93 protein-coding genes and 6 tRNA genes are annotated in these 115,343 nt (G+C 35.6%); 61 read left to right on the top strand and 38 right to left on the bottom strand.

Going from position 1 to position 115,343, the window contains the following annotated elements:
- Positions 1-133 precede the first annotated feature (133 nt).
- On the top strand, positions 134-2,146 hold the full coding sequence (locus ACZ2G0_RS00495) for a M13 family metallopeptidase (RefSeq protein WP_470308530.1): 2,013 nt from the start codon (positions 134-136) through the stop codon (positions 2,144-2,146).
- A gap of 185 nt (positions 2,147-2,331) precedes the next feature.
- On the opposite strand, the gene ACZ2G0_RS00490 is transcribed toward ACZ2G0_RS00495, so the two are convergent.
- The 5 genes from ACZ2G0_RS00490 to ACZ2G0_RS00470 form a co-directional block, all read right to left on the bottom strand.
- Positions 2,332-2,901, bottom strand: coding sequence for a hypothetical protein (locus ACZ2G0_RS00490; protein ID WP_470308529.1), 570 nt, complete (start codon positions 2,899-2,901; stop codon positions 2,332-2,334).
- Positions 2,888-3,382 carry an RNA polymerase sigma factor gene (locus ACZ2G0_RS00485; protein ID WP_470308528.1) on the bottom strand — a complete coding sequence of 165 codons (495 nt, stop codon included), beginning with the start codon at positions 3,380-3,382 and terminating at the stop codon, positions 2,888-2,890. Before ACZ2G0_RS00485 ends, ACZ2G0_RS00490 begins: the two co-directional genes overlap by 14 nt.
- Position 3,383: 1 nt before the next feature.
- Positions 3,384-4,220: an alpha/beta fold hydrolase gene (locus ACZ2G0_RS00480; RefSeq protein WP_470308527.1), complete on the bottom strand. Its 837-nt coding sequence runs from the start codon at positions 4,218-4,220 to the stop codon at positions 3,384-3,386.
- Positions 4,221-4,732: 512 nt separating this feature from the next.
- Positions 4,733-4,805: transfer RNA gene (locus ACZ2G0_RS00475), tRNA-Met, on the bottom strand.
- A gap of 34 nt (positions 4,806-4,839) precedes the next feature.
- Positions 4,840-4,912, bottom strand: a tRNA-Met gene (locus ACZ2G0_RS00470).
- A 118-nt stretch (positions 4,913-5,030) separates the two neighbouring features.
- Here ACZ2G0_RS00470 and era point away from each other — a divergent pair.
- Together era and der are read left to right on the top strand one after the other, a co-directional pair.
- Positions 5,031-5,912 (top strand): GTPase Era, encoded by an 882-nt coding sequence (era, locus tag ACZ2G0_RS00465; protein ID WP_173837270.1) that lies wholly within the window; start codon positions 5,031-5,033, stop codon positions 5,910-5,912.
- Positions 5,913-6,372: 460 nt separating this feature from the next.
- Positions 6,373-7,680, top strand: a complete 1,308-nt coding sequence (gene der, locus ACZ2G0_RS00460; protein WP_470308526.1) for a ribosome biogenesis GTPase Der — start codon at positions 6,373-6,375, stop codon at positions 7,678-7,680.
- A gap of 52 nt (positions 7,681-7,732) precedes the next feature.
- On the opposite strand, the gene ACZ2G0_RS00455 is transcribed toward der, so the two are convergent.
- The 8 genes from ACZ2G0_RS00455 to ACZ2G0_RS00420 form a co-directional block, all read right to left on the bottom strand.
- On the bottom strand, positions 7,733-8,734 hold the full coding sequence (locus tag ACZ2G0_RS00455) for a hypothetical protein (RefSeq protein ID WP_470308525.1): 1,002 nt from the start codon (positions 8,732-8,734) through the stop codon (positions 7,733-7,735).
- Between the two features lie 241 nt (positions 8,735-8,975).
- The gene (locus tag ACZ2G0_RS00450; RefSeq protein ID WP_470308524.1) at positions 8,976-10,397 is read right to left on the bottom strand and encodes an alginate export family protein; all 1,422 of its coding nucleotides are present in this window, start codon (positions 10,395-10,397) and stop codon (positions 8,976-8,978) included.
- Positions 10,398-10,460: 63 nt separating this feature from the next.
- Positions 10,461-10,877: an RrF2 family transcriptional regulator gene (locus tag ACZ2G0_RS00445; protein WP_470308523.1), complete on the bottom strand. Its 417-nt coding sequence runs from the start codon at positions 10,875-10,877 to the stop codon at positions 10,461-10,463.
- A 203-nt stretch (positions 10,878-11,080) separates the two neighbouring features.
- Positions 11,081-11,911: a TPM domain-containing protein gene (locus ACZ2G0_RS00440; protein WP_470308522.1), complete on the bottom strand. Its 831-nt coding sequence runs from the start codon at positions 11,909-11,911 to the stop codon at positions 11,081-11,083.
- Positions 11,911-12,348, bottom strand: coding sequence for a TPM domain-containing protein (locus tag ACZ2G0_RS00435; RefSeq protein ID WP_300288434.1), 438 nt, complete (start codon positions 12,346-12,348; stop codon positions 11,911-11,913). Before ACZ2G0_RS00435 ends, ACZ2G0_RS00440 begins: the two co-directional genes overlap by 1 nt.
- A 115-nt stretch (positions 12,349-12,463) precedes the next feature.
- Entirely contained in the window at positions 12,464-13,057 is a 594-nt protein-coding gene (locus tag ACZ2G0_RS00430; protein WP_300288436.1) for a LemA family protein, read from the bottom strand.
- 60 nt (positions 13,058-13,117) lie between these two features.
- Positions 13,118-13,450, bottom strand: coding sequence for a MerR family transcriptional regulator (locus tag ACZ2G0_RS00425; RefSeq protein WP_470308521.1), 333 nt, complete (start codon positions 13,448-13,450; stop codon positions 13,118-13,120).
- Positions 13,451-13,494: 44 nt separating this feature from the next.
- Complete coding sequence (locus ACZ2G0_RS00420) at positions 13,495-14,472, bottom strand: M23 family metallopeptidase (protein ID WP_470308520.1); 978 nt, start codon at positions 14,470-14,472, stop codon at positions 13,495-13,497.
- A gap of 340 nt (positions 14,473-14,812) precedes the next feature.
- Between ACZ2G0_RS00420 and alaS the strand changes: the two genes are divergently transcribed.
- From alaS to ACZ2G0_RS00400, 4 genes are all read left to right on the top strand, one after another.
- Entirely contained in the window at positions 14,813-17,455 is a 2,643-nt protein-coding gene (gene alaS / locus ACZ2G0_RS00415) for an alanine--tRNA ligase (RefSeq protein WP_470308519.1), read from the top strand.
- A gap of 117 nt (positions 17,456-17,572) precedes the next feature.
- Complete coding sequence (locus ACZ2G0_RS00410) at positions 17,573-18,349, top strand: hypothetical protein (protein WP_470308518.1); 777 nt, start codon at positions 17,573-17,575, stop codon at positions 18,347-18,349.
- A 17-nt stretch (positions 18,350-18,366) separates the two neighbouring features.
- Positions 18,367-19,320 carry a GSCFA domain-containing protein gene (locus ACZ2G0_RS00405; protein ID WP_470308517.1) on the top strand — a complete coding sequence of 318 codons (954 nt, stop codon included), beginning with the start codon at positions 18,367-18,369 and terminating at the stop codon, positions 19,318-19,320.
- 2 nt (positions 19,321-19,322) lie between these two features.
- Positions 19,323-19,943, top strand: a complete 621-nt coding sequence (locus tag ACZ2G0_RS00400) for a DUF4230 domain-containing protein (RefSeq protein ID WP_470308516.1) — start codon at positions 19,323-19,325, stop codon at positions 19,941-19,943.
- A 706-nt stretch (positions 19,944-20,649) separates the two neighbouring features.
- Here the strand turns inward: ACZ2G0_RS00400 and ACZ2G0_RS00395 are convergent.
- From ACZ2G0_RS00395 to ACZ2G0_RS00365, 7 genes are all read right to left on the bottom strand, one after another.
- Positions 20,650-22,407, bottom strand: coding sequence for an aromatic amino acid hydroxylase (locus ACZ2G0_RS00395; RefSeq protein WP_470308515.1), 1,758 nt, complete (start codon positions 22,405-22,407; stop codon positions 20,650-20,652).
- A 1,281-nt stretch (positions 22,408-23,688) separates the two neighbouring features.
- Positions 23,689-24,819, bottom strand: coding sequence for an esterase-like activity of phytase family protein (locus tag ACZ2G0_RS00390; protein ID WP_470308514.1), 1,131 nt, complete (start codon positions 24,817-24,819; stop codon positions 23,689-23,691).
- Between the two features lie 5 nt (positions 24,820-24,824).
- Positions 24,825-25,232 (bottom strand): group III truncated hemoglobin, encoded by a 408-nt coding sequence (locus tag ACZ2G0_RS00385; protein ID WP_470308513.1) that lies wholly within the window; start codon positions 25,230-25,232, stop codon positions 24,825-24,827.
- 54 nt (positions 25,233-25,286) lie between these two features.
- The gene (locus ACZ2G0_RS00380) at positions 25,287-25,820 is read right to left on the bottom strand and encodes a DUF4136 domain-containing protein (protein ID WP_470308512.1); all 534 of its coding nucleotides are present in this window, start codon (positions 25,818-25,820) and stop codon (positions 25,287-25,289) included.
- Between the two features lie 105 nt (positions 25,821-25,925).
- Positions 25,926-27,908, bottom strand: a complete 1,983-nt coding sequence (locus ACZ2G0_RS00375; RefSeq protein WP_470308511.1) for a urocanate hydratase — start codon at positions 27,906-27,908, stop codon at positions 25,926-25,928.
- A gap of 147 nt (positions 27,909-28,055) precedes the next feature.
- On the bottom strand, positions 28,056-28,232 hold the full coding sequence (locus ACZ2G0_RS00370) for a DUF5522 domain-containing protein (protein ID WP_470308510.1): 177 nt from the start codon (positions 28,230-28,232) through the stop codon (positions 28,056-28,058).
- A 216-nt stretch (positions 28,233-28,448) separates the two neighbouring features.
- On the bottom strand, positions 28,449-33,191 hold the full coding sequence (locus ACZ2G0_RS00365; protein ID WP_470308509.1) for a DUF8202 domain-containing protein: 4,743 nt from the start codon (positions 33,189-33,191) through the stop codon (positions 28,449-28,451).
- Between the two features lie 207 nt (positions 33,192-33,398).
- Here ACZ2G0_RS00365 and ACZ2G0_RS00360 point away from each other — a divergent pair, with 207 nt between their 5' ends.
- The 5 genes from ACZ2G0_RS00360 to hemL all read left to right on the top strand — a co-directional run bounded on the left by ACZ2G0_RS00360 (position 33,399) and on the right by hemL (position 38,924).
- Positions 33,399-33,740 (top strand): hypothetical protein, encoded by a 342-nt coding sequence (locus tag ACZ2G0_RS00360; protein ID WP_470309858.1) that lies wholly within the window; start codon positions 33,399-33,401, stop codon positions 33,738-33,740.
- A gap of 215 nt (positions 33,741-33,955) precedes the next feature.
- Entirely contained in the window at positions 33,956-35,785 is a 1,830-nt protein-coding gene (locus ACZ2G0_RS00355; protein ID WP_470308508.1) for a T9SS type A sorting domain-containing protein, read from the top strand.
- Between the two features lie 82 nt (positions 35,786-35,867).
- On the top strand, positions 35,868-36,764 hold the full coding sequence (locus ACZ2G0_RS00350) for a 1-aminocyclopropane-1-carboxylate deaminase/D-cysteine desulfhydrase (protein WP_470308507.1): 897 nt from the start codon (positions 35,868-35,870) through the stop codon (positions 36,762-36,764).
- Complete coding sequence (locus tag ACZ2G0_RS00345) at positions 36,757-37,611, top strand: glucosaminidase domain-containing protein (RefSeq protein WP_470308506.1); 855 nt, start codon at positions 36,757-36,759, stop codon at positions 37,609-37,611. The genes ACZ2G0_RS00350 and ACZ2G0_RS00345 overlap by 8 nt, the downstream gene beginning before the upstream one ends.
- Positions 37,612-37,637: 26 nt before the next feature.
- Positions 37,638-38,924: a glutamate-1-semialdehyde 2,1-aminomutase gene (gene hemL / locus ACZ2G0_RS00340; RefSeq protein WP_470308505.1), complete on the top strand. Its 1,287-nt coding sequence runs from the start codon at positions 37,638-37,640 to the stop codon at positions 38,922-38,924.
- A gap of 44 nt (positions 38,925-38,968) precedes the next feature.
- Here the strand turns inward: hemL and ACZ2G0_RS00335 are convergent, their stop codons facing one another.
- Positions 38,969-39,391 carry a hypothetical protein gene (locus tag ACZ2G0_RS00335; protein WP_470308504.1) on the bottom strand — a complete coding sequence of 141 codons (423 nt, stop codon included), beginning with the start codon at positions 39,389-39,391 and terminating at the stop codon, positions 38,969-38,971.
- A gap of 159 nt (positions 39,392-39,550) precedes the next feature.
- Between ACZ2G0_RS00335 and ACZ2G0_RS00330 the strand changes: the two genes are divergently transcribed.
- From ACZ2G0_RS00330 to ACZ2G0_RS00310, 5 genes are all read left to right on the top strand, one after another.
- Positions 39,551-39,895, top strand: a complete 345-nt coding sequence (locus tag ACZ2G0_RS00330) for a hypothetical protein (protein WP_470308503.1) — start codon at positions 39,551-39,553, stop codon at positions 39,893-39,895.
- Positions 39,896-40,002: 107 nt separating this feature from the next.
- Complete coding sequence (locus ACZ2G0_RS00325; RefSeq protein ID WP_470308502.1) at positions 40,003-40,800, top strand: MbnP family protein; 798 nt, start codon at positions 40,003-40,005, stop codon at positions 40,798-40,800.
- A gap of 153 nt (positions 40,801-40,953) precedes the next feature.
- Positions 40,954-41,991: a cytochrome-c peroxidase gene (locus ACZ2G0_RS00320; protein ID WP_470308501.1), complete on the top strand. Its 1,038-nt coding sequence runs from the start codon at positions 40,954-40,956 to the stop codon at positions 41,989-41,991.
- 7 nt (positions 41,992-41,998) lie between these two features.
- Positions 41,999-42,964 carry a transporter gene (locus ACZ2G0_RS00315; protein WP_470308500.1) on the top strand — a complete coding sequence of 322 codons (966 nt, stop codon included), beginning with the start codon at positions 41,999-42,001 and terminating at the stop codon, positions 42,962-42,964.
- Positions 42,965-43,186: 222 nt separating this feature from the next.
- A complete protein-coding gene (locus ACZ2G0_RS00310; RefSeq protein ID WP_470308499.1) occupies positions 43,187-44,707 on the top strand; it encodes a DUF4394 domain-containing protein in 1,521 nt (506 codons plus the stop codon).
- A gap of 158 nt (positions 44,708-44,865) precedes the next feature.
- Here the strand turns inward: ACZ2G0_RS00310 and lysS are convergent, their stop codons facing one another.
- The gene (gene lysS / locus ACZ2G0_RS00305; protein ID WP_470308498.1) at positions 44,866-46,563 is read right to left on the bottom strand and encodes a lysine--tRNA ligase; all 1,698 of its coding nucleotides are present in this window, start codon (positions 46,561-46,563) and stop codon (positions 44,866-44,868) included.
- A gap of 248 nt (positions 46,564-46,811) precedes the next feature.
- Here lysS and ACZ2G0_RS00300 point away from each other — a divergent pair, with 248 nt between their 5' ends.
- Positions 46,812-47,540 carry a hypothetical protein gene (locus tag ACZ2G0_RS00300; RefSeq protein WP_470308497.1) on the top strand — a complete coding sequence of 243 codons (729 nt, stop codon included), beginning with the start codon at positions 46,812-46,814 and terminating at the stop codon, positions 47,538-47,540.
- A 71-nt stretch (positions 47,541-47,611) separates the two neighbouring features.
- Positions 47,612-48,325 (top strand): lipoyl(octanoyl) transferase LipB, encoded by a 714-nt coding sequence (gene lipB, locus ACZ2G0_RS00295; RefSeq protein ID WP_470308496.1) that lies wholly within the window; start codon positions 47,612-47,614, stop codon positions 48,323-48,325.
- An 88-nt stretch (positions 48,326-48,413) separates the two neighbouring features.
- Here the strand turns inward: lipB and ACZ2G0_RS00290 are convergent, their stop codons facing one another.
- Entirely contained in the window at positions 48,414-49,073 is a 660-nt protein-coding gene (locus ACZ2G0_RS00290) for a ribonuclease HII (RefSeq protein ID WP_470308495.1), read from the bottom strand.
- A gap of 185 nt (positions 49,074-49,258) precedes the next feature.
- Between ACZ2G0_RS00290 and ACZ2G0_RS00285 the strand changes: the two genes are divergently transcribed.
- The 7 genes from ACZ2G0_RS00285 (at position 49,259) to ACZ2G0_RS00255 (ending at position 59,809) form a co-directional block, all read left to right on the top strand.
- Entirely contained in the window at positions 49,259-52,294 is a 3,036-nt protein-coding gene (locus ACZ2G0_RS00285; protein WP_470308494.1) for a SusC/RagA family TonB-linked outer membrane protein, read from the top strand.
- A gap of 17 nt (positions 52,295-52,311) precedes the next feature.
- Positions 52,312-53,853 (top strand): RagB/SusD family nutrient uptake outer membrane protein, encoded by a 1,542-nt coding sequence (locus ACZ2G0_RS00280; RefSeq protein ID WP_470308493.1) that lies wholly within the window; start codon positions 52,312-52,314, stop codon positions 53,851-53,853.
- Between the two features lie 251 nt (positions 53,854-54,104).
- Positions 54,105-56,036 (top strand): putative porin, encoded by a 1,932-nt coding sequence (locus tag ACZ2G0_RS00275; RefSeq protein ID WP_470308492.1) that lies wholly within the window; start codon positions 54,105-54,107, stop codon positions 56,034-56,036.
- 176 nt (positions 56,037-56,212) lie between these two features.
- Complete coding sequence (locus ACZ2G0_RS00270; RefSeq protein ID WP_300285594.1) at positions 56,213-57,574, top strand: pyridoxal-phosphate dependent enzyme; 1,362 nt, start codon at positions 56,213-56,215, stop codon at positions 57,572-57,574.
- 102 nt (positions 57,575-57,676) lie between these two features.
- Entirely contained in the window at positions 57,677-58,159 is a 483-nt protein-coding gene (locus ACZ2G0_RS00265) for a 3'-5' exonuclease (RefSeq protein ID WP_470308491.1), read from the top strand.
- 76 nt (positions 58,160-58,235) lie between these two features.
- Complete coding sequence (locus ACZ2G0_RS00260) at positions 58,236-59,507, top strand: DUF2851 family protein (protein ID WP_470308490.1); 1,272 nt, start codon at positions 58,236-58,238, stop codon at positions 59,505-59,507.
- Positions 59,508-59,569: 62 nt separating this feature from the next.
- On the top strand, positions 59,570-59,809 hold the full coding sequence (locus ACZ2G0_RS00255; protein WP_470308489.1) for a PspC domain-containing protein: 240 nt from the start codon (positions 59,570-59,572) through the stop codon (positions 59,807-59,809).
- A gap of 74 nt (positions 59,810-59,883) precedes the next feature.
- Here ACZ2G0_RS00255 and ACZ2G0_RS00250 read toward each other — a convergent pair whose 3' ends face one another.
- Positions 59,884-61,338, bottom strand: coding sequence for an amino acid permease (locus ACZ2G0_RS00250; protein ID WP_470308488.1), 1,455 nt, complete (start codon positions 61,336-61,338; stop codon positions 59,884-59,886).
- A gap of 305 nt (positions 61,339-61,643) precedes the next feature.
- On the opposite strand from ACZ2G0_RS00250, the gene ACZ2G0_RS00245 reads away from it, so the two are divergent.
- The 20 genes from ACZ2G0_RS00245 (at position 61,644) to ACZ2G0_RS00150 (ending at position 80,019) form a co-directional block, all read left to right on the top strand.
- Positions 61,644-62,531 carry a ComEA family DNA-binding protein gene (locus tag ACZ2G0_RS00245; RefSeq protein ID WP_470308487.1) on the top strand — a complete coding sequence of 296 codons (888 nt, stop codon included), beginning with the start codon at positions 61,644-61,646 and terminating at the stop codon, positions 62,529-62,531.
- A gap of 154 nt (positions 62,532-62,685) precedes the next feature.
- Positions 62,686-63,855: an acyl-CoA dehydrogenase family protein gene (locus ACZ2G0_RS00240; RefSeq protein ID WP_470308486.1), complete on the top strand. Its 1,170-nt coding sequence runs from the start codon at positions 62,686-62,688 to the stop codon at positions 63,853-63,855.
- Between the two features lie 271 nt (positions 63,856-64,126).
- Positions 64,127-64,321 carry a 30S ribosomal protein S21 gene (gene rpsU, locus ACZ2G0_RS00235; protein WP_072959426.1) on the top strand — a complete coding sequence of 65 codons (195 nt, stop codon included), beginning with the start codon at positions 64,127-64,129 and terminating at the stop codon, positions 64,319-64,321.
- Positions 64,322-64,396: 75 nt separating this feature from the next.
- Positions 64,397-65,293, top strand: coding sequence for a tyrosine-type recombinase/integrase (locus tag ACZ2G0_RS00230; protein ID WP_470308485.1), 897 nt, complete (start codon positions 64,397-64,399; stop codon positions 65,291-65,293).
- Positions 65,294-65,326: 33 nt separating this feature from the next.
- A complete protein-coding gene (gene hpf, locus ACZ2G0_RS00225; protein WP_300285580.1) occupies positions 65,327-65,629 on the top strand; it encodes a ribosome hibernation-promoting factor, HPF/YfiA family in 303 nt (100 codons plus the stop codon).
- Positions 65,630-65,718: 89 nt separating this feature from the next.
- Positions 65,719-65,792: transfer RNA gene (locus tag ACZ2G0_RS00220), tRNA-Thr, on the top strand.
- Positions 65,793-65,839: 47 nt separating this feature from the next.
- Positions 65,840-65,920 (top strand) — tRNA-Tyr (locus tag ACZ2G0_RS00215).
- A gap of 40 nt (positions 65,921-65,960) precedes the next feature.
- Positions 65,961-66,032, top strand: a tRNA-Thr gene (locus ACZ2G0_RS00210).
- A 54-nt stretch (positions 66,033-66,086) separates the two neighbouring features.
- Entirely contained in the window at positions 66,087-67,274 is a 1,188-nt protein-coding gene (tuf, locus tag ACZ2G0_RS00205) for an elongation factor Tu (RefSeq protein ID WP_470308484.1), read from the top strand.
- 60 nt (positions 67,275-67,334) lie between these two features.
- Positions 67,335-67,405: transfer RNA gene (locus ACZ2G0_RS00200), tRNA-Trp, on the top strand.
- A 17-nt stretch (positions 67,406-67,422) separates the two neighbouring features.
- Positions 67,423-67,620 carry a preprotein translocase subunit SecE gene (gene secE, locus ACZ2G0_RS00195; RefSeq protein ID WP_187008491.1) on the top strand — a complete coding sequence of 66 codons (198 nt, stop codon included), beginning with the start codon at positions 67,423-67,425 and terminating at the stop codon, positions 67,618-67,620.
- Between the two features lie 8 nt (positions 67,621-67,628).
- Positions 67,629-68,180 carry a transcription termination/antitermination protein NusG gene (gene nusG, locus ACZ2G0_RS00190; RefSeq protein ID WP_470308483.1) on the top strand — a complete coding sequence of 184 codons (552 nt, stop codon included), beginning with the start codon at positions 67,629-67,631 and terminating at the stop codon, positions 68,178-68,180.
- 68 nt (positions 68,181-68,248) lie between these two features.
- The gene (rplK, locus tag ACZ2G0_RS00185; protein WP_470308482.1) at positions 68,249-68,686 is read left to right on the top strand and encodes a 50S ribosomal protein L11; all 438 of its coding nucleotides are present in this window, start codon (positions 68,249-68,251) and stop codon (positions 68,684-68,686) included.
- A gap of 13 nt (positions 68,687-68,699) precedes the next feature.
- Positions 68,700-69,389, top strand: coding sequence for a 50S ribosomal protein L1 (gene rplA / locus ACZ2G0_RS00180; RefSeq protein ID WP_470308481.1), 690 nt, complete (start codon positions 68,700-68,702; stop codon positions 69,387-69,389).
- A gap of 22 nt (positions 69,390-69,411) precedes the next feature.
- Positions 69,412-69,912: a 50S ribosomal protein L10 gene (gene rplJ, locus ACZ2G0_RS00175; RefSeq protein WP_470308480.1), complete on the top strand. Its 501-nt coding sequence runs from the start codon at positions 69,412-69,414 to the stop codon at positions 69,910-69,912.
- A gap of 84 nt (positions 69,913-69,996) precedes the next feature.
- Complete coding sequence (gene rplL, locus ACZ2G0_RS00170) at positions 69,997-70,365, top strand: 50S ribosomal protein L7/L12 (protein ID WP_187008486.1); 369 nt, start codon at positions 69,997-69,999, stop codon at positions 70,363-70,365.
- Positions 70,366-70,641: 276 nt separating this feature from the next.
- Positions 70,642-74,454, top strand: coding sequence for a DNA-directed RNA polymerase subunit beta (rpoB, locus tag ACZ2G0_RS00165; protein WP_470308479.1), 3,813 nt, complete (start codon positions 70,642-70,644; stop codon positions 74,452-74,454).
- A 249-nt stretch (positions 74,455-74,703) separates the two neighbouring features.
- Positions 74,704-79,017, top strand: coding sequence for a DNA-directed RNA polymerase subunit beta' (gene rpoC / locus ACZ2G0_RS00160; protein WP_470308478.1), 4,314 nt, complete (start codon positions 74,704-74,706; stop codon positions 79,015-79,017).
- A gap of 92 nt (positions 79,018-79,109) precedes the next feature.
- Entirely contained in the window at positions 79,110-79,412 is a 303-nt protein-coding gene (locus tag ACZ2G0_RS00155) for a DUF3467 domain-containing protein (protein ID WP_300287679.1), read from the top strand.
- Positions 79,413-79,659: 247 nt separating this feature from the next.
- Positions 79,660-80,019: a hypothetical protein gene (locus ACZ2G0_RS00150; RefSeq protein WP_470308477.1), complete on the top strand. Its 360-nt coding sequence runs from the start codon at positions 79,660-79,662 to the stop codon at positions 80,017-80,019.
- An 86-nt stretch (positions 80,020-80,105) separates the two neighbouring features.
- Here the strand turns inward: ACZ2G0_RS00150 and ACZ2G0_RS00145 are convergent, their stop codons facing one another.
- Positions 80,106-81,695 (bottom strand): peptide chain release factor 3, encoded by a 1,590-nt coding sequence (locus ACZ2G0_RS00145; protein ID WP_470308476.1) that lies wholly within the window; start codon positions 81,693-81,695, stop codon positions 80,106-80,108.
- A 386-nt stretch (positions 81,696-82,081) separates the two neighbouring features.
- On the opposite strand from ACZ2G0_RS00145, the gene ACZ2G0_RS00140 reads away from it, so the two are divergent.
- The 5 genes from ACZ2G0_RS00140 (at position 82,082) to ACZ2G0_RS00120 (ending at position 91,699) form a co-directional block, all read left to right on the top strand.
- Positions 82,082-83,512, top strand: coding sequence for a peptidylprolyl isomerase (locus tag ACZ2G0_RS00140; RefSeq protein WP_470309857.1), 1,431 nt, complete (start codon positions 82,082-82,084; stop codon positions 83,510-83,512).
- Between the two features lie 78 nt (positions 83,513-83,590).
- On the top strand, positions 83,591-84,544 hold the full coding sequence (locus ACZ2G0_RS00135) for an AAA family ATPase (RefSeq protein WP_470308475.1): 954 nt from the start codon (positions 83,591-83,593) through the stop codon (positions 84,542-84,544).
- A 338-nt stretch (positions 84,545-84,882) separates the two neighbouring features.
- Positions 84,883-87,657 carry a bifunctional aconitate hydratase 2/2-methylisocitrate dehydratase gene (locus ACZ2G0_RS00130; RefSeq protein ID WP_470308474.1) on the top strand — a complete coding sequence of 925 codons (2,775 nt, stop codon included), beginning with the start codon at positions 84,883-84,885 and terminating at the stop codon, positions 87,655-87,657.
- Positions 87,658-87,764: 107 nt separating this feature from the next.
- A complete protein-coding gene (locus ACZ2G0_RS00125; protein ID WP_470308473.1) occupies positions 87,765-90,026 on the top strand; it encodes an aconitate hydratase in 2,262 nt (753 codons plus the stop codon).
- A gap of 248 nt (positions 90,027-90,274) precedes the next feature.
- A complete protein-coding gene (locus ACZ2G0_RS00120; RefSeq protein ID WP_470308472.1) occupies positions 90,275-91,699 on the top strand; it encodes a C40 family peptidase in 1,425 nt (474 codons plus the stop codon).
- 272 nt (positions 91,700-91,971) lie between these two features.
- On the opposite strand, the gene ACZ2G0_RS00115 is transcribed toward ACZ2G0_RS00120, so the two are convergent.
- Positions 91,972-92,832: an NAD(P)-dependent oxidoreductase gene (locus tag ACZ2G0_RS00115; RefSeq protein WP_470308471.1), complete on the bottom strand. Its 861-nt coding sequence runs from the start codon at positions 92,830-92,832 to the stop codon at positions 91,972-91,974.
- A gap of 204 nt (positions 92,833-93,036) precedes the next feature.
- Here ACZ2G0_RS00115 and ACZ2G0_RS00110 point away from each other — a divergent pair, with 204 nt between their 5' ends.
- Positions 93,037-93,264 (top strand): CDGSH iron-sulfur domain-containing protein, encoded by a 228-nt coding sequence (locus ACZ2G0_RS00110; protein WP_300288613.1) that lies wholly within the window; start codon positions 93,037-93,039, stop codon positions 93,262-93,264.
- Positions 93,265-93,373: 109 nt separating this feature from the next.
- On the opposite strand, the gene ACZ2G0_RS00105 is transcribed toward ACZ2G0_RS00110, so the two are convergent.
- A complete protein-coding gene (locus ACZ2G0_RS00105; protein WP_470308470.1) occupies positions 93,374-94,342 on the bottom strand; it encodes a tetratricopeptide repeat protein in 969 nt (322 codons plus the stop codon).
- Between the two features lie 426 nt (positions 94,343-94,768).
- Between ACZ2G0_RS00105 and ACZ2G0_RS00100 the strand changes: the two genes are divergently transcribed.
- Complete coding sequence (locus ACZ2G0_RS00100) at positions 94,769-96,175, top strand: APC family permease (protein ID WP_470308469.1); 1,407 nt, start codon at positions 94,769-94,771, stop codon at positions 96,173-96,175.
- Positions 96,176-96,468: 293 nt separating this feature from the next.
- Here the strand turns inward: ACZ2G0_RS00100 and ACZ2G0_RS00095 are convergent, their stop codons facing one another.
- Together ACZ2G0_RS00095 and ACZ2G0_RS00090 are read right to left on the bottom strand one after the other, a co-directional pair.
- Positions 96,469-97,917 (bottom strand): glyceraldehyde-3-phosphate dehydrogenase, encoded by a 1,449-nt coding sequence (locus ACZ2G0_RS00095; RefSeq protein ID WP_470308468.1) that lies wholly within the window; start codon positions 97,915-97,917, stop codon positions 96,469-96,471.
- A gap of 155 nt (positions 97,918-98,072) precedes the next feature.
- The gene (locus tag ACZ2G0_RS00090) at positions 98,073-99,473 is read right to left on the bottom strand and encodes a Do family serine endopeptidase (RefSeq protein ID WP_470308467.1); all 1,401 of its coding nucleotides are present in this window, start codon (positions 99,471-99,473) and stop codon (positions 98,073-98,075) included.
- 136 nt (positions 99,474-99,609) lie between these two features.
- Between ACZ2G0_RS00090 and dapF the strand changes: the two genes are divergently transcribed.
- From dapF to ACZ2G0_RS00065, 5 genes are all read left to right on the top strand, one after another.
- Positions 99,610-100,392, top strand: coding sequence for a diaminopimelate epimerase (dapF, locus tag ACZ2G0_RS00085; RefSeq protein WP_470308466.1), 783 nt, complete (start codon positions 99,610-99,612; stop codon positions 100,390-100,392).
- A gap of 20 nt (positions 100,393-100,412) precedes the next feature.
- Positions 100,413-100,946 carry a GNAT family N-acetyltransferase gene (locus tag ACZ2G0_RS00080; protein ID WP_470308465.1) on the top strand — a complete coding sequence of 178 codons (534 nt, stop codon included), beginning with the start codon at positions 100,413-100,415 and terminating at the stop codon, positions 100,944-100,946.
- 10 nt (positions 100,947-100,956) lie between these two features.
- Positions 100,957-101,997 (top strand): endolytic transglycosylase MltG, encoded by a 1,041-nt coding sequence (gene mltG / locus ACZ2G0_RS00075; protein ID WP_470308464.1) that lies wholly within the window; start codon positions 100,957-100,959, stop codon positions 101,995-101,997.
- Between the two features lie 47 nt (positions 101,998-102,044).
- On the top strand, positions 102,045-102,920 hold the full coding sequence (locus ACZ2G0_RS00070) for a DUF2279 domain-containing protein (protein ID WP_470308463.1): 876 nt from the start codon (positions 102,045-102,047) through the stop codon (positions 102,918-102,920).
- A 97-nt stretch (positions 102,921-103,017) separates the two neighbouring features.
- The gene (locus ACZ2G0_RS00065) at positions 103,018-103,656 is read left to right on the top strand and encodes a peptidoglycan-binding protein LysM (protein ID WP_470308462.1); all 639 of its coding nucleotides are present in this window, start codon (positions 103,018-103,020) and stop codon (positions 103,654-103,656) included.
- A gap of 72 nt (positions 103,657-103,728) precedes the next feature.
- Here ACZ2G0_RS00065 and scpA read toward each other — a convergent pair whose 3' ends face one another.
- From scpA to udk, 4 genes are all read right to left on the bottom strand, one after another.
- Complete coding sequence (gene scpA, locus ACZ2G0_RS00060) at positions 103,729-105,873, bottom strand: methylmalonyl-CoA mutase (protein WP_470308461.1); 2,145 nt, start codon at positions 105,871-105,873, stop codon at positions 103,729-103,731.
- Between the two features lie 43 nt (positions 105,874-105,916).
- Complete coding sequence (locus ACZ2G0_RS00055) at positions 105,917-107,278, bottom strand: methylmalonyl-CoA mutase subunit beta (RefSeq protein ID WP_470308460.1); 1,362 nt, start codon at positions 107,276-107,278, stop codon at positions 105,917-105,919.
- Between the two features lie 28 nt (positions 107,279-107,306).
- A complete protein-coding gene (locus ACZ2G0_RS00050) occupies positions 107,307-107,630 on the bottom strand; it encodes an FtsB family cell division protein (RefSeq protein ID WP_300285804.1) in 324 nt (107 codons plus the stop codon).
- 156 nt (positions 107,631-107,786) lie between these two features.
- On the bottom strand, positions 107,787-108,395 hold the full coding sequence (gene udk / locus ACZ2G0_RS00045) for a uridine kinase (protein WP_300285802.1): 609 nt from the start codon (positions 108,393-108,395) through the stop codon (positions 107,787-107,789).
- Between the two features lie 222 nt (positions 108,396-108,617).
- Here udk and ACZ2G0_RS00040 point away from each other — a divergent pair, with 222 nt between their 5' ends.
- From ACZ2G0_RS00040 to ACZ2G0_RS00030, 3 genes are all read left to right on the top strand, one after another.
- Entirely contained in the window at positions 108,618-109,199 is a 582-nt protein-coding gene (locus ACZ2G0_RS00040) for a Crp/Fnr family transcriptional regulator (protein WP_470308459.1), read from the top strand.
- An 89-nt stretch (positions 109,200-109,288) separates the two neighbouring features.
- Positions 109,289-110,041, top strand: coding sequence for a pirin family protein (locus tag ACZ2G0_RS00035; RefSeq protein ID WP_470308458.1), 753 nt, complete (start codon positions 109,289-109,291; stop codon positions 110,039-110,041).
- 47 nt (positions 110,042-110,088) lie between these two features.
- The gene (locus tag ACZ2G0_RS00030; RefSeq protein ID WP_470308457.1) at positions 110,089-110,415 is read left to right on the top strand and encodes a hypothetical protein; all 327 of its coding nucleotides are present in this window, start codon (positions 110,089-110,091) and stop codon (positions 110,413-110,415) included.
- Positions 110,416-110,431: 16 nt separating this feature from the next.
- Here the strand turns inward: ACZ2G0_RS00030 and ACZ2G0_RS00025 are convergent, their stop codons facing one another.
- The 5 genes from ACZ2G0_RS00025 to dnaA all read right to left on the bottom strand — a co-directional run bounded on the left by ACZ2G0_RS00025 (position 110,432) and on the right by dnaA (position 115,343).
- Positions 110,432-111,313, bottom strand: a complete 882-nt coding sequence (locus ACZ2G0_RS00025) for an SDR family oxidoreductase (protein WP_300285794.1) — start codon at positions 111,311-111,313, stop codon at positions 110,432-110,434.
- 58 nt (positions 111,314-111,371) lie between these two features.
- The gene (locus tag ACZ2G0_RS00020) at positions 111,372-112,499 is read right to left on the bottom strand and encodes a methionine aminotransferase (protein ID WP_470308456.1); all 1,128 of its coding nucleotides are present in this window, start codon (positions 112,497-112,499) and stop codon (positions 111,372-111,374) included.
- Positions 112,500-112,627: 128 nt separating this feature from the next.
- Entirely contained in the window at positions 112,628-113,350 is a 723-nt protein-coding gene (locus ACZ2G0_RS00015) for an SAM-dependent methyltransferase (protein ID WP_300285790.1), read from the bottom strand.
- 90 nt (positions 113,351-113,440) lie between these two features.
- Positions 113,441-113,908: a low molecular weight protein-tyrosine-phosphatase gene (locus ACZ2G0_RS00010; RefSeq protein ID WP_470308455.1), complete on the bottom strand. Its 468-nt coding sequence runs from the start codon at positions 113,906-113,908 to the stop codon at positions 113,441-113,443.
- 7 nt (positions 113,909-113,915) lie between these two features.
- Complete coding sequence (dnaA, locus tag ACZ2G0_RS00005) at positions 113,916-115,343, bottom strand: chromosomal replication initiator protein DnaA (RefSeq protein WP_300285786.1); 1,428 nt, start codon at positions 115,341-115,343, stop codon at positions 113,916-113,918.

The raw sequence follows: 115,343 nt of genomic DNA, 5'->3' as shown, positions 1-115,343 counted from the left end.
ATTTTTACGAAAAAGACTCGATTTAAAACCGAATTTGTATCTTGTTCTGCTAAAATTAAATAGGTCAGGCTACTACTTTCTGGAAATTTAGACAAACGCTTTTCAGTTCCTTTTAATAGAAATAATCTAAAACATGAAAAAATCACTACTGCTATTCACCGCATTTCTGGCCTTGTCGGCCTGCTCCAAACATCAAGAGAAAAAAACTACGCCCATAACCGGAATAGATTCTACAATTGTTCCAGGTAATGATTTTTTTAAGTTTGTCAATGGTAAATGGTATGATTCTGTTCCAATCCCAGCATCTCAGTCGGGAGTTGGTGCCTATATGTTTATGAACTATCCGCAACGAATGCGATTGCAAGGAATTTTAGACAGTATTTCGCATAGTAAAAATCCAGCAGGAAGTATAGCTGAAAAGGTTGGTGACTTTTATGCATCGGGCATGGATACCATCACCATTGAAAAACGGGGTTTTGCACCTATCAAACCTTTACTTGCTAAAATTGATGCCATTACTGATTTGCCATCATTACTAAATTTTGTCGCTAGTGAAGTGAAAGTTGACAATGCATCTATTATCGGTTTTGGAATATCATCTGATGAAAAAAACAGCAGTATGAATATTGCTCAATTGTATCAAACAGGTTTAGGCTTGCCTGATCGTGATTATTATTTTAAATCAGATGCATCAACACTACAGATTCAACAAGCCTATAAAAAGTATCTAACTTCATTATTTGAACAAACAGGCAATAATCCTCAAGTGGCTAAACTAAATGCAGATCTAGTTTTTAATATCGACAAACAACTTGCTAAGTCACATAAAACTAAAGTTGAACTTCGAGACGTACAAGCTAATTATAATAAAATTGCTGTCTCTGACCTTGTAAAAAGGCATCCCAACTTAAACTGGACTGGTTTTTTAAATAATTTAGGAGCAAAAACCGATTCTATAAATGTGGGGCAACCTGCTTATTATGATGCCCTTAATAAATTAGTCAAGTCAATTCCCATCGCTGATTGGAAAATTTATTTGAAAGCAAATTCTATAGAACGATATGCAGACGATTTGAGTAAGCCTTTCGTAGATGCTTCGTTTGAGTACACTAAGGTGCTCTCTGGTCAAGCGGTACAAAAAACACGTGGTGAAAAAATGGCCAGTGTTCTTGATAATTATCTAGGCGAAGCACTTGGCGAGTTATATGTAAAAAAGTATTTCTCAGAAGAGGCTAAGAAACGAATGTTGACTTTGGTTAACAATTTACAAAAGGCCTATGCTAAGCGAATAGATAATCTAGAATGGATGAGTCCAATTACCAAAAAGAAGGCCAAAGAAAAGCTTTTTGCCATCACTAAAAAAATTGGATATCCTGATAAATGGAGAGACTATAGCAGTGTGACTGTTGTAAGAAATACCTATTTCGAAAATAAGGTTTCTGCCGCGACCACTGCTTATCAATTTCAGTTAGCTAAGTTGGGAAAACCAGTCGATAAATCAGAATGGTATACAACAACTCCAACAGTGACGGCTTATAACAACCCAACAGCAAACGAAATTGTTTTTCCAGCGGGTATTTTACAACCGCCGTATTTTGATAATAATGCTGATGATGCATTGAATTACGGTGGAATAGGAATGGTTATTGGTCATGAAATAACACATACGTTTGATGACCAAGGTGCACAATATGACAAAAATGGTAACCTAAAAAACTGGTGGACAAAAGAGGATTATGCGCAGTTTAAGGCAAGAATACAGCAAGTTACTAATTTGTATAGTACGTTTACAGTTTTAGGAGATTTACCCATAAATGGCGCATTAACAGTAGGAGAGAATACAGCTGATATTGCTGGAATTGCTGTTGCTTACGATGCGTTCAAAATGACAGAAGAAGGAAAAGGGAACGTGAAAATTGACGGTTTCACACCAGACCAACGCTTCTTTATTTCTTTAGCTAAAATATGGAGAGTAAAAATGAAAGACGAATACCTGCGCTTGTGGATAAACAATAACCCACACTCACCACCAAACTGGCGTGTTAATGGTCCGCTTATGAATACAACGCCTTTTTACGATGCTTTTAATGTAAAAGAAGGAGACAAGATGTTTTTACCTAAAAAAGACAGAATAACAATTTGGTAAGTTGCAATCATGATTTTACTTTAATAAGAACTGCGCAAATGTATTTAGATACGTTGCGCAGTTTTTGCTTTATAGAAATTGGAACTTTTAGAAGATTTTGAGTTATAGCATAAAAGAAGCTCTAAATTTTTTCGAAGTTTTTTAGTGTTGGAAGCGCTAAAATAGCTACCAATTGTTTTTTCTCTTTACGAAATGTTTTTTAAGAAGTGTAATAGTTTTATTTCCTTTTGGATAATTCGTATCATAAAAATTGCAAATAGAAGTAAAAAAATATATCCGCTTAATAAAATGTATAGATAAAAGCCTCTTGAGAAAATACTTTTAAAAATAGGTAAAAGCAATGTAAATCCAGCAGTATACATGAGGTAAATGATGGGAGTAAGAATGTAATGTATTTTTTTTCTCCAAGTATAAAACTGATGTGCTAGTTTACTGTATTCTATTAAGGTAAGATCAGTATTTAAATTAGCTAGCTTTTTTACGCTAATCCATTCTAAGGCTACACGACTCCCAAGCATTACAATCATCATACCCACACCAATACTAAACTGGAGATGACTATAAGCACCCGACCAAATGTAATAGGATATTAATATTATTGAGGTAAGGCTCAAAATTATTCTAGTCCACATATGATTGCGTTTAATTTTATTAACATGTGACTCTGCTCTTTTTATGATTTCGATGGCAGTTGGTTGTGACATAGATGCTGTCTGTAAATCCCAGATATTTTGTAATTCTTCAAATGTTTTCATTTTGTACACATTGAGTTAATTTTTTTTTAATTCTATGAATTCTAACACGAAGGGCTTCTTCGGTGATCCCGATTACTTCTGATATTTCCTGATATTCTAGACCGTCTAGCGTCATCAGGATAATCATCTTATTCGCTTCTTCCAATTTTTGGATGCATTGATACATTTGTCTAAGTTGCTCGTCTTTTTCACTCGAATAGGTATCAGAAGTAATTTGAGGTAGGATACCGGTCCTAATTTCTTTATTTGTAGATGATTTTCTTAGATAAAGAAGACAAGTATTTACTGCAATTCTGTATATCCAAGTGCTAATACTTGATTGATTTCTAAAAGTGTTTAATTTCTCCCAGACTTTGACAAAGATTTCTTGAGTTGCATCAGAAGCCAATGCGGTATCTCCACAAAAATAACCTTTGCATAAACGAAACACTTTATTGTAATGCTTGTAATAGATCTCGTCGAATTGTTCTTTATTAGCCACGTTATTTTAATTCAAGTTTTACTTTATTTATAAACCATTCCGGCTGATCGTACATAACAAAATGAGCGGAGTTTGCTGCATACTGAATTTTAACAGTGGGAAGGTTTTCATACTGGGCTTTATAGGTGTTTTGTACTGTGGGAAGATCCGGATTTGAGGCAGCTAAAATTACAACAGGAATTTTAATTTTAGAAATTTCTTTTCTCAGGTCTAAATTTAGCATGTCAATATAACCGTGAACGTAAGTTTTTCTATCCACAAGACTCATCCATTCATTGATGGTTTTTTGTTTTTCTTTGTTCATACACATAAAAGAAGTGGACTGTGCATTCATTCCGTCAAACGCTTTTTGATCCATGTTGAGCATCATTTTACTCTGAGGATTGTCATACGGAATAATTTCTCCTGTGTAATTAGGCATCATCAAAGCGGCAGTTCCAGGTAAAGCATCAACAATAATTAATTTTTTGAACAAATTAGTTTCCTGAGAGGCTAACCACAAACTTAAAGTGCCTCCCAAACTATGACCAATTAATGTAGCGTTCTTTATTTTTTTATTTTTTACATATAATATGAGCTGATCTTTAATGGTAGCCAACCACGGACTTTCAATCGGAGGAACGTTTCCAAATCCAGCAAAAGTAAAAATATGACATTCGTTGTTTTTAGAAAGTTCGGCTACTGTTTCATTCCAAACTTCTCCAGTGCAGCCGAAACCAGGGAATAACAAGATTGGAGTTCCTTTTCCTTTTACCTCTACTTTGAAAGCATTTTGAGCAAAAACAGATTTTGACATCAAAAGGACAAATACAATAATTAAAATAGACTTCGTTTTCATAAGATTTAATTTTTTAAAGTTTACCTTTTGATACAGTACTAGTTTAATTGTTACATCAAAAAAGCATTTTTTTTTTTCAAGAATCAAATTTCGGATTTAAAGTCATGTAAATCGCACTGATTGTAAATTTTTAAAAACACAAAACGTAAGGTTTTTCAAGTTGTGTTTAAGTTATCATTCCCACAATATGAATCACTCTTTATAAATTAAAAAATTGCCGCTGATTCGCAGATTAAATAAAAGTTAGCGTTCGTATTTGCGCTGTAACACAATAAAAATGGCTACGTCGTTAGAGAAATTCGTGAAGTAAATTGGGTTGTTGAGAATGTTTTGCTTTAAAATAAGTTGCCCAATTGCTACTTTTAAGAGTGGGCTATAATAGCAAATCTAAGATAATTGAATTTAAGGTAAAAAACCACATAAAATAGGTTCTTACAGTAGGGGAGAATAGGAGCTATTTTATAATTATTGGGTATAAAAAAAGCCTCACATCCCTGTGAAGCTTTTTCTAGTAGCGGGAACAGGACTCGAACCTGTGACCTTCGGGTTATGAGCCCGACGAGCTGCCTACTGCTCTATCCCGCGATGTGCGTTTTGTAATCTCAATAAGGCTACTTAGTAGCGGGAACAGGACTCGAACCTGTGACCTTCGGGTTATGAGCCCGACGAGCTGCCTACTGCTCTATCCCGCGTTGTTTCGGGTGCAAAGATACAATCAATTTCTGCATTTTACAAGATAAATTTTAAAAAATGTTTTATTTTATCTATTGACTTGATATGACTACCTTTGTGGCATAAATTATAGTAGAAATGTCACATAAAGCAGGTTTTGTAAATATCATAGGTAATCCAAACGTTGGGAAATCAACGCTCATGAATGCCTTTGTTGGAGAACGATTGTCAATAATCACTTCAAAAGCACAAACAACACGTCATAGAATTTTAGGAATTGTAAACGGAGAAGATTTTCAAATGATCTTGTCAGACACGCCAGGAATCATCAAACCGGCATACGAAATGCAAGAATCGATGATGAATTTCGTAAAATCAGCGTTTGAGGATGCTGATATTTTGATTTACATGGTCGAAATAGGCGAGCAGGATTTAAAGGACGAAGCGTTTTTTAATAAAATCATCCATTCTAAAATCCCTGTTTTATTGTTATTAAACAAAATCGATAATTCTAATCAAGAACAATTAGAGCAACAGGTGGCTTTTTGGGCTGAGAAAGTACCTAATGCCGAAATATATCCAATATCAGCATTGAAGAACTTTAATGTACCTGAGGTTTTTCAGCGTATCATTTCGCTTTTGCCTGAATCACCCGCATATTATCCAAAAGATCAATTAACAGACAAGCCGGAGCGTTTCTTTGTTAATGAAACTATTCGTGAGAAAATCTTATTGAACTACAGTAAGGAAATCCCATATGCAGTTGAAATCGTTACGGAGGAGTTTTTTGAAGATGAAAAAATAATCCGTATTCGTTCCTTAATAATGGTTGAGCGCGAAACTCAAAAAGGAATCATCATTGGTCACAAAGGAGCTGCTTTGAAAAAAGTAGGTACTGAGGCGCGTGAGGATTTAGAGAAATTCTTTGGTAAACAAATTCACATCGAATTAGTGGTGAAAGTAAACAAAAATTGGAGAAGCAATGCCAACATGCTAAAACGTTTTGGTTACAATCAATAAAGTAACATACGCCCTAATTTAGTTATCCTAATAAAAACAGCATTCAAGTATAAATTGAATGCTGTTTTTTTATGACCTAAACTTATATAGAAAGAGTTTGCCGTGCCAAATAGAGAAGGATTGTGAAAAAAGTATTTGGGCGTAACCCGTATAATCCCGATAGTTATCGGGATTATACGGGTCGGGCTATTCGTTGCAATCTTTTTACTGGCTAAAAAGCCAGTAAAAAGGATTTTCACTGCTATCCCTTACGCAGCGCGGTGTAAGCAGGATGTTGTTGCAGTTGTACGTGGAGTAGCCCAGATAGTAACGGCATCCTTTTATGCTGGCGTTCAGCATAAAAGATAGAGTGAATAGCTGGAAATAGCTCCAAGAAACCATAAAAAGCAGAGACGCTCAGAAACTTAGCGACTTAGCGACTTTTTTTAACTACCTTTGCCAAATATTTCAAATTAGAATTATGAATAACATTGTTGCGATAGTAGGAAGACCTAATGTGGGGAAATCAACCCTTTTCAATAGGCTGATACAAAGAAGAGAAGCTATTGTAGATTCGGTTTCGGGAGTTACTCGAGATAGAAACTATGGTAAAAGCGAGTGGAACGGAAAAGAGTTTTCTGTGATAGATACCGGAGGTTACATCCGTGGATCTGATGACGTGTTTGAAGGAGAGATTCGCAAGCAGGTTGAATTGGCAATCGATGAGGCTGATGTCATCATCTTTGTTGTTGATGTTGAGGAAGGAATCACTCCTATGGATGATACCGTAGCTAAGTTGCTACGCAAGGTTAAAAAGCCAGTTCTATTAGCTGTAAATAAAGTGGATAATGCTATGCGTGAGAAGGACGCAGTAGAGTTTTATAACTTAGGTTTAGGAGAGTATTATACTTTCGCTAGTATCTCAGGTAGTGGTACAGGAGATTTATTGGATGCTTTGATTAAAGCTTTCCCAGAAAAACCAGAAGTAGAAGAAGCTTCTGACTTGCCTCGTTTTGCAGTTGTAGGTCGCCCTAATGCTGGGAAATCAAGTTTCATCAATGCCTTAATTGGTAAAGATCGTTATATAGTAACTGATATTGCGGGTACAACTCGTGATTCTATCGATACAAAATTTGACCGTTTTGGTTTTGAATTTAACTTAGTAGATACAGCGGGAATCCGTCGTAAAGCTAAGGTTAAGGAAGATTTAGAGTTTTACTCGGTAATGCGCTCTGTACGTGCTATTGAGCATGCTGATATTTGTATTTTGATTATTGATGCAACTCGTGGATTTGAAGGTCAAGATCAAAGTATATTTTGGTTGGCTGAGAAAAACCGTAAAGGAGTTGTAATCTTAGTAAACAAGTGGGATTTAGTCGAAAAAGAGACCATGTCTACTAGAGATTACGAAGAGAAAATCAGACAAGAGTTAATGCCATTTACAGATGTGCCTATTCTTTTTGTGTCTGCCTTAACAAAACAACGTTTATTAAAAGCACTTGAAGCTACGGTAAAAGTGTATGAAAATAGACAACAACGTATTGCTACTTCAAAATTCAACGAGTACATGTTGAAGGTAATTGAAGCGTATCCACCGCCTGCAACTAAAGGAAAATATGTGAAAATTAAATATTGTATGCAGTTGCCAACGCAAACTCCGCAATTTGTATTTTTTGCTAATATGCCACAATATGTAAAGGAGCCTTACAAGCGTTACCTTGAAAATAAAATTAGAGACAATTGGGATTTCGCAGGAGTGCCAATTGATATTTATATCAGAGAGAAATAAAAACTAAAAATCCCGATTCAAATCGGGATTTTTTTTTGTTTTAAAGTATCGGTTACTTACAATTGATTTTTAATTTGATGGTGTAATCAGGTTTTAATGGTTCATTTGTTTGTGCTAAACGTTGCGAGCCGGTATTTGCAGGACAAGCGATGTCATTAGTAGCATCATAAATCACGGGTTTAGCAGCTGAAATGAGTCCTGTAGGGACATAGATTTGTACTTGGGTTGTAGCATAACCATAGGGAAAATACCGAATGTAGTATCCATTAGGATGTAGTGTCCAAATGCCGCTTGGGATATCAGCACGGGCTGGCGCCATACCAGCAATGATCGCATACTTTTCCATTTCGGCAAAACTAGAGTTGCCCGAAGCTACCATTTTACGGATGTTGTTTTCGGCTTCAAATGCGTCTTGCAGCGCATCAGGTAATTTAGATTTGGCCTGATCCATTACACTTTTTGGTAATACGCCTAGCATTCCTCCTTCGAGCTTTGTTAGTTCGATTGGTGTAAGCAATGCAATAGCAGTTAATTTAACTTGTCCGCTGTAATCAGCAAATCGTGCTCGTGCAATTATGGTCCACAGCAGGACTTGAATGTCGTTTTGTTTAATTTCGGGATGCTTTTCGGCACTTTTTAGAATTGCAATGACAATATCTTTTTGTGGACCAAGAGTTGGAGCATACATATACCCATCACCTTTGGAGGGTGCATAGGTTCCTGCTTTTAGACAATAACTCTTGGCGGTCATCTCATAAAAACCTTCACATAAAATAAAGCCACCAGTGCTCGCTTTAGGTAGTAAATACAAAGGTTGTATATTCTTCACGATAATATCGTTCGGAAATTTGGCACCTGTTTGATTGACATCTTCAAATGAAGTTGTAATTGCTGCGGGCTTTTTAAGTATTTCTGTTAGACCTAGTTTTTGAGAACCCAAAGAAGCTCCTGCTTCTAAGACTTTTTGTTTCCAGCCGCTAAATTGGGAATAACCATTTATACTATTCAATGTAAGTAGCAGGATAAGTAGAGCTGCTAAGCTGATGTTTTTCATGATTGGTTAATTTTTGACCAATCAAATATAAGATTATATAGACAAGTTTCAAATTTAAGTAGTTTAACTTTGCGTTATCTTGTTTGCTGTTAGAATTATACTGCCGAAAATATGAAAATATAAAGTTGTGTGGTTGTAATTAATTTTAGATATAAAAGGAGTTGGTTATACCGACTTATTGACTCGATTTAAGATTTATTTGTGCTATATTAAGCTCAATTCCCCATGTAATTTGCTGACTTTAAAACGATGATTTGAATAAAGTTGGTGTAAATTTTACTTGTACATATGCCCAAGTTGGTATACGGTTAGCATCTCCTGTTTTCTTTATTGTAGTTAACGTATTTGTTGGTAAGGCCACAGAAAAACCGCTTTCGATAGCAGTGTAGCTATTGGGTTTATAGGTTACTAATAAATCGTTCTCGTAGCCCATGAATTTAGTTAGAGTGGTATTGGCAGCAGTTATGAAGCTCTTTTGAGTATAAAATAAGTGGTTGGTGGAACTAATTTCTAAATGTGGATTTATGGTTTTGCTGATATAAAAATAAGGATTCACTAGTCCGGCGTTATTCAAGTCGGTTGGGAATCTTGTAAAGTAATCTAAGGATCCATTAAAGCGATGTGCTACGCCATACAGCGGCACGAAGTTGTGATCAATCGCTCCAATTTTTCCGTTATCTCCACTTAAGATTTCAGCTCCTAATTTGAAAGTAATTTTGTTAGCGCTGGTATATCTCAATTCTGGTTGCAAGTACCAAGCATTTATCGTTTTCCCTGTAGTATTTCTTCCGGATTGGAAATAAGTATTGGTAGTGAGGTACCATTGTCTTTTTTGGTATTCCAGTCGTCCGCCATAGGTAAATCGCCAGTAATTTTGTTCTTTATTATTGGCATCTTGATATGCATCAGAAGCTGTTATGGTTGTCAAAGTAAAAACATCATTGTATTGGTATTTTAGATAATGAACTAGTAATGCCTTATAATTAGTCCAGGTGGAGGGTGTGCTGTTAGCTGCTGTAGTACTTAATTCAGTTGGAGTAAAATCAGTTCCAAAAAACCTTTCACTAGTTTGATTGAACGCACCAACCAACTCGGTATTGAGTTTTTTAGATTTAAATCTTAAATTTATGGCATCGTGTGCACCTGCATTTACGCGCCATTCATTTTCAGCAAACAAACGCTGGTTGTCGTAGGCTAAGCGCTGCCTGCCAATTCGAATAGAGAGTGAGTGGGTTAATAAAGGTTCAATATAACCTTCAAACAATTGAATGGTCCCGTTTAATCCTTTAGGGTCTTTTGATCCCCAAACTCTTGCGTCCTGAATTGAAAAAACAGCATTTAAGTGCGAATCATCTTGATAGGAGAAATTTATTCTACTCCTTTGATTGACAAAGGCGGCAGGAGCGGTACTTGCATCGGGAATATTTCCATAGCCATTTCGATATTCCAATCGATTTTTTATCTGTAAATCTAGAAGAAATGTTTTGTGACTTGTTGTCGAATGAACTTCGGTTTGTGTTGCTTTCCGAATAGAATCAATCTCCTTTTGATTTACAAATCCCTTTTTTACTAATAATTCTAATAGTGCATCATTAGATTGAGCTGAACCGGTTGCTACTGCAAACAAGGTGAATAGGGAAGCTACTGTTTTTTTTAGGTTCATTGTTTATTTTAAATTTCAGCAAATATATACTAATTATACCTAAATAGTAGAGTTAATTGTAAACTATGTTTTTTTTACTAGCGAAGCTATGGTAATACCGTTCATAGCTTTCAACGTTTCATCTCGAATTAGCACTAATCCGTGGTGTAAACTGCATTCTGATTCCGTGGTACAATCTAAACAACGTTCGTAAAAATTTAAGGAAGCACAGGGCAATAAGGCAATAGCTCCATCAAAGAGGCGATGAATATCGGATAGGGTGATGTCGTTTCCAGATTTTAAAAGGTAATAACCACCATTTTTTCCTTGCTTACTACCTACAATATGACCTCTTTTTAAATCTAATAAAATTTGTTCTAAAAACTTTTTAGGAATCATTGCTGTCGCCGCAATTTCACTTGTTTTAGCAATATGACCTTCCTTTTGTTCGGCTAAGTATAGTAGTGCTTTTAAGGCGTATTTTGTTTTGTTGGAAAGCATTGTATTTGTTAGTTTGGCTTATGACTTTTGTGATTGGTTGATTAAAGATAAACAAACTAGTCATAAAGTCAAGATATTCTTTGAAAGTTACCTTTTGTAGTGTCGTTTACTTCCTCCTTGGATATGAATCAGTAGTTAGATCCGTTTGTTTGCTTGCTGTCCAAAAATAAGAAAGACTGCGCTAGGCAGTCTTTCTTATGTTTTTACCAGCCTCCGCTAGATCCTCCACCTGAGAATCCGCCTCCGCCAAATCCACCTCCGAAGCCACCGCCACCAAAGCCTCCTCCTGATGAACCACCCCCAAAACCGCCACCTCCGCCACCACGACCGAGATTGCTAAGGATAATGACATCGAGTAAGCTTGGGCCACCGCCGCCACGATTTCCAGAGTTTCCGCCGCCACCTTTATTTCTAGAGGCTAATGCAATGATTACGATCACAATAATTAGTAATGGCACAAAGGGAAAATCACTTCCCTCATTATTTTTCTTTCGTTCTCCTTTGTACTTTCCTTTAAAAACATCAAAGAGCGCATCTGTTCCTTTGTTGATACCGTTATAATAACTTCCAGCTTTGAATTCGGGAATAATTATATTTCGGATGATTTCGCCACCTGTTCCAGCTGTTAGTCGGTCTTCTAGACCATAACCTGGATTAATGGCAATTTTTCTTTCCTTTTTTGCGACCAAGATAATGACGCCATTGTCATCTTTTGCCGTTCCTCCAATCCCCCAAGTTTGTCCCCATTTAGTGGCCAACTGACTAACATCTTCATTCTCTAAGCTTTCAATTGTAATCACTACAATTTGAGTAGTAGTGGTATCAGCGTATTGAATTAATTTTTGTTCGAGTTGTTGCTTCTCGGATGCGCTAAATAAGTTCGCGTAATCATATACGGATGTTTGTAAATCAGGTAACTTAGGTATTGTGTATTGGGCAAAAAGGAAACTGCTATTTAATAGTAAGGCAAAAAACAGCAACAGTGTTGCTCTTGTTTTAAGACTTTTGACTTTCGACTTTTGACTTATTTTCATTATCCTTTCGATATTTCATTTGATAATTCATTCGTATCATCCTCTGACCACGGAAAGTATTTTTTTAACTCTTCGCCAGCTCTTAAAATACCGTCGATCAAGCCTTGTTTGAAGTTTCCGCTCTTGAAATGGGCAATCATGATATCTTTAGTTGTATCCCAAAAATCATTGGAAACAATATCATTAATTCCTTGGTCGCCACAAATTACAAATGTTTTATCTGCGACAGCAACATAAATTAAAACGCCGTTTTTTAATTGAGTCTCATGCATTTTTAGTTCATTAAAAACTTCCAGCGCGCGATCAAAAGGATCAAGTTTGGTTGTTTTTTCAAGATGTACTCTAATTTCTCCTGAGGTATTTTTTTCGGCCACACGAATGGCTTCAACAATTTCCTGTTCTTCGGCTGCAGTTAAAAAATCTTCTACTTTAGACATGAGTTTCTTTTTATGTTTTGAGATGTTTCTTAAAATACAAAACCATCAAGAAACAAGATGTATTAATTCTCAATAATCTATGTTTCTTAATGGTTGGTGTAATGTTTTTAGTCAGTTAGAATTTTACTTCTACAGGCTTGTCAGCGCCTTCAACTGCATTAAAGTATGCTTTTTCTTGGAAGCCAAACATTCCTGCAAAGATGCTGTTTGGAAACGTTTTGATGTGTGTGTTGTATGGTTTTACCGCTTCATTAAAACGAGTTCTAGCCGTTAAAATTTGATTTTCAGTACTCGCTAATTCGTCTTGTAATTTTAAAAAGTTTTCATTTGCTTTTAAATCAGGATAACGCTCTACTGAAACTAGTAAGCGAGATAGCGAACTGCTCACACCGCTTTGCGCTTGATTAAACTGCGCTAGTTGGTCTGCTGTAATGTTGGTAGGGTCAATGGTTACTTGGGTTGCTTTAGCACGCGCTTCAATAACTGCAGTAAGTGTGCTTTTTTCAAATTCAGCAGCTCCTTTAACCGTATTGACTAAGTTTCCAATAAGGTCATTACGTCTTTGGTAAGCCGTTTGAACATCTCCCCATGATTGCTCTATGTTTTGATTAAGTTCAACAGCGGTGTTGTTGATTCCTTTAACCCAGCTATAGATTCCTATTAGAACAACAGCTACAATAATCCAAGGTAAAAATTTTTTAAAATTCATGATTTTGTTTAATTTAATGTTTGTTATTTGTTTTGAGTTTGATTGTTATAATTTTCTTTATTACAATTCATTTTTAATATTCAGCAATTGCATTTTTATAGCTTCAAGCTTGCTGATAATGTCGAACTTATCCAAGGTTTTCTTTTGTCCCTCTTTCAAGTGTGTTTTTGCTCCTTCAAGTGTAAAACCTCTTTCTTTTACTAAGTGAAAAATAAGTTGGAGATTTTTTACATCTTCTGGAGTAAACATTCGGTTTCCTTTAGCATTTTTCTTTGGCTTAAGGATATCAAATTCACTATCCCAAAACCGAATCAACGATGCGTTCACATTAAAAGCCTTAGCGACTTCGCCAATACTGTAATACCTTTTATCTTTAGAAAGTTCAATGTGCATTTTAAATATTTTATTATTTTGAAATCAATTTGGATAAACTAGTATTAGTCTAATGATTGATTTTCTTGATTGGCTTGTTTTGATATCGCGATATACTCTACAGCAGAAATGTTTCCGTAATAAAAATTCAAAGGATTGACTACTTTGCCATTTTTATGCACTTCATAATGTAAATGAGGCGCCTCTGATCTCCCGGTACTTCCTACGTAACCTATAATGTCGCCCCGTTTAATTCGTTGTCCCGGCTTGCAATTGTATTTACTTAAATGAGCGTATAATGTTTCGTATCCATAACCATGCCTAATCACAATATGATTCCCATAACCGGATGCTCTATTATTTGCCTCGTCAACTACACCGTCACCAGTAGCAAAAATGGGAGTGCCTTGTTTTGCTGTAAAGTCCATACCCTCATGCATTTTCCTTGCTTTTGTAAATGGATCAGTTCTATATCCAAAACCAGATGCCATGTGTTTCAAATTTTCATTTCGTACCGGCTGAATGGCAGGAATGGCTGACAGTAATTTGTTTTTTTCTTTGGCTAATTTTAAAATAGCGTCCAGCGATTTAGATTGTATAGCGAGCTCCTTTGTCAATATATCCACCTTTTTAGTTGTAGTTATGACCAATTTCGAGTTGTCATATCCCTCCAATTCCTTATATCGATTCACATCTGCAAAACCTGATTTCCGCTCCTCCTCAGGAATGGGCGCCGTATTAAAATAGGTTCGGTATAAATTATTATCGCGCTCCTCAATTGCTTCTATCACTACATCCAATTGCTCCACTTTTCTATCCAAAACAGCATAATTCAGTTTCAGGTTGGCGATTTCACGTGCCAAAAGTCGGTCTTTTGGAGTTTCAAAGTAGGGAGTGTTTAACAGTACTACAAAACTCAAAAGCCCAAAGAGCGATGAGGCTATTAAAAACAAGATTACAAAGCCAAATTTCTTTCTTTTTTTAACCTTGATTTTGCGATAAGCCAGATTTTCAGAATCGTAATAATATTTTACTTTCGCCATGTTTTAAAATACCCTATTTTTGTGCCTCGTTAAAAGGTTAGTTGAACAAATTTAAGAAATGTTTCACTCGTAGCACTCCTTTTTCGCAATAAAATAATTAAGGCCTTATCCAGCTGTACGTTTCAAGTTCTCGATAGGTACTCTTTTTTTTTCTAATGAACCCGCAGGAGCTTCCTCTGGTCGCTCTGCCGCTTCAAGAAAAAATAAAGTCCCTATTCTCGAAGCTTTCCACTACCATCTGGGGCAATAGAAATTAAAAGATTGAATGATTGAAAGATTGAAAAAATCAATTCTAAATAATCTTTCAATTTTTGAATATTTAAATGTTTAAATAAAAAAAATGAAATCACAAGACATTCGAAAAGCGTATTTACAATTCTTTGAAAGCAAAGGGCACCTTATTGTTCCATCGGCACCAATAGTGCTTAAAGATGATCCAACCTTGATGTTTAACAACTCAGGGATGGCTCAGTTCAAAGAATATTTTTTAGGAAATGCCGTTCCTAAAAGTAATCGTGTTACCGATACCCAAAAATGTCTTCGTGTTTCAGGAAAACATAATGATTTAGAAGATGTAGGTTTTGATACCTATCACCATACCATGTTTGAAATGTTAGGAAACTGGTCTTTTGGTGATTATTTCAAAAAAGAAGCTATTCCTTGGGCTTGGGAGTTTTTGACTGATGTTTTGAAGTTAGATAAAAACCGTTTGTATGTTTCTGTTTTTGAAGGAAACGAAGCCGAAAACGTGCCTTTTGATCAAGAAGCATTTGATATTTGGAAACAATTTGTTCCCGAAGACCGTATTATTCTTGGAAATAAAAAAGATAACTTTTGGGAAATGGGCGACCAAGGACCTTGCGGACCTTGTTCAGAAATCCACATCGATTTACGATCAGACGCCGAGCGAGCGGCTGTACCGGGTTTTAGCCTCGTTAACGCAGATCATCCACAAGTAGTTGAAATTTGGAACAACGTTTTCATGGAGTTCAACCGTAAAGCCGATGGTTCACTTGAAAAATTACCAGCACAACACGTTGATACCGGGATGGGTTTTGAGCGTTTGTGTATGGCTATGCAAAATGTGACTTCTAATTATGATACGGATGTTTTTACACCGCTAATCACTAAGGTGGAACAAATCACAGGATTTAAATACACGACTAACGATGTCATTCTGAGCGATAGTGAAGAAGCTCAAAACAAAACGAATATCGCTATCCGTGTGATTGTAGATCACGTTCGTGCTGTAGCTTTTGCTATTGCTGACGGACAATTACCCTCAAACACGGGAGCAGGATATGTAATTCGTCGTATTTTACGTCGTGCTATTCGTTACGGTTTTACATTTTTGGACACTAAAGAGCCGTTTATCTTTGAATTGGTAGCTGTGTTAGCAGATCAAATGGGCGAATTTTTCCCTGAAATTAAAAAACAACAAACATTAGTCACTAATGTAATTCGTGAAGAAGAAGCTTCTTTCTTGAGAACTTTAGATCAAGGATTACAATTGTTAGACAAAGTAATCGCTGAAACTTCTGGTAAAGAGGTAAACGGTGCTAAAGCATTCGAACTTTACGATACTTTTGGTTTTCCAATCGATTTAACAGCCTTAATCTTGAGAGAAAGAGGTTTTAGTTTGGACGAAGCTGGTTTTGATAAAGCCATGCAAGAACAAAAATCACGTTCTCGTGCCGCTTCAGAAGTGTCTACCGATGACTGGAAAATTCTGGTTGAAGGCAATACCGAAACATTCGTAGGTTATGACCAAGTAGAAAACGAAGTGAAAATTACGCGTATTCGTAAAGTCGACTCTAAAAAAGATGGAGTTTTGTATCAGATTGTTTTAGATGCAACACCATTTTACCCTGAAGGAGGTGGACAAGTGGGAGACAAAGGAATTTTAGTTTCTGCAAATGAAACAATCGAAATTTTAGATACAAAGAAAGAAAACAACCTGATTTTACATTTTACAAAGCAATTACCCGAAAATGTAAATGCTAGTTTTATTGCTAAAGTCAATACTGACTTAAGAGGATTGTCCTCTAAAAATCACTCTGCTACGCATTTAATGCACCTGGCATTACGTACTGTTTTAGGTACACATGTTGAGCAAAAAGGGTCCTTAGTTAATCCTACTAATTTGCGTTTTGACTTTTCGCATTTCTCTAAAGTAACGGATGAAGAATTACAGCAAGTAGAGGATTTCGTCAATGCTCGAATTCAAGAGCAGTTACCGTTAATCGAAAGACGAAACATCCCAATTCAGCAAGCTTTAGACGAAGGCGCTATGGCTTTATTTGGTGAAAAATATGGTGACAATGTTCGTGCTATTAAATTTGGAGATAGTATGGAATTATGTGGAGGAATCCATGTGAATAATACGGGCGATATTTGGTCTTTTAAAATAGTCTCTGAAGGAGCTGTGGCAGCAGGTATCCGTCGTATCGAAGCGATTACAGGCGATGCAGTTAAAAAGCATTTTGCAAATCAAGAGGAGTTGCTATCAGAAATAAAACTTTCTCTAAAAAATCCTCAAGATATTTTAAAGGCAGTTACATCTTTGCAGGAAGATAATGCCAAGTTAAAGAAACAGTTAGAAGCGATGTTGAAAGACAAAGCGAAGAACATGAAAGGTGATTTGGTCAAAGAAATTCAAGAAATAAATGGCGTACAATTTTTAGCAAAGCAAGTCGATTTAAATCCAGAAGGAGCAAAAGATTTGGCTTATGAATTGGGAACCTTAGGAACAAACGTGTTTTTAGTTTTGGCTACAGCCGAAGAAGGAAAACCGATGCTTTCATGCTATATTTCTAAAGAGTTAGTTGCCGACAAAAATTGGAACGCAGGTCACGTAGTTCGTGAACTTGGTAAATTCATCCAAGGTGGTGGAGGTGGGCAGCCTTTCTTTGCAACAGCAGGAGGGAAAAATGCTGCAGGTATTACAGAAGCACTTGCGAAAGCAGTTGATTTTGTGAAATAAAGTAGGAATTAGCAGAAGTTTAAAAATAATAGGCATGGAATTTGTAACTTTGGACACTATAAGTTAGATTTTTGTGTTATCTCAAAGGTTCTATTAAGTATATAAACAGACTAGTAAATGAAAAATATAAATAAATTTTGGTTTTTGGCTGTCCTATTGGTTCTTCTTTGCTCCTGCGCAAATGATAAAAGCGGTTCCTCTAAATTAGTGACAAAAATAATCGAGACAGCTGAGGACAGTAGTAAAACAACAACTTTGTTCACGTACAAAGGTGATGAGATTGTAAGTTCAGATAATAGCAAATTACATATTGAGTATAGTTATAATGATGGATTGGTTAGTAAAATAGAAACTACTACAAAAAGCGATCAATCTAAACTTACAACTGACTATATATATGAGAAAGGTAAGCTAGTTTCTTTGAAGTCATCTGATGGTTTAGTTGTTAACTTTACACATGAATCAGATAAAACAGTTCTTTATCAAGGATTTTCTGTAGATGCTACTGAGAAACAAACTAAAAAATTTCATGGCGTACTAAGTTTTGCTAATGGTAATTTAATGAAGGATAGTAGAATATTAGATACGACTCCAGCTGATGTAATCAGTAAAGAGGACGTAAGTTATGAGTACGATTCGAAGAAAAATCCTTTTCATAATGTAATCGGATTTGATAAACTATTGCTTCAGTTCGAACTTTTTTCTCTAAATAACAGTCTGATTAGTGTGGTCGAAAATAGCACTACAAACACCAAAGATGATCAGGTTATGTCATCTGCAAAATTTCATAAAAGAGTATTCAAATACGATGAAGAGGGTTATCCAACCGAGCAAATTACCGAAAACGCAACAAATAACGCTGGTTATTTAAAAACAGAATATTTTTACGAATAAATCAAATTAGATTTATAATGCAATTTAGAACCCAAATACCCATTTCTAAAAGTAGTTATCCAATTGACTATAATTCTAAAGTGGTGTCTTTGGGTTCTTGCTTTGCCGAAAATATGGCTTCCAAGTTGCAATACTTCCAGTTTCAAAATTTTTGTAATCCATTTGGGATCATCTTCAACCCTGTTTCAATTGAAAAATTAGTAAGTCGGGTTGTAGTAAATAAGTATTTCACTGAGGAAGATGTTTTCTTTCATAATGAACGCTGGCATTGTTTTGAAGTTCATTCAGAACTTTCAAGCCTTGATAAAGAGACTCTTTTAGCAAGCATCAATCAATTACTAGATGCCACTAGACTTTATGTAACGCAGGCATCCCATTGTATTATTACCTATGGCACAGCTTGGGTCTATCGCTCCAATGCTACTAATTCAATTGTGGCTAATTGCCATAAAGTACCTCAAAGAGAATTTAGGAAGGAGTTGCTATCAATTGCAACAATTCAAGAGAGTATTAGAAACACCATTCATCTTATTAAAACAATAAATCCTACTATAAGTTTTGTATTTACAGTTTCCCCTGTGCGGCACATTAAAGACGGTTTTGTTGAAAATCAACTAAGCAAGTCACATTTAATTAGTGCGCTTCATGCAGCAATTGAAGCTGAAGGAATAGCAAAAAGCAATTACTTTCCTAGTTATGAAATTATGATGGATGAGCTACGGGATTATCGGTTTTATAATGAAGATATGCTGCATCCAAATACGGTTGCAATTGACTATATTTGGGAACGATTTGTGGAATCAACAATTGCCGAAAAGACCAATGATACAATGAAGGAGGTAACAACTATTCAAAAGTCCTTGCAGCACCGATCGTTCAATCCACAATCAGAAAGTCATCAAAAATTTGAAGCCAATTTGCAAAATAAAATTAGTAAATTGACTTCTCTTTATTCACACATGAAATTTTAAATATGTTAAAGCGACTCTTGATATTTGCAGGTTTAATAGGAACAATAGTGTTGTTGTTTAAATTTTGCGATTTTAAAAAATCTGATGATTCGACATCGATAGATGGTGCTGGACTAATTCAACAGCAAATTCTGAACGTAGGAAAGCTAATCGTTACCGAAGGGCATTTCTCTGAAGTGATCACCTATAAAAACCAAGAAAAGTACTTAATGGGAATCGTTTCTTTTGATAAAAAAGCCTTGGTAGTTGTCAATGCAGATGTTACGGTGGCTTATGATTTACACCAAATGAAATACGATATTGATGAGGCGAATAAAACCATTTCAATACTATACATTCCAAAAGAAGAGATCAAAATCAGTCCTGATATTAAATTTTATGATGTTGAACAAAGTAAGCTGAACCCGTTCACGGGCGATGATTATAATAAAATCAATGCTTCGGTTAAAGCTAGTTTAGCAAAAAAGATTCAAAAATCTACACTAAAATCAAACGCTCAAAATAGATTAATTAGCGAATTGTCGCAATTATTGATTACAACAAAAAATTTGGGTTGGGTATTGAAATACGATGGTAAAGTGATTCAAAGTGATTCAGAACTTGGTAAGCAAATCAAGTTGTAAGCATTGAAATAACTATTTTTTTACCGTAATTCACAACTTGTAAATAGCTCAATTTAGGTATTGACAATCTAAAAATAAGACAGCAAAAGCTTTCAGGTTAATCTCCTGATTTGCGTGATCTTTCCTCAGTAGCTTTTTCGGGCTCCAAGTTATTCTTTGCAACAGGCACATAGTCTACAAGAATAATTCACGAATTCGCGGTCAATTTCCACAGTATTCTTTTTCTTTAATATTATTCTATGCAAGAGGCACATAGTCTACAAGAATAATTTGCGAATTAGCGGTCACGTTTATAATATTCTCTTTACTTCGAAACCATTCTATGCAACAGGCACATAGTCTACAAGAATAATTTGCGAATTTGCGGTCAATTTTCATAGTATTCTTTTTCTTTAATATTATTCTATGCAAAAGGCGCATAGTCTACAAGAATAATTTGCGAATTTGCGGTCATGTTTTACAATATTCTTTTCTCTTCGAAACCATTGTTAGTAAGATACAAAAAATCTACAGGAATAATGTTATCCTATTTTACCATGCTCACTTATTCTGAAACAAGGATAAATTACTGCTTTTCAGTCAGTTATAACGAATTAATTTTTAATGCAAAAACCGCAAACTCAATCTATAAATAGTATGAATTTGCGGTTTTTATATAAAAGTCTCATTTAATTAAGTTCTTCAAATAGTGTGTGAAATTAATCTTTTAGGCCGTTGCTTTCTCAAAAATTAAGTCCAAGCCCCCAGCGATCAGATGAGCCACTTCGGGTCTTTTTGTTTTTTGTTGCTCCAAGTACTTCAATACTTTATCTAATAATAGCGAATCGTTGCGCTCCTTCAATAGCTCAGCTATTTCTACCGAAAGTAACCAATCTTTTGGGTGGTTTTGCTGTACACTTTCAAATATCGTGCTTAAGTCAGCTGTATTGTCTTTAGAATTTCTAATGAGTCTAACCGACTGGTATAAAATTTCTAAATCGTCACGTTCAGCTGTTTGTTGTGCTTTAATGGTTGTACTTGAAGGCATGTGCGTAATCAAGTCAAAGCTGTTTACATCAGCTGGACCCGAGAAAGCCGAAACTACTTTTTTACCTACTGCCATATCATAAACGCCCCAGTCTGGTTGAAACAAAATAGTGTCTCCATGAGTTACCGTACAGTTTTTAAAACGGATTAGGATAATTTCTCCTTGTAAGTTTCTTGATCCTGTTACAATTTCACCTTCAACGATGATTCCTCCTTCAAATTCTAGTTTTACAGTTTTAGATTCTAGAATATCGTAAGCATTTAAGTCCTTCGGACTCATGTCTTCGATGGCCAAGTTGATGCCTTCTAATTTTCCAATTGGACTACCAAAACCATCAGGATGAGTCAATGTTCCGTGACCAACTAATTCTTTTTCGCGGTAAGCTAATGCTGTTTTTCCTGTTGTTTGCACGTAAATAGGTTTGCCGTCCTGCGCAATCACGTTGGTAAAAACACCTGAAATTTGCAAGCCTGTACTCAACTCAACGGTTCCTAGAGCAGCCGAATTAATTAGCTTTTCAATCCCTGACAATCCTCCCGTGCGCAATGCCATTTTATTGGCAAATTCTTCTAAAACTAAGTTTAAGTATGCAAAAGTAGGTGTGACGTACAATTGTGGTTGTAGTTTTGTGATGTCAAAACTTTGGTAAGCAGCTGATATGTCATAAGGAATTTTAGTTACTTTGTCTGTCATGCAGTAAGCACTTTCACCTATCGATGACAATAATCCCGCACCATAAATCTTGGGATTTTCTACTGTTCCTATCAAACCATATTCGACAGTCCACCAGTGTAGGTTGCGTATTTGTGCCATTTCTGACAACTCTCCCATGTTGTTTTGTAAGTCTTCAACCGCTTTTTCGGCAGCATCAATCGTAGTTTGCGGTGTTCCTTCAGCCTCTTTTACAATTGATAAAAGTCGGATCGCTTCGTACATTTCGTAATCCTTGCTAGACGAAATCGCCTTGCAGCCTATTTCTCCAAAACGGCGTAAATATTCAGCATATTCAGGATTAGCAATAATAGGAGCGTGACCGGCACCTTCGTGAATAATATCGGGAGCAGGCGTGTATTCAATATGTTCAAGTTGACGAATATCTGATGCGATAACTAACACGTTATAAGCTTGAAACTCCATAAAAGCATTAGGCGGAATAAATCCATCCACAGCTACAGCAGCCCAACCAATTTCGGTTAAAATTCGGTTCATTCCATACATACTCGGAATGTTATCTACCTCAATTCCGGTTTTTTTCAAACCTTCCAAGTACGAACTGTGCGCCACTTGCGAAAGATAATCTACATTTTTACGCATCACATAGCGCCAAACCGCTTGATTGATCGGCGTGTAATCGCTATAGTCTTGAGCTTTAATAAATTGCTTTAAATGTTTTGGTAATCGGTCTAATAAGGGATTACTTTCAATTGTTGCATTCATATCGAAAACGTTGTAGTTTAAGATACAAAAGTACGAATTCTAGAAGCCATTTCCCGCTTTTCATTGCAAGTTTTTGTACGGCCGTTGGTTTTTCCAAAGTTGGGGCAGGAGCTTCCTTTGGTCGCTCTGCCACAACAGGAAAAAACAAAACAACGGCCGTTACAAAAAGCTTTCCATTTCAATCGGGGCTAGGGCAGAAGTGCTTAAATTGAAAATGTAGTATTCAAATTATTTTTTTAACGTTCCTATCTATTTGTCATTCTGACGAAGGAAGAATCTAATCGAAAATGGTTTGTTTTTAGTCAATGATTTAGCCTTTTGTAAAGGGGGTGAAATAGGACATACGCACTAAGATTGCTTCGTTCCTCGCAATGACTGGGTGGGTGGATTGGTGAGAGTTAGTTTCGTGTTTGATTGGAGTAAAATGGACAATGATTATCAATCAGATTAATCGTAATAAGTCCCTAGCCATTTGTCATTCTGACGAAGGAAGAATCTAATCGAAATTGGTTTGTATTTTTTTAGTAAATGATTTGGCCTCTTGTAAAGGGATGAAATAGGACATACGCACTAGGATTGCTTCGTTCCTCGCAATGACTTGGTGGGTGGATTGTTGAGAGTTTGTTTCATGCTTGCTTGGAGTAAATTGGTTATTATTCAAATTACTTGCAAAAAGTCCCTAGCCATTTGTCATTCTGACGAAGGAAAAATCTAATCAAAATTGGTTTTTATTTTTTTAGTAAATGATTTGGCCTCTTGTAAAGGTATGAAATAGGACATACGCACTAAGATTGCTTCGTTCCTCGCAATGACTACTGGGTGGATTGGTGAGAGTTAGTTTCGTGTTTGATTGGAGTAAAATGGACAATGATTATCAATCAGATTAATCGTAATAAGTCCCTTGCCTTTTGTCATTCTGACGAAGGAAGAATCTAGTCGAAAATGGTTTGTATTGTGTTTTATAAATAATTTAGACTCTTGTTAAGTAGTTGATTAAGGACATTCGCACTAAGATTGCTTCGTTCCTCGCAATGACTTGGTGGGTGGATTGGTGATGGTTTATTTCATGCTGGATTGGATTAAAAAGCAGGTTGGTTATCATTCAAAATACTTGCAAAAAGTCCCTAGCCATTTGTCATTCTGACGAAGGAAGAATCTAATCGAAAATCGTTTGTTTTTAGTCAATGATTTAGCCTTTTGTAAAGGGGTGAAATAGGACATACGCACTAAGATTGCTTCGTTCCTCGCAATGACTAATGGGCAATAGGTAGTTTATCTTGGTTAATTAACTTCGAAAAGTAATATTTGGGTTTTTTGTTTATCCGAAAAATTGTTATCCGACACGAATAGTATCGATTGTTTACCATTGGCGAGTTTGGGACCAAAGGTGATTCCCTCAATATTGTCGATAAAAATACCTAAATCATCCATATTCAGAATAAGCTTTTTGGAGGCTAGATTTACAGTATCGTTTTTAAGAGAAGCAATGTTTTTTACATTCGTAGCGGCAGTAAAATCACACAAATATACCTTTATGGTACATGCTTGTCGTCCTACGGAGTAAGAGCGTTCCACAATTAAAAGTTGGTTTTTATCGTAGTACTGCATCGTGGATACTCCGTTTACAGCGAAAGCAGTTTTAGGATTTGGCTCATGAGCAATTGGATCCAATAGGTAGGCATATTGTGCCGTATTTTGGGTGGATTTGGAATCAAAAAGGTAAATTCTAATAGGGCCGCCTTTGGCCGTTGTTGCCTGATCGCCATCTTCGTATAATGGTTCTTCTACATTGGTATAAATGCTTTTAAAGTCACTACTAAAAGTAATTCCTTCTAGGACACCATTGCTTCGTGGGCCTTTTTCTTCTCTTTGCATGTTGAGGTTGGCAGGTAAGCTAAAGTCGTTTACAAAACTACCTGTTAGTGATGCCGTTTGTAAGGACGGGTTTTGAATAACAGCAAAATCTTTCGCAATCACGCGTGCACCTTCGCTGCTCCAAACTACTGATTTAGTTTTTGGATTGTAGCGCATTTCCTCCGGGTCTATAGAGCTGTCAGGATATTTTTCCCAATTGCTGTAGGTTGCGCCCTTGGCATTTTTTAGGCTAACTACATTTTCAAAATTTATGTTGTGTATGGTATCGGCTTCGAGTTTGATTTTGGCAGTGTAAAATCTAGCATCATTGTAAACAGACCGATCATCGCAAATGAAATAGTATAGATCATTTTTAGAATCATAATCAATACTTGATAAGCCACCAATAACACTATTTTTGAATTCTTGATTGAATGGAATTTCAATGCTATTAATGAATTTTAGAGTAGGGTTAGTCTTGTTGGTGTTTGCTACTTTTACAGTAGAACAAGAAGTTAAAATAAGGAATAAAAGGGCGAGATATGGTGCTGTGCGCATAGCATTTATTTTAGATTTAAAAGATCGCCGTTTTGTGCCGAATCTCTAAAGTAGTTGATTTTGTAATGGAACATGTCGGCCATGTTTTTGGCACGCATTTTTGCCTCGTCGGCGATAGGACCTGTATATAAACGATCTACTGTTGCAATAAAAATTTCCATCCAACGGTCAAAATGCTCTTTATTTACTGGTAAATGTTTGTGTGGAGGAAACGGACTACCGGAGTAGGTGTGAACTTCTAGTAATATCGTTTGCCAAAACCGATACATTTTTTCAAGATGTTCTGGCCAACGATCTCCTATTTTTTCGTTAAAAACAGGGCCAATAAAAGGGTCTTTTTGAACTGTAGTGTAAAAGGAATCCACTATTGATTTGATGTCCTCGAGAGTAGAAATATCTGTTTTTGCTGTCATGATGCCGTATAAAAAAAGCCTACACAAAGGTAGGCCATTTTTTGATAATTATTTTTAGGATTGTGGAGGAAATTGTGCCATTATTTTAGCAACAAATTCGTTAATTCGATTCTCCTTTTCGGCTTGGTTTTTAGTAAGATAGCCAACACCTTCTCCTTGCCAAATTAGTTCTTGCTTTTTGGCATCGATTAGGTCAATAAAAAGTGTACCCTCTGTGTTGGAAGTCGCGATCGTTTGTTGGCCTCCCCACATATAAGGATTCCATCCCCAACCCCAACCGTATCCCCAACCTGCATTGAATTGGTTGACACTTACTTTTTCTCTCTCTTTGGTAAAAATATTTATTAACAGATCAGGATTATCACTTTTGGTCATCCCTTTGTTGCTTAATTCGGCATCAATAGCGCGCAAAATTCTCTTTTTATCTAATTGTGAAATCTCCACTTTGTCAATTCCGTTTTTGTGGAAAGCGTAGGTTTTATATTGTTTAAAATCAATATTTTTATCAAAATCAGAATTTACTTGAATAGAGCTACATGAGCCTAAGACAAATAAAAGCAAAACGGGTAAGAGTTTAATTGTTTTCATGGTTTGGGTATTTATGTTTTTAAAAATGTTCTAGAATTAAAAGTTACTCTAAGGTAAAAATTTAAATTTTTTCAAAACAAAAACATTTAAACTTTAACGTCGAAATTAACTATTGATTAAGCTATCATCTACAAGGTTTGGAATAGTTACTTTTAATAACGGCTGTAACTCCATAGCTCTTTTTATTGCAAAAATGGCTCCTTCATTGCGCGCCCAACTTCTTCTGGAAATTCCGTTGTTCACATCCCAGAAAAGCATTGAGGCTAAGCGCTTTGATGCTTCTTTAGTGCCATCAAGAACCATACCAAAACCACCGTTAATGACCTCTCCCCAACCTACACCTCCACCATTGTGAATTGAAACCCAAGTAGCACCACGGAAACTATCTCCAATCACGTTTTGTATCGCCATATCAGCAGTAAAGCGAGATCCATCATAAATATTAGATGTTTCTCTGTAAGGAGAATCGGTGCCGGATACATCGTGATGATCGCGGCCTAATATGACCGTGCCGATTTCCCCTTTGGCAATAGCCTGATTAAAAGCTTCAGCAATTTTTACACGTCCCTCTGCATCAGCATATAAAATTCGAGCCTGCGAACCAACAACTAAGTTGTTTTCTTGAGCACCTTTGATCCATTTTATATTGTCTTGCATTTGTTGCTGAATTTCAGTGGGTGCTGTTTTGGCCATTTCCTCTAAAACTTCGCATGCAATCTGATCTGTTTTTTGTAAATCTTCTGGTTTTCCTGAAGCGCAAACCCATCGAAAAGGACCAAAGCCGTAGTCGAAGCACATCGGTCCCATGATGTCCTGAACGTAACTAGGATATTTGAAATCAATATTATTTTCGGCCATAATTTTTGCGCCTGCACGTGAAGCTTCCAATAAAAAAGCATTACCGTAGTCAAAAAAATAAGTTCCCTTTGCAGTATGGTTATTAATGGCATCGGTATGTCGGCGTAATGTTTCTTGCACCTTTTGTTTGAATAATTCTGGGTTTTCAGCCATCATACTATTTGCTTCTTCGAAAGAAATACCAACGGGATAGTAACCTCCGGCCCAAGGATTATGAAGCGAACTTTGATCACTTCCTAAATCGATCTGAATATTTTCCTGATCAAATTTTTCCCAAACATCCACGATATTTCCCAAATAAGCTAATGAAACCACCTCATTATTGGCTTTCGCCAAAGCCACTCTGCTCACCAATTGATCTATATCTTCAATGACTTCGTTTATCCAACCTTGACTATGACGAATATGGGTGATTTTGGGATTTACTTCAGCGCAGACGGTGATGCAGCCTGCAATATTACCTGCTTTAGGTTGTGCTCCACTCATTCCTCCTAGACCTGAGGTTACGAATAAACCTCCTTGAGGAGCTTTTTTTATTTTTCTGAAGCCATTTAAAACGGTGATTGTTGTGCCATGAACAATTCCTTGAGGTCCGATATACATATAGCTTCCGGCAGTCATTTGCCCATATTGAGAAACGCCAAGGGCATTCATCTTTTCATAATCATCAGGTTGCGAATAATTAGGTATGACCATTCCGTTTGTGACAACTACTCTTGGTGCTTCTTTATGAGAAGGAAATAAACCCATCGGATGACCTGAGTACATTGTTAAAGTTTGGTCTTCGGTCATTTCAGACAAATACTGCATGGTTAATAAGTACTGAGCCCAGTTTTGAAAAACAGAACCATTACCTCCATATGTAATTAGTTCATGAGGATGTTGAGCAACAGCATAATCGAGATTGTTTTGAATCATCAACATTATGGCTTTTGCTTGTTCGCATTTTCCGGGATATTCCTCTATGGAACGGGCACGCATTTCATAATCAGGTCGCAAGCGATACATATAGATTCGGCCGTAAGTAGCCAGTTCTTCCTTAAATTCAGGTACTAATTCAGCATGATGTTTTGCGTCAAAGTAGCGTAAAGCATTGCGAAGCGCTAGCTTTTTCTCCTCTGCGGATAAAATATCTTTCCGTTTTGGTGCGTGATTGATTGTATCGTCAAAGGGTTTTGGTTGTGGTAATTTTGAAGGTATTCCTTGCTGGATTTGCTCTTTAAAAGTCATTTTAAAATGTGTATTTGTTAAATAGTTGCCTTGTTTATTCAGTACTAACTAGCCAACAAATCACTATGGATAACGAATATCCGAACGATGATAGGATTTGAAGATCGTAATCCTAAAATTTTGTGTGCAAATATCCATTTTACAAATTTATTTTTTAATAGTCCCCGTTTTTTTGTCAAAGCCATAAGGACAATGACGGCAGCCACTTTTGCAGCAATACCCTCTTTTTAAATGGTGCTTTTCGGTAAAGCACTTGTACCCTTCGGGTGTATAGTAAAAATCTTCTCCTTCTTGCAGGTTTGATTGATTGTCTGTATTAAGCATAATGATTTTAATAAAGTACCGCTACTATGTTGATTTTTGTGTAAACGAATCAGATTCATAATTACATAGCAGGACAAAGCTATTCATTTTAATTAATTTGACTTGTTAGATTTAATTTAATTTCAAATATATCAATAGTTAAAGTTTTAAGTAAGGAATTAGTTCAAAAAAAAAACCACTCGGCTAGGAGTGGTTTAGTAATTTAAATTCTTAATGTTAGTACACTATTTTTTTAGTTACTACTTCATTATTTTGCAGTGTGATTTTAACAATATAAGCACTGTTAGTTTTAGGCAATGAATATAAAATAATAGAGAAGTTATCTACTTTTTTATAGCCATCTACTTTTTTACCTAAAATATCAAATACATCAATTTTTTGTATTTTACTCTCTTTTGATATAACCTTTATCTCTTTATTTGTCAAGATCATAACTGGTTCATCAACACTAATTCCCGTTGAGACTGCAGTTGTTTTTGGTTTTGAATCATCTTTGAATGTTAGGAAGAAACGATCATTAATTTTGCCAACCGGCACCTCTACTTCGTATACTTTGTCAACAATTGAGTTATAGGTATTGGTTAGTTTATCCAAAATAAAGAAGGGTTGACCTGGTTCGAAATTTTTAATCTCATCTAAAGCGAATGAAATTTTACCAGCGACTTCTTTACGAATACCAATTGGATATACTTGGTTTTCGTCATAGAATCCTTCACCTTGAATAGCTAGTTCATTTTCGCCATTTAAAAGGTACATATCGGTTGGTGATTCATCAATATTAAAAGCATCATAACCATCATTTAGTTCGCTATTAGCTTGTTCATTCAAAAAGGCTAAAAGTGCTTGCCTGTGGAAATTTTCATTATAGGAATTAAATGCTAGTAATACTTTTTTATGGTCATCTTTTTTCAATGGATTGTTGCTTTCATCTGTCCAATGCGAATTGGAAGTAGATTTTGATTTGGAAGCAGTTTTATAAGTAATTTGCGAAACACCAGCTTCATCTTCTTTATGAAAATCTCTCTGGCTATTGTTGAAGATAACATTTCCAGTTGTTCCTAATTTTCCAAAGACAAAGAATCCCTGTCCTACTGGTATAAACTGATTGGGTGCTGCTTTACTTGTTGTTCCTCTACCACTTATGAAATCAACACCAATTGAGCTTGGTGCAACACCACCAGATAAATTTCTAATTGCATAACCACCTTGGTAATCTCGTAAAACGTGGTTAGGATTAGTGTTGTATTGTTCCCAGAAATATAAAGTTCCATCAATAGAAGGATTAGAATTCGTATTTGCTATTGTGTTAATATTATCATTTATAAATTTGTCAGCATCAAGCGCTGAAGGGTACGGATTCCCAGCTAGTAACAGTTGGTCTGCACCTACTGTATTTGAGATTGTCCCGTTATTAGGTTTTCCCACAAATGTTAGGTTTTGATTTGCACTTGAAGCACCACTGCCTTTTAGTGTAAAGCCTTTTCCAGCTTGCAAAGTTCCAGTTTCACTTATTCTAGAAAAGTTAGCAATATTGTTACCTGAATTATCAAATTTATAGACCCAGAATCTCGCCAGACTAATGGGAGTAGTGGGAGCACCGTCAAAACCTCCAACCCAATTAATGATTGCAGGAGCTGCTGGATTTGTACCATCTCTCAATACTCCACCTATCGTAAACGGTGTATTATTTGCGGTGGTACTGATAGATCCAACTGGTGAACTCCAGTAATTATAATTGTATTTGCTAGACTGTCCTTGTTGATCCCTCTCTAAAGTACCGGAACTCGTAATATCTAAATCACTTCCCAGTTTTTGTACTAATTGAGATCTTCCTACTAGGTCAATTTTACTATCTAATTTAAGGTAGTGTGATACTTCTATTTTAGTTCCGTCAGTTTGTGCTCCACTTACTGTAGTTGCAGTTAATTTAGAGCCAGTACCCACACCTACAAAAAGTCCTAAAAGTGTTTTGTTACCTTGAGAAACAATATCGTGTGTGATTTTCACTATGTTCCAATCGATAGTTTTTGATGGGTCTTCTATTGATATACTGTTTGGTAAATCTTGAACTGTATTATTTAGCCATGTTGCTGCATTTTGCCATAAGCCGTTATTTTGTGATTCGTATGGCAAGGGTGCTGTTTGCCGGTCAACTGTTTTTATATTTTTAATTGCTGCTGGAATATTATTCAATGAAACGTCCTTCACAGTAGCATAATTAAAGATTGACATAGGATAATAGGCAGTTAAATTGGTCCATGGGATTCCTTTTATGTCGTTCATCGTTATGTCGTTAGGAAGCACGACTCCATTTGATTGATTTGCATTACTTTTGATTTCTTGATTCATGATATATCTGAATTGTGTATCAGTAAGTGCGACATTCCACATTCTAACTTCATCAATAGATCCGTTAAAGTAGGAAGAAGGATTAGTTCCATCTGCCGCCGCTATTAGGAAGGAATTTGTTGTTGGAGTAGGGACTCCTGACAAATTAATACTAATGGAATTTACTCCATCAATGTACATTTTTGCAGTAGTGCCGTTAAAAGTAATTCCAATATTATGCCATATACCTGTTGGTATTATTGCGTTTGAAACGATCGTTTTTTTAGATGACCCAACAAACCAACTCATTTCAGCTTTTCCTGCTGAATTTATTTTTAAGTCGTATCCTTGAGTAAAAGCACTGTTTCTTTTAGAAAGTATAGTTTGGTTTGTGTTGTTTCTTATTACCCAAGCCGAAACTGTAAAAGAGTTACTTAAGTTTAAAACATCGCCAGCGTCTAAATAATTCGTACTACCATTAAATTTTATAGCTCTTTCGAACGTTTTGTCAGGTGCAAAACCAAAAGTTATGTATTTTGTACCATTAAAGTCATAGCTCGCTTCTAGATTAGAACCATTTGTCTTCATGATTCTGTACTCAGCTGTAGCATCAAAATTGGGAGTATTTGATATAAACATCAGAAAATCTCCTGAGCCACTTATCGTATTATTTAGCATGGATTTTGGCAGGGATACTTTTACTAGAGGGACATCACCACCTGTTTCTACAAGCTTCCAAGTTCTACCAACAGAAATAAAACTAACGTCGGTGTTCACTATTGCGGGTGTTATTCCAGAACTTAAATTTAGAATTACTGCATCTTGCGCATCCAATGTTCCATGATTGTTACCCCATACAAGAAATCGCTTATCAGCAGTGAAATTATTAGAATTATTAGAATTAATGTCAAACAAATCACCTAAGCCGATAGTTATATCTCCTACTAAGTTTTCAGTTTTTGATTGTTTTTGATTTAATTGAGAGTTGTCGTCTCGGCCAATACCAGCTATGTCAAAATTGTAGCCATTATTAGTAATATTATTCCAAAACGTGTTTCCAGCACTGTCAATATAATTTACATCATTTAAATCGTCTGAAGTGTTGCTATTGCTAGCGTGCATAGTAACGCCATTTTTTATAGCGAGATAGGATTGTATTTTTTGCTGATCAATTGCTGCTCTTGGAGTAGAATAGCTGATAACTTCGGTCACACGACCGTCTAAATAAGTGTTAAATACGCTTCCATTTGCAAGAAAGCCATTTAGGGTAAATCTACCAACACCAAGCTGAAAGACGGAGTTGTTAAAGTTAGAGAAGTTTAACGGTGTTCCTGTTCCTGATGTTCCCGTTGTGGCAATATGATTATCTATTTTTTTACCATTTAGGTATATTTCAGAACCGTTACTATTAGATTTTACATTTAAAATCATAACGTTTTCACTCGTTGTATTGACTGCTGAGGTGGGAGCATACGATCGCCCATAGGAGTCCGTTGACTGAGGTTGTCCTGCTGAATTATAGGAGCCTATCATATGAGATATTAAATTATTTCCATTAAAGCGAGACGAAATACGTCCTAGGCCTAAACCAGTTCCGTCTTGGCTAAAATTATCAGTTGTAATTCGACCTGAAATAAGACTTTGAGAATTTGAAATTGTCTTATCTGAGGGGGTATTTGTTTTGACTACAATGTAGTAATCCTGTGACCAGTAGCCACCTTTACCTTTAAGCACATTACTTGCCGCTCTGGAAAAATCAACAACAGGATTAAAATTTATATTTCTCGCTACATCATTTCTAAATCGTGGAGCAAACGATCCGTATCCTTTACCATCATTGTCTAATGCTTGATCTCTCCAATTTATTAGGGGGCTGTTATTCACTGTAGTACTTGTCCCAGTGTTAGCTTTTAGCCACAGCTTAAGGTTGCTATTTATACTTCCTGGACCTTGAGTTGGGTTAGGTTGAGTTATTATAAAATCACCCTTTATGATCACATTATCAATAGCTACTCCACTATCCGTATTTCTATTGTCTGAACCAAAAGTTATTCTAAATCTAAGGTTGCTTGTGTTGTTTAAAATTGGTACGCTTGTGGCTGAAATTGATGCTTCGATAAATTTTGAAGGGCTTGCATCTGTTTCAATATTTTGACCTGACCATCCGTGAATATTGTTTCCTATTCCATCTACATCATTGTCATTATACCAATTATTGCCTTGGCCAACGTTTCCAAGTCGAGTCCAGCCTGACAAACCTGAAGCATCAGTTGTATATTCGATGTTCATTCCATCATTACCTGCTTCCGTTTTAAACCTAATATCGATGTAAAAAGTTACATTAGAAAAACCAGTTGTTGAGTACGTAGGACTTGTTAATCTAGTACTAGCATTATTACTATAATTATTGAAAGGATTAATGCTCCAATAACTACCTTCACCAAGTATAGGATTAGCATTGTAAATCCAAGACCCTGCAGATAATGCTGTAGTACTTGAAGTCCAACCTCCGTTCGTGGCATCAAAGTTTTCGTAAACAATAGTGTGCGATTGGGCTGTTGAAACTGTTGCAATAAAAACGGCAATTAAAGTATAAAGAAAACGATAAATAGTAGGTAGTTTTTTAGTCATGTTTTGTTTGTAATAATGTTGTTTTAGTATGATATTAAAAGGGCTCTAATCACTGTTGTTACTCCTCTATATTTTCTTTATTAATTTTCCCTTTGAATAAATCTTTCTTTTGGTATGGACCTTATTGCTTAACTTTGTATTAAAATCTATTATGATTGTCCTTCAAAAATTACCAAATCATTTTCAATATTAAAATTCTACTTCATGTTGTTAATTGTTTCCAAATACCTCGTTCCAAATGGCTATCGAAGTATCACTTTATTCCCTTTTATAGTTTTAAAATATAAGAGTGATAAGGCGAATACTATTTTAATTAATCACGAAAGAATCCATATTAGACAACAATTAGAATTATTAATTTTTCCTTTTTTTATTTGGTATGGATTAGAGTTTCTATTGAAATTAATCCATTACAAAAATTCAAACCGAGCTTATCGCAATATTTCCTTTGAGCGAGAAGCCTATTTTTTTGAAAATGATTTTACTTACTTGAACAAAAGATCATTGTGGGCATTTACTGCTTTTCTTAAAGATTTATTTACGAAATAAAATGGTTGTGGGTTTTAGATTGGTAAAGACTATTTTTAGGTGCTTATAAATTTGTAAGTAAAAAGTTAATCTTTTGATTAAAATATGTATTTAATCGATGTTTTTAGTATTTAATCTGTTTTTTGTACTGTTTGTAATTATTTTTTTTTGTATTTTTGTTTTAGATAAATAACGATTTAAATATCAATTTTTATATAATTTCAATTGTCAAGCTTATGAAAACAAAAATACTATGTCCGATTTTTTTCGTGGTGGCTATGATTTGCTGCCAAGTATCTGTTCAGGCGCAAATGTTTGTGAGTGCAGACAGTTATGTTTATGCTAAAAACATTCCCGTTTTCATAAAGAACGAACTGGAGTTAAACGCAACTACAAGTAATTTTTATCTAAGAGAAGAAGCACAGTTGTTACAAGGAACGACAGGAGCAGGAACAAACAAGGGATTGGGAAGTTTGTCTCTTTATCAAAAAGGAACTGTAAACAACTTTCAATATAACTATTGGTGTTCACCTGTAGGTGCTCCCCTTGCCACTGCAGGTAATTCTTCATTTGGGATCACTCAATTAAAAGATGTTGTTACTGTTACAACAAGTGCGAATGCAACAATTTTGCCTAGTAGTAATTACAATGGAACCGCTAGCCCATTAGCTATTGCTCCCTATTGGGTGTGGAAACTTCCTGCTTCCTCAAATACAAATTGGGTGTATGTAGGTTCAGGAACAAGTTTGAATCCTGGCGAAGGTTTTACCATGAAGGGAACCTCGGGTGTTAATACAACTACCGTAGCTGGTGTACAAAACAATGCAGGGAGTAGTCAGCGTTATGACTTTAGAGGTAAGCCTAATGATGGTACAATAAACATTCCTATTACTAATGGGGAATTAGTACTAACAGGTAATCCTTACCCTTCTGCCATAGATTTATCAGCTTTTTTAGTAGATGCGATTAATACTACTGGTATCGCCTATTTTTGGGAACAAGATAAAACGGTTAATTCTCATTATATAGCAGACTATAAAGGGGGTTATGGGACTTTTTCTCCGTTAGGTGGTCTAGGAAACGGAGTGTACACTCCAGCAACCTTTTATTCTTATGACGGTTCAGGTAATGAGGTAGCTGTGGTAGGAGCAGGGGCAAACTATTCAAGACGATTTTCTCCAGTTGGACAAGGTTTCATGATCGAAGGAACTATTACAGGTAGCGTATCAATGAAAAATAGTTATAGGGTATTTGTTAAGGAAGTAGCTGCAAGTCAATCACAGTTTAATAAAAGTAGCACCGGAAAATCACAAGATACTAAAGGCGCCTTTATGGCCGAGATTCCTTCTGTTTCGGGTTTTAATTACACATCTGTAAGTAATCAAGAAAGTTCACACATTAGACTTAACGCTTTAATTGACGATCATGGCGTACGACAATTAGTGCTGGCGTTTGTGCCGCAAGCTACAGACGGTGTAGATCATGCAATGGATGCAGTTTCTAGTGATGAAGTGCCAGCCGATGTTTACTTTATTATTGATAAAAAAGAATTTGTAATAAATGCATTGAATTTTGATGAAAATAAAAAAATAGCTATTGGATTTAGAAATTCGGCAGAGGCAAGTTTTAAACTATCGGTAAAACAAATAACTAATTTTACTGGAGCAAATAACATCTATTTACATGATAAAATTAGCAATGCGTATTATGATATCAAAAACAGTTTTCATGAAGTTAAGCTACCAGCAGGAACCAACAACTCCCAATTTGAAATCACCTTTAAAACAGATAAAACACTTGGAACTGCCGAAGTAGAAAAATCGGATTTCGTACTGTATCAGAATAATACAAACAAAAACTTAAATATTAGCAATCCACAACAGAAAGAATTGAAATCCTGTTACGTTTATGATATTTTAGGGAAGTTAATTTTTAGCAAATCAGCTTTAGGATCTAATACTAATTATAGTTTTTCGACTTCAGGTCTAAGTGACGGTATTTATATCGTTAAGCTCGAAACTACGAAAAAAACAGAAATAGGTCAAAAAATAATAGTAAAAAATTGACATTAATGGTACATAGTTAAAATGCAATCTGAAAAGATTGCATTTTTTTTATGATAATACATTTACCTTTGTATAAAAAAAATTGAATCAAGCTATTCCAATAATTTTTCCAAATAATATAACGCTTGAGATCAAGCGCGAAGATTTAATTCACCCCTTTGTATCGGGTAATAAATTTAGAAAACTAAAGTATAATTTGCTTGAAGCAAAAGAACAAAAAAAGGAAATTCTATTAACTTTTGGCGGCGCATTTTCTAATCATATTGCAGCAGTGGCATTCGCGGGACAGCAGCACGGTTTTAAAACCATTGGTGTAATAAGAGGAGAGGAGTTAGGAAGTCAACAAGATTTGAACCCAACTTTATCCTTTGCGAAAAGTTGTGGTATGCAGTTTGAATTTGTCTCTAGAGAAGCGTATCGGTTCAAAAGTGAAGAATCATTTATCCAAGACCTTCGTTCTAAATTTGGTGATTTTTATCTGGTGCCAGAAGGTGGGACAAATGCACTTGCTGTTAAGGGCTGTCAAGAAATTTTAACAGAACAAGATGCTGATTTTGACTTTATTTGTTGTGCTATAGGTACTGGAGGGACAATCTCGGGCCTTATTAATAGTGCATATCCTCATCAGAAAGTTTTAGGATTTCCTGCCCTAAAAGGTGATTTTTTAAACGATGAAATTCGTATTTTTGCTCAAAATGAGAATTGGAAATTAATTTCAGACTATAATTTTGGAGGCTATGGTAAGGTGAATGAAGAATTAATCGGTTTTATGAATCATTTTTTTAGCACCACTCAAATTCTGCTTGACCCAATTTATACAGGTAAAATGGTTTATGGTGTACTGGATTTAATAGCAAATAATTACTTTCCTTCCGGGTCAAAAATTTTGATGATTCATACCGGTGGACTCCAAGGAATTCAGGGTATGAATGAGAAATTAAGTCGTAAAAACGTATTAACAATAAATGTCAATGTTTAAAAGAATACTACTACTCTTCGTTGTGTTAGTCTTAGCTAGCTGCAATTCCACCAAATCACCCATAGTGACGACTAAAAAAAAGGGAGTGAGTTATGGAAATAAATCAAGGACAGTTACAGCTCAAGAGCGAAGAGCACCTTATCAAAAAAATGCTAAACCAGTAGAGGAGGTTATTGAGTCCACATCCAGGACAGTGGTTACAAATGATCTCATTAGTATTTATGTCCTAAAATTTAAAGATGTAGCGATGAGCAACATGAAAACTTATGGTATTCCTGCCAGTATTATATTAGCACAAGGTATATTAGAATCGGGTGCTGGTAAAGGTGATTTGGCAATAAGCGCTAACAATCATTTTGGAATAAAATGTCATGTAGGTTGGAACGGAGAAACGGTGAAGCATGATGATGATAGTAGCCAAGAATGTTTTAGAAAATACAATGAGGCAGGAGAATCTTATAAAGATCATGCTTTGTTTCTAACGGGTCGAACGAGGTATGCAAGTTTGTTTTCTTTACCTAAAGATGATTATGAATCTTGGGCTAACGGTTTGAGAAAAGCAGGATACGCAACAGATTCTAAATACCCAGAGAAATTGATTTCCTATATCGAAAGATATGATTTAGCCCAATATGACGCAAAGGTTTTAGGTCTTAAATATGTTTCTAAGACACAAAATAGTACTTTAAATCGAACAAATAATTATGATTTAGTACATGAAGTTCAAAAAGGGGATACGTTGTATTCCATATCTAAAAGGTACAATGTATTAGTTGATGATTTGAAAGAGAGGAATAATTTATCAGGAAATACCCTTTCGATCGGTCAAGTTTTAATGGTAAAGTAATATTTAATAGCAATAACAAAATAGAGATGTTATATCAAAGAAGTAGTCAGCTATTTGCTGAAGCAGAAAAAGTAATACCAGGCGGAGTAAACTCTCCTGTTCGTGCATTCAAAGCGGTAGGGGGAACTCCCATATTTGTAGCCAGTGCTAAAGGGGCTTACCTGTATGATGTTGATGGCAATCGTTTACTAGATTATATCAATTCATGGGGGCCAATGATTTTGGGGCACGCTTTCGAGCCTGTAGTGCAAGCTGTTATCGAAAAAGCGAAATTAGGAACCTCTTTTGGTATGCCTACTGAGCTAGAAACTCAAATTGCTGCATTAGCAGTTGAAATGGTTCCGAATATTGATAAAATACGTTTTGTAAATTCAGGTACTGAGGCTTGCATGAGCGCAATACGTTTGGCTCGTGGTTTTACAAATAAAGATAAAATCATAAAGTTTGCCGGTTGTTACCATGGTCATTCTGATTCGTTCTTGATTCAAGCAGGAAGTGGTGCAGTAACTTTTGGCTCGCCTAATAGTCCCGGTGTAACAGCAGGAACTGCTAAAGACACTTTGCTAGCAACGTACAACGATTTGGATAATGTAAAGGCATTAATCGAAGCAAATAAAAATGAAATTGCCGCTATTATTGTGGAACCTGTTGCAGGTAATATGGGTTGCATTCCTCCTCAAGAAGGGTTTCTTGAAGGACTACGAACTTTATGTACGGAAAACGGTATTTTATTAATCTTTGATGAGGTAATGACAGGCTTTAGATTAGCTAAAGGAGGCGTACAAGAACTATTAAATGTAAATGCAGATATCGTTTGTTTTGGTAAAGTAATTGGTGGTGGTTTGCCAGTAGGTGCTTTTGCTGCCCGACACGAAATAATGAATTTTCTGGCTCCATTAGGTCCAGTATATCAAGCAGGAACGTTATCAGGTAACCCGCTTGCAATGGCAGCTGGATTGACTATGTTGCAATCATTAAATGAAGATTCTGAAGTTTTCGAACGCTTAGCAGCTAAAACAGCCTATTTGCATGTTGGATTAGAAAAAGTATTAAAAGAAAATAACATAGACTTTACGATCAATAGAATCGGTTCTATGATATCGGTACATTTTGACGCAAGTCCAGTTACTAATTTTAAATCAGCTGCAAAGGGAGATAATGATACGTTCAAAAAGTTTTTCCATGGCATGCTTCAAGCTGGGGTATATATCGCACCTTCTGCTTATGAATCTTGGTTTATAACGGATGCATTGACTTATGAAGATCTTGATTTCACGATAAGTGCGGCTCATAAAGTAGCACAAACACTTTAAGTAAAAAAAAAGAGCTTCGATTATAAATCGAAGCTCTTTTTGTATTATTCCATTCCTGCGTCGCCTTTTCTTTTTCCGCGTCGCTCTTGCATTTTATCTTTCATCTTCTCTTGGTTTGCTTTCCATTTAGCTGATTGCTCTGGAGTTAAAATGGCAGTCATTTTATCATCCATTTTTTGCTTTTGCTCTCCCATTTTAGCTTTGGCTTGATCTCTCTTCTTTTTCATTTCTGCTTTTTGAGATTCTCTACTGGCGTCTTGTTCAGCAAAAAGTTGTTTGACTTTTTCTTGTTGTTTGGCATCAAGATTTAAATCTGCAGTCATTTTTTCGAGTCTTTTAGCGCTGCGCTCTTGCGGGGTCATTTTCTCCATGTTTGCTCTTTGAGCTCTCTTTGTTCCATCTTTTTTGTCTTGAGCAAAACTAGCCATACTAACTAGTGCTAATGCTACAATAAATAATTTTTTCATGTTTAAATTTTTAAGTTATAGTAGTAAGACCATCATAGGTAAATAAGGTTTAACTCTTAACAAAAGTTTAGTAGATTGTTGGTTAATTACGTTAAATAAAACAAAACACTTTTGTATCTTTGCGATGTGAAAAAAATCGCCCTAATAATAGTTTTCTTGATGATTGCCAAGCCAGTTTTTCCGCTTGTCGAGTATGCTGTTAATTATGATTACATTACAAATGTCCTTTGCGAAAATAAAGCGAAACCCACCCTACATTGTAACGGAAAATGCCATTTAATGAAGGAATTGGCAAAGGCTTCTGAAAATGATGATAAACCTTTTTCATCTGACAAAAAACAAAGCGCAAATACCTTAAATGACCTTTTTGTAGAAAATCTAGTGGATTATTCTTTTCAAATTTTTGCGCCAGCTAAAACTTCGGTATGCAAAGATTCCTATACAAATTTGTATGAACAGCTAAATTTTTATGCTATTTTTCATCCCCCAATTTTTAATTCTTAATTAAAGACATTTTCGCTTACACGTACTTCAGTTTACTATTTACAACTGGACAAATACTACGTATGCGCTACAATCAAATTAAGTATTTAAAATTATAAAAAAACAGAATGAAAAATTTATTGAATAAAACAGCTGCGGTAATCGCGCTAAGTATAACTATGGCCTCATGTTCAAGTGATGAGGTGGCGATTTCAGGAACAGGGAATTTAAATGTAGAGTTTGATAATGCCTTTGGTAGCAACGATCTAATTTTAAAAACACAAGAGAATGTTAGTACTAATAATGAAGTGCTAAAGATAGATAAGATAAAATACATCATTAGTAACATTGTTTTAACAAAGGAGGATGGTACCACTTTTACCTATCCTAAAAGCGAAAGTTATTTCATTATTGATGAGGCAACGCCTGCAAGTTTACTCGCTAATTTAGAAAATGTTCCTGCTGGAAATTATACAAAAATAAAATTTGGTATAGGAGTAGACAAGGAGCAATTTGATCTTGGTGCTACGGGTCAGGGTGATTTATTGGCAAATGCACAAGCTGCTGGTTTGACGTGGTCTTGGGCTGCAGGTTACAAATTTGTAGTTATGGAAGGTAGTTTTACTTCGCCTACGGTAACCAATAGTGCTTCATTCAAGGTTCATACTGGAAAATCAGGGACAGATTATAATTACACTGAAGTAACCCTAGATTTACCATCAAAGGCGCTTGTTAGAACTACTATTTCTCCCGAAATTCATATCATCACTGATGTGTCAAAAATTTTAAATGGAGTTAATAAAATTAAGCTCTCTGATAACAACCCAACAGGTACATCTGCTGACATTATGTTTGGTGCTAACCTGCTTTTGATCACAACTAATGTGAGTTCAATGTTTAAAGTTGATCACGTACATAACGATTAATTTTAATTTTAGAAGCACAGGAGTGGGTTGCTAATCATAAGTAGTCCCGTTTTTCACTGTATCTTTTAGCTCGTTTTTCAAACGAGCTAAAAGGATGCCATTGCAACCGGGGCTAATACACCACTTTTGTGCTTCTTTCCTAATTTCATAATTATGAAAGCACATTATATTTTAGGATTTTTATTTCCTTTAATGATGAGTTGCTCGGATACTGATGACTCGTATGTAAACAAACCGCTTGATTTTACGATACCCTCTAATTTCCCTACACTTGTTTACAATGTAAATATAAATCCACCTACTGAGAAAGGTTTTGAATTAGGTAAAAAGCTTTTCTATGACGGAAGATTGTCTTCTGACGGAATTGTATCTTGTGGTTTTTGCCATATTCAAGAAGATGCCTTTACGCATCACGGGCACACCTTAAGTCACGGTATAGATAATTTAGTTGGTGATCGCAATACACCTTCGATTCAAAACCTAGCTTTTCAAACTACTTTTATGTACGATGGCGCCACTGATCATCTAGATCTATTACCAATCATTCCGTTGACAAATCCTGTGGAAATGAATGCTGATTTATCTGCTGTTGTTGCCATGATGAAAGCGGATCCCGCCTACAAAAGTCTTTTTGCAGCAGCGTTTACTGATGGTAAAATTAATTCTGAAAATATGCTAAAGGCTTTATCGCAGTTTATGGTAATGATGATTTCATCTAATTCTAAGTACGATAAGTTTCGTCGTACTGAAGCAGGTGGAACTTTTACAGCTGAGGAAACAGCAGGTTTTGCTCTTTTTCAATCTAAATGTGCCTCCTGTCATGCTACAGATTTAACTACAGATCATTCGTTTAGAAATAACGGAATCGTAGTTAATCCTGCTTTAAATGATGTTGGTAGGTATAGGGTTACGCAATTGGTATCGGATTACTACAAATTTAAAGTACCTAGTTTGCGTAATGTAGAGAAAACCGCACCATATATGCATGATGGTCGTTTTGGTACGTTAGAGGCAGTTTTAAATCATTACAGTTCTGGGGTGAAAGATTCACCTACTTTGGATCCTATTTTAAAGCAAGATGGGAAATTGGGTATTTCACTTACCGATATCGAGAAAGCGCAGCTTATTTCCTTTTTAAAGACATTAACAGATAATCAATATCTTACCGATAAACGATTTTCAGAATATTAAAAACAATATGAAAAATAAATTATTATTAATTTTTTGCTTCGTATGTCTAACGCAAATGGTAGCTGCACGCTCTGTTAAAGACAGTATTTCAAGTTTTACTTTTCAAAAAATGGCTATGATGGATGATTTTGACTGCGATGCTTGTGGTTGTTCTGCTAGTGGAGGAAGTTTGGGTTTTAGCTCCATGCTTAGCGCAAATTTTGTTGGGTTACGTTATTTCCATCAAAGTTATTCTAGTCGAAATGGAATTTTTGCAAATTCTCCATGGGTTGCCGAGAATTTTAATACAGTTCAAGTTTGGTCGAAAATCCCTGTCACTGATAAAATCCAAATTACTGCATTGATTCCGTATCATTTTCACAATCGGGCATTAGCATCCGGTGTAGAAGATATTCAAGGAATGGGCGATGCTTCTCTTATAGCAACTTATTCTGTTTATAAAACAGAGAAAGACAGCACCGTTTTTACGCATAATCTGCAGGTTGGAGCTGGATTAAAGTTGCCTACAGGTAAATTTGAGGAAGCAAACAATGCCGGAACTGTTAATCAAAGTTTTCAATTGGGTACAGGAAGTTGGGATTACCTGTTTGTGACAGAGTATGTCATTAGAAAAAAGAATTTAGGATTGAATTCAATGTTAAATTATACCGTTAAAACCGAAAACAAAAAGCAATACCAGTTTGGAAATCAATTGAACTACGGTACAACATTATTTTACGTTGTAGATGCAACTAAAATGCAGCTTGTTCCTCAAGTAGGATTAGCTGGTGAGGTTTATGCCAGTAACAAACAATACGGTCAATTGGTTCCTAATACAGCCGGAGATGTTCTCTTTAGTAAATTTGGCTTAGAAGCGGGTAGGAATAAACTTTCGGTTGGGGTAAGTGCTATGCTACCTATTAATCAAAATCTATCCAACGGAAATATAGAAGCTAAATACCGCTGGACCTTAAATTTAAATTATACATTGTAGCAGTAACAACTTATTTATTTGATAAAAAAAGCAATATTCAAAACTAATTTGAATGTTGCTTTTTTTATTGCACTCAACCCATATTTAGGAGGTTGTTGCTGCTACAGTATATTGGTTAGGGCTTATGAATGATGTTTTTAAAAATAATATTTAAAGTAGTAAAACCAAAAGAAAGTATTTCTCGTATCTGTTTAAATAACTAACAATTAAATAAAAATAGATATGAAAAACAAGCAAATTACCTCAGGCGTAAATGCCTTTTTTGGATTGGCTTTATTATCAGTTACTGCAATCTCTTGCAACAATGATACTAATGATGGTATGAGTCAAACAACGGCTCCAAATGTGAACTTTACTGCTTTGGCTAGTAATAACACGATTTTAACGTACAATGCGCAGAATTTAATGACTGCCACATCGACTACAGCAATCGTTGGTTTGCCACCTGCAGAAAATATTGTAAGTATCGATTATAGACCAGCCACCGGTCAATTATATGCTTTAGGATCTTCAAGCCGAATCTATTTCATTAACGAGAAATCAGGTGTAGCAACAGCAGTTGGTTCTAGCGTATTTTCTCCTGCTATTGTGGGCGCAAATGCTTCTTTAGATTTTAATCCAACTGTAGATAGAATCCGTTTAGTTACTGAGTCAGGTCAAAATTTAAGATTACATCCAGAATTAGGAACAGTTATAGCAACAGATGGTTCTATTAATGGTGGAACAAATCCAAAAATTGGAGCAGTAGCATACACAAATAGTGTAGCCGGTGCAACTACAACAATGCTTTATGATATTGATTTTGCACAAGATAAATTATACTTACAAAGCCCACCAAATGATGGAGGTTTACAAGTTGTTGGTGACTTAGGTATTAATTTTGAAGGTACAGGTGATATGGATATCACGGCTGACAACAGCACAGCATTAGCTGTTACAAATAATAATAACGTATCAACTTTATTTACGATCAATCTAACTACGGGTAAAGCGGCTAGTTTAGGTAAATTTTCAGTTCCAGTTATCAGTATTGCTTTTAAAACGAATCCAATTGCTTACGCTACTACAGCGAACAACATGCTTTATCGTTTTGATCCAACTAAAGGAACAAACACTTCAGTTGCATTAACAGGTTTAGCTTCAGGCGAGGCTATTGTAGGGTTAGATTTTAGACCAGCAAATGGTGGACTATATGCGTTGTCAAATCAAAGTAGATTGTTTTCAGTAAATACATCAAGTGGTGCATTAGCAGTGGTTGGTGTGACATTAGTGCCTGCTTTAAGTGGTGATTCTTTTGGATTTGATTTTAATCCAACAGTAGATAGAATTCGTGTTGTAAGTAATACAGGTCAAAATTTACGTTTACACCCTGATTTAGGAACTGTTGTGGCAGTAGACGGAAATCTTAACCCAGGAACGCCTTTCGTAACTGGAGCAGCATATTCAAATAATATTGCAGGTGCAAATGCAACGACTTTATTTGTGATAGATTCTCAAACAGATATGTTATACCGTCAAGATCCACCAAATAATGGAACATTAGTTGCGCTAGGAAGTCTAGGAGTAGATGTAGCTGCTGATAATGGATTTGATATTGGTGGAAATAGTGCTATCGCTTATGCTTTATTGAAAGTAAACAATGCGAATGCGGTTTATACTATCAATTTAACTACTGGTGTAGCTACTAAAGTATCTGATATTACCTTTCAAGCTACTGCAATGGCAGTTGGTTTAGGATTTTAAGCTTTAAAATATTTTGAATTAGTTAGAAAGCCGACTCTGTAATAAGAGTCGGTTTTTTTATAGCTTTTATTCAACTGTGCTTTTACAAAGATATTTTTATAAAAAAAGGAACTCCATACGAAGTTCCTTTTACTATTATTTAGTTTTGAAGATAAAAATTAAGCCTTCAAACGACAGGCTTTTACTTCTCCATCAACGACTACTTCAGTCATGCCTAAAGCAGATAAGTTTTTCATGGCTTTGTCCCATTTTTTACCACTCAAATCTGATTTTATTTTTAGTAAACCAAATTCCATTTGATTTTCATTTGCTTGTAGAATAGCCACGATAACTTTCTCGTCTTCTTCTAGTTGTATTTGTTTCTTTTCAGGACGCATTTGCGGAAACAATAACACTTCTTGAATAGAGGCATTATTCGTTAAAAACATCATCAAGCGATCCATTCCAATTCCAAGACCTGAGGTTGGTGGCATACCGTATTCTAAAGCTCTCAAGAAATCTTCATCGATAATTCCGTTCGCTTCATCATCACCTTTAGCCGCTAAACGCATTTGATCTTCAAAACGGCCTCTTTGGTCAATTGGATCGTTTAATTCTGAATAAGCATTAGCAACCTCTTTACCACAAACCATTAACTCAAAACGCTCTGTCAATTCTGGATTGTCACGGTGCTCTTTACACAAAGGCGACATTTCTTTAGGATAATCAGTTATAAAAGTGGGTTGGATGTAGTTTCCTTCGCATTTAGCACCAAAAATCTCGTCAATTAGTTTTCCTTTCCCCATAGTTTTGTCAACTTCAATTCCCATGCCTTTGGCAGCGTCATAAAGCTCGTCCTCTGTTTTTCCAGAAATATCAAAACCAGTAAAATGTTTGATAGAGTCGGTCATCGTTACACGTGCATAAGGGGCTTTAAAACTAATTTGGTTGTCGCCAAAAGTAGCTTCGCTAGTTCCGTTTACACTTACAGCACAATGCTCTAATAAGTTTTCAGTAAACTCCATCATCCAATTGTAGTCTTTATAGGCTACATATATTTCCATAGCGGTAAATTCTGGATTGTGTGTTCTATCCATTCCTTCATTACGGAAATTTTTAGAAAACTCATATACTCCATCAAAACCACCAACTATTAATCTTTTTAAGTACAACTCATTTGCGATACGCATGTATAACGGAATATCAAGTGAGTTGTGATGTGTTATAAACGGTCGCGCTGCAGCTCCACCAGGAATAGCTTGTAAAACAGGTGTTTCTACCTCAAGATATCCTGCTTCGTTAAAAAAGCTTCGCATTGCGTTAAACAATTTTGTACGCTTAATGAACGTGTCTTTTACGTTTTGGTTTACCGTTAAATCCACATAACGCATGCGGTAACGCAATTCAGCATCATTAAAGGCATCATGAACTTTTCCGTCTTCATCTACTTTTGGTAAAGGCAATGGGCGTAATGTTTTACTTAGGAAAGTAAATTCGTCTACGCGAATGCATTGTGCACCCACTTTGGTAGTGAATAATTCTCCAACGATTCCTATAAAGTCACCAAGATCGGTTAATTTTTTAAATACCTGATTGTATGTTGTTTTATCTTCACCAGGACATAAAACATCGCGATTTAAATACAATTGAATACGCCCTTCACTATCTTGTAATTCAGCAAAACAAGCTTTTCCTTGATCTCTTACGCTCATTAAACGACCAGCAACAATTACTGTTTTACCGTCTTCAAAAGTTTCTTTTACTTGTTTTGAAGTGTGGTTTACTGGAAAAAGGTTTGCAGGATATGGATTGATCCCTAAATTACGTAAGGATTGAAGTTTTTCTCTTCTTATTATTTCTTGTTCAGATAATGCCATTAGGGAGTGATTTTTAAGACTGCAAATATAGTCTTTATGTGTTGAATTTGCAAAATCAACAATTGCTAAAATTAGAAAGCCAAAAAGGGTCTTTTAAATCGTAAAATTGGTAAATAATAGGCGGCTTATTAATTTTAGGTTTTGGAAATGAATATGTGTTCCTTGTAAGAATATTTTGTTAAAGATGGATGGAAATTAAAAAAGCTCTTGTACTTTTAAACTTTTAAAGCCAATGATATTTATAATAGATGAAGAATTTTTTTTACTTATTGTCCTTGACACTACTAGTCAGTAGCTGTCAGATTTCAGAAAATATTACAATCAATGATGATGGTAGCGGGACAATTGAAATGACTGAAAATCGGCATGAGCCAAGTTATATGAGATTAGTAGGGGAGCAGTACGGTAAGGAAGATTTTTATAAGGATAGTACTTATGTTTTTTCGGACTACATTAAAAAGTACAATTATAATTTTATCAAGTTTACCCCAATTGAGCAAACCCTTTTTTCAAGATACAAAGATGTAATAGTTCATATCAAAAAGAGTTCTTTTGACAAGCAGTATAAAACGAATTTTATTTGTCATTTTACAAAAGTAGAAAATATCCCAGATTTATATAAAACAGAGGATTATGCTGATGATCTCGAGAATAATTATGCGCTTACGGCAGAGAAACATTATTATAGGGTAAGTTATAGTTACGATAATTCGGTTTTTAAAAGGATTGTAACGATGACAAACCCAGACGAGCAAAATATCCAAAAAGCCGAAATGGAAGCCGCGAAAGCTAAATATGGCAACTTGGGATTTGTTCAAACCTATCAACTTACTTATAATTTCCCGCGAAAAATCAAATCGGTTTCTAATAGTTCGGCCATAATCAGTGAAAATAAAAAAGCACTGTCTATAACTTTTCCGTTAAGCGATTGTATCGCTAATCCAGAAATCACGCAACTAGAAGTTGTGCTAGAATAAATTCAATTGATAAAAGGTGACTCATTCAAACTTTGTACCTTTGTGCTTCAAACATTGAATGCTTTCAGATTATGAACAAGAAGATTCAACTTCAAGATTTAGGGAATAAAGATTATCAGGAAACTTGGGAATATCAAGAAGAACTTTTTAAAGGTATTGTTGACTTGAAAATAAAAAATAGGAGGGAAGAGTTGAATCTCGATACGCCTAATTATTTTTTGTTTGTTGAGCATCCTCATGTATATACCTTAGGTAAAAGTGGAGATTTGTCTAACTTACTTTTGTCGGAAGAACAATTGGCTGAAAAAGGAGCAACCTTCTACAAAATTAATCGAGGTGGTGATATTACGTATCACGGTCCTGGCCAAATCGTAGGCTATCCTATTTTAGATTTAGAAAACTTTTTTACGGATATTCATAAATATTTGCGGTTTCTTGAAGAAGCTATTATTTTGACTTTACAAGAATATGGATTAGAATGTGGCCGTAGCGATGGAGAGACTGGCGTTTGGCTTGGAGTAGGTACGCCGTTTGCTAGAAAAATATGTGCCATGGGAGTACGTGCCTCTCGTTGGGTTACCATGCATGGATTTGCTTTGAACGTCAATGCTAACTTAGGCTACTTCGATAATATTATTCCTTGCGGTATTCGTGGTAAAGCGGTAACCACGTTAAATGTAGAGTTAAACGTTGATCATGTAAATGAAGAGGAGGTGAAAGCAAAAATTTTAAAGCATTTTAAAATATTGTTTGAATGTGAGTTTTCTGAAGCAGTCAATTCATAAAAGCTTTGCATTATTTTATACCTATATATTATGTAGAAATGTATAATGGGATAATCATCAGTCTATTCAGTTGTTGATTGCTATTTTATTACAAGTCCAAGCTTAGCTGCTCGGGTAATAATTTAAAAGTCATACGGTGGTATTTGGTTGGGCCGTATTTTCTAATTGCCTCTCTATGCTCTTTCGTAGGGTAGCCTTTGTTTTTTTTCCAATTGTACATTGGGTATTCTTCATGAATACGATTCATGTATTCATCGCGATACGTTTTAGCTAAAACGGACGCCGCTGCAATACTTAAGTATTTTGAATCTCCCTTAATAATGCTTTCATTTGGTATTGTTTTTAGCAATTCTGTTTCTTCTAATGAAAACACTTTACCAACTAGACTCTTTAGTCCTAGCTTGGCATTTAATTTTCTGTTTCCATCCACTATTATAAAATTCGGGTTCACTGAAAGCTTGAGGATGGATTCTTGCATAGCTTTCATTGAAGCATTCAATATATTGATTTCATCAATTTCATTGGGAAATAAATGGGTCACCGCAAAGGTGATGGCTTGCTGTTTTAAAATAGGTCGAAGTTGCTCTCTTACTTTTTCAGATAACTGCTTACTGTCATTTAAAATTGAGTTTTCGAAGTTCGGTGGTAAAATAATTGCTGCAGCTGTAACTGGTCCAGCAAGACAGCCTCGCCCGGCCTCATCTGTTCCGGCTTCTAATTCAAAGTTTGAAAAGCTATTCTGTAGCATTTTTAAAGGTTTGTACAAAAGTATAATTTTTATAAGACATTTAGCATTAAATCAAATTAAGCCGCATTTTATTTAATATTATAAAGGTGAAATGTTAGGAAAAGGTTAATCTTTTGTGATTTAAAATTTGGTTTTTTAAGATATAATTGTGAAGTTTGCAAATAACTAATTCAAAATTAATTAATATGAGATTAAAATTCAAATGGATTCTAACGTTATTAGTAGCGTTTTCCATGCAGCTTTCTTTTGCACAAGAGAAGACTGTAACGGGTGTTGTAACTGACGCTACAGGTCCAATTCCTGGAGCGAATGTTGTTGTTAAGGGCACAAAAAATGGTGTTCAAACTGATTTTGATGGTAAATTTGCTATAAAAGCAAAAGCCGGAGATGTTTTAGTTGTTTCTTATTTAGGGATGACAAATATGAATGTTACTGTTGGGGCTTCTAACACAGTAAATGTTAAATTAGCGAGTTCTTCGCAAAGCTTAGAAGAGGTAGTTGTTCAAGGTTATAGAACAGTAACAAAGAAGACGGCAGTTACTGCTGCTGCTTCGATTACTTCTGAAACAATTGAGAACAGACCGAATGCAAATGCGTTGAACACTGTTCAAGGGCAGTTAGCAGGTGTGAATATTACAGCTAGTACAGGGCAGCCGGGTGCTAAGCCAACTGTAGTTATTAGAGGTGTTGGTACACTTAATGGTAACACAGATCCTCTATACGTTATTGATGGTTTCCCATCTAATAGTGATAGTTTTAGATCGCTAAATCCAAATGATATTGCAAGTTTTGATGTTTTGAAAGATGCTTCTGCTATTTCTGAATATGGATCAAGAGGATCGAATGGAGTAATAGTTATCAAAACTAAGAGAGCTAGTTTTAGTGATGATAAAACAATATTCAGATATACATCTCAATATGGAGTTTCTAATCTACAAAGCCCTAAATATTCTTATGCAAGCGCTCAACAATTGCTTACAATTGAAAAAAGATTTGGATCAGGTAGAGGAGCTACTTTAACAGATGCTCAAATTGCTGCTTACGGCGTAAACACTAACTGGGTTGATTATTTCTTCAACACTTCAACGTCTGCAAGTCATAACTTAAGTATTGAGAAAAATGGTAAAAACTTAAACTCATTTACATCCCTAGGTTATTTTGATCAAGATGGTGTTTTGTCAGAAACAGGTTTAAAAAGATTTACCATTAGAAACAATATTAACGGAAAATCAACTAACGATAAGTTTAAATACTCTTTTAATTCAGCAGTTGGTTATTCTAAAAGTAACGAATCTACTGGTTTAGGAACGGGTGGAATTAACCAAAATATTGTTTTGGGTGCTTTCCAATCAGCTCCTTATGTTGATCCAAGTGAATATAAAGGTTCTAGAGAGGTTCTTGCTTTGTATCAGCAAAGTGGTACTTTATTGTATACTCCATTATTTTTAATTGACAAATTGAAAAAATTCAGTAATCTAACTGAAGAAACAAGAATCGATTTAGCTGCTGAGGCTTCTTATAAATTCACTACAGGTCTAACTGGTCGTGTGAGAACTTCGGGACAATTGCTAGAAACTAGATTTACTGAAGCTCGTTTTCCAATTTCATTCAATACATTGTTGTTTTTGTCACCAGGACAAGTATTTGGTGGTTACGAAGTTATTAATCAAAGAAGAGAATTCTTGTTCAGTAATTTATTCCAGTTAGATTATAATAAATCTATTGGTAACCATACATTCTCTGTTGCAGCTGCTACAGAATACAATCACTCTAGATTGAACACAAATAACTTCACGCAAAATGGTTTAGACCCGGTTTTATTCGTGCCTAATACAGGTGCTGGTTATGTGCCAGATACTTCGGCAAATGACTTTAACGTTTCAACTGTTTCTGCATCACAATTAAGAAATGATTTGATTGGTTATTTTGGTACTTTAGACTATGATTTCAAAAAGATTTTTGGTATTGTAGGATCATATAGAATTGATGGATCAAGTAGATTCATTAAAGAAAATCAGTACAACAATTTCTATTCTGTTGGTGGAAGAGTTAACCTTGAGGAATTAGGGTTTATGAAATCATTAGATTTTGTTGATGTTTTGAAATTAAGAGGTTCTGTTGGTACATCAGGAAATCAAAGAATTGTTGATGGTTCTATTTATGCAGGTATTAACCCTCCTGCTTTCGCGGATATCTATCCAGGTACTAACAATGCTTACAATAACGGTCAAGGTTACGGATTGACTATCGGTTTTCCTGCTTTGCGTTGGGAGACTACAAAGCAATATAATGTTGGTTTAGATTTTGAATTTTTCAAAAGCCGTTTAAGAGGTGCATTTGATCACTACAACAAGAAAACAGTTGATTTGTATTTAAGTCAACCTTTAGTGCCAGCGACAGGTGCTACTGCAGTAACTAAGAACTCTTCTGCTTATATTGTAAACAAAGGATTTGAATTAAATATTGCTTATGATTTAGTGAAAAACCAAAATATGACTTTGACTATTCGTGCGAACGGATCGTTGAACGATAACACTATTGATGGTATCACTACTAATAACGGTGAAATTGTAGGTACTACAATTATTAATAGAAATGGTGGTAAATTAAACCAATTCTATCTTTACAAATATTTAGGTGTTAACCCTGTTAACGGTAATTTACTTTACGAGAATAAAGATGGTAACCCTACGGAAGCGCCAACAGGTGCAGATAGAAAGGCTACAGGAAAAAATTATATACCTAAGTACCAAGGAGGTTTTGGTTTTGATTTTGGATACAAAGGATTCTTTGCTTCGACTACCTTTACTTTTGCTCAACAAGTAGACAGATTTGATTTTGATTTATCAGGTTTGTACAGTGTGGGTCGTATTGGTCAATTTAATGTAACAGATGATTTATTAAATGCTTGGACTCCTACAAATACTACTTCAAATGTTCCTAATTTAAGAGCTACGAATTATGGTGCACAAACATTATCAGATCGTTTCTTGAAAGATGCTTCTTATGTTAGAATGAGAAATGCTCAGGTTGGATACAGAGTTCCAAAGAAATTTTTGGCAAACACTTTCATGTCTGATTTATCATTTACAGTTCAAGGAGAAAACCTGTTTAACATCACAAAATGGCAAGGTTTTGATCCTGAGAGTTCTAGAACTGCAGATCAAAGTCAGTATCCTACAGCAAGATCATTTACCTTTGGGGTTGATTTGAAATTTTAATTTTAATTTATATGAAAATGAAAAAATTATTTATACTATCATTGCTAGCAGGTGCGCTCAGCGTTTCTTGTTCCAATGATTTATTAGAGCCATTTACACCTGGTTCTTTAACAGCAGATTTGGCAATAACTTCAGCGAGTGACTTGCAACGTGTAATGAACTCAACTTACGGTCTTGTAGCAAATAGAGAAGATGTTATATTTTCATCTGTTTTTACAGATGAAGTTGGTATCGGTTTTGCAAATGGAGGACAAGGGATAAGCGATAATTATATTTTCTTCTTAAATATTTCATCGACCTCACCTGATACTATTTGGACTAACGGATATTTAATTTTGTCACGTGCTAACCGTGTAATCACTTTTGCAGATGACTTAATCGCAAAAACTGATGCAAGTAATACTGCAGAGATTACAAAGCTTAGAATTTTAAAAGCTGAAGGTTTAACAATGAGAGCAATGGCACACTTAAAAATCATGGCTTATTTTTCGCCTGATTTAAAAAGTGATGCAGCATTAGCTGGTGTCTTAGCTACTAAAGTTATCTTGTCAAGTGATCCAGTACAACAAAGAGCTACCAATGGAGCTTTTTATACATCTATTCATAAAGATCTTGATGATGCTATTGCGATTTTTACAACAACTACTTCTCCTTACACTGGTGCTACTGCAAAGTTGTATGCTAATGCAAATTTAGCTAGAGGATTAAAAGCGAGAGCTTATGGATATAAAGGAGATTTTGAAAAAGCTGAAATTTGGGCTAATACGGTTATATCAACTTCAGGGTTGGTTTTAGCTACTGCGTCTAACTATTCAACTGTATTTTTTACTGATTCAGAGCCTGCTAATACTGAGGTAATATTCAGATTGAAGCGTACATTGCAGCAGTCAAGTCAAGCGACTAATCTAGGTAATGGATGGGCTTCAGTAACTGCAACTTACAGTGGATCTCCATTTTTTGAAATCTCAAGAGCATTATACAATAAGTTAGATGCAAATCCTGCAGATGTTAGAAGAGCTGTAATAGTTGCTCCTACTTCTGTAATTAATCCTAACTACAGTACTGCTGCTGATTACAAAAATACAGATGTACTAGTTTTAGGTAAGTATCCAGGATCATCTACTGTAGGTAACTTGAACTCAGATTACAAAGTAATGAGATTATCTGAAATGTATTTACTTCGTGCTGAAGGTAGAGCGTTTGCTTCTGATTTCGTTGGAGTTGCTACTGCAATTAAAGCATTGAGAGACAATCGTTTTGCAACTGCTCAGCCATTGCCAGTTTATACAACTCCGGCTCAAGCATGGAAAGCTATCCTAGATGAAAGAAGATTAGAACTTGCTTTTGAAGGTCACCGTTTTATTGACTTGAAACGTTTAGCAACTTTAGCTGGTGTTACTTCTCTTGATAGAGATCCTGCTGATTACAGTTCTGCTTCATCAAATTATCCAGCTGCTAATCCATCAAACTTGCCATTAACAAGTCCAAAGTTTGCATTACCAATTCCAATTACAGAGTTGAATGCTAACCCAACAATTCAACAAAATGCAGGATATTAATTAATATTCTATTTGATAGATTGAATTTATAGAAAGCAGCTACGAGATTTATTTCTCGTAGCTGTTTTTTTTTGGATTATTTTTAGACTGCAGTTTAACATTTTGTTATTTTAGACAATTTTGTACCTAATTAGTTGTGCTAAACTTAATTTCTGTATAGTTTATCACTAATTTTATTTTTAATTTTTATTAATTGATATTTTATAATTTACCTTTGAAGTTTTTTGAATGATTCTTGAAATTTAAATAAAATGCGAATACTCTTTTTTTTATATTGCTTATTTATTCCTGTTGTTCTTTTTGCTCAAGGGCAAACCGGTCCTGATGGTAACACCTATAAAAGTAAATTAGACAAGATCAAAAAAGATACGGTAGCTCCTATCGATCAATACCGCTTTATATCGATTGAACGCGATACTACTTATCTTGATACTTCCCTTACCATTCAGCGAGAATATAGTTTTAACTATTTACGAAAGGATAACTTTGGATTACTAGCTTTTCCTAATGAAGGGCAAACTTATAATACCTTACAATACAGTTTAACCAAATATTCTCCTTATCCTGAAATGGGTTTTAAGGCTAAACATTTTGGTTTTCTAGAAGCTAATGATGTTAAGTATAGTTCGGTAGCGACGCCCGTAACTGAGTTGTATTATAAATCGACCATGACTAAGGGGCAATCAGTGGATTCCTTTTTTACCCTAAACATGACGCCCGGATTGAATTTTTCTATTGGTTATCGAGGCTTACGTTCCGAAGGTAAATACATAAATCAGCTTGCAAGCACGGGAAGCTTTCGATTTACGACCAATTATCACACTAAAAATTTGAGATATCAGCTTAAGGCCCATTTTGTTTCTCATGACATTTTAAATGAGGAAAATGGTGGGATCACTACTATCTCTGATTTTGAAAGCGCAGATGTTAGGTTCACCAACAGACAACGTTTAGAAGTTTATCTTACTGATGCCGAATCGTTTTTGAAAGGGAAGCGTGTCTTCTTTGACCATCTTTTTAGAGTCAATCCTAAAGGTGGTAACAATAACTTGTATGTGGCACATCAATTCAATTATGAAAATAAATTTTTTCAATATAAGCAGCCCACAGTAAGCTCTACAGTTGGCAGCGAGGTTGTAAATCGTTTTGGTGATTCCTATACCACCAATAGTATTGTTGATGACACTCGTTATAACAAAATGTACAACAAGGCTGGATTAGTATATGAAAATGTAAACTTGGGTAAATTTCAGTTTTTCATAGACGATTACAGAAGTAATTATTACTACAATCAAATTTTAATTAGGGATGATAAAACCATACCTGCTTCCTTAGTACGAAATATTAATAGCGCGGGTGGTCAATACGAATATCAAAAAAACAAGTGGAAGGGGAACTTTTTAGTATCGCGTTCGATTACCAATCAATCGTTGTCTAATATTAACGCGCAATTAAATTATGATTTAAATGACGATTATCAATTTACCTTTGGCTATCAAAATCTAAACAAACTTCCGAATGACAACTACAATTTATACCAAAGTAGTTATGTGGGATATAACTGGTCTGAAAATTTCAACAATGAAAAGATTAATGCCTTAACGGGAACTGTTATGTCGCCTTGGATTACAGCAGATGTACAATTATCAACTCTTAAAGACCACCTATATTTTAAAGATGTAGCAACTCTAAATAATCAGCAAATTATTGCACCTAGTCAATACGCTGGAACGATTAATTATGTTTCGGTTAAATTAAGTAAAGAATTTAAATTCGGAAAATTTGGTTTCGATAACACTGTGTTGTATCAAAAAGTAGGTCAGCAGGACAATATTTTAAATGTTCCGGAGCTTGTTACCCGAAACACTATTTATATAAACGATTATTTTTTCAAAAAGGCTTTGTTTTTTCAAGCAGGAATAACGCTTAATTATTTTACAAAATATTTGGCTAACGAATACAATCCGGTCATAGGGGAGTTTTTTGTTCAAAACACTAAATCCATTGGTAATTTCCCAACGGTTGATTTCTTTATCAATACTAAAATTCAAAGAACCCGAATTTACCTTAAGGCAGAGCATTTCAATTCTGCTGTGACAGGAAATAATTTTTATTCCTCTCCTAACAATCCGTATCGCGACTTCACGGTTCGATTTGGTTTAATTTGGAATTTCTTTAATTAATTATTATGGCGTTTTAACCCGCTGTACACTCTATCTTTCCTTGCTTAAAGAAAGCAAGCAAAGGATGCCGTTCCCATCGGTAACGCAAATGCAAAGAAGAACTTTATCTTTTATAACAAAATAGTATCTTTGCTAAATATATACAACAAAATCAGAATCTTAAAATTCATATCTAAATGCAATACGCAGAAAATATATTAGGCACTATTGGAGGAACTCCATTGGTGAAGTTAAATAGAGTTACAAAAGAAATCGATGCTTTAATACTTGCTAAGGTGGAAACATTCAATCCTGGAAATTCAACCAAGGATCGTATGGCCATGAAAATGATCGATGATGCGGAAGCCGATGGTCGTTTGCAACCCGGTGGTACCATAATCGAAGGTACTTCAGGAAATACAGGAATGGGTTTAGCGCTTGTTGCAATTATTAGAGGATACAAATTAATTTGCGTAATCTCGGACAAACAGTCTAAAGAAAAGATGGATATCTTACGTGCAGTTGGTGCCAAAGTTGTGGTATGCCCAACAGATGTGGAGCCTACTGACCCAAGATCCTACTATTCTGTATCTAAACGACTGGCTACTGAGACACCTAATTCATGGTATGTAAATCAATATGACAATCCTTCAAACGCTTTAGCGCATTATGAGCAAACTGGACCTGAAATTTGGGAACAAACTGAAGGGAAAATCACTCATTTTGTTGTTGGAGTAGGTACGGGAGGAACAATCTCTGGGATAGGGAGATTTTTAAAAGAAAAAAATCCAAATATCAAAATCTGGGGAATCGATACCTATGGTTCTGTCTTTAAAAAATACCATGAAACAGGTATTTTTGACGAAAACGAAATTTATTCATACATCACGGAAGGAATCGGAGAAGACATCTTACCTAAAAACGTTGATTTTTCGTTAATCGATGGATTTACAAAAGTAACAGATAAGGACGCTGCTGTCTATACAAGAAAAATTGCTTTGGAAGAAGGAATTTTTGTTGGGAATTCAGCTGGAGCCTGTGTAAAAGGATTGTTGCAATTAAAAGAGCATTTCAAGCCAGATGATGTAGTAGTTGTTTTGTTTCACGATTCAGGAAGTCGTTATGTTGGTAAAATGTTCAATGACGATTGGATGCGTGAAAGAGGGTTTTTAGAGGAACCAATTACGAAAGCAGAAGATGTTATAAAAGATCATATTGACAAGCCTTTGATTGTTGTACGCACAGAGGAATTAGTTTCACATGCCATTGAAAGAATGCGTAAATACAAGATTTCTCAAATTCCAGTTATTGATATCACGGGTTTCGTAGGTTCTCTTGACGAGTCTGATTTATTTCAAAGCTATGTTACAGATAAAAATACAGCTGATAGACCTATTAGAGAAGTGATGGGGAAACCTTTTCCAATTGTTCCTAAAGGAAGCTCGATTGAAGAAGTTTCAAAGTTGTTTACTCGTGAAAACCCAGCTGTTTTAATTGATTTAGGAAACGGAAAGCACCATATTATCACTAAGTACGATATTATAGGTTCTATTAAATAATTTTTTTTTACCACGAATTTTTGCCGTTTGAAAGTAGTTTCAAAGGAAAAGAATTCGTGGTTTTTTATTAGTTTTTGGACTATTTATCAAACATTTTCATTTATGACATTTACTGCAATAGATTTTGAAACAGCTATTGGCCACCATCCTTGCTCTGTTGGTATTGTTACTGTAGAGAACGGTGTAATTGTCGATGAATTTGTTAGTTTGATTAAGCCACCTAATAATGAATATTCACCATTTACCATCAAAGTACATGGTATTTACCCACGAGATACGGCTAATGCGAAGACATTCGCTCAAATATTCCCCGAAATTCAAAAACGCTTACAAAATAGAATTGTTGTAGCACATAATGAGAGTTTTGATCGCGCTGTACTTATGAAATCAATGGCGCTGTATGGTCTTAATTACGAACAGCTGAATGTGGCTCCTAAGTGGGAATGTACCGTGAAAATTTATAAGTCAAAAGGCTTTAAGCCCACTAAATTGAGTGATTGTTGTCATGCTATGAATATTAAGTTGCAACATCACGAAGCCCTTTCGGATGCTCGCGCTTGTGCGCAATTGTATCTTCGTCGTTAAAATAATCTTTTTAAATACGCTGTTAATGGTGTAGGTATTTTCATTATTTTAGTATCAGTAACTAATTGGTATTGAAATGAAAGAAGCGTTTTTGCATTACCTGTGGAAATTTAAAAAAATTGATGTGCTACATCTTCGTACCACTACAAATGAAGAGATTCAAATTATCGCTGTTGGTCAATATCTTGAAAAAGCGGGGCCTGATTTTTTCAATGCACAACTCATAATTGGAAATCAAAAATGGGCAGGAAATGTTGAAATTCATTTAAAATCTTCTGATTGGTACGTGCACAACCACGAACGAGACGAGGCTTACGAAAATGTTATTTTACACGTAGTATGGGAGCATGATTCGGAGATTTTCAGGAAGGATAATAGTTGTATTCCAGTGCTTGAACTTAAAAATTATGTCGATCATAAGCTCGTTTTGAGTTATCAGGATTTAGTTACACCCAAATCATGGATATTTTGCGAAAAGGATATTAAGTCCGTGGATCCATTTACGTTTAGTAATTGGCAAGAGGTGCTATTTTTGGAACGATTAGAACGCAAATCGTTGCCTATTTTGGATCTGCTGAAACGGAGTAATAATGATTGGGAAGCAGTTCTTTTTTACCTATTGGCAAAGAATTTTGGACTGAATACTAATGGTGATGCCTTTCTAAAAATGGCAAGTTCGATCCCTTTTTCAGTAATTCGAAAAGAATGTTCAGATGTCTTTGCCCTAGAATCTTTGTTTTTTGGTTCAGTGGGTTTGCTAGAAGTAGACCGGGAAGATACTTATTTTAAGGAGCTCAAAAAGCGATATACTTACTTAAGTCACAAGTATCGCTTAGAAGAAAATGTGGTTGAAAATGTTCAGTTTTTTAAGCACAGGCCGGATAATTTTCCAACGATTAGATTGGCGCAATTAGCGAGTGTGTACCACCACCATCATAATTTGTTTTCTAAATTAATTGATTGTAAATCGATGACCGCAATTTATACTGTTTTTGATGTTTTTGTATCGGATTATTGGGAAAATCACTATGTTTTTGACAAATTAAGCCCTAGTAAAAGAAAAAAGTTATCTCGGTCTTTTATAGATTTAATATTGATTAACACGATTATTCCGTTGCGTTTTACATACGATAGGAGTCAGGGTAAAGATAATGTAGAGGATTTAATTCAATTGCTCAATGATGTTAGTGCTGAGAAGAATGTTGTTATTGAAAAGTTTGCATCCTTTGGTATAAAATCAAAAAATGCATTTGATTCGCAATCCTTATTACAATTAAAAAATGAGTTTTGTAACAGATCAAGATGCTTAGAATGTGCTGTGGGGATACGTTTGCTCAAGCAACCGTAATTCTTTGCTGGTGGCTCTTCTAATTAATAATTTTGTATTTTTGTGCTTTATACCTTTTTACAATGAGTCAAAAAACATCCCGAATACTTAAATTGAAGTTTTTCTTTGAGAAATATGGCTTTCATGTATCGTCGCGTTTGGCCGATAGTCTGGGTATGCGAGTGACTAGTGTGCGCTTATTTTTTATATATGTTTCGTTTGTTACTGCAGGATTATGGTTTGGAGTGTATTTGACCTTGGCATTTTGGATCAAACTTAAGGATTTAATTCGAGCTAAAAGGACTTCGGTTTTTGATTTGTAAATAATAGTTAAATAGAAAAAGGGACTAAAAGCATTGCGCTTTAAGTCCCTTTTTTTGTTATTTACAATAGTAGATTATTGTTTATCTGGATTGTTTAATTTACTATTTTTCTTACCATACATAAAGTAGATTGCTACTCCAAGAGCCATCCAAACTACTAGTCTTACCCAGCTTTCATTTGGTAAAGAATACATTAAAGCTAAACATATTACGATACCAGCGATTGGTACAAAAGGTACAAGTGGTGTTCTGAATGATCTTGGAGCATCTGGCATTTTTTTACGCATTACCATTACACCAATACAAACTAAAACAAACGCTAATAAAGTTCCAATACTTACCATGTGTCCTAAATCACTTACAGGAACAAATCCAGCAAATAAACTTACAAAAACCATAAAGAATAGGTTAGTTTTGAAAGGAGTACGGAATTTAGTATGGATTTCACTAAAGAATTTAGGTAGTAATCCATCTTTACTCATGGTGTAAAATACACGGCTTTGTCCCATTAACATCACTAACATTACCGAAGTGTAACCTGCTAAAATAGCTACGATTAAACCCGTTTGTAAAAAGTCATATCCAGTTACCGCGAATGCTGTTGCAGCTGGCTTAGCGTCACCTACAAATTTGTAGTAAGGAACAAGTCCAGTCATTACGTGAGCAAACAAAACGTATAAAATAGTACAGATTATTAAAGATCCAAGAATACCAATTGGCATTCCTTTTTGCGGGTTTTTAGCTTCTTGTGCAGCTGTAGATACGGCATCAAAACCAATGAAGGCAAAGAATACAGTTCCTGCACCAGCGGCAATTCCTGACCATCCAAATTCTCCAAAAACTCCCGTGTTTTCAGGAATGTATGGCGTGTAGTTTGCTTCGTCAATGAAGCTCCATCCTAATATTATGAAAACAAGTACCACCGCCACTTTTAAAACAACTAAAAAGTTATTTATCGAAGCAGATTCTTGAGTTCCTCTAATTAAAAGTAACGATAACATAGAGACAATAAAGATAGCAGGTAGATTAATATACCCTCCATCAATTACAGTTCCATCGCTTAAAGTTAACATTTCCCAAGGCGAACATATCAGTTTGGGCGGAAGATGTATACCATATTTATTTAAAAGTTCTAGTAGATAGCGAGACCAACTTACCCCAACTGTGGCAGCTCCCAAGGCATATTCGAGTACTAAATCCCATCCAATAATCCATGCCATGAATTCTCCCATAGTTGCGTAGGAATACGTGTAGGCACTACCCGCAACAGGTATCATAGAGGCAAATTCTGCATAACAAAGTCCTGCAAAGGCGCAGCCAATTGCAGCTAGTATAAAAGATAATGTTACTGCTGGTCCAGCGTGTTCAGCGGCAGCTATTCCGGTTAGGGAAAATAATCCAGCACCAATTATAGCTCCAACTCCAAGAGCAACTAGAGATCTTGATGATAATGTTCTCTTAAGACCTTTTTCGTCTTCTGAGGCTTCATTTAGTAAAACCGAGAGTGGTTTTGTTTTCCAAATTGACATATATTTATTGGTTTAATTGTTATAAGTGGTCAAATGTATTATTATATTATAAAAAATAAAAATAATTATACAATTTAACATCGAAAATAATTGTTATGAAGCGATTGTTTATTTTTACTTTATGTAATTATATTGACTACTTGCTTGTTATTCTTTAATAAGTATCTTAATTTGATGTAAATAGCTAAGAATAATTTTGGGCCTTAAAAGTGCTTTTGTGGTAATTATTTTATAATTTTATTTTCGTTAAAAGCAACTGAATCAGGAGGTCTCAGTCTTTATCGCAATTGTAAATTTGGTGTAATATGAAATTTAAGGCAATAGTGGATTATGGTAAGTACTCTAAGGAGCAAGCGCTGGGTGTAATTTCACTATTTTTAGTTGTCCTTATTTTGCAGTTGTGTTATTATTTTCTAGATTTTAACAAAGATGTTGCTGAAAGTCCTGAGAAGCAATCATGGATTGCCAATCAGGTGGTTGTTGATTCGCTAAAAAAGGGTATTGCCAATACAAAACCAACGATTTTTCCCTTTAATCCTAATTTTATTTCGGACTACAAAGGCTATAAATTAGGAATGTCAGTTGCTGAAATAGACCGACTACTCGCTTTTAGAAAATCAAACCAATATGTAAACTCCGCTTCAGAGTTTCAAAAGGTAACGTTAGTCTCAGATTCTTTATTAGAGACTATGAGTCCGTTTTTTAAGTTCCCCGATTGGGTAAAACATAAAAAAGCAACCTCCTCTTTTCAGTACGAGTCACCTAAACAGTTTATAAAATCAGAAAAAGTGGTGATGAAAGATATTAATGAGGCGTCTCATGAAGATTTAGTGAAGGTATATGGAGTGGGTCAGGTCTTATCTGAAAGAATTTTAAAGTTTAAAGAAACGGTTGGAGCCATTGTTTCTATGGATCAAATGAGTGATGTTTGGGGTTTGTCTCCGGAGGTGATTGAAAAGCTTAAATTATCTTTTAAGGTTGGTGCAATTCCTGAAATAAGAAAGCTTGATATTAATAATGCTTCAATAAAGGAGCTAGGACAGTTTGTATACTTCAAGAACGGTTTAGCTCGAGAGATTGTTATTTATCGCAGTATGAATGGTGATTTTAAAAATATTGAGGATTTAATAAAAATAAAGGGGTTTCCTGTTGAAAAGAGAAATATAATTGCTTTATATTTGGACTTTCGTTAGTGATGCGCAATTTTGAGATCGAGTGTGAGTTAGATTTACTGCTTTCAATTTAAAATGAATTTTGTGATTTGTTTCTTCTAATGATTAGTAATTTTGCATTTGTAGTAGATGTGGAAGGAATCTTTTAAATTAATTTTCAAAAATTATAAGTTATATGAATTCAAGTTATTTTACCGAAGAACATCAATCTTTTAGAGAGAGTTTGAGAGACTTTTTAGTTAAAGAGGTCGTTCCACATATTGAGAAATGGGAAAAAACAGGTACTATTGAACGTTTTATTTGGAAGAAATTTGGCGATATGGGATTTTTTGGAATCTCTTACCCAGAAGCATACGGTGGTTTAAATTTAGATTTATTCTACACCGTTATTTTTCTAGAAGAACTTCAAAAGATTAAATCATCAGGATTTGCTGCTGCGATGTGGGCACATGCTTACTTAGCTATGACGCATTTAAATGCAGAAGGAGATGAGCGAATTAAACAAAACTATTTAGCGCCAAGTATTGCAGGTGATTTGATAGGAGCTTTATGTATTTCAGAGCCTTTTGGAGGTAGTGATGTGGCAGGTATGCGCACAAATGCCGTTAAAAAAGGAGATAAATACGTTATCAATGGTTCTAAGACCTTTATCACGAACGGTGTTTATGCTGATTATTATATTGTTGCTGCTAAAACTGATATTGAGGCTGGTAATAAAGGAATTAGTATCTTTTTAGTAGATACTAAAACTGCTGGAATTTCAGCTACTAAATTGGATAAATTAGGATGGAGAGCATCTGATACAGCTGAGATTGCATTTGACAATGTCGAGATTCCCTTAGAGAACTTGATGGGTGAAGAAGGAAAGGGTTTTCCTTATATCATGCAGCATTTTGCCTTGGAGCGTTTGATCATGGCAATAAATGGTCACGCTAGAGCTGAGTATGCTCTAGAGTATACTATTGATTATATGTCGCAAAGGCAAGCTTTTGGTACTACAATAGATAAATTTCAAGCATTGAGACACGTTATAGTGGAACACACTACTGAGGTGGAGCACTGCAAGGTGTTTAATTATGCTGCCGTAGCTCGTTTAGATAAAGGAGAGTACGTTGTTAAGGAAGCTACTATGGCTAAGATGAAGTCTACTAAAGTGGCTGACGAAGCGATTTACAGCTGTTTGCAAATGTTAGGTGGGTATGGTTATATGGAGGAATATCCGTTAGCTCGCTTGCTTCGCGATAGCCGTTTAGGACCTATTGGTGGTGGAACTTCTGAGATATTGAAAGAGATATTATCAAAGATGATTATCGATAAGCAAAACTATAAGCCTGCAGTTAAATAAAATGTAGTGCTAGGATTTAGTTTGAATTATAAAAAAAAAGGAGTCAATGGTAGTATTGACTCTTTTTTTTGTGTGAAGGATAGTAGTGGAAATCCTTTTAGGTAGCCCTGCGGACTAAAAGATTGTAGCGAATAGCCTGACGGCAAATGTAAGCCTGTGGTAAAGGATAATAGTCATTTTGCCGGCACACCCAAAATATTTAGCAATTGATGGTAAGTAATTCAAAATAATGATTACTTTTGCACACTTAACGAAAGGGGGTGTCAATATTATGTTAATTATACCAATTAAAGACGGAGAAAATATAGATAGAGCATTAAAGCGCTATAAAAGAAAGTTTGATAAAACAGGAACTGTTCGTCAACTAAGAGCACGTACTGCTTTTATTAAGCCTTCAGTAAAAAATAGAATCAAAATTCAAAAAGCGGCTTACATTCAAAACATGAAAGACGGTTTAGAGAGTTAAGATTATCTTTTTAAATTAAATAATTACCGTTAGTCATTAAAGTTTTTTAACTTTGAGGCTAACGGTTTTTTGTATATGATTACTAGTGTAAATGCATTTCGGGATTACTTGGAGAAGGAAAAAAAGTATTCTCTCCATACGGTTAATGCTTACTTAAAAGATGTTGAGAGTTTTAGTGCTTACAATCAAACTTATTTTGATCAGGTCGTTATTGATCAAGCTAACTACTCACAAATCAGGTCGTGGATTATTTCGCTTGTAGATGCAGGAGTGACCAATGTATCGGTAAATAGAAAAGTGGCTTCCCTAAAAGCATTTTATAAATTTTTACTCAAGTCAAAACAAATTGCGGTTAGTCCGCTTTTAAAACACAAGGCGTTAAAAACGGCTAAGACTATTCAGATTCCTTTTTCAGAAAAAGAAATGACGTCGGTTTTATCTCAAATGAATGCAGTGAGCGGTTTTGAGGAGGTTCGCAACAAGTTAATTGTGGACTTGTTTTATACTACAGGTATTCGAAGGGCGGAGTTGATTCATTTAAAAGTGAGTGACATTGATCTTGCAAAGGCGGTGATTAAGGTAGTGGGAAAAAGAAATAAAGAGCGTTTGGTTCCAGTTTTGCCTGTGCTCATGGATCAATTTGTGGTGTATGGGAGGGAAAGAGCTGAATTAGAAAAGAATAGCGATTTAGGTTATTTTTTTCTAACAAAAAAAGGTGTAAAACTCAATGAAACCTTTGTTTATAGATTAATAAATTCTTACTTTAGTACAGTCTCCGAGAAAGTAAAGAAGAGTCCGCATATTTTACGACACACATTTGCGACTCATTTGCTTAACAACGGAGCTGATTTGAATTCGGTAAAAGAATTGTTGGGGCATTCCAGTTTAGCGTCGACCCAAGTATATACTCACAATAGTTTAGCTGAGTTGAAAAAAGTACATGGTGCAGCGCATCCCCGGAATAAACCGTAATCCTATTAAATTAACCCTTTAAAAAGATTGATTATGAAAGTAAATGTTCATGCAGTTAACTTTTCTGTTGACGGTAAGCTAGTAGATTTTGTGCAGGAAAGAATGGATAAATTAGAGAAATACTATGATAAAGTGGTGTTTTCTGATGTGTATCTCAAAGTAGAGAAGACGAGTGAAAAAGAGAATAAAATTGCAGAGATTAAAATTAATGTACCTGGGGATGATTTTGTAGTAAAAAAACAATGTAAAACCTTTGAAGAAGCGGTGGAGTTAGCTGCGGAATCATTAGAAAGATTACTGTTAAAAAGGAAAGAAAAGATAAGAACACATATATAATGTAAATTTTTTTCAAAAAATGTTTTGATTCAGAGATAAAATCTATACATTTGCAGTCCGTTAGAAATAGCGGACTTTTTTATTGAATTGCCAGCGTAGCTCAGTTGGCTAGAGCAGCTGATTTGTAATCAGCAGGTCGTGGGTTCGAGTCCCTCCGCCGGCTCTAAGAGAGCTAAGGTTTTTTGAAAGATTGTAAGGCGATAAAAAAGAGGGGAGATACTCAAGCGGCCAACGAGGGCAGACTGTAAATCTGCTGTGTAAACTTCGCAGGTTCGAATCCTGCTCTCCCCACAATAAGAATGCTAGCGGTAGGCTAGATTCTAATGACTCTGCCGACTTAGCTCAGAGGTAGAGTGCTTCCTTGGTAAGGAAGAGGTCACGGGTTCAATTCCCGTAGTTGGCTCAAGTAAGTAAGAGATTGAAAATAAATATATAAATAGATTAAAAATTAAGTAAAATGGCAAAAGAAACCTTTAACCGTAGCAAGCCCCACTTAAACATTGGAACAATTGGGCACGTGGATCACGGAAAAACTACATTAACTGCAGCGATAACTAAAGTGTTATCTGATGCTGGTTACTGTCAAGCAAAATCATTTGATCAAATTGATAATGCTCCAGAAGAAAAAGAAAGAGGTATTACAATTAATACATCACACGTTGAGTACGAAACTGCTAACCGTCACTACGCACACGTTGACTGTCCAGGTCACGCGGATTACGTAAAGAACATGGTTACTGGTGCTGCTCAAATGGACGGTGCTATCCTTGTTGTAGCTGCAACTGATGGACCAATGCCACAAACACGTGAGCACATCCTTTTAGGTCGCCAAGTAGGTATACCTAGAATGGTAGTTTTCATGAACAAAGTGGATATGGTTGATGATGCTGAGCTTTTAGAGCTAGTTGAAATGGAAATTAGAGACTTATTGTCTTTCTACGAATATGATGGAGACAACTGTCCAGTTATTCAAGGATCTGCTTTAGGAGGATTGAATAATGACGCTGCATGGGTACCAAAAATTCTTGAATTGATGGCTGCTGTTGATGAGTGGATTGAAGAGCCTGTTAGAGATACAGATAAGCCTTTCTTGATGCCTGTTGAGGATGTATTTACAATTACTGGTCGTGGAACTGTTGCTACAGGTCGTATCGAAACAGGTATTGCTAATACAGGAGATGCAGTTGAAATCATTGGTATGGGAGCTGAAAAATTAACTTCTACTATTACAGGAGTTGAGATGTTCCGTAAAATCCTTGATAGAGGAGAAGCTGGAGATAACGTAGGTTTATTGTTAAGAGGTGTTGATAAAGAATCGATCAAAAGAGGAATGGTTATCATTAAGCCAGGTTCAGTAAAACCACACGCTACTTTCAAAGCTGAGGTATATATCTTGAAAAAAGAAGAAGGTGGACGTCATACTCCATTCCATAATAACTACCGTCCACAGTTTTACGTACGTACAACTGACGTAACAGGAGTTATTACTTTACCAGAAGGAGTAGAGATGGTAATGCCAGGAGACAACTTAACTATCAATGTAGCTTTATTAAGCCCAATCGCAATGAGCGTTGGTTTACGTTTCGCTATCCGTGAAGGTGGTAGAACAGTAGGTGCTGGTCAAGTAACTGAAATAGTAGGATAATTTCCTAAAAATTATATAAAGCCAGTTGATTTTCATTTATGAAAATCGCTGGCTTTTAATACGGGCGTAGTTCAAGGGTAGAATAGCGGTCTCCAAAACCGTTGATGGGGGTTCGAATCCCTCCGCCCGTGCAAAAAAAGATATCATAATGGCAAGAATTTTAAATTACATATCAGAAGCGTTTGAAGAGTTAAAATCAAATGTAACTTGGCCAGAATGGGCTGAAGTTCAAAGACTAACAATTGTTGTCGCTGTTTTTTCTGTTTTATTCGCTTTGGCTACATGGGGAGTAGATGAGTTTTTTGCAAAAGCTTTGTCTAATTTTTTTAACTGGATAAAAGCGTAATTCTTGTTATGGCAGATAATAATGTTAAAAAGTGGTATGTAGTTCGAGCTGTAAGTGGGCAAGAGAATAAAGTGAAAGCTTACATAGAAACTGAAATTTCTAGATTAGAAATGGAAGACTATGTTTCTCAAGTTTTAGTTCCTACAGAGAAAGTGGTATCTGTAAAGGATGGTAAAAAATTAATCAAGGAGAAAGTTTATTTTCCTGGTTACGTAATGATAGAGGCTAATCTAGTTGGGGAAATTCCTCACATTATAAAATCAATAACAAGTGTTATTGGTTTTTTAGGTGAAATTAAAGGTGGTGAGCCTGTTCCGCTTAGATTGTCTGAAGTGAATAGAATGTTAGGTAAAGTAGATGAGTTGGCAGTTAACACTGATAACCATGCAATACCATTCAACTTAGGGGAGACGATTAAGGTTATTGATGGACCTTTTAACGGATTCAATGGTACGGTTGAAAAAATTAATGAAGAAAAGCGTAAACTAGAAGTAATGGTTAAGATTTTCGGAAGAAAAACACCATTAGAGCTAAGTTTTATGCAAGTTGAAAAAGTATAATTTTTTGTTACATCTATAATATCCATAGCAATCGCTTCCAAAGATTGTTGTGTTAAATTTTTTAAAAAATGGCTAAAGAAATTAGTAAAGTAGTTAAACTACAAGTTAAGGGAGGTGCTGCGAACCCGTCGCCACCGGTTGGACCTGCTTTAGGAGCTGCTGGTGTTAATATCATGGAGTTCTGTAAGCAATTTAATGCTAGAACTCAAGATAAACCCGGCAAAATATGCCCAGTACAAATTACTGTGTATAAAGACAAATCTTTTGATTTTGTTATCAAGACTCCTCCAGCGGCAGTTCAGTTATTGGATGCTGCGAAGCTAAAATCTGGTTCTGGTGAGCCTAATCGTAAAAAAGTAGCTAGTGTTACTTGGGAACAAATTAGAGCTATTGCTGAAGACAAAATGCCAGATTTAAATGCTTTCACAATTGAGAAAGCTATGAGTATGGTTGCTGGAACAGCTAGATCTATGGGTATAACTGTATCAGGAGACGCTCCTTTTTAATTAAGAGAAAGACATGGCAAAATTGACAAAAAAGCAAAAAGAGGCTGCTTCAAAAATTGATAAGAATAAATTATACTCTTTAAAAGATGCTGCGGCATTAATTAAAGTTATAGCTTCTGCAAAATTTGATGAGTCTGTTGATATCGCAGTACGTTTGGGTGTTGATCCAAGAAAAGCGAATCAAATGGTAAGAGGTGTGGTAACTTTACCTCACGGAACTGGTAAAGATGTTAAAGTATTAGCATTAGTTACTCCAGATAAAGAAGCGGAAGCTTTGGCGGCTGGTGCAGACTATGTTGGTCTTGATGATTACCTTCAAAAAATTAAAGATGGTTGGACGGATGTTGATGTAATTATCACTATGCCAGCTGTTATGGGTAAATTAGGTCCATTAGGTCGTATTTTAGGACCAAGAGGTTTAATGCCTAACCCTAAGACAGGTACAGTAACTATGGATGTTGCTAAAGCTGTTGCAGAGGTAAAAGCTGGTAAAATTGACTTTAAAGTTGATAAAACTGGAATTGTACATGCTGGAATTGGTAAAGTTTCTTTTGGAGCTGAGCAAATTTATGACAATGCACACGAAATTATTCAAACATTAATCAAACTTAAACCAACTGCTGCTAAAGGTACCTACATTAAAGGTATTCACCTTACAAGCACTATGAGTCCAGCAATTGCTTTGGACCCAAAAGCAGTATAATTGGTAGTTAAAAATTTTTAGTATGACTAGAGAAGAAAAATCAATCGCGATTGAAGATTTAACTGCACAGTTAGCTGGTACAAATATTATTTATGTATCTGATATTTCTGGATTAAACGCAGAGATGACTTCAAACTTGAGAAGAGCTTGTTACAAAGCAGGTATTAAATTAGAAGTTGTTAAAAATACATTGCTTGCAAAAGCTATGGAAGCTTCTGATAATGATTATGGTGATTTACCTTCAGTATTGACTGGTAATAGCGCTATATTTATTGCAGATGTTGCTAACGCTCCTGGAAAAATCATCAAAGATTTCAGAAAAAAATCAGCAAAACCTGTATTGAAAGGGGCTTATATTAATGCTGAAGTTTATATTGGAGATGATCAGTTAGATGCATTAGCTACAATTAAATCTAAAGAAGAGCTTATTGGAGAAATCATTGGATTACTTCAATCACCAGCACAAAGAGTGATCTCTGCATTGCAGAATCAATTTGCTGGAAGCGAAGAAGTAGAGGCATAATTAAACAAAACGTAAGTTTTGTATTAAACACGCGCACAATAAATAAATTATAATTTCACAAATCATTTTAAAACGATAGAAAAAATGGCAGATTTGAAACAATTCGCAGAACAATTAGTTAACCTTACAGTAAAAGAAGTTAACGAATTAGCAACAATATTAAAAGACGAGTACGGAATCGAACCAGCTGCTGCAGCTGTAGTAGTATCAGGTGGTGGAGAAGCTGCTGCTGAAGAAGCTCAAACTGAATTCACAGTAATTTTGAAAGAAGCTGGTGCTTCTAAATTAGCTGTTGTGAAAATGGTAAAAGAACTTACAGGTTTAGGTTTGAAAGAAGCTAAAGATGTAGTTGATTCTGCTCCAAGTACAGTTAAAGAAGGTGTATCTAAAGATGAGGCTGAAGGTCTTAAAAAATCATTAGAAGAAGCTGGAGCTGTAGTTGAGCTTAAATAGTTAAACTTAGTTTAAAGAATAAGGTTTAGGTCTTGGGTTTAGTCACCCAAAGACCTAAACCATTTTTCGTATAACAAAAGTCTGTCTTATTTATTGAATAATAAGTGATGTCAGCAAATGCATTTTAGTACTTTACGAGGAAAAAAAATTGACAGATAATAAAAAAGTAGTTATCTTAAATTGATTTTTAAAGATGTAAAGACCCTAAAATAAAAGTATAAATAGAACTATTTGTACTAACAAAAATTACTTTTATAATCAAAATTTTGTCCATTGATGATTACAAATCAGACCGAAAGATTGAATTTTGCCTCGACAAAAAACATTCCTGCTTATCCAGATTTTCTAGATGTTCAGGTTAAATCTTTTCAAGATTTTTTTCAATTAGAAACTAAATCTGACGAAAGAGGCAATGAAGGACTTTATAACACCTTCATGGAAAATTTTCCAATTACAGATACAAGAAACAACTTTGTATTGGAATTCCTTGACTACTTTGTAGATCCACCACGTTACACTATTCAAGAGTGTATTGAAAGAGGTTTAACACACAGTGTACCTTTAAAAGCTAGGTTAAAACTTTATTGTACTGACCCTGAGCACGAAGATTTTGAAACAATTGTGCAAGATGTTTATCTTGGTACAATTCCTTACATGACACCAAGCGGTACCTTTGTAATAAATGGAGCTGAACGTGTTGTGGTTTCTCAGTTACATAGATCACCAGGGGTTTTCTTTGGTCAATCTTTTCATGCTAATGGAACAAAATTATACTCTGCAAGAGTAATTCCGTTCAAGGGTTCTTGGATTGAATTTTCTACGGATATTAATAGCGTTATGTACGCTTACATTGACAGAAAGAAAAAATTACCTGTAACAACTTTATTCCGTGCAATTGGTTTTGAAAGAGACAAGGATATCCTTGAAATCTTTGACCTTGCTGAAGAAATTAAAGTTTCTAAAACAGGTCTTAAAAAATATATTGGTAGAAAATTAGCTGCTCGTGTTTTAAATACATGGCATGAAGATTTCGTGGATGAAGATACCGGCGAAGTTGTTTCTATCGAACGTAACGAAATAATCCTTGATCGTGATACAATTATCGATAAAGATAATGTAGAAGAAATCATTGATTCTAACGTTAAATCTATTTTGTTGCACAAAGAAGATGCTAATCAAGCTGATTATGCTATCATCCATAACACGCTTCAAAAAGATCCAACAAACTCTGAAAAAGAAGCTGTTGAGCATATTTACAGACAATTGCGTAACGCTGAACCGCCTGATGAAGAAACTGCTCGTGGTATCATTGATAAATTATTCTTCTCTGACCAACGTTACAACTTAGGTGAAGTAGGTCGTTATAGAATGAACAAAAAATTAGGTTTAGATATCCCAATGGAAAAGCAAGTGCTTACCAAAGAAGATATCATAACTATCGTTAAGTATTTAATTGAGTTAATTAACGCTAAAGCGGATATTGATGATATTGACCACTTATCAAACCGTCGTGTTAGAACAGTTGGTGAACAATTGTCTCAACAATTCGGTGTTGGTTTAGCACGTATGGCTAGAACTATTCGTGAGAGAATGAACGTTAGAGATAACGAGGTGTTTACACCTATTGATTTGATTAATGCTAAAACATTATCATCAGTGATCAATTCTTTCTTTGGTACTAACCAATTATCTCAATTTATGGATCAAACAAATCCATTAGCTGAGATTACCCACAAAAGAAGATTATCTGCACTTGGACCAGGTGGACTTTCGAGAGAAAGAGCTGGATTTGAGGTTCGTGACGTTCACTATACGCACTACGGACGTTTATGTCCAATTGAAACACCAGAGGGACCAAACATTGGTTTGATTTCATCTCTAGGAGTTTATGCTAAAGTAAACGGAATGGGTTTCATTGAAACACCTTACCGTAAAGTAACTAATGGAGTTGTAGATTTAGAGTCTACCCCAATTTACTTAAGTGCTGAAGAGGAAGAAGGAATGTTAATCGCACAAGCGAACATTGCTATGGACAATTCTGGTAAAATTAGCGCTGATAACGTAATTGCACGTCAAGAAGGTGATTTCCCAGTTATTGACCCAGCTCAAGTGGATTACACTGATGTTGCTCCAAATCAAATTGCTTCTATCTCTGCTTCGTTAATTCCTTTCTTGGAACATGATGATGCGAATAGAGCCTTGATGGGATCTAACATGATGCGTCAGGCCGTACCATTAATTCGTCCTGAAGCTCCAATCGTAGGAACTGGTTTAGAGCGTCAAGTAGCATCTGACTCTAGAGTATTAATCAATGCTGAAGGGCATGGTACTGTAGAATATGTTGATGCTAATATCATCACTATTAAATACGATCGTTCTGAAGAAGAAAGAATGGTTAGTTTTGAAGATGATGATAAGACGTATAACCTTATTAAATTTAGAAAAACCAATCAAGGAACTAGTATTAACTTGAAACCTATCGTAAGAAAAGGAGACAGAGTTATTCCTGGTCAAGTATTATCTGAAGGTTATGCTACTCAAAACGGGGAGCTAGCTTTAGGTCGTAATCTTAAAGTGGCGTTTATGCCATGGAAAGGATACAACTTTGAGGATGCGATTGTAATTTCTGAAAAAGTAGTTCGTGACGATATTTTTACCTCTATTCACGTTGATGATTACTCATTAGAAGTAAGAGATACGAAATTAGGTAATGAAGAATTAACGAATGATATTCCTAACGTTTCTGAAGAGGCTACTAAAGACTTAGATGAAAACGGTATGATTAGAATTGGTGCCGAGGTTAAACCGGGTGACATTCTTATTGGAAAAATTACTCCAAAAGGAGAATCAGATCCTACTCCAGAAGAGAAATTGCTTCGTGCAATCTTTGGGGATAAAGCAGGTGATGTAAAAGATGCTTCATTAAAAGCGTCTCCTTCTTTACATGGTGTAGTTCTTGATAAAAAATTATTCGCGAGAGCGGTAAAAGATAAACGTAAACGTACGCAAGACAAAGATGCTTTGGGTGCTTTAGAAATGGAATTCGAAACTAAATTTGTTGAATTAAAAGACAAATTGGTAGAGAAACTTTTCTTGATCGTTAACGGTAAAACATCTCAAGGTGTAATGAATGATTTGGGTGAGGAAGTTTTACCAAAAGGTAAAAAATACACTCAAAAAATGCTTTATGCTGTTGAAGATTTTGCTCACTTAAGCAAAGGACAATGGGTAGCTGATGATGCAACTAATAAAATGGTGAATGAATTAATTCATAACTATAAAATTAAGTTGAATGACTTGCAAGGTTCTTTACGTAGAGAGAAATTCACGATTACTGTTGGAGATGAATTGCCAGCTGGAATCTTGAAATTAGCAAAAGTTTATATCGCTAAGAAACGTAAGTTGAAAGTTGGGGATAAAATGGCGGGACGTCACGGTAACAAAGGTATTGTTGCTCGTATCGTTCGTCATGAAGATATGCCTTTCTTGGAAGATGGAACACCAGTAGATATCGTGTTGAACCCACTTGGGGTACCTTCACGTATGAACATTGGTCAAATTTATGAAACGGTATTAGGATGGGCTGGTATGAACTTGGGTAGAAAATTTGCTACTCCAATTTTTGACGGTGCTTCTCTTGACCAAATTAATGAATTGACTGACGAAGCTGGAGTACCTCGTTTTGGACATACACATCTTTATGATGGTGGTACAGGAGAGCGTTTCCATCAAGCAGCAACCGTAGGTGTGATCTATATGTTAAAATTAGGACACATGGTTGATGATAAGATGCACGCACGTTCTATCGGACCATACTCGTTGATTACACAACAACCACTTGGAGGTAAAGCTCAATTTGGAGGTCAGCGTTTTGGAGAGATGGAGGTTTGGGCACTTGAGGCTTATGGAGCTTCTAGTACACTTCGCGAAATCTTAACAGTTAAATCTGATGATGTTATTGGTAGAGCTAAAACTTACGAGGCAATCGTAAAAGGAGAGTCTATGCCAGAACCAGGATTACCTGAATCATTCAATGTATTAATGCATGAATTGAAAGGTCTTGGATTAGATATTCGTTTAGAAGAATAGTATTTAGTATTCAGCCTAAAGTAATCAGTGATAAACTGAACACTTAAAGCTGAATACTGAACACTTTTTTTAATTAGTTTTCAGGATTTAGGCCCGTAAACCGTTCCGATTTTTTATACAAAATGTAATTTGTGTAACTAGCGCTTTAAATACAACTTTAAAGTTTTGAGAAGTAATCCGGCGTAGTAAAGACAAAAGTTCTTTACTAGAATCAATTTTTTAATTGCAAATAAATCAATAGTAAAAACTATGATGAATAACAGAAATAATAACAATAAAGATAAGAATCCTGTAAAAAGATTCAATAAAATATCTATCGGTCTTGCTTCTCCAGAATCTATCTTGAAAGAGTCTAGAGGTGAAGTTTTAAAACCAGAAACAATTAACTACCGTACGCACAAGCCTGAGCGTGACGGTCTTTTCTGTGAAAGAATATTTGGACCTGTAAAGGATTTCGAATGTGCTTGTGGAAAATACAAAAGAATTCGCTACAAAGGAATCATTTGTGACCGTTGTGGTGTTGAAGTTACGGAGAAAAAAGTACGTAGAGATAGAGTAGGTCATATCAACCTTGTTGTGCCTATTGCTCACATCTGGTATTTCCGTTCTCTTCCTAATAAAATAGGTTATATCCTTGGACTTCCTTCTAAGAAATTAGATATGATTATTTACTACGAAAGATACGTAGTAATCCAAGCTGGTATTGCTAAAAATGCAGAAGGTGAATCAGTTCAAAGATTAGACTTCTTAACGGAAGAAGAATATTTGAACATCTTGGATACACTTCCTGCTGATAACCAATATTTAGATGATTTTGATCCTAATAAATTTGTTGCCAAAATGGGAGCAGAGTGTATTATGGATTTATTAGCACGTATTGATTTAGACCAATTGTCTTACCAATTACGTCACTCAGCTAATAACGAAACGTCTAAACAACGTAAAACTGAAGCGTTAAAAAGATTACAAGTTGTAGAGTCATTCCGTGAGTCTAACTTGAACCGTGAAAACCGTCCTGAATGGATGATTATGAAAGTGGTTCCTGTTATCCCACCAGAATTACGTCCGCTTGTGCCACTTGATGGAGGTCGTTTTGCAACTTCAGATTTAAATGACTTATACCGTCGTGTAATCATCCGTAACAACCGTTTGAAAAGATTAATGGAGATTAAAGCTCCAGAAGTTATCTTAAGAAACGAGAAACGTATGTTGCAAGAATCAGTAGATTCATTGTTTGATAATACAAGAAAAGCATCTGCTGTTAAAACAGAATCAAACAGACCATTAAAATCATTATCTGATTCCCTTAAAGGTAAGCAAGGACGTTTCCGTCAAAACTTACTTGGAAAACGTGTGGATTATTCTGCTCGTTCGGTAATTGTTGTTGGTCCTGAATTGAAATTGTTCGAATGTGGTATCCCTAAAGATATGGCATCTGAATTATACAAGCCTTTTGTTATCCGTAAATTGATAGAAAGAGGAATTGTAAAAACAGTAAAATCTGCTAAGAAAATAATAGACAAGAAAGAGCCTGTAGTTTGGGATATCCTTGAAAATGTAATTAAAGGTCACCCGATTTTACTGAATCGTGCTCCTACTTTGCACAGATTAGGTATTCAAGCTTTCCAGCCAAAATTAATTGAAGGAAAAGCAATCCAATTGCACCCTTTAGTTTGTACTGCATTTAATGCGGATTTTGATGGGGATCAAATGGCAGTTCACTTACCATTAGGACCAGAAGCTATTCTTGAAGCACAATTATTAATGTTGGCTTCACACAATATCTTAAACCCTGCAAACGGTGCTCCAATTACGGTACCATCTCAGGATATGGTTTTGGGTCTATATTATATGACCAAAGAAAGATTGTCTACTCCAGAAAAGAAAATTTTAGGTCAAGATCTAGTTTTTTATTCTGCTGAAGAAACAAACATTGCATTAAACGAAGGAAGATTAGAATTGAATGCTCGTGTGAAAATTAGAGCAAAAGATTTTAATGAAGCTGGAGAGTTAGTGTACAAAATTATCGAAACTACTGCTGGACGTGTATTATTTAATGAAGTAGTACCACCTGCAGCTGGATATATTAACGAAGTATTGACTAAGAAAAATCTTAGAGATATTATCGGTCACGTATTGAATTCAACAAGTGTACCGGAAACGGCTGCCTTCTTGGATAATATGAAAGACATGGGGTATAAATTTGCCTTCAGAGGAGGTTTATCTTTCTCATTAGGTGATATTAGAATTCCAGATCAAAAACCAAAATTGATTGCAGATGCAAGAGAGCAAGTAGAAGGAATTTCTGCTAACTACAACATGGGTCTTATTACTAATAACGAACGTTACAACCAAGTTATTGATGTATGGACTTCTGCAAATGCACAATTGACAGAATTGGCAATGAAAAATATTAGAGAGGATCAACAAGGATTCAACTCGGTATATATGATGCTTGACTCTGGGGCGAGGGGTTCTAAGGAACAAATTCGTCAGTTAACTGGTATGCGTGGTTTGATGGCTAAGCCTAAAAAATCTACTGCTGGTGGTGGAGAGATTATTGAAAACCCGATTCTTTCTAACTTTAAGGAAGGTCTTTCGATCTTAGAGTATTTCATTTCTACGCACGGTGCTCGTAAGGGACTTGCGGATACGGCTTTGAAAACGGCAGATGCTGGATACTTGACTCGTAGATTACATGACGTTTCTCAAGATGTTATTGTAAATATCGAAGATTGTGGAACGCTAAGAGGTGTTGAAGTTTCGGCATTGAAAAAGAATGAAGAAATCGTTGAATCATTAGGAGAAAGAATTTTAGGACGAGTTGCATTGCAAGACGTAATTAATCCTTTAACTAACGAAGTTTTAGTTCAATCTGGACAACAAATTACTGAAGCAATTATGAAAGTAATTGAAGCTTCACCAATCGAGAGTGTTGAAGTACGTTCGCCTCTAGTTTGTGAAGCACCTAAAGGTATTTGTGCTAAATGTTACGGACGTAACCTAGCTACAGGTAAAATGACTCAAAGAGGTGAGGCTGTTGGTGTAATTGCAGCACAGTCTATTGGAGAGCCTGGTACACAGTTGACATTACGTACTTTCCACGTTGGAGGGGTTGCGGGTGGAATTTCTGAGGAATCTAGTATTTTAACTCGTTTTGCGGGTAAACTAGAAATCGAAGATTTAAAAACGGTTAAAGGTGAAGATAACGAAGGTAACGCAGTTGATATTGTTGTTTCTCGTTCTACTGAATTGAAATTAATTGACGAAAAAACAGGTATCTTATTAAATACACACAACATTCCTTACGGTTCAAGTATCTTTGTAAAAGATGGAGAATCAGTAGAAAAAGGAGCTGTTATTTGTAAATGGGATCCATATAATGGTGTAATTGTTTCTGAATTTACAGGAAAAATTGCTTACGAAGATTTAGAGCAAGGACAATCGTTCATGGTTGAGATTGATGAGCAAACAGGTTTCCAAGAAAAAGTAATTTCGGAGTCAAGAGCTAAAAAATTAATCCCAACTTTATTGGTTTACGGTAAAGATGGTGAATTAATTCGTTCTTATAACTTACCAGTTGGAGCCCACTTGATGGTTGACAATGGTGAGAAAATTAAAGCAGGTAAGGTATTGGTGAAAATCCCACGTCGTTCTTCTAAATCAGGAGATATTACAGGAGGTTTACCAAGAATTACAGAGTTGTTAGAAGCTCGTAATCCTTCTAACCCAGCGGTAGTTTCTGAAATTGATGGTGTAGTTTCTTTTGGAAAAATCAAAAGAGGTAACCGTGAAATTGTTATCGAATCTAAATTTGGTGATGTTAGAAAATACTTAGTAAAATTATCTAGTCAAATTCTTGTTCAAGAAAATGACTTCGTAAGAGCGGGTGTACCTTTATCTGATGGAGCGATTACTCCAGACGACATTTTAAGAATTAAAGGACCTGCTGCTGTTCAACAGTACTTGGTTAACGAGATTCAAGAAGTTTACCGTCTACAAGGGGTAAAAATTAACGATAAGCACTTTGAGGTAGTAATACGTCAAATGATGCGTAAGGTAAGAGTTCAAGATCCGGGTGATACTTTATTCCTGGAAGATCAATTGATTCACACTAAAGACTTTATCGTTGAAAACGATAAATTATACGGTATGAAAGTTATTGAGGACGCTGGAGATTCAGCTAATCTGAAAGAAGGACAAATTGTAACGCCACGTGAGTTACGTGACGAAAATTCGTTATTGAAACGTAATGACAAGAATATTGTAGTTGCACGTGATGTTATCACAGCAACAGGTACTCCTGTTTTACAAGGTATTACGAGAGCTTCGTTACAAACTAAATCATTCATCTCGGCAGCATCTTTCCAAGAAACTACTAAAGTATTAAACGAAGCTGCAGTAGCAGGTAAAGTGGATTACTTAGAAGGATTGAAAGAAAATGTTATCGTAGGTCACAGAATTCCTGCAGGTACGGGTATGAGAGAATACGATCATACTATTGTAGGTTCTAAAGATGATTACAATGATATGATGGCAAACAAAGAAGAATATATTTACTAATTTTAGTAATTAGTCTATAGTAATTAGTGATTAGTCTTTTGGCTAATCACTTTTTGCTATAATTAAGTTGCTAATCATTATCTATTAACATTATGAAAGACCAACAAGACCAAATCAATATTGAGTTAGACGAGCAAACAGCCGAAGGAATTTATTCTAATCTAGCTATTATCAATCATTCTTCATCAGAATTTGTTCTCGATTTTGTGAGTATCATGCCTGGTGTACCAAAAGCGAAGGTAAAATCAAGAATTGTATTGACACCGCAGCATGCCAAACGATTGCTAAAAGCCATTGGAGAAAATATCCACCGATTTGAAAGCGCGCATGGCGAAATTAAAGATAGCGAACAACCTGCAATTCCACTTAATTTTGGTCCCGCAGGACAAGCATAATTTAAACTAGAGAAAGCTCCATTTATATGGAGCTTTTTTTATTTTAGAGTACGGTGAAGTCATTTAGTGCTGATTAACTGTAGTTTGCAATCGGTAAAGTGCAAATAATATCTTTAATCGGCAAGTCGCTTGTTAGTTAACGAGTATTCATGTGATTCATCGTAAATATTTTAGACAGGCGTATAGTGGCCGTATCTTTGTATAAGAATTAGCAATGACAGCTAATCAATTAAAAAAATACAAAACTATGGACACTACGGCAACTCAAAACAAATCTAAAAACATGATGATCATCTTATCTGTTTTTGTTTGTGCGTTACTTTTTAGTGTTTCAGGTTATAGCCAAACTACAGCTGCTTCTGCAATTGCTTCTTCAATTGATGAAGTGACTACAACTACTTCAGTTAAAGCAGAAAGCGCTAGAGTTTCAACTAACATGGAATTTGTACAGTGGTTCATGGGTTCAAAACAAGATCCAAACTCAACAATATCAACAGAAGGTATCAATACAAAAAAACAAATCATGACTTCAGGTATTGCACCTAATCGTTTATTGATTAAAGCTTTTTTGAAGAAAGCAGTAAATTTTGAATCTGCTTTAGCATAATTAAAATTTGGAGTTATACTTATTTTAAATACAAAAAAAACGCTAATTAATTATTAGCGTTTTTTTATATCTAGTAGTTTTTTTCTTTATTCAAATTCAGAAGTAAAAAATAATTTAACCGTTGGATATTTATTTTGAGTCATTTGAATTGTAAAGTCGGAATCAGCGAGGAAAACCAATTGACCATATTTATCCTTAGCTAAGAATTTTTGTTTAATGCGTTTAAATTCTTTGAATTCGTCATTCTTAGCATCATCTGGTTTTACCCAACATGCCTTGTGTACCGGAAAGTTTTCATACGTACATTTAGCCCCATATTCATGCTCTAGTCGGTATTGTATTACTTCGTATTGAAGTGCTCCAACAGTTCCAATTATTTTACGATTGTTCATTTCTAGAGTAAACAACTGCGCTACACCTTCATCCATCAACTGATCCACTCCTTTGTCCAGCTGTTTTGCTTTCATTGGATCGGCATTGTTGATGTATCTAAAATGCTCAGGAGAGAAACTCGGAATCCCTTTAAAGCTCATGATTTCTCCTTCCGTTAAAGTATCTCCAATTTTGAAATTCCCTGTATCGTGAAGACCAACAATGTCTCCTGGATAGGATATGTCAACAATTTCTTTTTTCTCCGCAAAAAAGGCGTTCGGACTAGAGAACTTTAAATTTTTCTTCTGTCTAACGTGGTAATAGGGTTTGTTTCTCTCAAAAGTACCCGATACGATTTTGATAAATGCCAAACGATCTCTATGCTTTGGATCCATGTTAGCATGTATCTTGAATACAAAACCAGTTAGTTTTTCTTCTTTAGGGTCAACTAAGCGAGTTTCAGATTCTTTAGCTCTTGGGGAAGGAGCAATTTGTACAAAACAATCAAGTAATTCTCGTACTCCAAAATTGTTTAAGGCAGAACCAAAGAAAACAGGCTGAAGTTTACCGTCAAGATAATCTTGACGATCAAATTTAGGATATACTTCATCAATTAATTCTAATTCTTCGCGTAAGGTATCGGCGGGTTTTTGACCGATTATTTTTTCTAATTCAGGACTTTGAACATCTGAAAAAGCGATTGTTTCTTCAATATTTTTTCGGTTATCCCCACTAAATAAGTTGATGTTTTGTTCCCATAAATTATAGATACCTTGAAAATCGTACCCCATTCCAATAGGAAAACTAAGGGGAGTTACGGTTAAACCAAGTTTTTGCTCCACTTCATCCATTAAGTCAAAAGCATCTTTACCCTCTCGGTCCATTTTATTAATGAAAACAATAATAGGTATTTTACGCATTCTACAAACGGCAACTAATTTTTCTGTTTGTTCCTCGACACCTTTGGCAACGTCAATTACAACAATTACGCTGTCAACAGCAGTAAGTGTTCTAAACGTATCCTCGGCAAAATCCTTGTGCCCTGGGGTATCAAGAATATTTATTTTTTTATCTTGGTAATTAAAAGCAAGAACAGATGTCGATACAGAAATTCCCCTTTGACGTTCGATTTCCATAAAGTCACTTGTAGCTCCTTTTTTGATTTTGTTGTTTTTTACGGCACCTGCCTCTTGAATTGCACCTCCAAAAAGTAATAATTTTTCAGTCAATGTGGTTTTACCAGCATCGGGATGCGATATAATTCCGAAAGTTCTTCTTCGTTGTATTTCTTTTAAAAAGCTCATGTATGATATAAATAGGTTGCAAAAGTACTATTTATAAATGCGATTTAAAAATAAATATAAAACGGGATATAACATTGGAGGTCAATTTATTTTATGAGTTTTGACATTGCTGAATTAATTTTGGACACTCAAAAAGTACAGGCCTATAATGCTAGAGTGATTGTTGTATGTTTACCCATATAAATTTATGTTAATACTAAGGTGTAAACTTGGAATATGTATTTGAATTGTTATTTTTGTTCGTTATTACTTTAGAAATTGTTTTTTGCTTTAAGTTACTATTGTTGTTGCTTAAGATGTATATTTGGTAAGAAAAATATAGAAACATTGGCTTTTTACAAATTGGAAATATTTTAAAGGCAAGTAATTACTAACAATTCAAATACATTATTATTAAAACAATACAAATGAAATCCATCTCGAATAAAATTGCACTTCTGTTTTTTGTCATGCTTTTTTCAACGACAGTACTGCAAGCTCAAGAAATCATCAAAGATTCAGTTAGTAAACCTGTTAAAAAAGTAAGTTCGGGTAATAGATTAAAAATTGATGGCGTAGTTGCAACTGTAGGTGATTATATTATTTTGGATTCAGATATCGATAAATCGTTCTTGGAAATTTCAGCAAGTGGAAATTCAGTTAAAGACATCACTAGATGCCAGATGTTGGGTAAATTGCTTGAGGATAAATTGTACGCCCACCAAGCGATACAGGATAGTGTGAAGGTTACTGACGCTGAAATTAAATCAGTGATGGAAGAGAAGTTGGATTTTATCTTAGGTAAAATTGGCTCAATGGATAAAGTGGTTGAATACTATAAGAAAAATTCAGAAGAAGAACTAAAATCCTATTTTTTTGACATTTTGAAGGAACAAAAATTAAGTTCTGAGATGCAAAAAAAGATTGTTGATGAAATTGAAATAACACCTGAGGAAGTTCGTAATTTCTTTAAAGGAATACCTAAAGATGAATTACCTCTTTTTGGTGCTGAGATGGAAGTGGCTCAAATTGTAGTAACACCTAAGATTTCAGAAGCCGAAAAACAGAAAGTAAAGGATAAATTGATCGAGTTTAAAAAAGATGTTTTGGCAGGTTCAAGTTTTTCTACCAAAGCTGTTCTTTATTCGCAAGACAAGGCTTCAGTTCCTAATGGAGGTTTTTATAAAATGAATAGAAAAACTCCTTTCGTCAAAGAATTTAAGGAAGTTGCATTTAGTTTAGAAGAGGGAGAAATTTCTGAACCCTTCGAGACAGATTTCGGCTTTCATATCATTTATATCGAAAAAATTAAAGGACAAGAATTAGATTTGCGTCATATATTATTGACACCTTCAGTATCTGAAGATGAGGTTAAGGCGGCAAAAGAGAAAATCACCCTAATTAGAAATAAAATTATTGACAAGAAACTAACATTTGCTGAAGCAGCTAGAACAGAATCTGATCAAAAAGAGACTCGAGCTAATGGTGGTGTTTTAATCAATCCAAATACGCAAGATACTCGTTTTGAATTGACAAAAATGGATCCAAGTTTATACAGTCAAGTGTCGAATTTAAAAGATGATGCTATTTCTCAACCGATTTTAGATACTGATGAAAATGGAAAGAAAAGCTATAAAATTATAACAGTGACCAATAGAATCAATGAGCACACCGCTAATTATGCTACGGATTATATTAAAATTAAAGATTTAGCTCTAAAAGAAAAGCGTATTAAAGCAATTGGTGCTTGGTTTGATGAAAAAATCAAAGAGACCTATATTAAAATCTTAGGGGAATATAGAGATTGTGACTTTACAAATAACTGGTTAAAAAAATAATTTTTACAGAACAAATAAAAAGAGTTAGCTTTATGATTTCATAGAGTTAGCTCTTTTTTAATTTAAAAAACATTCGAAATGTCTGACGTTGCCGCGATACAAAATTTGGTTCAAAAGAGGAATCAACTCAAAAATGAAATAGCAAAAGTTATAGTAGGACAGGATGCTGTCGTAGATCAAATTTTAGTTTGTATTTTCTCAGGAGGTCATGCTTTGCTGGTGGGTGTTCCCGGATTAGCAAAAACTTTATTAGTAAATACTTTAGCACAGGCTTTAGGATTGGATTTTAAACGAATTCAGTTTACACCGGATTTAATGCCTTCGGATATTTTAGGTAGTGAGATCTTAGATGAAAACCGTCAATTTAAATTTATAAAAGGCCCTATTTTTTCTAACATCATACTTGCTGATGAAATTAATAGAACGCCTCCTAAAACACAGGCAGCACTATTAGAAGCGATGCAAGAACGTGCGGTAACTATTGCAGGTGAAAATCATAAATTAGATTTGCCTTACTTTGTTTTGGCAACCCAAAATCCAATCGAGCAAGAAGGTACTTATCCTTTACCTGAGGCGCAATTGGACCGTTTTATGTTTGCGATAAAACTAGAGTATCCATCTTTTGAAGAGGAAGTGCAAGTAGTGAAAAGAACTACGTCTACGGTTTCAACAACTATAAGTGCTTTGTTTAATGCTCAAGAAATAATCGATTTTCAACAGTTGGTTCGAAGAATTCCTGTAGCTGATAATGTTATTGAATACGCCGTTGGTTTAGTTGGTAAAACACGTCCGGATAGTGCTTTGTCTACTGATTTTGTTAAAAATTATTTAGATTGGGGAGCAGGACCGAGAGCGTCTCAGAATTTAATTTTAGCAGCCAAGACGCATGCTGCATTTAATGGTAAATACTCACCGGATATTGAGGATGTTCAAGCGGTTGCTGTTGGTATTTTACGCCATCGTATTATTAAAAATTACAAAGCCGATGCTGAAGGAATAACGGAAGAAATTATAATTGAAAAATTGCTATAACATCGCTGTCAAAAGCGGTTTATGCATGCAATTACCTAATTTACGATATCGTTTTCTTTAGGTAGTTGCATTTTTGCTTAAGCCAAAACCAATGGTTTTTTGTAATAATTGCGTAATTATTATTTTTTAGTTAAAATTTTACGTTTAAATCATTTTAGTAGGGTTAAAATCAGTAATTAGGAATAATAATTTTTCAAAAGGTCAGTTCTATTAAATTTTTTTTAATATCAGGTTAAATAACTAAATTTGCAATTCAAAATTCAAAAGGACGGCCTTTCGTAGTTTTTTTGATGGTTGAAATGATTATTAAAATAGCCTTAAACATTGAAAAAAATTCTATGACGAACATTTATAACGATTACTTACAAGAAATCGAAGAAAGAAAATCACAAGGTCTAAATCCTAAACCTATTGATGGTGCTGAATTACTAAGTACTATAATTTCCCAAATAAAAGATACGACTAATACGGATCGTAACGAGTCACTTCATTTTTTTATCTATAATACCGTTCCTGGTACAACTCCAGCGGCAGCAGTAAAAGCCGTTTTTCTAAAAGAAATTATTTTAGGACAATCAGTGGTTGCTGAAATTACTCCTGCTTTTGCTTTTGAATTACTATCACATATGAAAGGTGGACCTTCAATTGAAGTTTTGCTTGATTTGGCTCTAGGTAATGATGTTGCAATTGCTACAGAAGCTGCTAAAGTACTTAAGACGCAATTTTTCCTTTACGAAGCAGATACAGATCGTTTAGAAGCTGCATTTAAGTCTGGAAACGAAATTGCAAAAGAAATTTTAGAGAGTTATGCGAAAGCAGAATTTTTTACCAAACTTCCTGAAGTAGCAGAGGAAATAAAAGTGGTTACTTATGTTGCTGGTGAAGGAGATATTTCAACAGATTTATTGTCTCCAGGAAATCAGGCTCACTCTCGTTCTGATCGTGAACTACACGGGAAATGTTTAATTTCTCCAGAAGCGCAAGCCGAAATTCAAGCTTTACAAGCACAACACCCTGACAAGAGTGTAATGCTAATTGCTGAAAAAGGGACAATGGGTGTTGGATCATCAAGAATGTCAGGTGTGAACAATGTAGCATTATGGACAGGAAAAAAAGCAAGTCCTTATGTTCCTTTTATTAACATTGCTCCAATTGTAGCGGGTACAAACGGAATCTCGCCAATTTTCTTGACTACGGTTGATGTAACTGGTGGAATTGGATTAGACCTTCAAAACTGGGTAAAAGTAGTTGATGATAAAGGCAATGCTGTACGTAATGAAAACGGAGATGTTGTTCTAGAAGAAGCATATTCTGTTGCTACAGGTACTGTGCTTACCATCAATACTAAAACTAAAAAATTATACAATGGTGACAAAGAGCTGAAAGATATTTCTAAAGCTTTTACACCTCAAAAAATGGAATTCATAAGAGCAGGTGGATCATACGCTATTGTTTTTGGTAAAAAATTACAAACTTTTGCTTCAAAAACTTTAGGTATTGCTATCGAACCTGTTTTTGCACCGTCAAAAGAAGTTTCTGTTGAAGGACAAGGATTGACTGCTGTAGAGAAAATCTTCAATAAAAACGCAGTTGGAACTACACCTGGTAAAGTGTTACACGCAGGATCAGACGTACGTGTAGAGGTAAACATTGTAGGGTCTCAAGATACTACAGGTTTGATGACCTCTCAAGAGTTAGAGTCTATGGCTGCTACAGTTATTTCTCCTATTGTTGATGGTGCTTACCAATCAGGTTGTCATACTGCATCGGTATGGGATAATAAGTCGAAAGCAAACATTCCTAGATTGATGAAATTTATGAATGACTTTGGTTTGATTACTGCACGTGATCCTAAAGGAGAATACCTTGCAATGACAGATGTTATTCATAAAGTATTGAATGATATTACTGTTGATGAGTGGGCTATTATTATCGGTGGTGACTCTCATACAAGAATGTCAAAAGGTGTTGCTTTTGGTGCCGATTCAGGTACAGTTGCACTTGCATTGGCTACGGGTGAAGCTTCAATGCCAATTCCAGAGTCAGTAAAAGTGACTTTCAAAGGGGATATGAAAACTTATATGGATTTCCGTGATGTGGTTCACGCTACTCAATCTCAAATGTTGAAACAATTTGGTGGAGAAAATGTGTTCCAAGGTAGAATTATCGAAGTACACTTAGGTACACTTACCGCAGATCAGGCCTTTACTTTTACAGACTGGACTGCAGAGATGAAAGCAAAAGCGTCTATCTGTATTTCTGAGGATGAAACTTTGATCGAATCATTGTTGATTGCTAAGAAAAGAATCCAGATCATGATTGATAAAGGAATGGATAATGCGAAACAAGTTCTTAAAGGTTTGATCGCTATTGCTGATCAAAGAATTGCTGACATTAGATCTGGTGCTAAACCAGCTTTAACTCCTGATGCTAATGCAAAATATTATGCAGAAGTTGTTATTGATCTTGACATTGTACAAGAGCCAATGATTGCAGATCCAGACGTTAATAATGCAGATGTTTCTAAGAGATATACACACGACACTATTAGACCATTATCATTTTATGGTGGAACTAAAAAAGTGGATTTAGGTTTTGTTGGATCTTGTATGGTTCACAAAGGAGATTTAAAAATCCTTTCGCAAATGCTTAAAAATATTGATGCACAATTTGGTAAAGTAGAATTTAAAGCACCATTAGTTGTTGCGCCGCCAACTTACAATATTGTTGATGAGTTGAAAGCAGAAGGGGATTGGGAAGTATTGCAAAAATATTCTGGTTTCGAATTTGATGATAATGCTCCAAAAGGGGTTGCACGTACTGGGTATGAAAATATTCTTTACCTAGAGCGTCCTGGATGTAACTTATGTATGGGTAACCAAGAAAAAGCAGCAAAAGGAGATACGGTAATGGCAACTTCAACTCGTCTTTTCCAAGGAAGAGTCGTTGAAGATGCTGAAGGTAAAAAAGGAGAGTCTTTATTGTCTTCTACACCAGTGGTGGTATTGTCTACCATTTTAGGAAGAACGCCTACTATGGAAGAATACAAAGCAGCAGTGCAGGGTATTAATTTGACACAGTTTGCGCCTTCACACAAATTGCTTGTAATGTAATAGTTTGAAATTGTTAATTATATCAAAAAGCCTAAGTCATTGACTTAGGCTTTTTTTATTTTTTGTATCTTGTGGTACAAATAAAACAATTCTTAAAATTAGTATATATGGCATTTGATATTGAAATGATAAAAAAAGTGTACGATAACATGGCAGTACGTGTTAACGATGCGCGAAAAGTTGTTGGTCGTCCGCTTACTTTGACCGAGAAAATTTTATATAGCCACCTTTGGGATGGTGAAGCGAAACAAGCATATGGTAGAGGGGTTGATTATGTAGATTTTGCTCCAGATAGAGTAGCCTGTCAAGATGCAACTGCCCAAATGGCCTTGTTGCAGTTTATGCATGCTGGTAAAAAAACGGTAGCAGTACCAACCACGGTACATTGTGATCACTTGATTTTAGCTAAAGTAGGAGCTGAGAAGGATTTGGCTGTTGCAAAACAACAATCAAGTGAAGTATTTGATTTCTTATCATCAGTTTCAGATAAGTATGGAATTGGTTTCTGGAAACCAGGATCAGGAATTATTCACCAAATTGTCTTAGAAAATTATGCTTTCCCTGGAGGAATGATGATTGGAACCGATTCCCATACTGTTAACGCAGGGGGATTAGGAATGCTAGCCATTGGTGTTGGTGGCGCTGATGCTGTTGATGTAATGTCAGGTATGGGTTGGGAGTTGAAATTCCCTAAACTTATAGGTGTCAAATTAACGGGTAAATTATCAGGCTGGACAGCACCTAAAGATGTGATCTTAAAAGTGGCTGATATTCTTACTGTAAAAGGTGGGACAGGAGCTATTGTTGAATATTTTGGAGAAGGTGCAACAAGCATGTCTTGTACCGGTAAGGGAACCATTTGTAATATGGGAGCCGAAATTGGGGCTACTACCTCGACATTTGGATACGATGACTCGATGCGCAGGTATTTGTCAGCAACGGGACGTCAAGATGTAGTAGATGCTGCTGATAAAGTAGCTGCTCATTTAACAGGAGACCCAGAAGTATACGCAAATCCTGAGCAATATTTTGATCAAGTAATCGAAATTAATCTTTCAGAATTAGAGCCGCATATTAACGGTCCTTTTACGCCAGATAGAGGGACGCCAGTTTCTAAAATGAAAGAGGAAGCGGCTGCTAATAATTGGCCAATAAAGGTAGAATGGGGATTAATAGGTTCTTGCACGAACTCATCCTATGAAGACATGGCGCGTGCAGTATCTATTGTGAATCAAGCTGTCGAGCACGGAATCACACCTAAAGCTGAATTCGGAATTAATCCTGGTTCAGAACAAATTAGATATACTATTGAGAGAGACGGTATGATTGCTGCTTTTGAGAAAATGGGAACTAAAGTATTTACGAATGCTTGTGGTCCTTGTATTGGTCAATGGGATCGAGCAGGAGCTGACAAACAAGAGAAAAATACTATTGTTCATTCATTTAACCGTAATTTCTCTAAAAGAGCGGATGGGAATCCTAATACGCATGCCTTTGTAACTTCACCAGAGATGGTGGCTGCTTTAGCGATTTCAGGACGATTAGATTTTAATCCACTTACTGATACTTTATTGAATGATAAAGGAGAAGAAGTAAGGTTAACTGCTCCTTATGGTGATGAGCTTCCTAAAAAAGGTTTTGATGTAGACGACAATGGTTTTCAAGCTCCAGCCGAAGACGGTTCAAGCGTAAAAATCGTAGTGGATGCCACTTCAGATCGTTTGCAATTATTAGAGCCTTTTCAACCATGGGACGGAAAAAACATAACTGGAGCCAAATTGTTAATTAAAGCTTTTGGAAAATGTACCACTGATCATATTTCTATGGCTGGACCTTGGTTGCGTTTCCGTGGGCATTTAGATAATATCTCTAATAATATGTTGATAGGTGCAGTTAATGCATACAATCAAAAAACAAATGCTGTTAAAAACCAATTAACTGGAGAATACGATGCGGTTCCTGCTGTGGCTCGAGCATACAAAGCAGCTGGAGTTCCTTCAGTGGTGATTGGTGATCATAATTATGGAGAAGGATCTTCTCGTGAGCATGCTGCAATGGAGCCTCGTTTCTTAGGTGTCAAAGCCGTATTGGTGAAATCATTTGCACGTATCCATGAAACCAATCTTAAAAAACAAGGACTATTAGGTTTAACCTTCGCTAATGAAGCTGACTATGATAAAATCCAAGAGGACGATACAATAAACTTTATTGATCTTGTAGATTTTGCTCCTGGAAAGCCACTTTCTGTTGAATTTGTGCATGCTGATGGTTCTAAAGATGTTATTCTTGCAAACCACACGTATAATGCAGGACAAATAGGGTGGTATGTTGCAGGATCAGCCTTAAACTTAATTGCTGCCGAGGCATAAACTGTTGCTATAGTAGGTATTAAAAGTGCGTTGTGAAAACACGCACTTTTTTTATGCTTTTACCTTTGTTAAAATCAATTTAAATAGTTGTTAAAATGACCGTGTTTTCTATAAAGATTGGCTATTTTCGCTTTGGAGAAAGAAAATACAGTCTTTCTTTTTTATTACAATAGCTAAGTAGTAGTTTTTTTGTATAAAAAATTGTATTATTGTCTGTTGTTCAGGTTGATAGGTTTAAAAAGAGGTTTATGAAGTATAATAATTGGATTTTAATTTTGGTGTTTTTAATAGGTTTTACAGCTTTTTCGCAAGAAAAATACATAAAACATACTGTTGCAAAAGGAGAAACCATAAGCAAAATTGCACAACAATACCACTTAAAAGCGAATGCTATTTACGACCTTAATCCTGAGGCACGAAAGGGAATCAAGTTCAAAGAGACTCTTTTAATTCCTAATCCAAATAAGGAATTAGTAAAAAGTACCGCAACTATCGCAACCAAAAACAAGTTAAAAATACATGCCGTACAACCCAAAGAAACAATTTACGGTATTGCAAGACAGTATGGTTTAACCGTAGCTGATTTGTACCAAGAAAATCCAACTTTAGAAAAAACAGGTTTAAGAAAAGGCGGAAAAATAAATATCCCAATTACTGACGCTAACCAAGAAATAGTAGCGCAAAGCACCGCTTCAAAAAACACCATTCAAAAAGAAACGACTACAGCGGTAGCTTTAAATACAACTACCGGAGAGACTAAAGTAGTGCGTGAAGTACTTCCTAGTGAAACTAAATACGCTATTGCTCGCGAATACGGACTAACCGTTGCCGATATCGATGCCGCCAACCCAATTTTGCTTACCGAGCCTTTAAAAATTGGACAGCAATTGATTATTCCGGTTAAGGACCAGCAAATAGTTGATAAAACTGCCGTTGCCACTCCTTCAAATCCAGTAGCTGTTATTTCAAATCCCGTTACTGAGGCAAAAACTGTAGCAACCGTACAACCAGCTATTGTTACTGCTAAAGAGAGTGCTGCTGATGCGCCCGAAACAGAGGTTGTGCGTGAGGTTCTTGCAAAAGAAACAAAGTACGCCATAGCAAAGGAATACGGAATCACAGTGGCTGAGTTAGAGCGACAAAATCCTAAAATCAAAAACGGATTGCCGGTGGGATACCAACTTAATATTCGCACTAAAAAACCAATAGAAAATAAAAGTGCTTTTGTAGTAAAAGATGTAATCAGTAACCCAGCAGTCGATACTAATTATGATGTGAAAGCATTTCACGGAACCGATTTTTTAGACCAATTGGTTTCTACTGCATCTGAAAACATCGGGACTCGCTACAGACCGGGTGGAACTACCAAAGCGGGATTTGATTGCTCAGGTTTAATGTGTACCACTTTTGGCGCTTTTGATATCGACTTACCTAGGACTTCATACGAGATGTCGCAATACGGAACAAAAATCAATAACGAAGACGCCCAAAAAGGAGATTTAATCTTTTTTAAAACGAATGGTCGTGGTCAAGTGAACCATGTAGGAATGGTAGTTGAGGTCAACAACGGAGATATAAAATTCATTCATGCCTCTAATAGTGGTGTGATTATTTCATCAATAAAGGAAAGATACTACAGTAAAAGAGTAACACAAATCAATCGGGTGCTCTAGTCCATTTACCTATTTATATTTCACAAAAACACCCCAATTAATATCGTATTATTTGGGGTGTTTTATTTTTAGTTGTTAGTTTTTTAGGAGCAATTTCCTGCTATCGTACCACTCTTACTGGTGCCTTTGTTTTTTCTTACGTCTAAAAAGGAGCTTCTTTTAGTCGCTCTTTTTAGCCTAGAAAAATACAAGTGCACTGCGCAAGGAGTTTTACTTCTATCAGGGCTAAAATCAATAGTGCTAAAAATGCACTCCTATCTTTATTTGAAAACTTAAGCGTTTTTTAAACTACTAATGATAGCCATTACATCCTGATCTCCTAAGCCTTCTTGTTGTGCCTTTAAGTAGGTGTCGTACAAAGGGTGTATTAAAGGAGATGCCAATCCTGCGTCTTTAGCTAGACCCAAATCTTTAACTAAATGCTTTAAAGCAAATGCAGCTGGAAAAGAGTCCTCAATAATTGATGGTGCTTTTATGTTAGTAATTCCGTTGCCACAAGCTCCAGCATTAATAATGGTGAGCATGTCTTCTTTGCTAACCCCATTTTTTTCAGCAAATAAAACAGTTTCAGCTAAACCTTGTAAATTAAGTCCCAAAAGATAATTAATAGCAAGTTTGGCTGAACTAGCTACTCCGGCTTCACCAACATGAATGGCAATTTTGCCCAAAACATCAAAAATAGGTTTAGCAATTTCAAAATTAGGTTTACTCGCACCTACTAAAATCACCAGAGCGCCATCCTGCGCTGGTTTTACACTACCTGATACAGGAGCATCGATAAATTCTAGTTGATGTTGAACACAAAGAGCTGCTAAATAGCGAGAAGTTTCGGGTGCAACAGTACTCATATTGATTATTAGTTTATCCACATTTGCAGTTGCTAAAAGACCTTCTTTACTTTCAAAAACCTCCTTTACGGCTGCATCATTTGATAACATAGTGATGACTACGTCACAGGTCTTAATTAATTCTGCAGGGCTTTCAGCAGGAGTAGCGCCTAGTGCTAGCAATGGAGATTCCTTATCTTTAGAACGGTTGTAAACAGTAACGGGGAATCCTGCTTTTAAAAGATTTTGAACCATTGGATTTCCCATGTTGCCTAGTCCAATCCAACCTATTTTTATTGTATTCATATGCTTTTAATTTGTTTGTAAATGCGAAAGTGCTTCCATCAAATTTAAGTATATTTTTGTTGAGATGAGGTTGATTTCGTGCTAAAAGAAAGTTATAAAATAGAATTAGTGTAAATAACATTGACTGATGAAAAAATAAACAACAAATGGAGAACTTTCTATAATATTTTCTAATCTTTGACCTCCAATTAAAAACAAAGTAACATGAGCAATACGAAGCTAACAATTAATAAAAATGGATCGATCAAAATCGAAGGAGATTTTGAAATAGTAGATGGTCAAGGTAATGTTTACGGACTAGAAGGTAGAAAAGCTTTAGGCCTTTGTCGTTGCGGATTATCTGCTAATAAGCCATTTTGCGATGGAGCGCACCGTAATAATTTTGAACACGAAGCAGCTGCATTTGATTTACCACCAATGAAAACAAACTAGTAGCTTTAGGCAGTAGTGATATAATGAAAAATCGGCAAGCAGCAGCTGCCGATTTTTTATTTTAACTTAGTAAATGAATTGTAAATACCTTGAGGTACAAACTGCTTTGCTAATTTTGCGTTATGTTGTTGTCCTTTAATATTTGGTTGAATTGTGTTTCTTTTCCTTGCTTTTTTAGTTCAGCATAAATCATGTTTATGATACTTTCAGCATCCGTTCGATAGGGTGATTTTTGCGAGACATATAAGTTGTAGGCTTTACACATGTTATCGAGTCCTTTTTCATACTCTTTTAAATTTAGCGCATAAACATTGCCTAATCCGTAAAATACTTCAGGATTGTTTCGATCAACAATGGCTAGTTTTTCATAAGCTTTTATGGCGTTTGTAAATTCTTCTTTGTGAACATATGCTACAGCAATATTTTGGAGTGGCATTAATCCGTTGGGATCAATTGCAATTGATTTATTGTAAGCTTCGATTGCTTTATCGTAATCATTTAAGTGGCGGTAGCTTATTCCAAGGTTGTCCCAAGCAAATGCAAATTCAGGATCTTCCTGCACGGCTTTTTTAAAATAGTCCGCTGCTTGTTCAAAATTTTCTTTAGTTGACGCTTTCAATCCTAAGGAATAGTATTCGAGTGCTTTTTTATTCTCGGATACTGATTTAGCATTTTGTTTTTCATTGGCAGCCGCTTTTTCTTTGATAGCGGTGCAATCGCTCATTAAGTACCTTTCGAGTTCATAGTAGGCCTGCTTGTACTCATCAGAGTCTTCGTTGAAGTTGATAGCGATGTCTACTTGTTTTTTACCATTTTTATCTTTGGCTTTTGCCGCTATATCTTCAATAGCTAATAGTTTTTTGCCCAATTGTAAGGCACTAACTTGTTGGTTGATGCAACTATTGATTTCTTTGGTCACCTGGTCGATTGCTTTGTTATATAATTGAATTGAATCAATGCACATGCAACTGTTATTAGCTAGCTCCTTTGTTAATGCGTCAGTTGGTAATTCTTTTGTTTTTTGAGCTTGTGAGTTGTAATAAGTAAATAGAACAAGTAGTAGAGTTAGTTTTTTCATGCTGTTGCTGATCCTATATTTGAAATAATTGATGGTTAGACACTTGTTTGTACTAGTGTAGCTACTTTGTGGTGGTTTGTTTCATTCAAATATATAAATAATTAGTTACAAAAAGACGGCTGTTGTAGTGCTTATTCAACATTTTTTTCTTTTGCTACTCTTGATTCGTTTTCTTTAGTAGTGGGCAGGATGTTGCAAGGAATCTTGATGTGCGTAAGGGATAGTAGCGGCATCGCCCCAGCCTATAAATGAGGCGTAGCCACGATTTATAGGCTGGGGAATATAGCGTATAGCCCGACACTGCTGAAGTGAAATGGAAGCAGGGTTACGCCAAAAAAATTAAAAGTAGATTCCTTATTTGATTCGTCGAAACTAATTTGGATTTCTAAAAAATGTATATCTTTAGCCAAACCAAAAACCAAAATAATGCAAGAAGACAATCAAGAAGATTTTAAACGCGAACTCGGATTACTAGACGGAACGATGCTTGTAGCTGGTTCCATGATAGGATCGGGGATTTTTATTGTAAGTTCCGACATGGTTCGGCAATTAGGGTCAGCCGGATGGCTGATTGCGATGTGGGTGCTAACAGGATTGATTACCGTTATTGCTGCCGTAAGTTATGGTGAGCTTAGCGCGATGTTTCCTAAAGCAGGCGGGCAGTACGTTTATATTAAGGAAGCCTACGGTAAACTTGTTGGGTTTTTATATGGATGGAGCTTTTTTGCGGTTATTCAAACGGGGACGATAGCGGCGGTTGGAGTCGCTTTTTCGAAGTTTGCGGCTTATTTATTTCCAGCTTTTAGCGACAAAAATATTTTATATGAGCTAGGTGATTTTAAATTGAACGCGGCTCAAATAGTTTCGATTATTACCATTATTTTATTGAGTTATGTAAATAGTCGTGGTGTGAAAAATTCAAAAACATTACAAACTGTTTTGACTGTTATTAAGATTTTATCACTTGCAGGACTTATTATTTTTGGTTTTGTAGCTGCCAAGGCAGAAGTTTGGGATGCCAATTGGGCAAACGCCTGGTCTTCCTCGTCATTGGATGTAGCGACAGGTACTTGGTCATCTATAAGTGGTGTTACCTTGATTTCGGCAATATCAGCTGCTTTAGTAGGTTCTATGTTTAGTAGTGTAGCTTGGGAAGGAGTAACTTTTATTGCTGGTGAAATTAAAAATCCGAAACGCAATGTAGGTTTGAGCTTATTTCTTGGGACGTTGATCGTAAGCTGTATTTACATTATTGCTAATTTTATGTACTTAGCAGTTGTGCCTTTGCAAGAAATTGCGACTGCTGAATCCGATAGAGTAGCGGTTGTAGCCTCGCAATATATTTTTGGTTCAGTTGGTACGCTGCTGATTGCAGTGACCATCATGATTTCGACATTTGCGTGTAACAATGGTCTGATTATGGCTGGAGCTCGAGTGTACTATACTATGGCGCAGGACGGTTTGTTTTTTAAGAAAGCAGCACAATTAAATGAAGCTAAGGTACCTGCTTGGTCTATATGGATGCAGTGTTTTTGGGCTTCGGCTTTGTGTCTTACGGGGAAATATGGTGACTTATTGGACTTTGTTGTTATCATTGTATTGATCTTTTATATTTTAACTATTTTGGGTATTTTTATATTAAGAAAAAAGATGCCAAGCGCTGAACGTCCCTACAAAGCATTTTTATATCCGTACTTACCTGCGTTTTATATCATAGTGGCTTCAGCAATTTGCGTAGCCTTATTGTACACGAAAACAAGTACAAGTGGTTGGGGTGTTTTAATTATGCTATTGGGAATTCCGATCTATTATTTAACGAAAGCTAAGGAGTAGCACTGCTGGGTTGATAGAAGAATTAAAATCTAATCAAGTTCTTTTCATGAATACAGTTTGCTAATACTAACAATAAAATCCGTTTCGTATCAATCGAAACGGATTTTTTTATGTAGTGGATGGCCGTATTATTTAGGCTCCTTTTAGTGCATAAAAAAATCCGTCTTGTTGTTACACTTGACGGATTTTCTATTTAATGCAGGCTGGTTTGCTATCTACAATTTGAACTTGAACTAAAACTAAAAACTGATAACTAAAAAAACAATAACAATGGCCAGCCTGAAAACGGTTCGCTAGTAGTACGTAAAACGTCTTACTTTAGCAATATATTTAGCCAATCGAATTACTTGATGACTGTAGCCATATTCATTGTCATACCAAATGTAAAGTACAATGTCTTTACCACCATTAGCAACAATTGTAGCATTACTGTCATAAATAGAAGGTGCCGAAGTACCTACGATATCTGATGAAACTAATTCGTTGTTTGTAGAATATTTAATTTGCTCTACTAATTCTCCTTCTAAAGCATATTTTTTCATGATAGCATTTAGAGCGGCAACTGAAGTTTTAGTCTTTACTTGTAAATTTAAAACAACCAGAGACCCGTTAGGCACAGGAACCCTAATTGCGTTCGAAGTCAGTTTTCCTTCTAACGACGGTAGCGCTTTTGCAACAGCGGTACCTGCACCTGTTTCAGTAATTACCATGTTTAAAGCTGCTGCTCTACCACGACGGTATTTTTTGTGCATGTTATCCACTAAGTTTTGATCGTTAGTGTAGGAATGAATTGTTTCAAGATGTCCTTTTACAACACCAAGAGTGTCTTCTATAGCTTTTAAAATAGGCGTAATAGCATTTGTTGTACAAGATGCAGCAGAGAAAATATCAATTTCATCTGGGTTGTACTCATTTTGGTTAACACCATGAACAATGTTAGGTACCCCTTTTCCTGGTGCAGTTAGTAAAACTTTATCAACACCTACTGATGTTAAATGGCGACTCAATGCTTCCTTGGTTGTAAAAGCTCCAGTGTTATCAATAACTAAAGCGTTATCGATATCGTATTGGGTATAATCAATTTCTTCAGGACTTCCTGCAGAGATGATGTGAACAGTAGTTCCGTTTATGATTAATGCATTGTTTTCCGTATCAGCTGCAACTGATCCTTGGAAATCTCCGTGGATCGAATCGTAACGTAATAAAGAAGCTCTTTTTTCTAATGTAGTCGCATCATTTTTGTCACGAGTTACAATAGCTCTTAGTCGTAATTGATTTCCTTTTCCTGTTTTTGACATCAATTCTCTCGCCAATAAGCGACCAATTCGGCCAAAACCATAAAGTACAACGTCCTTTGGTTGGATTTCATCAGATGATTTAGCCTCTTTTAATTTATCTAAAACAAAATGTCTTGCATCAGGATATTTCTCATCATCCAATAAGTATTCGTAGGTTAGTTTACCAATATCCAATTTTGCTGGCGGTAAATCAAGTTCGAAAACAGCTCTTGCTATTTCTACTGAGTCAAAAATTGTGATTGGCTTGCCTACAAATTCCCCTGCATATTGATGCAAATTGATGATGTCGCTTACGTTTTTGTCTAAAAGTTGATTTTTAAACAAAACCATTTCGATTGATTTATCATACCATAAATCACTAATGATTTTAATTAATTCAACTCCGGCGCGTCGTCTGTCGACTTGAAATGAAACTTCTTTTTGATACAAAGGTGTGTTCTTCATGGGTGTTTAAGTTGTGAAAATTTAGTAGTTGTATTTTTAAATTTGAGGCAAAAGTACCCATTTCAATCGATTTCGTAAACTATTTTGTGATTTTTTTTATAAAAAAAGCCAACCTGAATTATCAAGTTGGCTTACCGTTTTAGGGTTGTGTTAAATTAGATTATGATTCGGAATAGTTCACCGTTTTTATTTATTAGTTCCAGTCGAATACTTTGATTTTCATCTTTATTATTCAAAAGCTTGGAAACGGTTTCTACATTTACTGCTTTGCTATTATCAATACTTATGATAATGCTTCCTTTTAGTTCCGCTTCATACTGCATCAAATTTTCATTAGTAATGGCTTTGATTTTGACACCGTAATTAACATTAAATTTCTTTTTATCAGCAGCGCTAATGTTTTCTAATTCGATTCCTTTAAACTCGGTATTAAAAAACTCGTTTTTGCTTAAGACTACAGGTACTGTTTTATTGCTTCCGTCTCTTAAAATAGTCACCTCTACTTTGTCATTTGGTCTTTTAGTATTGATGTAACCAGATAAATCAGCATAGGTAGCAATATTTTGATTATCTAATTTTACAATTACATCTCCTTTTTTAAGCCCTGCTTTTTGAGCTCCTGAATTAGGTGTCACAGCACTGATATAGAAACCTTCCGTTTGTTTTAAGCCTAATTCTTTGGAAGCATTTGAATTTAATTCGCCTCCTTGAACGCCAAGAATTCCTCTTTGTACATTACCATACTCCATAATATCTTCAATAATTTTTCGAGCGATATTTGACGGTACTGCGAACGAGTATCCAACATAAGATCCTGTCATCGAAGTAATCATAGTGTTGATTCCAATTAAGTCTCCACGTGTATTCACGAGTGCACCACCACTATTTCCTGGGTTTACAGCTGCATCCGTTTGAATAAAAGATTGGATACCATTGCTGCCTAAATCTCTTGCTTTAGCTGAAACAATTCCAGCGGTAACCGTTGAGGTTAGGTTGTACGGATTTCCAACTGCTAAAACCCATTCCCCTATTTTTACGGAGTCAGAATTACCAAATGTTGTATATGGTAGCGTTTCATCAGCATCGATTTTCAGTAAGGCGATGTCCATTTTGGAATCGGTTCCAATTAGTTTTGCTTTGTATGATTTTTTGTTATTTAAGGTAATTTCTATTTCGGATGCATCTTTAACCACGTGATTATTAGTAACAATATAGCCATCAGCTGAGATAATTACACCGGAACCTGTACCAACTTGTTCTTGTGATTGCCCTCCTTTGTACCCATAAAAATATTCTAACATAGGATTGGAAACGGCCTTGTACGATACGTTTTTAACGTGAACGACAGTGTGTATCGTTTTCTCTGCAGCTTCGGTAAAATCCAATACATCAGATGAAAGTCCGACTCTCTTATTGTAAGAGTCAGTTGCGGTCGTTGTTATACCGTTTTTGTTGGTCGCTAAATAACCATTGGTGTCAAATAAAAGTTTGTAGGCCCCTAAAGTTGTGGCTCCACTTAATAAAGACACTAAAAATAGATTAGAAAATCGTTTCATAATAGAGATCGTTTAATTTTGTTTGTATTGTAAATTTAAGACGAAATAATAGTGTTAAAAAATATTTTAACGGTGTTTAACTATGATTAACATTTCATTAATAGTTCGTACTTTTGTTCCATACAACAACGAATAAATGCAATTACATTTTTATAAATACCAAGGAACTGGAAACGATTTTGTGATGATTGACAATCGTACGGAATTTTTCCCTAAAAATAATATTGAGCTAATAGCACGCTTATGTGATCGCCGATTTGGAATTGGTGGTGATGGACTTATTTTGCTCGAAAATGATCCAGAAGCCGATTTTAAGATGGTCTATTACAATTCCGATGGGAACCAAAGTACTATGTGCGGTAATGGTGGTCGCTGTTTAGTGGCTTTCGCCAAAAAATTAAATGTTATTGATACTAAAGCGGTCTTTAATGCCGTTGATGGTTTGCACCATGCATCTATTGACAAGGACCAAATAGTTTCTTTGCAAATGATTGATGTTACAGCTGTTCATAAACAACAAGACTATACTTTCTTGAATACAGGTTCGCCGCATCACGTTCAGCTGGTTACTGATCTTGAAAATTATAATGTAAAAGAAAATGGCGCAGCCATTCGATATGGAGCTTTATACGGAACAGCGGGTAGCAACATTAATTTTGTAAAACAAATTGACGAAAGTAGCTTTGCTTTGCGAACCTATGAAAGAGGAGTTGAAGATGAAACTTTAGCTTGCGGTACCGGAGCAACAGCCGTAGCGATTGCCATGAATGCCACAGGAGCAACAAAGCAAACCGCTATTGATATCGCTGTAGAAGGTGGTAAGTTGCGTGTTTCGTTTACCAAAGAGGGCGACCACTACACAAATGTGTTTTTAATTGGACCCGCGACATTTGTTTTTGAAGGAACAATTACAATTTAATTCAAGTACGAAACCCGATCATGATAACCTTAAAAGGAGATACAATTTACCTTCGAGCTTTAGAGCCTAACGACTTGGAGTTTGTGTATGCTATGGAAAACGACCAAAGTATTTGGGAGGTTAGTAACACAAATACGCCCTACAGTCGGTTTTTAGTAAAACAATATTTAGAGAATGCTCAGCAAGATATTTACGAGGCTAAGCAATTGCGGTTAGCTATTTGCCAAGACGAGGATTTTCCGGCCGTGGGTTTAATTGATTTGTTTGATTTTGACCCTAAGAACAATCGAGCAGGTATAGGTATTGTCATTCAGGCTGTTGAAAACAGAAATAAAAGTGTAGGCACCGAGGCAGTGGAACTTTTAATTCGGTACGCTTTCCATCATTTAAACCTACATCAATTATATGCTAATATTAGTGTAGAAAACGCAGCAAGCATCGCGCTTTTTACTAAATTTGGTTTTCAATATATTGGAGTAAAAAAAGATTGGAATCTCATTAATGGTGCTTATCATGATGAAGCAATCTATCAATTAATAAAGCAACAATTTTAAAATATACGTTTTGAGTACAAAAAAAATAATTTCGATCACAGCACTTGTATTGATCACAGGATTAATAGTATATGGTTTCGTGTTGATTAACCAAATTTTTTCAGACAATACTAAGTTTAACGAAAAAGAGGTTTTTGTTTTCGTTCCTACGGAAGCAAATTATAATGAAGTTTTAGCACTAGTTAGCCCGTATGTGGTAAATATGGATCGGTTTGAAATGGTAGCGGGTAAGATGAACTATCCTTCTAATGTCAAATCCGGTCGATTTTTATTGACTAAAGGAATGAATAGTTATGAGCTGGTAAAAGCAATGCGATCTAATGTTCCGGTTAAACTAGCTTTTAACAACCAAGAGCGCATTGAGAATTTAGCCGGTAGGGTAGGATCTCAAATTGAGGCTGATAGTTTGTCTCTTTTGAATTCGTTTAAAGATTCTATCTTTTTGAAAGAAAATGGTTTTAATGAAGATAACGTTATGGCAATGTTTATTCCCAATACGTATGAAACCTATTGGAATACTTCGGCAGAGAAGTTCCGTGATAAAATGATTAAAGAGTATCGCAACTTTTGGACAGCAGATCGCGAGGCAAAAGCTAAAGCACAAGGATTATCACCAATTGAAGCTACAATTCTAGCCTCAATAGTGCATAAGGAATCTGTGAAAAAAGACGAAAGACCAAGAATCGCAGGCGTTTATTTGAATAGGTTACGATTAGGAATGCCTTTGCAAGCGGATCCAACGGTTATTTTTGCTATTAAAAAGAAAGATAACGATTTCAATCAAGTTATTAAACGAGTCTTTTTCAAAGATTTGACGATGTCATCTCCTTACAATACTTATATGAACACAGGATTGCCACCAGGACCCATAGCCATGCCTGACATTACCGCTCTTGAGGCAGTACTTAGTCCTGAGAAAAATGACTTTATTTACTTTTGCGCAAGCGTGGACCGTTTTGGGTATCATGAATTTGCTGCAACTTTGCCAGAGCATAACCTAAATGCTAAAAAATATTCGGATTGGATTAATGCGCAAGGCGTAAAAAGATAGGTTTGATTTTCCACAAACGATTATGCTGCTGTTTATCATTCTTTTTTTTGCTGAGCATTGGTTACGCACAAAATAGTTTAGATCGATTTTTAACACCTTCGGATACTTTAAATCCAAAGCGAAAAAAGACAGTCTTTATTTCAGAAGCTGCATTGGGAGGGCTTACTTTAGTTGGTTTAAACCAATTGTGGTATGCTGACTATCCTCGTTCTAATTTTCATTTTATCAATGATAACAGTGAATGGATGCAAATGGATAAGGTAGGTCACTTTTATTCAACTTATCACTTAGGACGACTTGGATCCGAAATGTTGCAGTGGAGCGGTGCCACTAAAAAACAGCAATTAGTATACGGTGCCAGTCTTGGGCTCGCTTTTTTGACTGTAGTGGAGGTTTTTGATGGTTTTTCAACTGAATGGGGTGCTTCGCCAGGAGACCTAATCGCCAATGTATCCGGTTCAGCTTTGTATGTTGGACAAGAATTAGTATGGAAAGAGCAACGAATTACTCCAAAATTCTCTTTTCATTCAACAAAATATGCTGCTTTAAGACCCAACGTTTTGGGAAGTTCGCTTCCAGAGAAAATAATCAAAGATTACAATGGTCAAACGTATTGGTTATCGGTTAATTTGTATTCCTTTTTTAAAGACTCTAAAATTCCAAAATGGCTTAATGTTGCTGTTGGATATGGAGCGGATGGAATGGTAAGTGGAAATGGCGAAAATACTACAATAACATCCATTGGGTCGATCGAAAGAACGAGGCAGTTTTACTTAAGTTTAGACGTTGACCTGACGAAAATCGAAACAAAATCACATTTTTTAAAGACATTTTTCTCTGTTTTTAATAGCCTGAAAATTCCCGCACCCACTTTGGAATACACTCCTAGAGAGTCGTTTAAAGGCCATTTGATCTATTTTTAGATAAGTTTAACATGTTGGTTTTCAGCTTTATAAAATTTATTGTATCTTTGCCCGCAGAAATTTCATAACGGGACAGCGTTTTGAAGAAAAACAATTTATGGTAAAGAAGTGGTATTTTTATGCGAGTTTAACTGTTATTATAGCCTTTTTAAGTTCCGGTTTTAAACCGCTTAAAGTAGAGTCTAATGAATGGTTTCTAATAAAAAACACAGACGGAATTCAATACTTATATCCGTCTCAAAAAAAGGAAAGTTATACTGATATAAACATTCCTTTTACAGGTAATTTCTTTGTAGGTTTTAAACAAGCTCTTGGTTTCAAAGAGTCGAAAAACAAATACAAAAAAATTAATTCTCTAGGTTATCTAGGGAAATATCAGTTTGGAACGGATGCTTTAAAAGCAGTAGGAATTCACAACCCCGAATTATTCCTCCGTAGCCCTAAGATGCAAGAAAAAGCTTTTGTTGCTCTTTTATCTAAAAACAAAGCCTTACTCCAAGATGTTATTGAAAAATACGACGGAAAAGTGGTCAATGGTATTTTGATTACTGAATCTGGTATTTTAGCAGCGGCCCATTTGGGTGGAGCAGGATCTGTAAAAAGGTATTTTAGAAACAACGGTAAAAAGTTTATTAAAGACGCCTACGGTACTTCGATTAGAAGTTACTTAAAAGCGTTTGGAGGTTATGATACCTCTTTAATTGAAGCTAATGTAAATGCAGTAGCGTCCAATTAAAAAAACATTCACTACATAAAAAAGGGATACTTTTCATTGAAAAGTATCCCTTTTTGTTTATCGAGAGCAAGCTTATTCTTCTAGTAATATTTCAAGAATTTTGATTGCGGCTTCACTAATTTTGGTTCCTGGTCCAAACACTGCTACAGCACCATTATCGAATAAATACTGATAATCTTGGGCGGGAATCACACCGCCTACAACGACCATAATATCTTCGCGACCATGTTTTTTTAATTCTTCGATTACTTGAGGAACTAATGTTTTATGTCCGGCTGCTAATGAGGATACGCCTAAAATATGTACATCATTTTCTACGGCTTGTTTTGCTGCTTCGGTAGGAGTTTGAAAAAGCGGACCTATATCCACATCAAAACCAACATCGGCATAACCAGTCGCAACTACTTTGGCACCGCGGTCATGACCGTCTTGTCCCATTTTAGCAATCATGATACGAGGACGTCGCCCTTCTTGTTTGGCAAATTTATCTGCTAATACTTTTGCTTCTTCAAAGCTTTTGTCGTCTTTAATTTCTTTACTATACACGCCGCTAAAAGATTTAATTTGTGCTTTGTACCTACCAAAAACCGTTTCTAGGGCATCGCTAATTTCTCCTAAGGTTGTTCTATAGCGCGCTGCTTCTACTGCAAGTTCTAATAAATTTCCTTCTCCAGTTTGCGCACATAGGATTAATTTATCGAGAGCAGCTTTTACTTTTTCAGTATCTCTAGTCGCCTTTATTTGTTTCAGTTGCTCCAATTGTTGCTTACGCACCATTTGATTATCAACATCTAAAATTTGCAGCGGATCTTCGGTTTCCAATCGGTATTTGTTTACCCCAACGATAATATCCTGACCGCTATCGATACGAGCTTGTTTTCTAGCTGCTGCTTCCTCGATACGCAGTTTAGGTATTCCAGCTTCGATTGCTTTAGTCATTCCGCCTAGCTCTTCTACCTCTTCAATAAGTTTCCAAGCACTTTGCGCAATTTCGTTAGTTAGACTTTCTACGTAATAACTACCGGCCCAAGGGTCAACTGTTTTGGTTATTTTAGTTTCTTCTTGAAGGAATATTTGCGTATTTCTAGCAATTCGAGCTGAAAAGTCGGTGGGTAATGCAATAGCTTCATCGAGGGCGTTAGTGTGTAAGGACTGTGTGCCTCCAAACGCAGCCGCAGTCGCCTCTATACAGGTGCGAGCCACATTGTTAAATGGGTCTTGCTCGGTTAAGCTCCAACCACTCGTTTGGCAGTGAGTTCTCAGTGCTAACGATTTTTCGTCTTGTGGACTAAATTGTTTTAATAGTTTGGCCCAAATCATTCGTCCTGCGCGCATTTTAGCAATTTCCATAAAATGGTTCATCCCAATGGCCCAGAAAAAGGAAAGGCGAGGAGCAAATTCATCAATTTTCATTCCGGTTGCTAGTCCGGTTCGAATGTATTCTAATCCATCGGCTAGGGTGTAGGCAAGTTCAATATCAGCAGTAGCACCGGCTTCTTGCATGTGGTAACCTGAGATTGAAATAGAGTTGAACTTAGGCATTTTTTTGCTGGTGAATTCAAATATGTCAGCAATGATTTTCATCGATGGTGTTGGAGGGTAGATGTAGGTGTTACGAACCATAAACTCCTTCAAAATATCATTTTGAATTGTACCTGAAAGTAATTCGGGTTTTACACCTTGCTCTTCTGCAGCGACGATATAAAACGCCATTATGGGTAAGACAGCCCCATTCATGGTCATCGATACCGACATTTCATTCAATGGAATTTGGTCAAACAGTACCTTCATGTCCTCTACTGAATCTATGGCGACACCTGCTTTACCTACGTCACCCACCACACGTTCATGATCAGAATCGTACCCTCTATGGGTAGGTAAATCAAAGGCAATAGACAGTCCTTTTTGTCCTGCAGCAAGATTTCTTCGATAGAAGGCATTACTTTCCTCAGCAGTTGAGAATCCTGCGTATTGTCGTACTGTCCAGGGTCTACGAACGTACATAGTCGCATAGGGTCCACGTAAATTAGGTGCAAATCCAGCTCCAAAATCCAGATGTTCCAGATTTTCGATGTCTTTTGCACTATAGTTTTGTTTAAGTTCAATTCCTTCAGCAGTTGCGAAGCCTGGAGCGTTATTTTCTCCTGCTTCAAGAGATGCTTTAGCTTCCTCTTGCTGAGGATGTAATTGAATATGTTTAAGGTCTTTTCGTATCATGTTTAGCCTCTATTTTGCACTTAGTAAGTAAATTGATTGGTGATTATTCTGTTTCAAGTCGTTCTTGCTCAGATTTTTCAGCCAATCTTTTTTCTATAATTGGAGATAGTAATGTTTTTCTCGACTTTACTTTTACAAAAGGAAAGAGTTCAAGATCATTTTTCATTCTATCATTTTTATTAGGATATTTATTGGTTCCTAAAAGTATTTCTTTACCAGAATCAAATAGTTTTTGCTCTGCATCAGCACTTTCTTGAATTTTTCGTTTGATGGTTCCATCATTTAACTGCTTTAAAAATCCACCATTTTCCTCTATGGTTTTAAATAAGGCTAATCCTTTCTCGGCTAATTGATTGGTTAAACTTTCGATGTAATAACTACCATCAGCTGGATTATTTACTTTATCAAAATAGCTTTCGTTTTTAAGAATTAGTAGTTGATTGCGTGCAATTCTATCTCCAAATTCATTGTCTTTGTGATACAAAGCATCATAGGGAAGGTTGGCGATTGCATCAGCACCACCTAAAATAGCGCTCATGCATTCCGTTGTGGTTCTAAGCATGTTTACGTTGTAATCATATATTGTTTTGTTTCTTTTAGTTGGTGTTACTAAGAGGTGACAATCTAGGTTGTGATTGTATTCTTTTGCAATTAAATTAAATAAAACTCGTATGGCTCTCAACTTTGCAATTTCAAAAAAGTAATTGGTACCTACTGCAACTTGTAAAACTATAGGCGTTTTTATTGCATCAAATCTATTGAAATATTCGTTTGCGTGGGCTAGCGTGTAGGCGATTTGCTGCACAATTGTTGCTCCCGCATTTTGATACAGTGCACTATTGATGCTTATTAATGAAGAATTAGTTGTTGATTGAAGCTTTTGTAAAGTTTCGAAATTACTTTTTTCATTTGTACTGAACCAATTACCCTCCTGTGCTAATTGTCCTATTGGATCAAGATTACAATAGATAGTGGCTTTTCGTTTTTGGGCTATGGCATCAATTTTTTTGACGAAATCGATTGAGATAAAATCAAAATGAAAATAAACAGGTATCGATTCGATAGGAAGTTTTTCAAGCAATCGTTCCATATCGATGTTGCTGTCTTCGATTGTAAAGCGAAGGCTTTCGGCTCCACGTGCTACTGTGTCCAAAGCTCTCTCAATAGATTTTTCGACATCAAATACAAAGATGTTTTGGCAAATTTTAAATGGAGTGGTTTGCTTACTTATTGCAAAAGTTTTAGTGCAATCATCAGCGTGGTAAAATGGTTTTACTTTTATATCCTCAGGCGAATTCCAAATTAAGGTTTCATTGTAATCAGCTCCTTTCAGTTCAAATTGGATTTTTTGTTTCCACTGTTTGGAGGATATGGGATCAAAATCTTCAAATAGAGTAGTAGTCATTTGGTATTGATTTTAAGTAATTCTAGATTTAATTTTGCGTAATGCTGTCACCTTCAAATTCGATAATATAAATATCTTCGCTATCCTTTTTCATAAAGTATTTTTCGCGAGCATATTTTTCTATTTGGTCAGGATTATTAAGCTGTTTTATCTGCTGTTCGTCCTTTTTGATTTCTTCTTGGTAGTAGGTTGCATTGTCCTCTAGTTCGGTGATTTGGTTGTCAAGAAACCGGTGGTCGAAGTAAGAGTAATTGTCAAGAAAAACCATCCAAATGATAAAAAACAAAAGTACCCAAACATATTTGTTGCTTAGGAATTTAAACCAAGATTTGTCTTTATATGGGTTTTTCATGTTATTTTTTTTAGCCCTGATGGTAACGGCATCCTTTTATAACTTGACTTTTTTAGTCAAGTTATAAAAGATATAGTGTACAGCAGGAAATAGCTCCAAATAGTAACTATCCACTTGATGCGAAACTGCTAGGTGGTTATAAAATTACAATAAAATTTACAGAATTCGTTGATTTATTACCGCCCGGACTACATCAATTGCTACAGTATTGTGTTTGTCATTAGGTATAATGATGTCAGCAAAAGCTTTTGTAGGCTCAATAAATTGCTGATGCATTGGTTTTAATGTGTTTTGGTATCGATTAAGAACTTCATCCATGTCTCGGCCTCGTTCAGCAATGTCTCTTTTAAGACGACGAATTAAGCGCTCGTCAGAGTCGGCATGCACGAAAATTTTAACATCAAATAATTCTCTTAATTCGGGATTTGCTAAAATTAGTATTCCTTCAACAATCATCACTTTGCGGGGATGTGTCGTAATGGTATCCTCCGTTCTATTGTGAGTTACAAAAGAATATACAGGCTGATGAATTGTTTTTTCGGCTTTTAATTCCTTTAAATGTGCTACTAATAAATCAAAATCGATCGCACGTGGGTGATCAAAATTTATTAAAGCGCGCTCATCAAAGGAGAGGTTATTGTTTTCTTTGTAATATGAATCTTGTGATATAATACCCACTTCTTTATCCGGCAACTCATTCATTATTTGATGAACTACTGTTGTTTTTCCGCTTCCTGTTCCTCCTGCAATACCTATGATCAGCATAAAATAATTTTAAATATTGAATATGGGGCAAAAATAGGAATTTAAAGGTGATATTAGGGTATTGCGCCAGTAGAATTAGTTTTTTTTACGACTTTACTAATTTCCTACTACTTATTTTATAAAAAACTCGATGGACGCAATGTAGTAGTCCTCTTACATTAATTAAAAAACCTGATATCTCCATATTATTTTGTTATCTTTAATTTTAAAAACTACACTATTTTGTACAGTCAAATTAATAAAAATATCAGCCGCTATGTGGTTTTTGAAGAGAGCGAATTAGCAATCTTTAATGAATTATTAGAGTACAAGCAAGTGCCTAAAAAGACTGTTTTGCTACAGGCAGGCGAGCAATGTAACTTTGAAGCCTTTTTGATCAAAGGAAGTGCTCGCAAATATTATATTGATGCCAATGGCTCCGAAGTAGTTTTGCAGTTAGCTGTAGAGAATGCTTGGCTAAGTGATATTTCATTTAGTATCTATGAAACAACCCCAAGTCATGTATACATTGAAACCTTGGAAGACTGCGATTTTTATATGTTTACACCTGAATCTAAGGAGATGCTATTTGAAAAAGCGCCTCGATTTGAGCGTGCTTTTCGGATCTTGAAAGAACGCCATTTGGCGGTTACCCAAAACCGCTTATTTGATACTATTGCTAAGACTGCTACTGATAAATACTTGGAGTTTTTAGAACGCTATCCTACTTTTCCAAACCGTTTTGCACAACATTACATCGCTTCCTATTTAGGAATGTCTCCCGAGTTTTTGAGCAAGATCCGAAAGAAACTCGCCCACAAATAGGCCGCTGTTCTTAATAGTTTCTTGTTCTAGTTCAATGCGATTGCTGTTATTTGTTTGCAATTTTGTATTTCATTTTTAATCTAATTATAATGGAAAACACTAAAGTAATTCAAGAAAATACCCTAACTAATTATATTTTACACAAAGCAAATACACGAGGACATGCCAATCATGGTTGGTTAGAGTCTTACCACTCTTTTAGCTTTGCAGGGTATCAAAATCCAGAGCGAATGAACTTTGGAGTGTTACGTGTTTTAAACGATGACACCGTTAGCCAAGGTATGGGCTTTGGGAAACATCCTCATGACAATATGGAAATTATCTCTATTCCGCTTGAGGGAGACTTGGAGCATCAAGATAGCATGGGAAACACCACGGTAATTAAGCAGGGGGATATTCAGGTAATGAGTGCAGGTACTGGGATTTTTCACAGTGAGTACAATAAAAACAAAGATCAGCAAGTTAAGTTTTTGCAAATTTGGGTATATCCAAATCAAAAAAATGTTAGTCCAAGATACGATCAAATCACACTAGACTTAAAAGATCGTCAGAATAAGTTACAGCAAATTCTTTCCCCAAATCAAGATGATGAAGGCGTTTGGATTTACCAAGATGCTTGGTTTCATATGGGGAAATTTGATGCCGATTTTGATATCACCTATACTTTGAAAAAAAAGGATAATGGTGTTTACGCTTTTATTTTAAAAGGTAGTTTTACTATTGGTGGCGTTGTTCTAAATGAACGAGACGGAATGGGTATTACGGCAACAGATTTGTTTGATATTAGTGCAAATGATGAAGCGTCTGAAATTTTGTTAATGGAGGTTCCAATGCGTTTATAAAACGTTTAGTAAGTATTGAAATAAGGCACGGTATTTAGCAATTTCAAATGGAAAAGAGTAACATTCTTTATGTAGGAAGAAACGAGGAAATCTTGAATACTGTCATTAGGCTAATCAATGCTAATGCGCGTTGGTGTGCTTTTGGTGCAAGCACCGACGCCGAAGCGCAACATGTTTTTGACACCCATACAATCGCAGTTGTATTGCTGGGATCAGGAATTTCAGAAGAATCAGAGTATGGATTGCGGGAATTTTTCAATAAATCAAATCCTAGAGCTATTGTTGTTCAGCATTATGGCGGCGGAAGTGGTTTACTAACAAGCGAATTAACCGCTGCCTTAGAGGAGTATAATAAAAAAGGAGAGTGTTTGTAGCACTCTCCTTTTTATATTATTTATTCTTTTTAGCTTTTATCATCATCTCTAACTGATCCCATAGTTCCTCTGGAATAGCTTCGAGTAGGTTGAATTGTCCGGCTCCTTTAAGCCATTCACCTCCATCTATAACAACTACTTCACCATTTACATAAGCTGAAAAATCAGATACTAAATAAGCTGCTAAATTAGCTAATTCTTGATGATCACCTACACGTTGTAAAGGTACTTTTTTAGCCATATCAAATTTTTCAGCTAAATCACCAGGCAATAATCTGTCCCATGCGCCTTTAGTAGGGAAAGGTCCAGGAGCAATTGCGTTCGTACGAATACCGTATTTAGCCCATTCTACAGCTAAGCTTCTTGTCATGGCTAATACACCTGCTTTGGCAGTAGCACTTGGTACAACATAAGCTGATCCAGTCCATGCATAAGTAGTTACAATATTTAAAACCGATGCAGAAGTTTGCTTCGTGTCTATCCAATGTTTTCCAAAAGCTAACGTACAGTTTTTAGTTCCTTTTAAAACGATATCGATTACAGTATCAAATGCATTAGCAGATAAACGCTCCGTAGGTGAAATAAAGTTTCCAGCTGCATTGTTTAGTAAAACATCAACCTGACCAAAAGCTTTTAAAACACCCTGTAACATGTTTTCAACCTCTTCATAATGACGTACGTCACATTGTAAAGGCAAACAAGTTCCACCGGTTTCAGCCTCGAGTTCCGCAGCTGTATTTTTAAGTTTTTCAATATCTCTAGAGGTGATAGCTACTTTTGCACCTAGCTCCAAGAAATATTTGGTCATTGCTTTACCTAAACCGCTACCACCACCGGTAACTACAATTACTTTACCTTTTAAAGCATCGTCTCTTAACATTTTATCTGTATAACTCATAATTTTTTTATTGTAAATATAGTAAAATTTATACTATGCACGCATAATAAATTTATTTTTAAATTTGGTTTAGTCTTTCTGCTGCTGCAGCTAATGTTTGATTGTCTTTCGCAAAGCAAAAGCGAATTAATTTATGATCTTTTCCGTTTTCGTAAAAAGTAGAAATAGGAATAGCGGCTACTCCATGTTCCACTATGAGTCGTTTGCAAAAAGCGACATCAGGTTCTGAGGAAATAGCGGCATACGAAGCCACTTGAAAATAGGTTCCTTCACAGTTTAGTAATTCGAATTTACTTCCGTTTAATAAGGACCTGAAGTAATCTCTTTTTTCTTTATAAAAGTAACTAATTTCATCTAAAGCTACAGTATCAAGGTATTCGCTGATGGCAAATTGAGAAATACTGTTTACGCTAAAGACTAAAAATTGATGTACTTTTTTTATTTCTCTCATTAAATATTCGGGTGCAACGAGGTAACCAATTTTCCAACCCGTAATATGAAAAGATTTCCCAAAAGAAGCGACGGTTATGCATCGATCAATTAGTTTTTTCCGGCTGTGAGCTGAAATGTGTTTTTCTTCAAAAGTGATGTATTCATACACCTCGTCTGATAGTAGCAGCATCTTTGGGAATTTATCCATTAATTGCTCTAAAGCCACAAAGTCAGGTTCGCTTAAAATCTTTCCTGTTGGATTATGAGGGTTATTAATGATTATCATTTTGGTCTTTGATGAGCAAGCTTGTTCAATTCGGTTCCAATTGGTGGTGTAATCATCATTTAAAGCAATACGTACTGCTTTTGCTTTGCAAAGTAAAACAGGAGCTTCGTAGCAATCGTAGCTAGGGTCTACAATAATGACTTCGTCCTCACTGTCAACTAAAGCCGTTATAGTAGTGAATATACCTTGAGTTGCTCCCGCAGTAATGAGTAGCTCGGTTTCGGGATTTACAATGCGTTGGTGAGAAGATTTTAGTAAATGAGCAATTTTTGCTAGCAAAGGCGGATGACCTGCCATTGGCGTATATTGATGCACATTTTCTGAAGTTAGCCGAGCAAGGATGTTGGTCAGTTTTTCATCAACGGGAAAATTTGGAAACCCTTGAGAGAGATTAATAGCGTTGTGCTCTAATGCCATCTTTGACATTGCAGTAAAGATACTAGTGCCAATATTCGGTAATTTGGACATATTCTAATTTTTAAGCTAAATATAGTGATTTTAGGGCTTGAAATTGGTTTTTGGGCCACTAAAAAAAATCCATTCAATCAGTGTTTAAATACTGTTTAAATGGATTTTAATGGTCTTGTTTTTAACTCTTACATTTTATGAATGATAAAAATTGTAGGTCGTTTGTGGAGATCGATGGTCTCCTTTTTCCAAGCGGCGATTTTTTTTGTTTTGATATATTCGGTAGGTAAAGTAATATCGGTAGCGATGCACAAATGGGTTTCGGGGTTCAATGTCTGTATCAAATCTTCCAGTAATTTATTATTGCGATACGGCGTCTCGATGAAAATTTGAGATTGGTTTTTTTCGAAAGAAATTCTTTCAAGGCTTTTAAAACTGGCTTTTTTCTCGTCTTTTTCAATTGGTAAATAGCCATGGAAAGTAAAACTTTGTCCGTTCATTCCGGATGCCATCATAGCTAACAAAATCGAAGATGGACCAACGAGTGGAATGACTTGGATGCCCTTTTCATGCGCTAATTTTACGATAACGGCGCCAGGATCAGCGACACCAGGACAACCGGCTTCACTCATTAAACCCATATTTTTACCTTCGAGCAAAGGTTTAATAAAATCCAAATGCTCTTTAGTTTCGGTGCGTTTGTTTAAAGTAAACAAGACTAAGTCCGATTGCTTTTTTTCAGGATGTACTTCTTTTATTGATTTCCGAGCAGTTTTATCGTTTTCAACAATGTAGTGGTCAATAAAATCAATTGTTCTTTTTACGGTTTGTGGTAAAACATCCATTGGGTTACATTCTCCCATAGTAGTAGGGATGAGGTATAGTTTTCCTAAAAGAGGGGTTGGTTTCATTGTGCTACGTTTTTTTTAATCTTAATGTTAGCACAAAGAACGTGAATTTTGAAAGAACTAACGAAGGCAAAGAAATTTAAAAAAGCGTGATCAAGAATGATTCGCTATTAATTTTTGAGCAATCACGTCACAGGCTTCGTCTAGCATGTTGTACACCATTTCAAAGCCATTGGACATGCCATAATAAGGATCAGGCACATCGACGTTTTCGTTAGGAAACAGTTCGTCTAAAATGATTTTTACTTTTTGTCTTTGTTCATCGGAAGTGGCTATTGCAAGAACGTCATCATAGTTAGACTGATCCATAACATAGATGTAATCGAATTTATCAAAATCGGCTTGTTGAAATTGTCGCCCTTTTTGTTGGGAAATATCGAGATTGTTTTTTTTTGCTACAGCGATTGAACGCGCATCAGGTGAACGCCCTACGTGCCAGCTACCTGTACCAGCAGAATCAACTACAAAGTCTTTTTTAGGTAGTTTTGATGCAAGAATCCCTTCGGCCAATGGTGACCTGCAAATATTGCCTAAGCAAACCATTACTATTTTTACTTGCATGAAACGACTAAAGCGTTAGTTTTTTGTGAATGTCATCTACAAACTTCTTGAACTGTTTATCAGTAGCAACAAGATTGTCAACAGTTTTACAAGCGTGTAAAACCGTAGCATGATCTCTATCTCCAATTTGGGAACCAATGTTAGCTAGAGAAGCTTTGGTAAATTTCTTAGCAAAAAACATGGCTAATTGTCTCGCTTGCACAACGTGTCTTTTTCTTGTTTTTGATTGTAAAGTTTCTAAATCCAGTTGAAAATAGTCAGAAACAATTTTCTGAATGTAATCAATAGAGATTTCGCGTTTTACATTTTTCACAAATTTCTCAACAACGCTTTTCGCTAGTTCAATCGTTACTTCTTTCTTATTGAACGATGATTGCGCTATTAAGGAGATAATGGCACCTTCTAACTCACGAACATTAGACTTGATGTTACGAGCAACGTATTCGATTATTTCTTCAGGTATTTCAACACCATCACGATACAAGATATTTTTCAAGATTGAAATTCTTGTTTCGTAATCGGGTTGGTGTAACTCAGCAGATAATCCCCATTTGAAACGAGATAATAAACGTTGTTCAATATCTTGCATGTCAACAGGAGCCTTGTCCGAAGTCAAGATTACTTGTTTGCCATTTTGATGCAAGTAGTTGAAAATATGGAAAAACACATCTTGCGTTCCTGATTTACCAGATAGGAATTGAACGTCATCAATGATAAGTACGTCAATTAATTGGTAAAAATGGATAAAGTCATTTCTGTTATTTTTCTTAACAGAGTCTATATATTGTTGTGTGAATATTTCAGCAGAAATATACAAAACAGTCTTGTCTGGGTATTTGTCTTTAATCTCAACACCAATAGCATGGGCTAAGTGTGTTTTACCAAGTCCTACACCACCAAATATTAATAGGGGGTTGAAAGAGGTTCCACCGGGCTTATTAGCAACTGCCATACCTGCAGAACGCGCTAGTCTGTTCGAGTCTCCTTCTAGGAAATTGTCAAAACTATAATTAGCGTTCAGCTGAGATTCGATTTTTAAATTTCGGATACCAGGAATTACAAATGGATTTTTTAATTCAGGATCTAAATTTTTAAAAGGAGCATCTACATTTTGGGGTTTCATTGGAGCCCTGTTGGCACTTGGCAATTGTTCCGTAAACGGTTGTTTATTGCCATAAGTGTTTTCCATCTTAATTTTATAAAGTAACTTTGCGTTTTTACCAAGTTCTTTAGTTAAGGCAACTTTCAATAGTTTTACGTAGTGCTCTTCTAGCCATTCATAGAAAAATTTACTAGGAACTTGAATGTATAAAGCGTTATCGGTAAGTTCAACTGATTTGATCGGTTCAAACCAAGTTTTGTAGGCTTGATCTTGAATGTTGTCTTTTATAAAAGACAAACAGTTTTCCCATACTGATTGAGCAGTTTTGTTCAT

This window comes from Flavobacterium sp. KKT103, from assembly GCF_055640565.1.
The sequence above is the reverse complement of the archived record's forward strand: the minus strand, read 5'-3'. Positions and strand labels throughout refer to the sequence as shown.

Excerpts from the sequence above, each read along its gene's own strand:
- hpf (WP_300285580.1), top strand. The coding sequence starts at position 65,327 with ATGAAAGTAAATGTTCATGCAGTTAACTTTTCTGTTGACGGTAAGCTA.
- hemL (WP_470308505.1), top strand. The coding sequence starts at position 37,638 with ATGTTATATCAAAGAAGTAGTCAGCTATTTGCTGAAGCAGAAAAAGTA.
- ACZ2G0_RS00130 (WP_470308474.1), top strand. The coding sequence starts at position 84,883 with ATGACGAACATTTATAACGATTACTTACAAGAAATCGAAGAAAGAAAA.
- ACZ2G0_RS00405 (WP_470308517.1), top strand. The coding sequence starts at position 18,367 with ATGCAATTTAGAACCCAAATACCCATTTCTAAAAGTAGTTATCCAATT.
- ACZ2G0_RS00330 (WP_470308503.1), top strand. The coding sequence starts at position 39,551 with ATGATTGCCAAGCCAGTTTTTCCGCTTGTCGAGTATGCTGTTAATTAT.
- ACZ2G0_RS00420 (WP_470308520.1), bottom strand. The coding sequence starts at position 14,472 with ATGGCGAAAGTAAAATATTATTACGATTCTGAAAATCTGGCTTATCGC.
- ACZ2G0_RS00495 (WP_470308530.1), top strand. The coding sequence starts at position 134 with ATGAAAAAATCACTACTGCTATTCACCGCATTTCTGGCCTTGTCGGCC.
- ACZ2G0_RS00100 (WP_470308469.1), top strand. The coding sequence starts at position 94,769 with ATGCAAGAAGACAATCAAGAAGATTTTAAACGCGAACTCGGATTACTA.
- ACZ2G0_RS00080 (WP_470308465.1), top strand. The coding sequence starts at position 100,413 with ATGATAACCTTAAAAGGAGATACAATTTACCTTCGAGCTTTAGAGCCT.
- ACZ2G0_RS00290 (WP_470308495.1), bottom strand. The coding sequence starts at position 49,073 with ATGCTACAGAATAGCTTTTCAAACTTTGAATTAGAAGCCGGAACAGAT.
- ACZ2G0_RS00365 (WP_470308509.1), bottom strand. The coding sequence starts at position 33,191 with ATGACTAAAAAACTACCTACTATTTATCGTTTTCTTTATACTTTAATT.
- rpoB (WP_470308479.1), top strand. The coding sequence starts at position 70,642 with ATGATTACAAATCAGACCGAAAGATTGAATTTTGCCTCGACAAAAAAC.
- ACZ2G0_RS00310 (WP_470308499.1), top strand. The coding sequence starts at position 43,187 with ATGAAAAACAAGCAAATTACCTCAGGCGTAAATGCCTTTTTTGGATTG.
- ACZ2G0_RS00320 (WP_470308501.1), top strand. The coding sequence starts at position 40,954 with ATGAAAGCACATTATATTTTAGGATTTTTATTTCCTTTAATGATGAGT.
- udk (WP_300285802.1), bottom strand. The coding sequence starts at position 108,395 with ATGCTGATCATAGGTATTGCAGGAGGAACAGGAAGCGGAAAAACAACA.
- ACZ2G0_RS00410 (WP_470308518.1), top strand. The coding sequence starts at position 17,573 with ATGAAAAATATAAATAAATTTTGGTTTTTGGCTGTCCTATTGGTTCTT.
- ACZ2G0_RS00120 (WP_470308472.1), top strand. The coding sequence starts at position 90,275 with ATGAAGTATAATAATTGGATTTTAATTTTGGTGTTTTTAATAGGTTTT.
- secE (WP_187008491.1), top strand. The coding sequence starts at position 67,423 with ATGGCAAGAATTTTAAATTACATATCAGAAGCGTTTGAAGAGTTAAAA.
- rpoC (WP_470308478.1), top strand. The coding sequence starts at position 74,704 with ATGATGAATAACAGAAATAATAACAATAAAGATAAGAATCCTGTAAAA.
- rplA (WP_470308481.1), top strand. The coding sequence starts at position 68,700 with ATGGCAAAATTGACAAAAAAGCAAAAAGAGGCTGCTTCAAAAATTGAT.
- ACZ2G0_RS00480 (WP_470308527.1), bottom strand. The coding sequence starts at position 4,220 with ATGAAAACGAAGTCTATTTTAATTATTGTATTTGTCCTTTTGATGTCA.
- ACZ2G0_RS00385 (WP_470308513.1), bottom strand. The coding sequence starts at position 25,232 with ATGACAGCAAAAACAGATATTTCTACTCTCGAGGACATCAAATCAATA.
- ACZ2G0_RS00230 (WP_470308485.1), top strand. The coding sequence starts at position 64,397 with ATGATTACTAGTGTAAATGCATTTCGGGATTACTTGGAGAAGGAAAAA.
- ACZ2G0_RS00440 (WP_470308522.1), bottom strand. The coding sequence starts at position 11,911 with ATGAAAATAAGTCAAAAGTCGAAAGTCAAAAGTCTTAAAACAAGAGCA.
- ACZ2G0_RS00250 (WP_470308488.1), bottom strand. The coding sequence starts at position 61,338 with ATGTCAATTTGGAAAACAAAACCACTCTCGGTTTTACTAAATGAAGCC.
- ACZ2G0_RS00055 (WP_470308460.1), bottom strand. The coding sequence starts at position 107,278 with ATGACTACTACTCTATTTGAAGATTTTGATCCCATATCCTCCAAACAG.
- nusG (WP_470308483.1), top strand. The coding sequence starts at position 67,629 with ATGGCAGATAATAATGTTAAAAAGTGGTATGTAGTTCGAGCTGTAAGT.
- rplJ (WP_470308480.1), top strand. The coding sequence starts at position 69,412 with ATGACTAGAGAAGAAAAATCAATCGCGATTGAAGATTTAACTGCACAG.
- ACZ2G0_RS00270 (WP_300285594.1), top strand. The coding sequence starts at position 56,213 with ATGCAATACGCAGAAAATATATTAGGCACTATTGGAGGAACTCCATTG.
- ACZ2G0_RS00455 (WP_470308525.1), bottom strand. The coding sequence starts at position 8,734 with ATGAAAAACATCAGCTTAGCAGCTCTACTTATCCTGCTACTTACATTG.
- rplL (WP_187008486.1), top strand. The coding sequence starts at position 69,997 with ATGGCAGATTTGAAACAATTCGCAGAACAATTAGTTAACCTTACAGTA.
- ACZ2G0_RS00275 (WP_470308492.1), top strand. The coding sequence starts at position 54,105 with ATGCGAATACTCTTTTTTTTATATTGCTTATTTATTCCTGTTGTTCTT.
- ACZ2G0_RS00315 (WP_470308500.1), top strand. The coding sequence starts at position 41,999 with ATGAAAAATAAATTATTATTAATTTTTTGCTTCGTATGTCTAACGCAA.
- ACZ2G0_RS00490 (WP_470308529.1), bottom strand. The coding sequence starts at position 2,901 with ATGAAAACATTTGAAGAATTACAAAATATCTGGGATTTACAGACAGCA.
- ACZ2G0_RS00285 (WP_470308494.1), top strand. The coding sequence starts at position 49,259 with ATGAGATTAAAATTCAAATGGATTCTAACGTTATTAGTAGCGTTTTCC.
- scpA (WP_470308461.1), bottom strand. The coding sequence starts at position 105,873 with ATGATACGAAAAGACCTTAAACATATTCAATTACATCCTCAGCAAGAG.
- ACZ2G0_RS00065 (WP_470308462.1), top strand. The coding sequence starts at position 103,018 with ATGGTAAAGAAGTGGTATTTTTATGCGAGTTTAACTGTTATTATAGCC.
- ACZ2G0_RS00015 (WP_300285790.1), bottom strand. The coding sequence starts at position 113,350 with ATGAAACCAACCCCTCTTTTAGGAAAACTATACCTCATCCCTACTACT.
- ACZ2G0_RS00095 (WP_470308468.1), bottom strand. The coding sequence starts at position 97,917 with ATGAAGAACACACCTTTGTATCAAAAAGAAGTTTCATTTCAAGTCGAC.
- ACZ2G0_RS00245 (WP_470308487.1), top strand. The coding sequence starts at position 61,644 with ATGAAATTTAAGGCAATAGTGGATTATGGTAAGTACTCTAAGGAGCAA.
- ACZ2G0_RS00325 (WP_470308502.1), top strand. The coding sequence starts at position 40,003 with ATGAAAAATTTATTGAATAAAACAGCTGCGGTAATCGCGCTAAGTATA.
- ACZ2G0_RS00030 (WP_470308457.1), top strand. The coding sequence starts at position 110,089 with ATGGAAAAGAGTAACATTCTTTATGTAGGAAGAAACGAGGAAATCTTG.
- lipB (WP_470308496.1), top strand. The coding sequence starts at position 47,612 with ATGAACAAGAAGATTCAACTTCAAGATTTAGGGAATAAAGATTATCAG.
- ACZ2G0_RS00445 (WP_470308523.1), bottom strand. The coding sequence starts at position 10,877 with ATGCTTTCCAACAAAACAAAATACGCCTTAAAAGCACTACTATACTTA.
- rpsU (WP_072959426.1), top strand. The coding sequence starts at position 64,127 with ATGTTAATTATACCAATTAAAGACGGAGAAAATATAGATAGAGCATTA.
- ACZ2G0_RS00145 (WP_470308476.1), bottom strand. The coding sequence starts at position 81,695 with ATGAGCTTTTTAAAAGAAATACAACGAAGAAGAACTTTCGGAATTATA.
- ACZ2G0_RS00150 (WP_470308477.1), top strand. The coding sequence starts at position 79,660 with ATGGACACTACGGCAACTCAAAACAAATCTAAAAACATGATGATCATC.
- ACZ2G0_RS00450 (WP_470308524.1), bottom strand. The coding sequence starts at position 10,397 with ATGAACCTAAAAAAAACAGTAGCTTCCCTATTCACCTTGTTTGCAGTA.
- ACZ2G0_RS00090 (WP_470308467.1), bottom strand. The coding sequence starts at position 99,473 with ATGAAACGATTTTCTAATCTATTTTTAGTGTCTTTATTAAGTGGAGCC.
- ACZ2G0_RS00380 (WP_470308512.1), bottom strand. The coding sequence starts at position 25,820 with ATGAAAACAATTAAACTCTTACCCGTTTTGCTTTTATTTGTCTTAGGC.
- ACZ2G0_RS00035 (WP_470308458.1), top strand. The coding sequence starts at position 109,289 with ATGGAAAACACTAAAGTAATTCAAGAAAATACCCTAACTAATTATATT.
- ACZ2G0_RS00355 (WP_470308508.1), top strand. The coding sequence starts at position 33,956 with ATGAAAACAAAAATACTATGTCCGATTTTTTTCGTGGTGGCTATGATT.
- ACZ2G0_RS00010 (WP_470308455.1), bottom strand. The coding sequence starts at position 113,908 with ATGCAAGTAAAAATAGTAATGGTTTGCTTAGGCAATATTTGCAGGTCA.
- ACZ2G0_RS00335 (WP_470308504.1), bottom strand. The coding sequence starts at position 39,391 with ATGAAAAAATTATTTATTGTAGCATTAGCACTAGTTAGTATGGCTAGT.
- ACZ2G0_RS00105 (WP_470308470.1), bottom strand. The coding sequence starts at position 94,342 with ATGAAAAAACTAACTCTACTACTTGTTCTATTTACTTATTACAACTCA.
- ACZ2G0_RS00020 (WP_470308456.1), bottom strand. The coding sequence starts at position 112,499 with ATGTCCAAATTACCGAATATTGGCACTAGTATCTTTACTGCAATGTCA.
- ACZ2G0_RS00430 (WP_300288436.1), bottom strand. The coding sequence starts at position 13,057 with ATGAATTTTAAAAAATTTTTACCTTGGATTATTGTAGCTGTTGTTCTA.
- ACZ2G0_RS00110 (WP_300288613.1), top strand. The coding sequence starts at position 93,037 with ATGAGCAATACGAAGCTAACAATTAATAAAAATGGATCGATCAAAATC.
- der (WP_470308526.1), top strand. The coding sequence starts at position 6,373 with ATGAATAACATTGTTGCGATAGTAGGAAGACCTAATGTGGGGAAATCA.
- ACZ2G0_RS00395 (WP_470308515.1), bottom strand. The coding sequence starts at position 22,407 with ATGAATGCAACAATTGAAAGTAATCCCTTATTAGACCGATTACCAAAA.
- ACZ2G0_RS00255 (WP_470308489.1), top strand. The coding sequence starts at position 59,570 with ATGAGTCAAAAAACATCCCGAATACTTAAATTGAAGTTTTTCTTTGAG.
- alaS (WP_470308519.1), top strand. The coding sequence starts at position 14,813 with ATGAAATCACAAGACATTCGAAAAGCGTATTTACAATTCTTTGAAAGC.
- ACZ2G0_RS00370 (WP_470308510.1), bottom strand. The coding sequence starts at position 28,232 with ATGCTTAATACAGACAATCAATCAAACCTGCAAGAAGGAGAAGATTTT.
- ACZ2G0_RS00025 (WP_300285794.1), bottom strand. The coding sequence starts at position 111,313 with ATGAGTTATACAGATAAAATGTTAAGAGACGATGCTTTAAAAGGTAAA.
- ACZ2G0_RS00155 (WP_300287679.1), top strand. The coding sequence starts at position 79,110 with ATGAAAGACCAACAAGACCAAATCAATATTGAGTTAGACGAGCAAACA.
- ACZ2G0_RS00435 (WP_300288434.1), bottom strand. The coding sequence starts at position 12,348 with ATGTCTAAAGTAGAAGATTTTTTAACTGCAGCCGAAGAACAGGAAATT.
- tuf (WP_470308484.1), top strand. The coding sequence starts at position 66,087 with ATGGCAAAAGAAACCTTTAACCGTAGCAAGCCCCACTTAAACATTGGA.
- ACZ2G0_RS00375 (WP_470308511.1), bottom strand. The coding sequence starts at position 27,908 with ATGACTTTTAAAGAGCAAATCCAGCAAGGAATACCTTCAAAATTACCA.
- dapF (WP_470308466.1), top strand. The coding sequence starts at position 99,610 with ATGCAATTACATTTTTATAAATACCAAGGAACTGGAAACGATTTTGTG.
- ACZ2G0_RS00050 (WP_300285804.1), bottom strand. The coding sequence starts at position 107,630 with ATGAAAAACCCATATAAAGACAAATCTTGGTTTAAATTCCTAAGCAAC.
- ACZ2G0_RS00135 (WP_470308475.1), top strand. The coding sequence starts at position 83,591 with ATGTCTGACGTTGCCGCGATACAAAATTTGGTTCAAAAGAGGAATCAA.
- ACZ2G0_RS00425 (WP_470308521.1), bottom strand. The coding sequence starts at position 13,450 with ATGCACATTGAACTTTCTAAAGATAAAAGGTATTACAGTATTGGCGAA.
- ACZ2G0_RS00300 (WP_470308497.1), top strand. The coding sequence starts at position 46,812 with ATGAAGAATTTTTTTTACTTATTGTCCTTGACACTACTAGTCAGTAGC.
- ACZ2G0_RS00280 (WP_470308493.1), top strand. The coding sequence starts at position 52,312 with ATGAAAAAATTATTTATACTATCATTGCTAGCAGGTGCGCTCAGCGTT.
- dnaA (WP_300285786.1), bottom strand. The coding sequence starts at position 115,343 with ATGAACAAAACTGCTCAATCAGTATGGGAAAACTGTTTGTCTTTTATA.
- ACZ2G0_RS00260 (WP_470308490.1), top strand. The coding sequence starts at position 58,236 with ATGAAAGAAGCGTTTTTGCATTACCTGTGGAAATTTAAAAAAATTGAT.
- ACZ2G0_RS00390 (WP_470308514.1), bottom strand. The coding sequence starts at position 24,819 with ATGCGCACAGCACCATATCTCGCCCTTTTATTCCTTATTTTAACTTCT.
- ACZ2G0_RS00115 (WP_470308471.1), bottom strand. The coding sequence starts at position 92,832 with ATGAATACAATAAAAATAGGTTGGATTGGACTAGGCAACATGGGAAAT.
- ACZ2G0_RS00345 (WP_470308506.1), top strand. The coding sequence starts at position 36,757 with ATGTTTAAAAGAATACTACTACTCTTCGTTGTGTTAGTCTTAGCTAGC.
- ACZ2G0_RS00265 (WP_470308491.1), top strand. The coding sequence starts at position 57,677 with ATGACATTTACTGCAATAGATTTTGAAACAGCTATTGGCCACCATCCT.
- rplK (WP_470308482.1), top strand. The coding sequence starts at position 68,249 with ATGGCTAAAGAAATTAGTAAAGTAGTTAAACTACAAGTTAAGGGAGGT.
- ACZ2G0_RS00400 (WP_470308516.1), top strand. The coding sequence starts at position 19,323 with ATGTTAAAGCGACTCTTGATATTTGCAGGTTTAATAGGAACAATAGTG.
- lysS (WP_470308498.1), bottom strand. The coding sequence starts at position 46,563 with ATGGCATTATCTGAACAAGAAATAATAAGAAGAGAAAAACTTCAATCC.
- ACZ2G0_RS00240 (WP_470308486.1), top strand. The coding sequence starts at position 62,686 with ATGAATTCAAGTTATTTTACCGAAGAACATCAATCTTTTAGAGAGAGT.
- era (WP_173837270.1), top strand. The coding sequence starts at position 5,031 with ATGTCACATAAAGCAGGTTTTGTAAATATCATAGGTAATCCAAACGTT.
- ACZ2G0_RS00125 (WP_470308473.1), top strand. The coding sequence starts at position 87,765 with ATGGCATTTGATATTGAAATGATAAAAAAAGTGTACGATAACATGGCA.